117 protein-coding genes, 1 tRNA gene and 1 riboswitch (2 of these 119 cut by a window edge) are annotated in these 115,343 nt (G+C 44.2%); of the genes, 3 read left to right on the forward strand and 115 right to left on the reverse strand.

Going from position 1 to position 115,343, the window contains the following annotated elements:
- The 30 genes from PHG87_02845 to PHG87_02990 all read right to left on the reverse strand — a co-directional run.
- Nucleotides 1–291, reverse strand: partial view of a D-alanine--D-alanine ligase gene (locus tag PHG87_02845; GenBank protein ID MDD5477129.1) — the start only. 654 nt of this gene lie to the left of the window's left edge; the window shows 291 of its 945 coding nt (coding positions 1–291); the start codon lies at nucleotides 289–291; its stop codon lies beyond the left edge, outside the window.
- A complete protein-coding gene (gene murB / locus PHG87_02850; GenBank protein MDD5477130.1) occupies nucleotides 282–1,163 on the reverse strand; it encodes a UDP-N-acetylmuramate dehydrogenase in 882 nt (293 codons plus the stop codon). Before murB ends, PHG87_02845 begins: the two co-directional genes overlap by 10 nt.
- Nucleotides 1,138–2,496: a UDP-N-acetylmuramate--L-alanine ligase gene (gene murC, locus PHG87_02855; GenBank protein MDD5477131.1), complete on the reverse strand. Its 1,359-nt coding sequence runs from the start codon at nucleotides 2,494–2,496 to the stop codon at nucleotides 1,138–1,140. Before murC ends, murB begins: the two co-directional genes overlap by 26 nt.
- Nucleotides 2,493–3,263 (reverse strand): peptidase MA family metallohydrolase, encoded by a 771-nt coding sequence (locus tag PHG87_02860; GenBank protein MDD5477132.1) that lies wholly within the window; start codon nucleotides 3,261–3,263, stop codon nucleotides 2,493–2,495. Before PHG87_02860 ends, murC begins: the two co-directional genes overlap by 4 nt.
- Nucleotides 3,263–4,342 (reverse strand): undecaprenyldiphospho-muramoylpentapeptide beta-N-acetylglucosaminyltransferase, encoded by a 1,080-nt coding sequence (gene murG / locus PHG87_02865; GenBank protein ID MDD5477133.1) that lies wholly within the window; start codon nucleotides 4,340–4,342, stop codon nucleotides 3,263–3,265. The genes PHG87_02860 and murG overlap by 1 nt, the downstream gene beginning before the upstream one ends.
- A gap of 2 nt (nucleotides 4,343–4,344) precedes the next feature.
- Nucleotides 4,345–5,439, reverse strand: coding sequence for a putative lipid II flippase FtsW (ftsW, locus tag PHG87_02870; GenBank protein MDD5477134.1), 1,095 nt, complete (start codon nucleotides 5,437–5,439; stop codon nucleotides 4,345–4,347).
- Nucleotides 5,432–6,709 carry a UDP-N-acetylmuramoyl-L-alanine--D-glutamate ligase gene (murD, locus tag PHG87_02875; protein ID MDD5477135.1) on the reverse strand — a complete coding sequence of 426 codons (1,278 nt, stop codon included), beginning with the start codon at nucleotides 6,707–6,709 and terminating at the stop codon, nucleotides 5,432–5,434. Before murD ends, ftsW begins: the two co-directional genes overlap by 8 nt.
- A gap of 7 nt (nucleotides 6,710–6,716) precedes the next feature.
- Nucleotides 6,717–7,805 carry a phospho-N-acetylmuramoyl-pentapeptide-transferase gene (gene mraY / locus PHG87_02880; GenBank protein MDD5477136.1) on the reverse strand — a complete coding sequence of 363 codons (1,089 nt, stop codon included), beginning with the start codon at nucleotides 7,803–7,805 and terminating at the stop codon, nucleotides 6,717–6,719.
- The gene (locus PHG87_02885) at nucleotides 7,805–9,166 is read right to left on the reverse strand and encodes a UDP-N-acetylmuramoyl-tripeptide--D-alanyl-D-alanine ligase (protein ID MDD5477137.1); all 1,362 of its coding nucleotides are present in this window, start codon (nucleotides 9,164–9,166) and stop codon (nucleotides 7,805–7,807) included. Before PHG87_02885 ends, mraY begins: the two co-directional genes overlap by 1 nt.
- A complete protein-coding gene (locus PHG87_02890; protein MDD5477138.1) occupies nucleotides 9,145–10,560 on the reverse strand; it encodes a UDP-N-acetylmuramoyl-L-alanyl-D-glutamate--2,6-diaminopimelate ligase in 1,416 nt (471 codons plus the stop codon). Before PHG87_02890 ends, PHG87_02885 begins: the two co-directional genes overlap by 22 nt.
- Complete coding sequence (locus tag PHG87_02895) at nucleotides 10,557–12,254, reverse strand: penicillin-binding transpeptidase domain-containing protein (GenBank protein MDD5477139.1); 1,698 nt, start codon at nucleotides 12,252–12,254, stop codon at nucleotides 10,557–10,559. Before PHG87_02895 ends, PHG87_02890 begins: the two co-directional genes overlap by 4 nt.
- A 24-nt stretch (nucleotides 12,255–12,278) precedes the next feature.
- A complete protein-coding gene (locus tag PHG87_02900) occupies nucleotides 12,279–12,647 on the reverse strand; it encodes a hypothetical protein (protein ID MDD5477140.1) in 369 nt (122 codons plus the stop codon).
- 6 nt (nucleotides 12,648–12,653) lie between these two features.
- Nucleotides 12,654–13,556, reverse strand: coding sequence for a 16S rRNA (cytosine(1402)-N(4))-methyltransferase RsmH (rsmH, locus tag PHG87_02905; protein ID MDD5477141.1), 903 nt, complete (start codon nucleotides 13,554–13,556; stop codon nucleotides 12,654–12,656).
- Nucleotides 13,557–13,994: a division/cell wall cluster transcriptional repressor MraZ gene (gene mraZ, locus PHG87_02910; GenBank protein MDD5477142.1), complete on the reverse strand. Its 438-nt coding sequence runs from the start codon at nucleotides 13,992–13,994 to the stop codon at nucleotides 13,557–13,559.
- A 140-nt stretch (nucleotides 13,995–14,134) separates the two neighbouring features.
- The gene (gene ribF / locus PHG87_02915) at nucleotides 14,135–15,058 is read right to left on the reverse strand and encodes a riboflavin biosynthesis protein RibF (protein MDD5477143.1); all 924 of its coding nucleotides are present in this window, start codon (nucleotides 15,056–15,058) and stop codon (nucleotides 14,135–14,137) included.
- Between the two features lie 7 nt (nucleotides 15,059–15,065).
- The gene (locus PHG87_02920) at nucleotides 15,066–16,037 is read right to left on the reverse strand and encodes a bifunctional oligoribonuclease/PAP phosphatase NrnA (protein ID MDD5477144.1); all 972 of its coding nucleotides are present in this window, start codon (nucleotides 16,035–16,037) and stop codon (nucleotides 15,066–15,068) included.
- Nucleotides 16,034–16,414 (reverse strand): 30S ribosome-binding factor RbfA, encoded by a 381-nt coding sequence (gene rbfA, locus PHG87_02925; GenBank protein ID MDD5477145.1) that lies wholly within the window; start codon nucleotides 16,412–16,414, stop codon nucleotides 16,034–16,036. Before rbfA ends, PHG87_02920 begins: the two co-directional genes overlap by 4 nt.
- A gap of 57 nt (nucleotides 16,415–16,471) precedes the next feature.
- Nucleotides 16,472–17,749, reverse strand: coding sequence for a CCA tRNA nucleotidyltransferase (locus tag PHG87_02930; protein MDD5477146.1), 1,278 nt, complete (start codon nucleotides 17,747–17,749; stop codon nucleotides 16,472–16,474).
- A gap of 3 nt (nucleotides 17,750–17,752) precedes the next feature.
- The gene (xerD, locus tag PHG87_02935; protein MDD5477147.1) at nucleotides 17,753–18,640 is read right to left on the reverse strand and encodes a site-specific tyrosine recombinase XerD; all 888 of its coding nucleotides are present in this window, start codon (nucleotides 18,638–18,640) and stop codon (nucleotides 17,753–17,755) included.
- Nucleotides 18,640–19,260, reverse strand: a complete 621-nt coding sequence (locus tag PHG87_02940; GenBank protein ID MDD5477148.1) for an MBL fold metallo-hydrolase — start codon at nucleotides 19,258–19,260, stop codon at nucleotides 18,640–18,642. Before PHG87_02940 ends, xerD begins: the two co-directional genes overlap by 1 nt.
- Nucleotides 19,257–19,751 carry a hypothetical protein gene (locus PHG87_02945; protein ID MDD5477149.1) on the reverse strand — a complete coding sequence of 165 codons (495 nt, stop codon included), beginning with the start codon at nucleotides 19,749–19,751 and terminating at the stop codon, nucleotides 19,257–19,259. The genes PHG87_02940 and PHG87_02945 overlap by 4 nt, the downstream gene beginning before the upstream one ends.
- The gene (gene ligA / locus PHG87_02950) at nucleotides 19,748–21,742 is read right to left on the reverse strand and encodes an NAD-dependent DNA ligase LigA (protein MDD5477150.1); all 1,995 of its coding nucleotides are present in this window, start codon (nucleotides 21,740–21,742) and stop codon (nucleotides 19,748–19,750) included. The genes PHG87_02945 and ligA overlap by 4 nt, the downstream gene beginning before the upstream one ends.
- Nucleotides 21,743–21,760: 18 nt before the next feature.
- A complete protein-coding gene (locus PHG87_02955; GenBank protein MDD5477151.1) occupies nucleotides 21,761–22,033 on the reverse strand; it encodes an acylphosphatase in 273 nt (90 codons plus the stop codon).
- Between the two features lie 120 nt (nucleotides 22,034–22,153).
- Nucleotides 22,154–22,227: transfer RNA gene (locus PHG87_02960), tRNA-Pro, on the reverse strand.
- Between the two features lie 54 nt (nucleotides 22,228–22,281).
- Nucleotides 22,282–22,857 carry a riboflavin synthase gene (locus PHG87_02965; GenBank protein MDD5477152.1) on the reverse strand — a complete coding sequence of 192 codons (576 nt, stop codon included), beginning with the start codon at nucleotides 22,855–22,857 and terminating at the stop codon, nucleotides 22,282–22,284.
- A gap of 1 nt (nucleotide 22,858) precedes the next feature.
- Nucleotides 22,859–23,953 (reverse strand): bifunctional diaminohydroxyphosphoribosylaminopyrimidine deaminase/5-amino-6-(5-phosphoribosylamino)uracil reductase RibD, encoded by a 1,095-nt coding sequence (gene ribD, locus PHG87_02970; GenBank protein ID MDD5477153.1) that lies wholly within the window; start codon nucleotides 23,951–23,953, stop codon nucleotides 22,859–22,861.
- A complete protein-coding gene (locus tag PHG87_02975; protein MDD5477154.1) occupies nucleotides 23,946–24,764 on the reverse strand; it encodes a PHP domain-containing protein in 819 nt (272 codons plus the stop codon). Before PHG87_02975 ends, ribD begins: the two co-directional genes overlap by 8 nt.
- Nucleotides 24,761–25,177 (reverse strand): transcription antitermination factor NusB, encoded by a 417-nt coding sequence (nusB, locus tag PHG87_02980; GenBank protein ID MDD5477155.1) that lies wholly within the window; start codon nucleotides 25,175–25,177, stop codon nucleotides 24,761–24,763. The genes PHG87_02975 and nusB overlap by 4 nt, the downstream gene beginning before the upstream one ends.
- Before the next feature lie 99 nt (nucleotides 25,178–25,276).
- On the reverse strand, nucleotides 25,277–25,744 hold the full coding sequence (gene ribE, locus PHG87_02985; GenBank protein ID MDD5477156.1) for a 6,7-dimethyl-8-ribityllumazine synthase: 468 nt from the start codon (nucleotides 25,742–25,744) through the stop codon (nucleotides 25,277–25,279).
- A 13-nt stretch (nucleotides 25,745–25,757) separates the two neighbouring features.
- The gene (locus PHG87_02990; protein ID MDD5477157.1) at nucleotides 25,758–26,966 is read right to left on the reverse strand and encodes a bifunctional 3,4-dihydroxy-2-butanone-4-phosphate synthase/GTP cyclohydrolase II; all 1,209 of its coding nucleotides are present in this window, start codon (nucleotides 26,964–26,966) and stop codon (nucleotides 25,758–25,760) included.
- Between the two features lie 52 nt (nucleotides 26,967–27,018).
- Nucleotides 27,019–27,250, reverse strand: a riboswitch (FMN riboswitch).
- A 64-nt stretch (nucleotides 27,251–27,314) separates the two neighbouring features.
- On the opposite strand from PHG87_02990, the gene PHG87_02995 reads away from it, so the two are divergent.
- Both PHG87_02995 and thpR read left to right on the forward strand, forming a co-directional pair.
- Nucleotides 27,315–27,791, forward strand: coding sequence for a CinA family protein (locus PHG87_02995; protein ID MDD5477158.1), 477 nt, complete (start codon nucleotides 27,315–27,317; stop codon nucleotides 27,789–27,791).
- Complete coding sequence (thpR, locus tag PHG87_03000) at nucleotides 27,770–28,342, forward strand: RNA 2',3'-cyclic phosphodiesterase (GenBank protein MDD5477159.1); 573 nt, start codon at nucleotides 27,770–27,772, stop codon at nucleotides 28,340–28,342. The genes PHG87_02995 and thpR overlap by 22 nt, the downstream gene beginning before the upstream one ends.
- Here the strand turns inward: thpR and PHG87_03005 are convergent.
- The 18 genes from PHG87_03005 to PHG87_03090 all read right to left on the reverse strand — a co-directional run bounded on the left by PHG87_03005 (nucleotide 28,303) and on the right by PHG87_03090 (nucleotide 45,774).
- Nucleotides 28,303–28,782 carry a phosphatidylglycerophosphatase A gene (locus tag PHG87_03005; GenBank protein MDD5477160.1) on the reverse strand — a complete coding sequence of 160 codons (480 nt, stop codon included), beginning with the start codon at nucleotides 28,780–28,782 and terminating at the stop codon, nucleotides 28,303–28,305. The genes thpR and PHG87_03005 overlap by 40 nt on opposite strands.
- A complete protein-coding gene (gene pgsA, locus PHG87_03010) occupies nucleotides 28,779–29,357 on the reverse strand; it encodes a CDP-diacylglycerol--glycerol-3-phosphate 3-phosphatidyltransferase (GenBank protein MDD5477161.1) in 579 nt (192 codons plus the stop codon). Before pgsA ends, PHG87_03005 begins: the two co-directional genes overlap by 4 nt.
- Nucleotides 29,354–30,601, reverse strand: coding sequence for a MiaB/RimO family radical SAM methylthiotransferase (locus PHG87_03015; GenBank protein ID MDD5477162.1), 1,248 nt, complete (start codon nucleotides 30,599–30,601; stop codon nucleotides 29,354–29,356). Before PHG87_03015 ends, pgsA begins: the two co-directional genes overlap by 4 nt.
- Nucleotides 30,598–31,383: a DUF4115 domain-containing protein gene (locus tag PHG87_03020; GenBank protein MDD5477163.1), complete on the reverse strand. Its 786-nt coding sequence runs from the start codon at nucleotides 31,381–31,383 to the stop codon at nucleotides 30,598–30,600. The genes PHG87_03015 and PHG87_03020 overlap by 4 nt, the downstream gene beginning before the upstream one ends.
- Nucleotides 31,384–31,474: 91 nt before the next feature.
- Nucleotides 31,475–33,655 carry a DNA translocase FtsK gene (locus tag PHG87_03025; protein ID MDD5477164.1) on the reverse strand — a complete coding sequence of 727 codons (2,181 nt, stop codon included), beginning with the start codon at nucleotides 33,653–33,655 and terminating at the stop codon, nucleotides 31,475–31,477.
- Between the two features lie 8 nt (nucleotides 33,656–33,663).
- Complete coding sequence (gene pnp / locus PHG87_03030; GenBank protein MDD5477165.1) at nucleotides 33,664–35,754, reverse strand: polyribonucleotide nucleotidyltransferase; 2,091 nt, start codon at nucleotides 35,752–35,754, stop codon at nucleotides 33,664–33,666.
- A 38-nt stretch (nucleotides 35,755–35,792) separates the two neighbouring features.
- Entirely contained in the window at nucleotides 35,793–36,062 is a 270-nt protein-coding gene (gene rpsO, locus PHG87_03035; GenBank protein MDD5477166.1) for a 30S ribosomal protein S15, read from the reverse strand.
- 141 nt (nucleotides 36,063–36,203) lie between these two features.
- Nucleotides 36,204–36,617, reverse strand: coding sequence for a peptide chain release factor-like protein (locus tag PHG87_03040; GenBank protein MDD5477167.1), 414 nt, complete (start codon nucleotides 36,615–36,617; stop codon nucleotides 36,204–36,206).
- A gap of 5 nt (nucleotides 36,618–36,622) precedes the next feature.
- Entirely contained in the window at nucleotides 36,623–37,279 is a 657-nt protein-coding gene (locus PHG87_03045; protein ID MDD5477168.1) for a hypothetical protein, read from the reverse strand.
- 14 nt (nucleotides 37,280–37,293) lie between these two features.
- Complete coding sequence (locus tag PHG87_03050; protein MDD5477169.1) at nucleotides 37,294–38,358, reverse strand: DUF748 domain-containing protein; 1,065 nt, start codon at nucleotides 38,356–38,358, stop codon at nucleotides 37,294–37,296.
- Between the two features lie 46 nt (nucleotides 38,359–38,404).
- Nucleotides 38,405–39,127, reverse strand: coding sequence for a lysophospholipid acyltransferase family protein (locus PHG87_03055; GenBank protein MDD5477170.1), 723 nt, complete (start codon nucleotides 39,125–39,127; stop codon nucleotides 38,405–38,407).
- 66 nt (nucleotides 39,128–39,193) lie between these two features.
- Complete coding sequence (locus PHG87_03060; protein ID MDD5477171.1) at nucleotides 39,194–42,106, reverse strand: UvrD-helicase domain-containing protein; 2,913 nt, start codon at nucleotides 42,104–42,106, stop codon at nucleotides 39,194–39,196.
- Between the two features lie 55 nt (nucleotides 42,107–42,161).
- A complete protein-coding gene (locus tag PHG87_03065; protein ID MDD5477172.1) occupies nucleotides 42,162–42,473 on the reverse strand; it encodes a helix-turn-helix domain-containing protein in 312 nt (103 codons plus the stop codon).
- 316 nt (nucleotides 42,474–42,789) lie between these two features.
- A complete protein-coding gene (locus PHG87_03070) occupies nucleotides 42,790–43,551 on the reverse strand; it encodes a PD-(D/E)XK nuclease family protein (GenBank protein MDD5477173.1) in 762 nt (253 codons plus the stop codon).
- A 7-nt stretch (nucleotides 43,552–43,558) separates the two neighbouring features.
- Nucleotides 43,559–43,951, reverse strand: a complete 393-nt coding sequence (locus PHG87_03075; GenBank protein ID MDD5477174.1) for a hypothetical protein — start codon at nucleotides 43,949–43,951, stop codon at nucleotides 43,559–43,561.
- A 22-nt stretch (nucleotides 43,952–43,973) separates the two neighbouring features.
- Nucleotides 43,974–44,552 (reverse strand): rubrerythrin family protein, encoded by a 579-nt coding sequence (locus PHG87_03080; protein ID MDD5477175.1) that lies wholly within the window; start codon nucleotides 44,550–44,552, stop codon nucleotides 43,974–43,976.
- Nucleotides 44,553–44,580: 28 nt separating this feature from the next.
- Nucleotides 44,581–44,817 (reverse strand): hypothetical protein, encoded by a 237-nt coding sequence (locus PHG87_03085; protein ID MDD5477176.1) that lies wholly within the window; start codon nucleotides 44,815–44,817, stop codon nucleotides 44,581–44,583.
- 372 nt (nucleotides 44,818–45,189) lie between these two features.
- A complete protein-coding gene (locus PHG87_03090; protein ID MDD5477177.1) occupies nucleotides 45,190–45,774 on the reverse strand; it encodes a hypothetical protein in 585 nt (194 codons plus the stop codon).
- A gap of 340 nt (nucleotides 45,775–46,114) precedes the next feature.
- Between PHG87_03090 and PHG87_03095 the strand changes: the two genes are divergently transcribed.
- A complete protein-coding gene (locus PHG87_03095) occupies nucleotides 46,115–46,369 on the forward strand; it encodes a L28 family ribosomal protein (GenBank protein ID MDD5477178.1) in 255 nt (84 codons plus the stop codon).
- On the opposite strand, the gene recJ is transcribed toward PHG87_03095, so the two are convergent.
- The 67 genes from recJ to PHG87_03430 all read right to left on the reverse strand — a co-directional run.
- On the reverse strand, nucleotides 46,362–48,050 hold the full coding sequence (recJ, locus tag PHG87_03100) for a single-stranded-DNA-specific exonuclease RecJ (protein MDD5477179.1): 1,689 nt from the start codon (nucleotides 48,048–48,050) through the stop codon (nucleotides 46,362–46,364). The two genes, PHG87_03095 and recJ, sit on opposite strands and share 8 nt — an antisense overlap.
- Nucleotides 48,050–49,690 (reverse strand): arginine--tRNA ligase, encoded by a 1,641-nt coding sequence (argS, locus tag PHG87_03105; GenBank protein MDD5477180.1) that lies wholly within the window; start codon nucleotides 49,688–49,690, stop codon nucleotides 48,050–48,052. Before argS ends, recJ begins: the two co-directional genes overlap by 1 nt.
- 422 nt (nucleotides 49,691–50,112) lie before the next feature.
- Nucleotides 50,113–50,265 (reverse strand): DUF5679 domain-containing protein, encoded by a 153-nt coding sequence (locus PHG87_03110; protein MDD5477181.1) that lies wholly within the window; start codon nucleotides 50,263–50,265, stop codon nucleotides 50,113–50,115.
- Nucleotides 50,266–50,419: 154 nt separating this feature from the next.
- Nucleotides 50,420–51,421, reverse strand: a complete 1,002-nt coding sequence (locus tag PHG87_03115) for a hemolysin family protein (protein MDD5477182.1) — start codon at nucleotides 51,419–51,421, stop codon at nucleotides 50,420–50,422.
- Between the two features lie 2 nt (nucleotides 51,422–51,423).
- Nucleotides 51,424–52,692, reverse strand: coding sequence for a pitrilysin family protein (locus PHG87_03120; GenBank protein MDD5477183.1), 1,269 nt, complete (start codon nucleotides 52,690–52,692; stop codon nucleotides 51,424–51,426).
- Nucleotides 52,685–53,470, reverse strand: coding sequence for a tryptophan synthase subunit alpha (gene trpA / locus PHG87_03125; protein ID MDD5477184.1), 786 nt, complete (start codon nucleotides 53,468–53,470; stop codon nucleotides 52,685–52,687). The genes PHG87_03120 and trpA overlap by 8 nt, the downstream gene beginning before the upstream one ends.
- A complete protein-coding gene (gene trpB / locus PHG87_03130; GenBank protein MDD5477185.1) occupies nucleotides 53,457–54,632 on the reverse strand; it encodes a tryptophan synthase subunit beta in 1,176 nt (391 codons plus the stop codon). The genes trpA and trpB overlap by 14 nt, the downstream gene beginning before the upstream one ends.
- 2 nt (nucleotides 54,633–54,634) lie before the next feature.
- On the reverse strand, nucleotides 54,635–55,243 hold the full coding sequence (locus tag PHG87_03135) for a phosphoribosylanthranilate isomerase (protein ID MDD5477186.1): 609 nt from the start codon (nucleotides 55,241–55,243) through the stop codon (nucleotides 54,635–54,637).
- On the reverse strand, nucleotides 55,237–56,025 hold the full coding sequence (trpC, locus tag PHG87_03140; GenBank protein MDD5477187.1) for an indole-3-glycerol phosphate synthase TrpC: 789 nt from the start codon (nucleotides 56,023–56,025) through the stop codon (nucleotides 55,237–55,239). Before trpC ends, PHG87_03135 begins: the two co-directional genes overlap by 7 nt.
- A 1-nt stretch (nucleotide 56,026) precedes the next feature.
- On the reverse strand, nucleotides 56,027–57,034 hold the full coding sequence (gene trpD, locus PHG87_03145; GenBank protein ID MDD5477188.1) for an anthranilate phosphoribosyltransferase: 1,008 nt from the start codon (nucleotides 57,032–57,034) through the stop codon (nucleotides 56,027–56,029).
- Nucleotides 57,031–57,597, reverse strand: coding sequence for an aminodeoxychorismate/anthranilate synthase component II (locus PHG87_03150; GenBank protein ID MDD5477189.1), 567 nt, complete (start codon nucleotides 57,595–57,597; stop codon nucleotides 57,031–57,033). Before PHG87_03150 ends, trpD begins: the two co-directional genes overlap by 4 nt.
- Nucleotides 57,594–58,856 carry a UDP-N-acetylglucosamine 1-carboxyvinyltransferase gene (gene murA / locus PHG87_03155; GenBank protein MDD5477190.1) on the reverse strand — a complete coding sequence of 421 codons (1,263 nt, stop codon included), beginning with the start codon at nucleotides 58,854–58,856 and terminating at the stop codon, nucleotides 57,594–57,596. Before murA ends, PHG87_03150 begins: the two co-directional genes overlap by 4 nt.
- 1 nt (nucleotide 58,857) lies before the next feature.
- Complete coding sequence (gene prmC, locus PHG87_03160) at nucleotides 58,858–59,640, reverse strand: peptide chain release factor N(5)-glutamine methyltransferase (protein MDD5477191.1); 783 nt, start codon at nucleotides 59,638–59,640, stop codon at nucleotides 58,858–58,860.
- Nucleotides 59,633–60,706: a peptide chain release factor 1 gene (gene prfA, locus PHG87_03165; protein MDD5477192.1), complete on the reverse strand. Its 1,074-nt coding sequence runs from the start codon at nucleotides 60,704–60,706 to the stop codon at nucleotides 59,633–59,635. The genes prmC and prfA overlap by 8 nt, the downstream gene beginning before the upstream one ends.
- Entirely contained in the window at nucleotides 60,693–60,893 is a 201-nt protein-coding gene (gene rpmE / locus PHG87_03170; GenBank protein ID MDD5477193.1) for a 50S ribosomal protein L31, read from the reverse strand. Before rpmE ends, prfA begins: the two co-directional genes overlap by 14 nt.
- Nucleotides 60,894–60,989: 96 nt before the next feature.
- Nucleotides 60,990–62,249, reverse strand: a complete 1,260-nt coding sequence (rho, locus tag PHG87_03175) for a transcription termination factor Rho (protein MDD5477194.1) — start codon at nucleotides 62,247–62,249, stop codon at nucleotides 60,990–60,992.
- Entirely contained in the window at nucleotides 62,237–62,845 is a 609-nt protein-coding gene (gene coaE, locus PHG87_03180; protein ID MDD5477195.1) for a dephospho-CoA kinase, read from the reverse strand. Before coaE ends, rho begins: the two co-directional genes overlap by 13 nt.
- Nucleotides 62,823–64,211, reverse strand: coding sequence for a glycogen synthase GlgA (gene glgA / locus PHG87_03185; protein ID MDD5477196.1), 1,389 nt, complete (start codon nucleotides 64,209–64,211; stop codon nucleotides 62,823–62,825). The genes coaE and glgA overlap by 23 nt, the downstream gene beginning before the upstream one ends.
- Nucleotides 64,211–66,772, reverse strand: coding sequence for a DNA polymerase I (gene polA / locus PHG87_03190; GenBank protein MDD5477197.1), 2,562 nt, complete (start codon nucleotides 66,770–66,772; stop codon nucleotides 64,211–64,213). The genes glgA and polA overlap by 1 nt, the downstream gene beginning before the upstream one ends.
- A complete protein-coding gene (locus tag PHG87_03195) occupies nucleotides 66,765–67,358 on the reverse strand; it encodes a tetratricopeptide repeat protein (protein MDD5477198.1) in 594 nt (197 codons plus the stop codon). Before PHG87_03195 ends, polA begins: the two co-directional genes overlap by 8 nt.
- A gap of 63 nt (nucleotides 67,359–67,421) precedes the next feature.
- Complete coding sequence (gene acsB / locus PHG87_03200) at nucleotides 67,422–69,986, reverse strand: acetyl-CoA decarbonylase/synthase complex subunit alpha/beta (GenBank protein ID MDD5477199.1); 2,565 nt, start codon at nucleotides 69,984–69,986, stop codon at nucleotides 67,422–67,424.
- Complete coding sequence (locus PHG87_03205; protein ID MDD5477200.1) at nucleotides 69,987–70,856, reverse strand: methylenetetrahydrofolate reductase; 870 nt, start codon at nucleotides 70,854–70,856, stop codon at nucleotides 69,987–69,989.
- 7 nt (nucleotides 70,857–70,863) lie between these two features.
- Nucleotides 70,864–71,661, reverse strand: a complete 798-nt coding sequence (locus PHG87_03210; protein ID MDD5477201.1) for a bifunctional 5,10-methylenetetrahydrofolate dehydrogenase/5,10-methenyltetrahydrofolate cyclohydrolase — start codon at nucleotides 71,659–71,661, stop codon at nucleotides 70,864–70,866.
- Entirely contained in the window at nucleotides 71,639–72,202 is a 564-nt protein-coding gene (locus tag PHG87_03215; protein MDD5477202.1) for a cyclodeaminase/cyclohydrolase family protein, read from the reverse strand. Before PHG87_03215 ends, PHG87_03210 begins: the two co-directional genes overlap by 23 nt.
- 4 nt (nucleotides 72,203–72,206) lie before the next feature.
- Nucleotides 72,207–72,587 (reverse strand): YraN family protein, encoded by a 381-nt coding sequence (locus PHG87_03220; protein MDD5477203.1) that lies wholly within the window; start codon nucleotides 72,585–72,587, stop codon nucleotides 72,207–72,209.
- A complete protein-coding gene (locus PHG87_03225; GenBank protein MDD5477204.1) occupies nucleotides 72,569–73,183 on the reverse strand; it encodes a ribonuclease HII in 615 nt (204 codons plus the stop codon). Before PHG87_03225 ends, PHG87_03220 begins: the two co-directional genes overlap by 19 nt.
- On the reverse strand, nucleotides 73,183–73,539 hold the full coding sequence (gene rplS, locus PHG87_03230; protein MDD5477205.1) for a 50S ribosomal protein L19: 357 nt from the start codon (nucleotides 73,537–73,539) through the stop codon (nucleotides 73,183–73,185). The genes PHG87_03225 and rplS overlap by 1 nt, the downstream gene beginning before the upstream one ends.
- A 105-nt stretch (nucleotides 73,540–73,644) precedes the next feature.
- Complete coding sequence (gene trmD / locus PHG87_03235; protein MDD5477206.1) at nucleotides 73,645–74,325, reverse strand: tRNA (guanosine(37)-N1)-methyltransferase TrmD; 681 nt, start codon at nucleotides 74,323–74,325, stop codon at nucleotides 73,645–73,647.
- Nucleotides 74,316–75,428, reverse strand: a complete 1,113-nt coding sequence (tgt, locus tag PHG87_03240; GenBank protein MDD5477207.1) for a tRNA guanosine(34) transglycosylase Tgt — start codon at nucleotides 75,426–75,428, stop codon at nucleotides 74,316–74,318. The genes trmD and tgt overlap by 10 nt, the downstream gene beginning before the upstream one ends.
- Before the next feature lie 92 nt (nucleotides 75,429–75,520).
- The gene (gene queA / locus PHG87_03245) at nucleotides 75,521–76,513 is read right to left on the reverse strand and encodes a tRNA preQ1(34) S-adenosylmethionine ribosyltransferase-isomerase QueA (protein MDD5477208.1); all 993 of its coding nucleotides are present in this window, start codon (nucleotides 76,511–76,513) and stop codon (nucleotides 75,521–75,523) included.
- Nucleotides 76,514–76,595: 82 nt separating this feature from the next.
- On the reverse strand, nucleotides 76,596–77,789 hold the full coding sequence (locus tag PHG87_03250) for a family 10 glycosylhydrolase (protein ID MDD5477209.1): 1,194 nt from the start codon (nucleotides 77,787–77,789) through the stop codon (nucleotides 76,596–76,598).
- A complete protein-coding gene (locus PHG87_03255; protein MDD5477210.1) occupies nucleotides 77,786–78,304 on the reverse strand; it encodes an epoxyqueuosine reductase QueH in 519 nt (172 codons plus the stop codon). The genes PHG87_03250 and PHG87_03255 overlap by 4 nt, the downstream gene beginning before the upstream one ends.
- An 11-nt stretch (nucleotides 78,305–78,315) precedes the next feature.
- Nucleotides 78,316–79,368 carry a Holliday junction branch migration DNA helicase RuvB gene (ruvB, locus tag PHG87_03260; GenBank protein MDD5477211.1) on the reverse strand — a complete coding sequence of 351 codons (1,053 nt, stop codon included), beginning with the start codon at nucleotides 79,366–79,368 and terminating at the stop codon, nucleotides 78,316–78,318.
- A complete protein-coding gene (locus PHG87_03265) occupies nucleotides 79,337–80,104 on the reverse strand; it encodes a segregation/condensation protein A (protein ID MDD5477212.1) in 768 nt (255 codons plus the stop codon). The genes ruvB and PHG87_03265 overlap by 32 nt, the downstream gene beginning before the upstream one ends.
- 1 nt (nucleotide 80,105) lies before the next feature.
- Nucleotides 80,106–81,086, reverse strand: coding sequence for a tryptophan--tRNA ligase (gene trpS / locus PHG87_03270; protein ID MDD5477213.1), 981 nt, complete (start codon nucleotides 81,084–81,086; stop codon nucleotides 80,106–80,108).
- Entirely contained in the window at nucleotides 81,083–83,206 is a 2,124-nt protein-coding gene (gene infB, locus PHG87_03275) for a translation initiation factor IF-2 (protein ID MDD5477214.1), read from the reverse strand. The genes trpS and infB overlap by 4 nt, the downstream gene beginning before the upstream one ends.
- Before the next feature lie 26 nt (nucleotides 83,207–83,232).
- The gene (gene nusA, locus PHG87_03280) at nucleotides 83,233–84,483 is read right to left on the reverse strand and encodes a transcription termination factor NusA (protein MDD5477215.1); all 1,251 of its coding nucleotides are present in this window, start codon (nucleotides 84,481–84,483) and stop codon (nucleotides 83,233–83,235) included.
- Between the two features lie 21 nt (nucleotides 84,484–84,504).
- Nucleotides 84,505–84,963, reverse strand: a complete 459-nt coding sequence (locus tag PHG87_03285; GenBank protein MDD5477216.1) for a hypothetical protein — start codon at nucleotides 84,961–84,963, stop codon at nucleotides 84,505–84,507.
- 13 nt (nucleotides 84,964–84,976) lie between these two features.
- On the reverse strand, nucleotides 84,977–86,230 hold the full coding sequence (gene proS, locus PHG87_03290; GenBank protein MDD5477217.1) for a proline--tRNA ligase: 1,254 nt from the start codon (nucleotides 86,228–86,230) through the stop codon (nucleotides 84,977–84,979).
- 1 nt (nucleotide 86,231) lies between these two features.
- On the reverse strand, nucleotides 86,232–87,515 hold the full coding sequence (locus tag PHG87_03295) for a CpaF family protein (GenBank protein ID MDD5477218.1): 1,284 nt from the start codon (nucleotides 87,513–87,515) through the stop codon (nucleotides 86,232–86,234).
- Nucleotides 87,497–88,606: a flavodoxin-dependent (E)-4-hydroxy-3-methylbut-2-enyl-diphosphate synthase gene (gene ispG / locus PHG87_03300; GenBank protein MDD5477219.1), complete on the reverse strand. Its 1,110-nt coding sequence runs from the start codon at nucleotides 88,604–88,606 to the stop codon at nucleotides 87,497–87,499. Before ispG ends, PHG87_03295 begins: the two co-directional genes overlap by 19 nt.
- A 1-nt stretch (nucleotide 88,607) precedes the next feature.
- Nucleotides 88,608–89,690 carry a M50 family metallopeptidase gene (locus tag PHG87_03305; GenBank protein MDD5477220.1) on the reverse strand — a complete coding sequence of 361 codons (1,083 nt, stop codon included), beginning with the start codon at nucleotides 89,688–89,690 and terminating at the stop codon, nucleotides 88,608–88,610.
- Between the two features lie 14 nt (nucleotides 89,691–89,704).
- Nucleotides 89,705–90,850 (reverse strand): 1-deoxy-D-xylulose-5-phosphate reductoisomerase, encoded by a 1,146-nt coding sequence (locus PHG87_03310; GenBank protein ID MDD5477221.1) that lies wholly within the window; start codon nucleotides 90,848–90,850, stop codon nucleotides 89,705–89,707.
- Complete coding sequence (locus tag PHG87_03315; protein MDD5477222.1) at nucleotides 90,850–91,644, reverse strand: phosphatidate cytidylyltransferase; 795 nt, start codon at nucleotides 91,642–91,644, stop codon at nucleotides 90,850–90,852. Before PHG87_03315 ends, PHG87_03310 begins: the two co-directional genes overlap by 1 nt.
- Complete coding sequence (locus tag PHG87_03320) at nucleotides 91,634–92,353, reverse strand: isoprenyl transferase (protein MDD5477223.1); 720 nt, start codon at nucleotides 92,351–92,353, stop codon at nucleotides 91,634–91,636. Before PHG87_03320 ends, PHG87_03315 begins: the two co-directional genes overlap by 11 nt.
- A 1-nt stretch (nucleotide 92,354) precedes the next feature.
- A complete protein-coding gene (locus PHG87_03325; protein MDD5477224.1) occupies nucleotides 92,355–93,935 on the reverse strand; it encodes a DUF1957 domain-containing protein in 1,581 nt (526 codons plus the stop codon).
- Nucleotides 93,936–93,940: 5 nt separating this feature from the next.
- Complete coding sequence (locus PHG87_03330; GenBank protein ID MDD5477225.1) at nucleotides 93,941–94,912, reverse strand: DUF4912 domain-containing protein; 972 nt, start codon at nucleotides 94,910–94,912, stop codon at nucleotides 93,941–93,943.
- A gap of 170 nt (nucleotides 94,913–95,082) precedes the next feature.
- Complete coding sequence (locus PHG87_03335) at nucleotides 95,083–95,478, reverse strand: hypothetical protein (GenBank protein MDD5477226.1); 396 nt, start codon at nucleotides 95,476–95,478, stop codon at nucleotides 95,083–95,085.
- A gap of 2 nt (nucleotides 95,479–95,480) precedes the next feature.
- Complete coding sequence (locus tag PHG87_03340) at nucleotides 95,481–96,131, reverse strand: OmpA family protein (protein MDD5477227.1); 651 nt, start codon at nucleotides 96,129–96,131, stop codon at nucleotides 95,481–95,483.
- A gap of 117 nt (nucleotides 96,132–96,248) precedes the next feature.
- Nucleotides 96,249–97,520, reverse strand: coding sequence for an adenylosuccinate synthase (locus tag PHG87_03345; GenBank protein MDD5477228.1), 1,272 nt, complete (start codon nucleotides 97,518–97,520; stop codon nucleotides 96,249–96,251).
- Nucleotides 97,521–97,553: 33 nt separating this feature from the next.
- Nucleotides 97,554–98,792, reverse strand: coding sequence for a homocitrate synthase (locus tag PHG87_03350; GenBank protein ID MDD5477229.1), 1,239 nt, complete (start codon nucleotides 98,790–98,792; stop codon nucleotides 97,554–97,556).
- 20 nt (nucleotides 98,793–98,812) lie between these two features.
- Nucleotides 98,813–100,555, reverse strand: coding sequence for a hypothetical protein (locus PHG87_03355; protein ID MDD5477230.1), 1,743 nt, complete (start codon nucleotides 100,553–100,555; stop codon nucleotides 98,813–98,815).
- Nucleotides 100,552–102,138 carry a phosphoglycerate dehydrogenase gene (serA, locus tag PHG87_03360; protein MDD5477231.1) on the reverse strand — a complete coding sequence of 529 codons (1,587 nt, stop codon included), beginning with the start codon at nucleotides 102,136–102,138 and terminating at the stop codon, nucleotides 100,552–100,554. Before serA ends, PHG87_03355 begins: the two co-directional genes overlap by 4 nt.
- A 5-nt stretch (nucleotides 102,139–102,143) precedes the next feature.
- The gene (locus PHG87_03365) at nucleotides 102,144–103,283 is read right to left on the reverse strand and encodes an alanine--glyoxylate aminotransferase family protein (protein ID MDD5477232.1); all 1,140 of its coding nucleotides are present in this window, start codon (nucleotides 103,281–103,283) and stop codon (nucleotides 102,144–102,146) included.
- A 77-nt stretch (nucleotides 103,284–103,360) separates the two neighbouring features.
- Nucleotides 103,361–103,972: an ATP-dependent Clp endopeptidase proteolytic subunit ClpP gene (clpP, locus tag PHG87_03370; GenBank protein MDD5477233.1), complete on the reverse strand. Its 612-nt coding sequence runs from the start codon at nucleotides 103,970–103,972 to the stop codon at nucleotides 103,361–103,363.
- A 60-nt stretch (nucleotides 103,973–104,032) separates the two neighbouring features.
- Nucleotides 104,033–104,908 (reverse strand): trigger factor, encoded by an 876-nt coding sequence (locus PHG87_03375; GenBank protein MDD5477234.1) that lies wholly within the window; start codon nucleotides 104,906–104,908, stop codon nucleotides 104,033–104,035.
- A 12-nt stretch (nucleotides 104,909–104,920) separates the two neighbouring features.
- The gene (lptB, locus tag PHG87_03380; GenBank protein ID MDD5477235.1) at nucleotides 104,921–105,643 is read right to left on the reverse strand and encodes an LPS export ABC transporter ATP-binding protein; all 723 of its coding nucleotides are present in this window, start codon (nucleotides 105,641–105,643) and stop codon (nucleotides 104,921–104,923) included.
- Nucleotides 105,624–106,514: an LPS export ABC transporter periplasmic protein LptC gene (lptC, locus tag PHG87_03385; GenBank protein MDD5477236.1), complete on the reverse strand. Its 891-nt coding sequence runs from the start codon at nucleotides 106,512–106,514 to the stop codon at nucleotides 105,624–105,626. Before lptC ends, lptB begins: the two co-directional genes overlap by 20 nt.
- On the reverse strand, nucleotides 106,504–107,043 hold the full coding sequence (locus PHG87_03390) for an HAD-IIIA family hydrolase (GenBank protein ID MDD5477237.1): 540 nt from the start codon (nucleotides 107,041–107,043) through the stop codon (nucleotides 106,504–106,506). The genes lptC and PHG87_03390 overlap by 11 nt, the downstream gene beginning before the upstream one ends.
- Before the next feature lie 3 nt (nucleotides 107,044–107,046).
- Nucleotides 107,047–108,015 (reverse strand): KpsF/GutQ family sugar-phosphate isomerase, encoded by a 969-nt coding sequence (locus PHG87_03395; protein ID MDD5477238.1) that lies wholly within the window; start codon nucleotides 108,013–108,015, stop codon nucleotides 107,047–107,049.
- On the reverse strand, nucleotides 108,012–108,824 hold the full coding sequence (gene kdsA, locus PHG87_03400; GenBank protein MDD5477239.1) for a 3-deoxy-8-phosphooctulonate synthase: 813 nt from the start codon (nucleotides 108,822–108,824) through the stop codon (nucleotides 108,012–108,014). The genes PHG87_03395 and kdsA overlap by 4 nt, the downstream gene beginning before the upstream one ends.
- Nucleotides 108,824–109,564 carry a 3-deoxy-manno-octulosonate cytidylyltransferase gene (gene kdsB / locus PHG87_03405; GenBank protein ID MDD5477240.1) on the reverse strand — a complete coding sequence of 247 codons (741 nt, stop codon included), beginning with the start codon at nucleotides 109,562–109,564 and terminating at the stop codon, nucleotides 108,824–108,826. Before kdsB ends, kdsA begins: the two co-directional genes overlap by 1 nt.
- Before the next feature lies 1 nt (nucleotide 109,565).
- Complete coding sequence (rfaE1, locus tag PHG87_03410) at nucleotides 109,566–110,579, reverse strand: D-glycero-beta-D-manno-heptose-7-phosphate kinase (protein ID MDD5477241.1); 1,014 nt, start codon at nucleotides 110,577–110,579, stop codon at nucleotides 109,566–109,568.
- Nucleotides 110,576–111,505, reverse strand: coding sequence for a deoxyhypusine synthase family protein (locus tag PHG87_03415; GenBank protein MDD5477242.1), 930 nt, complete (start codon nucleotides 111,503–111,505; stop codon nucleotides 110,576–110,578). The genes rfaE1 and PHG87_03415 overlap by 4 nt, the downstream gene beginning before the upstream one ends.
- Nucleotides 111,506–111,726: 221 nt before the next feature.
- Nucleotides 111,727–113,748 carry a lipopolysaccharide heptosyltransferase II gene (gene waaF, locus PHG87_03420; GenBank protein ID MDD5477243.1) on the reverse strand — a complete coding sequence of 674 codons (2,022 nt, stop codon included), beginning with the start codon at nucleotides 113,746–113,748 and terminating at the stop codon, nucleotides 111,727–111,729.
- Complete coding sequence (waaF, locus tag PHG87_03425; protein ID MDD5477244.1) at nucleotides 113,745–114,788, reverse strand: lipopolysaccharide heptosyltransferase II; 1,044 nt, start codon at nucleotides 114,786–114,788, stop codon at nucleotides 113,745–113,747. Before waaF (PHG87_03425) ends, waaF (PHG87_03420) begins: the two co-directional genes overlap by 4 nt.
- A protein-coding gene (locus PHG87_03430) for a glycosyltransferase family 4 protein (protein MDD5477245.1) crosses the window boundary here: on the reverse strand, nucleotides 114,776–115,343 show its 3' portion. Its footprint extends 527 nt past the window's final position; 568 of the gene's 1,095 nt are visible here — the last part of the coding sequence; its start codon lies beyond the right edge, outside the window; it ends in the stop codon at nucleotides 114,776–114,778. The genes waaF (PHG87_03425) and PHG87_03430 overlap by 13 nt, the downstream gene beginning before the upstream one ends.

Genomic DNA, 115,343 nt, shown 5'->3' on the forward strand with positions numbered 1-115,343 from the left:
CGCGACTCCTGAAGCGGTGTAAGGTAAATTCATTTTTTCCAGGATCTCCTGGATTGAACCGTCTTCTCCAAAACGGCCATGCAAAGCAATGAATACGGAATTTAAATTATGGCTCTTAAGCCGCCGGATATTCTCTTCCACATTATCGGTAGTTATATCAATGCCTACCGCCGCTACTCCCGACTCAAGCAGCGCGGATAATACGGCCTCACCGCTTTTCAAAGAGATCCCCCTCTCTGAAGAAGGCCCCCCCATTAAAACCCCGACTCTGCCAAAATCCTTTATCTCCATATTTTTATCTCTGGCTGCAGGTTAATTTTAAATCTTTCCCTGACTTTCCTTCGCATTAAATCCATAAGCGACAAAACATCGCTGCTCTTTGCCTTGCCTGAGTTTAAAATAAAATTCGCATGGGCCCTGGAAATTAAAGCTGCGCCTTTTGTTTTTCCTTTTAATCCGCAGGCATCAATAAGCCTCCCCGCCGGATTTTTAGCCGGATTTTTAAAGATACAGCCGGCATTGGGCAGGCTGTTGTTCTGGGTTTTACCGCGCCTTAAAAGATATTCTTTGATTTTAAGGGCGATCTTATCTTTATCTGCGGCGTGTAATTTAAGTTTTGCCGAAAGAATAATATACTTATTTAAATTAGATTTACGGTAAGCAAACCGCAAATTTCTGCCGGCCAGAAGCTTTGGCCTGCCATTATAATCTAAGACCGATACTTCTTCCACCCGCTCCCCGATTGACCTGCCCCAGGCTCCGGCATTACCAGCCAATACCCCTCCCAGTGTTCCGGGAATTCCGGCAAGAAACTCTAAACCGGACAGGCCTTTATCTTTAGCAAATAAAATCAACTGATTTAATTTTAAACCGCTTCCGGCGGTTATGCAAGTGCCTTTATGATCTAGGCGTTGAAAATCCCGGCCGCTTAACTTAATTACCATCCCATCTACTCCGGAATCGCTGGCTAAAATATTACTGCCTCCTCCTAATATGAAAACTTTTACTCCCGCCTTCTTGGCGCAGGCCAAGGCCTCTTGTAAACTTTTAAGATCCCTTGGCTCAAAGAAAAATTTGGCTGGCCCGCCAATCTTAAAACTCGTAAAAGCAGCCAGGCTTATTTTAGTTTTTATTTTTTTATTTAAGTTTTTCGGCCAGAGCATCGGAAACCTTTACAATATCCCCTGCGCCCAGGGTAATCACCAGATCATTCTCCCGAATGATCCCTAAAAGATGGTCGAGAATATCTTCCTTAGGCAAATACAAGACTTCTTTATCTTTGGCGTGTTCCTTTATTTTTTCCATTAACTTCCGGGCGGCTACACCTTCTATAGGCTGTTCGCTGGCCGCGTAAATATCCGTGATAATCAGGTAATCCGACTGGTCAAAAGATTTGGCAAAATCATTTAGAAGCAGCTGCGTACGGGTATAACGATGCGGCTGGAAGATAACGATCTTGCGCCCGGCCTTGAGATTAGCGATTGCCGCCAAAGTAGCTTTTATCTCCGAAGGATGGTGGGCATAATCATCGATCACCAGGTATTTATCGCTCTTAAATTTTGTCTCAAGCCTGCGGCTTGCCCCTTTATACCCTTTTAGAGTCCTGCGGATACACTCTAAATCAATACCCAATTCCATCCCTAAACCGATTACCGCCAAAGAATTTGAAATATTATGTTCACCGCCCAAGGCCAGATGAAAACGGGAAACAAATTTATCTTTAAAATAACAATCAAAATCTGAAAGTAAACCGGTAAAGGAAATGTTCTTGGCGTTTATATCAGCTCCGCTATTTAGGCCAAACGATAAATGTTTGCCTTTATAAATACTCAGCATCTTTAAAAGATTGGGATCATCGGAACAGGCAAAAACACAGCCCCCTTTCTGAGTACGTTCTATAAAAGACTTAAAGGCCTTCAATTCATTATCGAAATTATGGTAATAATCCAGGTGTTCCCGGTCGATATTGGTAATAATTGAATACTTGGGCGTATAATTTAAGAATGAACCATCGGACTCATCGGCTTCAGCGACGAAAAAATCGCCATCCCCCAGGCAAGCATTGGTATCAATATTATTCAGTATCCCTCCGATAACTACCGTGGGGTTTAACCCGGCCTCAAGCAGCATATAAGAAACCAATGAAGTAGTGGTGGTTTTGCCGTGGCTGCCGGCAACGGTTATCGCGGTTTTCCCCCGCATCAGCCCGGCCAGAGCCTGCGCTCTTTTAATCAAGGGTATTCCCAAAGCTTTGGCCCGCAGTATTTCGGGATTATCCTGCCTTATCGCCGAAGAATAAACCAGCACATCCTGGCCGGTAATATTTGAGGCGTTGTGGCCAATGGATATCTTGGCCCCCAGGCTTTTAAGCTCATCGGTAATCCGGTTCTCTTTTAAATCCGAACCGCTTACCTTATAACCGCTTTTAAGCATTAAACGGGCGATTCCGCTCATGCCTATTCCGCCGATACCGATAAAGTGATAATAATCCTTCATTCTAAAATATACGCTTTCCAGGCGCTTTCAAAATCTTCCATACTGGCAAAAGAATATGTTTTTATTAAAGCTTCCCCTAAATCTTTAATGTCCCGCAGGTTCTGGCAGAAAAATACAAATCTGTCTTTACCAAACTCGGAAATTAAATATTTCACCAGGCTATACGATTCCGCATAAAATAACGCTACCTTTGCCCTGTCTTGTGAACCGGACACCACTGTGCGGCTTAGCTCCTCCAGGTTAATAAAGCTACCTTGCCTTAGCTTATCGGCTAAATCCGCTTTTACCGAGAATATATTTTTCTGCTGATAGGTAGCAACTCCTTCCTGAAGCCAAAGGGGGATAGCCGGATTATTAAAACCCACCATCTCATTAAAAATAATATGCGCCATTTCATGCGCAAGGATATTATCCAAAAACCCGGGGGCGGTCACAAAAGTCATGATTGTCTTACTGGCAACGCTTGCCTCTCCTGCCGACCAATCCGCGGCATGGGTTTCTTTCCTGTATTCCTCTTGGTTATCAAAAAGATAAATTTTTGCCCGGTTATCCCAAGTCCAAAAATTAAAACGGTTAAAACCTAAATCCTCGGTAATACTATTATAACAGTCCTCGGCTTTTTGAGTTAACTCATTAAGCGATCTTTCCGGAGCGCTTTTATAATAAACCAAAAAATGCGTGCTTTTTAATACCTGCCAATCCGGATTATCCGCAAAAACAATAAACGGAAAAAATAGAAAGATGAGGAATAATTTAAATCGGCGCATTAATTTAAACTTAGCACTTCCTTGGCTAATAAGCAAGCGGCATCCGCAACCGTAAACTGCGCGTATACCCGGCGCATCGCTTTTAGTTTCTCCGGATTTGCCAAAAACACATTTAATTGATCGGTCAATTTTTCCACGCGCAATTCCTCATCTTTAATGATCAGGGCGGCCCCGGGATCTGCGAGTATCCGGGCATTAGCCTCTTGATGCGCGTAAGCAAAAGGATATGGGATTAATACCGCCGGAATTCCAAATTTCTGTAGTTCGGCAATGGTTGTGGCCCCTGACCGGCAGATGATCAGATCCGCCACGCTATAAGCATATTGCATAGCCGGAAAAAATTCAAACAGCCTATAGCTCAAATTCAATGGATCATATTTTAATTTAAGCCGGGGATAATCCTGGATTCCGGAAATATGGATCAGCTGCAGGTCATCTTTTTTTGGATAAGCGGCGATTGCCTCAAAACAAACAGAGTTTAACTTGGCCGACCCCTGGCTTCCTCCGGTAATTAATATATTAAATTTTCCTTCTTTAAACTTAAAAAAATCAAGCGCCTGCTTCCTGTCTACGGGGGCCAAATCCTTGCGCAGAGGATTACCTGTCAGGACGATCTTTTCACCGGATATATTCAGGTATTTATTTGTCTGGCTAAAGGATACCGCTACCTTGTCCACCAACTTAGCCAATAACCGGTTGGCCCTGCCGGGGATAACATTCTGTTCATGAATTATGGTTTTTGCCCTAAATAACCAAGCCCAGAATATCAGGGCCACAGTATTAAGGCTGCCGAATCCAACCACCACATCCGGCCGGAATTTTAAAATAATCAGCATCCCTTCCCAGGCACCCAATAAAAATGAACAGGCGCCGGCTATATTCCTGCTGTTTAAACTAAAACTTAAAGAAGCCGCCTGGATATATTTAACCTGCGCAAATTCAACGCAGATATTATTATCCTTGCTTTTCTTGGGCAGGACTAAAAGCAAGTCAGCGCCTGAATTCTTTAATGCCTCAATCAAAGATAGCGCGGGGAAGATGTGCCCGCCGCTTGAGCCGGTAGCAATCAAAACACGCATATTTAAGGATACTCTCCCGTACGGGCAATATTGATTAATATGCCCAGGCTAACCATATCAAATATCAGCGAAGAACCGCCATAGCTGATAAACGGCAACGGCAAACCTTTGGTAGGAAAAACTCCGCAAGAAACACCGATATTTACAATCGCCTTAAGCGAAATCATCAAAACTAAACCCAGGGCAAGAAAATACCCGAATTTATCCTGGGCATTCTTGATAATTTTAAGGCCCTGTTGAATAAAGATCATAAACAATGCGATTATTCCCAATGTGCCGGCCAATCCCAGCTCTTCTCCGATAATCGAAAAAATAAAATCCGTGTGGGCTGCCGGAAGATAAAAAAGCTTCTGCTGTGAATGCCCAAGCCCCCTGCCGAATAATCCGCCGGAGCCTATGGCAATCTGTGACTGGATAATCTGAAAGCCTGTGCCCTTAGGATCAAGCCAGGGGTTTAAAAACGCCAAGATCCTGACCCGGCGGTAAGCCACCTTAAAAACCAGAAGATAAAGCGCCGGTAAACTGCAAAGCAGTAAACTCAAAATATAAGTTCCTCTTGTTCCGGCAACAAAAAGCATGATCAGGACCACACTGCCTAAGGCAATAACCGTACCCAAATCCGGCTGTAGAAGTATGAGTAAAGTGGTTGCCCCTAATACGCATATCGGAGGCATAAATCCTTTAAGCAGCAGCTTAATCTTATCTCCTTTACGGCAAATAAAATCGGAGATATAAATAATCAGCGCCAGATTAGCAAACTCCGCGGGCTGGAAGCTGATAAATTTAAATCTAAACCAACGCCGGGCACCGGAGACCTCTTTGCCTACGCCGGGAATAAGCACTAAAACCAGCGAAGCAAAAGCGATCCAAAGTAACAAGCGGGCATGTTTTTTGAACAAGCGATAGTCAACAAGCATGACTAAAAAAGTCAAGATTAGACCTGCCAGTAAAAAAAACAAATGGCGCTTTAAAAAATAAAAACTATCTCCATACTTCTCCCAGGCATAAATACTCGAGGAACTATAAATCATCACTATACCAATACAAATAAGCACGATGGATATAGTAAACAGATTAATCCGCGCCTTTTTAACCATCCAGAGTAACTCCGCTGCCTAAATTCAGCACAATCTCTTTAAAGGCCATGCCCCGGTCTTCATAATCTTTAAACATATCAAAACTTGAGCACATCGGCGATAATAATACCGAATATCCCGGCTTGGCCAAAACAAAAGCTTTTTCTACCGCCTCCTTTAAAGTAGAGGCATTTTCTGTCGGAAATTCACCGCCAAGGGCGCAAGCGATCTTCTCTTTTGCCTCTCCGATAAGCACCAGATGTTTAACCTTATCCCGGGCAAACTCGCGGATTACCCGGTAATCAATCCCTTTGTGCCTGCCCCCGGCAATAAGAATTATAGGGGTATCAATATTCTTAATCGCCCAGATTGCTGAATCTGCCGTGGTTGCCTTAGAATCATTAATAAATTTTACCCCGTTAATTTCCCGCACATCCTCCAGGCGGTGCTGGATCCCTTTGAATTTACTAAAAACATCCAGGATCAGGCCCTGATCAATCCCCAAGATTTTTCCAACGCTAATGACCGTGCTCTGGTTAGGATTGAAGCCATCCTGCCTGGTAAAAAAAACAACTTTTGATTTTGCCTGGGCAGCCATACCCTTAAGCAACGCATCATCCCCATTTAAAATTAAAAAATCATCCTGGTCCTGATTCATCATAATCCGCTTCTTAGCATCTAAATACTCCTGCATATTATTATAGCGGTCAAGATGGTTCGGGGTTAAATTCAAAATAACCGCGATCTTGGGTTTAAAATCTTCGATCGTCTCCAGCTGAAAAGAGCTTACCTCAAGGACAACAAAATCGCCCTCCTGCATCGCCTCCACTTCACCGCAAAATGGGTTGCCGATATTCCCGCAGACAAAAACTTTCTTTCCTGAAGCGGCCAAAATTTTCCCAATTAAAGTAGTGACCGTGGTTTTTCCGTTTGAACCGGTTACCGCGATAATAGTCGCCGGACAAAGGATGCTAGCTGCCTCAATTTCACTGATGACCGGTATATTAAATTCTTTGGCCCATTTAATCGGTAAGGCATCCGCCGGCACTCCGGGAGAAATAACCACTAAATCCGCCGGCTTAATAAAATCCCGGCTGTGCCTGCCCAGTTCAACTAAAATATCGCCTGAACAAAGCTTAGCGCAAGCTTCTTTGGTCTGCGCGTTATCCTTAATATCCGTAATACTCACCGAAGCCCCCAATCTCTGCAACAGATTGGCGCAGGCTGCCCCGGACCGGGCAAGGCCGACAATGGTTATCTTTTTGTTTTTAAAATAGCTAGTATTGCGCATGGATAGGTTATCTGATTTTTAACGTAACCAAGGTAAAGAGGGCAAGTAAACCGGCAATGATCCAAAACCTAACAATCACTTTATTCTCAGGCAAATCCAAAAACTGAAAATGATGGTGCAGCGGGGCGATTTTAAAAATACGCTTTTTGGTCAGCTTATAAGAGCCCACTTGCAATATAACCGAGAGCGCCTCCAAAACAAATATGCCTCCGACAATAATCAGCAGCATCTCTTTTTTAATCAATAATGCCACTGTCCCGATAGCTCCTCCTAAGGCCAGTGATCCGACATCCCCCATAAAGATCGAGGCAGGATAACAGTTGAACCAAAGAAAACCTAAGCCCGCTCCCACAATGCTGGCGCAGAAAATAGTCAGTTCCCCCGCGCCTTTAATATAAGGGATCAAAAGGTAATTGCTTAAATTAAGGTTGCCGGAAACATAACTTAACACGCTAAAGGCAACACCCACCATCACCATGATACCGATAGCCAATCCATCTAAGCCATCGGTAAGATTTACGGCGTTCGATGAGCCGGTAATCACCAAAATCACAAATAAAACATAAAAACCATCTAAATCAAAACCGCCCCCTTTTAGAAAAGGAATATCCAGCCTGGGATTATGCCCAGTATCCATAATCAGGATTATCCCCAAGATCAAACCCAGGACAACTTGGCTGGCAAGTTTTACGCTGGGAGACAAGCCCCTGGCCTTATTTTTTACCTGCTTAAAATAATCATCTATAAATCCGGTTAAGCCCAGCCAAACAGTGCTGAATAAAACAATCCAAATACAGGGATGGCTAATATCGGACCAAAGCAGGGTTGAAACTACCACTGTCCCGAGTATAAGGATCCCGCCCATAGTCGGAGTACCCTGCTTATTCCGGTGCAAATCATCCAGCTTTAAACTATCCGCTTTATTGATTTTCTCTCCGACTTTAAGTGTCTTTAATTTTTTGATTAACGGCGGGCCAAAAATCAGGCTCAGGATAAAAGCAGTCAAAGCAGCCATAACCGCGCGGAAGGTAATGTAGCGGAATACATTGAAAGCAAAAATTAAATCCCTAAGAGGGTAAAACAGATGATAAAGCATTAGACTTTAAAAACCTCTTCCATTTTCATCGACCGGGATCCCTTTACCAGAATTATATCGGAAGCACCCGGAGATATTTTATCAAACAATAAATCCCCGGCCTGCGCAGCGCCGGGGCAATAAAATATGTCTTTGCGCTTAAAACCGCCCTCTGCGGCTGCCTGGGCAGTGAGCCGGGCTAAGCTGCCTACTGCCACTAATACATCGCAGGTATTAGTTATACTCCTGGCGATTTGCCGATGCAATAATTCTTTTTGCCTGCCTAACTCCAGCATATCCCCCATAATTAAGATCTTTTTACCTTTACACTTTGCGGCAGCCAAAGCCGCAAGCGCCGCTTCTAAAGAAAGGGGATTGGAATTATAGGTATCATCGATAAAAGTAAGCCCCTTAAATTTAATAAGATTAAGCCTGCCTTTGGGAAATTTAAAAGCAGCCAGCCTTGCGGCGATTTCCGGATAACTTAAGCCCAATATCCTGCTCACGGAAATCGCACCTAGCGCATTATAGATATTATAATGGCCTAAGGTGGATAATGCAAAAACAAATTTAGAGTTGACTTTAAATTCTAATTTACCGTTACGGAATTTGATCGCGGAAGCGCAAAAATCGCTCTGCTCATTAATACCGTAAGTAAAAACATGCGCCCCTCTATTCCTGCGTATGATTATGCGTTTGAGTAATTTATCGTCGGCGCAAAGAACGGCAAGGGAAGGCTTGGCTAAATTGTCCAGCAGGGTTGATTTCTCTTTTAAAACCCCGTTTAAATCTTTTAAAAACTCAAGGTGGCTTAATCCGATATTGGTAATTACCCCAATGTTGGGGCGGGCGATCTTGGCCAGGTAATTGACCTCTCCGAAATGATTAGTGCCTATCTCCACTACCGCGAAATTATCTTTTTCGCAAAGTTGAATTAATGTCTGGGGAAGGCCGATCTGATTATTCTTGGTCCCCTCATTTTTCAATACCCGGGCATTGTCTGATAAAACCCAGGCAATCATCTCCTTGGTGGTGGTCTTGCCGTTTGAACCGGTGACGGCAATGACCGGCAGTTTAAATTTTTGCCTCTGGAATCTTGCTATATCCCCCAAGGCTAAAGTCGTATCTTTTACCTTAATCACTGCTATCCTTCCAGGAATCAGGCATTCAGGCATTCTTTCGACAATTAAACAGCGGACACCTGACTTTAAAACCTCGGCAATAAAATCATGGCCGTCAAAATTATTTCCCTTTAAAGCCAAAAACGCCTCCCCCGGCTTTAATCTCCTTGAATCGGTGGAAACAACCTCAAACTTATCCCTTAGCTTCCCCTGGATAAGTTTACCGCCTGTGGCTTTAATTATTTCATTGACTTTAAACACTTCCGGACCACCTCTTTATCGTTAAAATGTACGGCTCCATCTTTTAATATCTGATAATTTTCATGGCCTTTACCGGCAAGCAGCAAACAATCATCTTTTTTAACCAGAGATAAACCCGCGCGGATGGCTTCAAAACGCTCGGGCTTGCGGCAGTAATTATTTTTATCAATACCTGCGCAAACATCTTTGATTATCCGCAGCGGATCCTCGGAACGGGGGTTATCGCTGGTAATAATCGCGTAGTCTGCCAGCTCGGTAACCACCTTACCCATTTTCGGGCGCTTAAGCTTATCGCGCTCTCCTCCGCAGCCAAAGACCGTAATAATCTTGCCCTTAACCAACGGCCTTAAAGCACTGATAACATTGAATAGCGCATCCGGGGTATGCGCATAATCTACAAAAATAGTGAACCCTCTTTTACAGGCAACCTTCTCCAGCCTGCCGCAAACATTCCTGAATTTTTCGATGGCGGATTGGATATCCTTGATGCTTAGTTTTGCACTTATCCCCCAGGCAATAGCTGCCAGTAGATTATAAATATTGTGCCGGCCGACAAGGTGGGTTTTGATCCGGAGGTTTATTTTTGGCGCAACCAAAGTAAATTTAGCCCCATCCATGCCAAAATCAATATCTTTGGCCATAACCGCCGAGGGCGTTTTTATGCCATAGGTCAAAATCTTAGCGCCGGTCAAACGCTTAATCCGACGGCCATACCTGTCGTCGTTATTGATTATTGCCGTCCCGGATGAGGGCAGAGAACGAAAAAGTTTCGCTTTTGCCAGAAAATAATTTTCTAAATTCTTATGATAATCCAGATGGTCTTGGGTAAGATTGGTAAAAATAGCGCAGTTAAAGCGAATTCCCGCTGCCCTCTCCTGATCCAAGGCGTGAGATGAAACCTCCATCGCGCAATATTTAACTCCTCCGGCATGCATCTTGGCAAGCAAACTTTGTAATTCTACGCAGCCCGGAGTGGTATTTTTAGATTCAATCACTCTACCTTTAAAATGGTAATCAATCGTGCCGATTACTCCGCAAGCGTATCCGGATTCTCCAGCCAGAGCTTCGATTAAATATGCGATAGTTGTTTTGCCGTTAGTGCCGGTGACACCAACGACCTTAAGCTTGGCTGAAGGAAACCCGTAAAACCTGTTTGCCGCTTTAGCTAAAAATTTACGGCAATCATTTACCGTAATTAATTTAACCTTTCCAGGAATTTTTATTTTCGGCGTATTTTTCTGCATCACCACGACACTGGCGCCCCGGGTAATTGCTTCATTTATAAAACAGTTTCCATCCTGGCGATTTCCCTTGATGGCTACAAAAACAAAACCTTTCTTTACCTGTTTGGAGTTAGAAGTAATGCCTTTGATTTTGATACCGGAGATTTTCATTGTGCCAGGCCTTGAGTGGGCATTTCATTTCCCTTTAGATAACGTATCGCGTCACCAGCGACCTTTTGGAACACCGGAGCAGCGACTACCCCGCCAAAATAAACCGGATGCGGTTCATCAACCGTTACCACAATAGCCAACAATGGATCTTCAGCGGGAGAAAAACCGATAAAGGAAGCGACAAATTTATTGTGCGAATAGGATCCGTTTGCTTCAAGCTTCTGGGCGGTCCCGGTCTTTCCCGCGGCGCTGAATCCGGAAACCTTGGCCAGCCTACCTGTGCCCTCCTCGACTACTCCGGTAAGAATCTTCTTTATGCGCAAGGCAGTGTCAATTGAAATTACCTTGCGGATTAATGTGGGTTTATTCTGTTTAATTATCTGGCCCTGGCTATCGCGCACCGAATCAATGATATAAGGCTTCATCAGTTGTCCGCCATTGGCAATTACTGATATTGCACTGGCCAATTGCAAAGCAGTCACCCCAACCTCCTGGCCGATAGGTATGGCGGTCATCGATGTCTTTGACCACTGGCGCACCGGCTTGATCATTCCGGAGATCTCTCCCGATAGTTCAATTCCTAATTTTGACCCAAAACCAAAAGCCTTTAAATACCGGTAAATTGTATCCGGGCCCAAAATTTGGGCGACTTTTACCGTACCAATGTTACTTGACTCCTCGATTACCTGCCTGAAAGTAAGCAAGCCATGCGGCATATGATCATGCAATATGCGCCCGGCTACCTTATAAGATCCATTCTCGCAAAAAAAAGTGTCCTCTTCAGTAACCTTTTTCTCTTCAAGGGCAGCCGAAGCAGTGACAATTTTAAAAACCGATCCGGGCTCAAACAAATCGCAAATAGCCCGGTTGCGGATCGAATCTTTACTGACTCCGGAATGGCTGTTTAAATCATAATTGGGGCGACTGGCCATCGCCAGGATCCTGCCCGTATGAGGATCCATAACGATGATGCTGGCCCCTTTTGCGTGAAAACTCTTAAAAGCCTTATCCAACTCTCTTTCCGCGATATATTGAACAACCTCATCAATAGTCAAAACCAAATCCAGGCCATCGACAGGCAAGATCATCTTTTCCCAAATGTCTAATTTTTTCAAATGCGCGTCGCGTAAAAAAATCGCCCAGCCGCTGGTCCCTGCCAGGTACCGGTTAAAATCCCTTTCTACGCCCTCCAGGCCGACATTATCCATTCCGCTAAAACCAATTATGTGGCTGGCCAGATAACTGTTAGGATAAATCCGCTTGGTCTCCTTGACAAACCCTAAACCCTTCATATTTAATTTCTTGATTGCTTCGGATTTTTCCGGAGTTAATTTTCGCGCAATCCAAATAAATGCCTTTTTGCGGTCCAATCTTTCCTGCAGGTAAGCCCGCTCTGTTCCAAGTATAGGCAGCAACTGATTAATCACAATCTCTTTATTTTTAATCGCATTAGGCACCGCGTACAGGGAATCCATGGACATATTGAATGCCTGCATCTTAAGATTGCAATCATAGATCGCCCCGCGCCGCGGCTCAAGTTCCACAAGTTGATTATGCTGTTTATTGGCTATGGCGGTAAGGTAATTTGAACGGAAAAACTGGATAAAAAAAAGACGGCCTACGCAAAGCAGGAGAAAAATAAAAAAGACTAAAAATACCGCCTCGTTTCTTCGGCGATAATTACTGATATACACTATATCCTTTAGGAGTAATAAATATTAAGGGTTAATTGTTTTTGCTTGAGCTTCCCGCTTTAAGCTAAAGATCCGCGCCAACAGGCCTTCCCGGTTTTGATTCTGGTCCGCAAGCGCAAGACCCTGCTTGGAAGAAATAAACTTAACAAAACGGTAATTATCCGGCATCTGAAAATCCCGAGTCTGGTTTATACGATTACCGATATTTACCAAAGAAGAATTCTTGTTAATATTATATCTTAAGGCGGTGTTTTTATCCAGCAATTCTGTGAAGACAACCTGTTTTTTCTGGCCCAAATAAGCCAGGCGAAAGATCTCGCTTTGCTGGTAAACATAAAGCACGGAGAAAGAAGTGATAAACACTACCGTAGATAAAAATTTGGTCAGCTTCATTTTGTCCTAGATCCTCTGGGCTACCCTGAATTTAGAGCTGCGGCTAGAAGGGTTTTTTTCTATCTCGCTAGCTGTGGGGGTCAGGGGTTTAGCTGTAATAATATCGATTATTCCGTCGGCCTTGAGCGCGCGGAATGTATGTTTAATTACGCGATCTTCTAAAGAATGAAAAGAAATTACGCATATTCTAGCCTGCTTTCTTAAAATTGCAACGGCTTTCTTGATCGCGCTTTCTAAAATTTCTAATTCCCGGTTTACCGCGATTCTCACTGCCTGAAAAGTACGGGTAGCCGGATGTATACGGTAATAACTCCTGCGGTACCTGTGCGGAATAGCCCGCACCACCAGATCCGCTAATTGCCTGGTCGTAGCAATTGGCGTTACCCTACGCTCCTCAACCAACAGATGGGCAATACGGTTATGCCAGCGCTCCTGGCCGAAACTCCAGAGCATATGGGAAATCTCGTTTTCATTAAGGTTATTTACCAAATCATACGCCGATATATAGCTGCTTTTATCTAAACGCATATCTAGCGGCCCCTCCTCCTGAAAACTAAACCCTCTCTGGGTATCCTTTAGCTGGTAAGTAGAAATTCCCAAATCAAAAATAATCCCGTCAATACCATCTATGCCCAGCTTTCTTAAAACCTGGTCTAAATCCGAAAAATTAGCGTGCACAAATTCACAACTATCTTTAAATTCACTCAGCCTCTGCCGGCAAATTTGCAACGAATCTTCATCGCGGTCGATACCGATCAACCTGCCTCCGGGAGTAATCCTTTTTAGTATCTCTAAACTGTGCCCGCCGGTTCCCATAGTTGCGTCAACAATCGTTTGCCCGGGCGCAAGTTTCAAATATTCTATAACTTCAGCCAGCATTACTGGTATATGCAAAGGCGCTTCTAACATTTAGACATCCATCAATTTCTCGGCGATCTCTTCAAAAGACTGGCGGCTGTTGGCGTAAAAATCACGCCAGGAATCTTTTGCCCAAATCTCAATGCGGTTAGAAACCCCAACAATCATCACGTCCCTCTTAATCCCGGCGAAATCTTTCAAATATTGGGGGACCAAGATCCTGCCCTGCTTATCGGAAACTATCTCAACAGCTCCGCTAAAAAGCAGCCGGTTAAAAATACGGGACTGCTGTTTGGTAAAAGACATGGTTTTAAATTTATTTTCCTGGGAACGCCATTCCTCCTCGGCAAACATAAAAAGGCATTTATCCAAACCGCGGGTAATAAAAAATTTTTCCACGAATTGATTTTTAGCAACTTCGCGGAATTTGGCAGGCAATATCAGACGGCCTTTACGGTCTATAGAATGCTCAAATTCACCGTAGAACATTTTTTCTTCCCTTCCACTTTACTCCACTTTTATCCACTAGATGACTAAAGTATAGACAAAATCTTCCCTTTTGTCAAGAAAAAATTTTCCTAAATTCAGTAAATACAATCAATTGGGGATAAAACGAGCCTAATACCCAGCTATTGTGGTTTTCTGTGCAGCTGCCGCAGGACCTTGCGGCAGGAAATTATATCTTTTTGGATTTGCGACAATAATTCTCCCAAAGAAGCGAATTTTTTATCTAAGCGTATTAATTTAACAAATTGAATTTCGAGTGTCCGGCCATAAATATTTTTATGGAAATCAAATATGTGCACCTCGACGTGGATAGATTTATTTTCAGAATCAAGCGTCGGCCTTCTGCCGATATAACAGATGCCGTTATAGCGCTTGGCGGAAAATATGATCTCAACCGCGTAAATACCGGCTGAAGGAATGACTTCATGGTGCGGGTTGATATTGGCGGTAGGAAACCCTAAAACCCGGGCAAGCCGGCTGCCTTTAATTACCGAGCCTAAAATACTTACCCGGCGACCAAGCAGCTCTTCGGCGTCCTTGATCTTGGAGCTCCTGATTAATTTCCTTATCACCGTGCTGCTGATTGCCGTGCCTTTTGATTTCAGGACGTTAAAAACTTTAAGCTTAAAATTATATTTTCTTGCCGCCTGCGCAAGCAATCTATAATCGCCGCTGGCTTTATTGCCAAAACGGAAATTCTTCCCCACGCAGACAAACCTGGCACCGATCTTTTCAACCAGTATTTTAACGATGAAATCATCGGCGGTTAGCTTGGCGAAACGATTGCTAAAATCTACCACTATACACACATCAATACCCATTTCGGCAATCAACCTTAGGCGGTGTTCCAGGGAATAAAGGCTGGGCTCTTTCTGCGGATGCGGGAAAAAAGTCAGGGCGATGCTTGTCCCTTTGGCCTGGCGGGCTATCCTTACCGCCGCTTGTAAAATATTACGATGGCCCCGATGCACCCCGTCGAAAACACCTAAAGCCGCCACCGCCCCCGCGTACTTTTTAATTTTATTTATTCCGTGGATTACGATCATTGAAAAATTATTTTAAGGATTGCCGGATTCTGGCGATAACTTTTTTCACGATTTTTTTAATATCGCCGGTTAAAGTGCATCCGGCAGCGCTCTTATGCCCTCCGCCTTCAAAAAACGCGGCGATCTCATTTACATCGACCTTGCCCTGGCTTCTTAAGTTGACGCGCACCTCATTATTTTCTCCGAGATTTTCTTTAAACAATGCTACCACCTCTACCCCCTTGATTGCCCGGCCAAAACTCAAAGCCAGATCCGCTAAATCCACGCAAGGCTTTCCTGCCTTAAACAGTTCTTTTCGAATCTGAAATGCGACGACCCTGCCCTGGCAATAGAATTCTATTTTTGGAAGAAGTTTGAGCAGCAATTTTACATCAGCAGGCGGAATATTCTCGTAGGTAGCCCGATAAACCTGGGCAACATCTATTCCGAATTTCAAAAGCTCGGAAGCCGCCTTAAACGTATGGCTGGAAGTATTTGAGTAGCGAAATGAACCGGTATCGGTCATTATTCCGGTATACAAAGCCACGGCCGTATCCTTATCCATAGGCAAGTGTAATTTTTTATACATTTTATAAACCATCTCTGAACATGAAGAAGCTTTTGGGTCAACCCAGTTTAGGTCGCCAAAATTACGGTTGCTGATGTGGTGATCGATATTTAAAACCGGTTTCTTATCTTTATTTAATTTATAAACATCGCCGGTGCGTTTTAAATCCGCGCAGTCTAAAACCGCAAAACAATCAAAATCAACGTTCTTAGAGCTCTTATTCAATAGGCGTATAAGTTTATTACCCGGCAGAAAATCATAGCCGTAGGGCAATTTATCTTCATTGATGATTATCCCGCTCTTGCCCAGTTTCTTGACCAGGTTATAAAATCCAAGTTCACTGCCCAAGGCATCGCCTTCAGGGCTGGTGTGGACAGTAATCAAAAAATTATTATATTTTTTTATGTTTGCGCAAACATCATTCAGGCTCATTGCGCCTCTCCCTTGAGCTTAGCGTCCGTTCCTTTAGCGGGCGGCGCCTTTATCTCATTCAGTATTTCTTCGATCCGCACGCTATATTCGCTAGAGCGGTCTTCTTTAAACATAAGTTCGGTGGCAAAACGCATGTTGATCCTCTGGGCGACCAGGCTGCGAATATAACCTAAGGCAGAATCTAAAGCAAGCTTAGTCTTTTTATGCGCGTCTTCTTTACCTAAAACGCTGTAAAAAATTTCAGCGTTTCTCAAATCCTTGGACAACTCCACCCGGATTACGGTGACAAAACCAATTCTAGGGTCTTTAAGCTCATCATGAATAATCGTGCTTACCTCTTTTTTTATCGCTTCCTCAACTCTTTCACGTCTGGGCATTTGTTCAACTCCGTTTCTAATGTTACTGACGTTTCTGTTATTAATGGATACAAAACGTCAGTAAATTTTTATTAGTCTTTTAATCAGGGCTAATTCCTGGCGACGGGTTTTTACCTGGCCGTTAAGTTTAGCCGCTAATACCTGCGCAAAGATCTTTTGATACCTTGGGCCGGGTAAAATGCCCAAGCCATGCAGATCACGGCCAGAGACATAAAGCCGCATCCCATTATAAATCTCAAGAAAATCCGTAATATATTCCTTAAGATATTTGTTTTGGCATCCCGCTGCCCGCAGCAAAACAATCTCTTCGTAACTTAATGGCTCAAGCAAAGAAAAAATATGGGCTGGCCGGATTCCTTTCTTGCTCAAAGAAGGAACAAGTTTATGGGTATCCCGGCAATAACTAATGATCCGCTTTTCTTCGCCTTTGCGTAATCCCAGCTTGCAAGTGACCAACTTGAGCTGAGCCAAACTAAGGGGTTTTAAAAGTGCCGTAAAATAAACCAACCAAGTGTCAAGCTGTCTGCGCGCGGAATAGTTTTTCATAAACCAACAGATCTCTTTATCTATCGCTTTAAACAAATCCTGCGTGGATTTTCCAAACTTCAATTTATCGCTGAGAAAAGATAAACCGCCTAAATCGCCCAGCCTCTTGATCTGCTTTAGCGGATCCCTTTCTTTAAGCATTAAGATCAAGTCATCGCGCGTCCTGTGCGCGTGGGCCTTACTTAACAGGCCGGCCCCGATTGCCTCCTTAAGCAACGCCAAGGTCTTAGGTTCAATCTTAAAATCAAAGCGCTGCTCAAAACGGATCGCCCTTAATATGCGCGTCGGATCATCTTTAAAACTTAAATCATGCAAAATACGTATCCTTCCGGATTTTAAATCCTCTTTTCCTCCAAAAGGATCAATCAATTTTTGTTCATTATCCTGCGCAATGCTTACCGCCATGGCATTAATGGTAAAATCCCGGCGCATAAGATCTTCTTTTAAAGATCCTGAACTTACCACCGGAAGGCAGGCGCAAGAGGGGTATTTTTCTTTACGCGTAGTAGCAATGTCAACTTTCAGGCAATTATCCAAGGTTAACGTAGCGGTCCCAAACCGCTCATGGATCCTTATCCCTGATTTTAATTTTTTAGCCAGCTTCTGGGCAAAAATGATGCCGCTGCCTTCGACAGTAATATCTATGTCAAAATTGGCCACCCCCAAAATTAAATCCCGTAAAAACCCGCCAACCAGATAAGCCGGCATTGCGGTTTCTTGGGAAACCTCCGCGGCAAGATCAATAATCTTTTTTAATTCTGGCGGTAATTTTTCTAAATAACTTTTCATCTTTTATGGCCGCGGATGAAACTGCTTGTGAATAGTTTTGAGCCGCTCTTTATCAATGTGCGTGTAGATTTGTGTCGTGGAAATATTTGAATGCCCCAGCATCTCCTGCACCGAACGCAGGTCAGCGCCCCGCTCCAATAAATGCGTGGCAAAGGAATGCCTTAAGGTGTGCACTTTTATCGGTTTTTTAATTTTGGCCTCTTTGGCATAGCGCTTAATTAATTTCCAGACAGATTGCCGGGATAACCTGGCCCCGGAACGGTTAATAAAAAGGTACTCTGAATTTTTTTTCTTTAAAAAATACGGCCGGCTAAACTCTAAATACCGGTTAATGCTCTGGATGGCTTTCTTGCCCAGAGGAATGATCCTCTCCTTATTTCCTTTTCCGATACAACGCAAGAACCCGATATCTAAATTCACATTATTAGTCTTAAGATCCGTGGATTCGGATACCCGCATCCCGGTGGCGTAAAGAGTCTCTAAGATCGCCCTGTCCCTTGCCCCTTGGTGATCACGCACTTGCGGCTGGCTGATCAATGCTTCCACTTCATTTAAAGAAAGCGTGTCCGGGACCTTCTTCCATAATTTTGGCGAATCAATTAAGACAGTCGGGTCGCTTTTGAGGACCCTTTCCCTGCTTAAGAAACGATGGAACATCCGGATTGCCGCCAGCCGGCGGGAAATGCTGGTTGGCGATACCCCGTTATCTTTTTCAAAAAGCATGAATTCAACAATATCGTTTTTAGTTATTTTGGAAAGCGCCTCCATCCCGCGCTTAATCATAAAATCCAGATACATATTTAAATCCTGGCGGTAAGCCAAGATTGTATTTTTTGCCAAAGCCCGCTCAACCGAAAGGTAATCCAGAAATGAATCAATGAGTTCTTTCATCAGTCCTTAAATAGATTATTATCCTTTTCCCTGCCGATGGAAGTTGCCGGGCCATGGCCGGGATAGACTATGGTTTGAGAAGGTAAAACAAATAATCTTTCTTTTATTGCCTTTTCTAACTGGCTGCGGCTGCCACCGGCTAAATCATAACGGCCAATACCATGGTTAAACAGCGTATCGCCGGTAAAGATAATATCCGGCTGCGGTTTTCTCAATAAAAGGCCGATGCCTCCCGGAGTATGCCCAGGCAGATGTATTACCTCTAATTCCAGGCAATCTAATTTGATAACCTGCTTATCTTCCAAAGTTTTAATTTCAGATTTGACCCTATAAGCCGATGAGAAACTGGAAGAAAAATTCTTGTCTGCGTCCTGAAGCAGCGGCAAATCCAGCTTATGCGCGTAAACAGTCACGCCAAACTCATCGTCACAACCAATATGGTCGTAATGGCCATGAGTATTAATCACCATCGCAACCTTAAGCTTATGTTTTTTTAAGGCTGAATTTATCTTGGGTGCCTGATCACCGGGATCGATGATTATAGCTTCCCCGGCTGGAGCGCAAGCAAGCACATAACAATTGACCTGCATTGGCCCGACGTTAACGGTTTCCAGGATCACTTTAAATAATTCCTGATTTTTGGATAAATAAAATCCCGCTGGATATTGACCTTAATCTGCTCGGCAGCCTGGCAATTGCGCGCGTCATTTGCGCCATAAATATCGCTATTCATCGAAGCTATAAGATCATTTAATCTGGCGATAGAGGGATCAAAATTCTTCTGGGCCTGCGGGACCAGCTGCGTTTTCATGTTGACTAAGTTCTTCAGCGCTTCGCCAGCGCAATCTATCTTCTTTTTAAGGCTTGCCTTCTGGGTAAGGGCGTTAATCAACTCATCCTGCCAGGCCTTCCAATAAAGAAAATACTGCCGGTAGAGCTCTTCTTTGGTCATGTTTGGCCCCTTATACTCCTCAGGGGCAAGGACCATCTGCACAGCCTGATCCGCTTTCTTGGATTTACGGGTAAATTTACGCGCGAATGATTCGCATCCGGCTAAACTTAGCAGCAAAAAACCGGATAATAAAACACAGGTCACTTTCTTTATTCTCATTTGATCATCTCCTTGAATTCATGCTCACCGATAATCTTTACGCCTAATTCTTTAGCTTTATTAAATTTTGAGCCGGTGCTTTCTCCGGCTACCAAAAAATCAGTTTTACTGCTTACGCTGGAAGTTGCCAAGCCTCCGGATTTACGCACCAGTTCCTCTGCTTCAGAACGGCTGAACCCCTCCAATTCTCCGGTAAAAACCACTGTTTTACCGGTTAATTTATTCGCCCTAACCTTAGAAATTTCCTGGCGCATATTGAGGCCGGAATTTTTTAACTCCTGGACCAGCTTTTTAATCCGGCCAAGATTAAAATAATCCACGATCGAGCCGGCCATAACCGTGCCGATCTCAGGAATCCTATCCAGATCTTCAAATCGCGCCCGCATAAGTTTACCCATATCCGAAAACTCTTGAGCCAGCGTGTAAGCGGCTTTCTGGCCAACGTGGCGGATACCTAAAGCAAAAATCAGGCGCGCCAAAGGCTGGGCTTTGCTTTTCTCAATCGCGTTTAAAAGATTATTGGCTTTTTTCTCTTTAAATAACTCCAACTTCAAAAGATGATTAATCTTAAGTTTATAAATATCCGCCAGGCTCTTCAATAATCCCAATTTTACTAATTGCGCAATTACCGCCTGGCCTAAACCCTCGATATCCAAGGCATCGCGGCTGGCAAAATGTAAAAGCGCCCGCTCAAGCTGGGCGGGGCAATCCGGATTAATGCAGCGGTAAGCCACGTCCTCGGCTTTCTCTTTGATGATCTTTTCTCCGCAAGCCGGGCATTTTTCAGGTTTATGATAAGGCTTCTTGCCTTTTTGCTCCACTACTTTAACCACTTTAGGGATTACATCCCCTGCCCGCTCGATCAGCACCCGGTCACCCTCGCGCAAACCCAATCTTTCGATTTCATCAAAATTATGCAAGGTAGCATTACTTATGGTTACTCCGGAACATTCTACCGGCTTAAGCTCCGCTGTAGGAGTGATTACTCCGGTCCTGCCCACATTAACCTTAATTGCCAGGAGCTCGGTAGTTGCCTGCCGGGCGGCAAACTTATAAGCTACTGCCCAGCGCGGGCTTTTGGCCGTAAAACCCAATTCCTTCTGCTGCGAGAAACTATTTAATTTAACCACTATACCATCAATCTCATAACTAAGTTCATCACGCTTATCCTGCCAATGATTGCAATGGACAATCACCTCTTCGATGTCGCGGCAGAGGGCAGAATGCGTATTCACGCGCATACCCCAATCTTTTAGCTTAGCTAAAAAATCCCACTGGGTCTTTATCGGCTCCGCGTTATAGGCGCCCAAAGAATGCGCGAAAAAATTAAGGCGCCTTTTGGCAACAAGATTACTATCCAGTAATTTCAGGGAACCGCTGGTAGCATTACGCGGATTGGCAAACAAATCCTCTCCTGCATCCATACGTTCCTGGTTAACCTTCAAAAAATCTTTTTTATCGATATACACTTCCCCGCGGATCTCAATAAAATCTAACGGTTGTTTAGCTAAAAGCGCCAAGGGGATAGCGCGGATAGTTTTTATATTGGCAGTTACATCTTCACCTGTCTGGCCGTCGCCGCGGGTTGCCCCAATCACCAACTTCCCATTGATATAGGTTAAATTCACGCTAACACCGTCGAACTTAAGCTCAACCGCATACTCATAAACAGCATCTTTACCTAACCCTTTACGCACACGTTCATCCCAGGCCCTTAATTCATCGATAGAACAAGTATTGTCCAAAGAAAACATTCCTTGCCGGTGCTTTACCGTCTTAAAACCCGGGCTTATCCCCGAACTTAAGCGCTGGCTGGGAGAATCATCAGTGCGGTAGCGGGGATATTTATTTTCCAGGATTATCAATTGCCGCATTAAATCATCATATTCCTTATCCGAGACTAGCGGCTGGCTTAAAACATAATAAAGATAATCATATTTTCGTAATTTTGCTTTTAATTGTTCGATCTGATTTTTAATTTGGCTGGACATTTTTGGCTGTTCGGGTGGCTAGAATACAATTCGAAAATCGCGGAATTCACCGCTTGCCGGCTTCCATTCTATATGCACATCTGCGATATAGCGGGAAAAAGACTGGTTGACCTGCTGAAGGAAGCTATCCAAAACATCCTCCTCGGCTTCCGCTACCACCTCAACCCTGGCGTCATCTAAATTCTTAGCCCAACCAAGAACCTTCTGTTGATTTGCCATATCCTGGACAGTATAGCGAAACCCTATTCCCTGGACTCTACCCGAATAAAAAAGGTGTAGTTGTTTCTTCATATAGCAAATTCCTTGCTCGTTTCACTCGCAAGGATTTCGTTAGATCAAAACTTAAGGTGCTCAAATTCGGCCAACAAACTTATGTTCGCTGTCGCTCCATAAGTTGGGGCCTCATTTAAGTCGGGGCGACAGGACTTGAACCTGTGACCTCAGCGTCCCGAACGCTGCGCTCTACCAAGCTGAGCCACGCCCCGTATTAATTAAATAAGTATATCAGAAATTTAGAGTATGCGCAATAATAGAAAGGATTAAGCGGGATTCTTTTTGGCGAGGATATCAAATTCCACGTTCAACTTATCCGCAGGACCCTTAAAATTTAAAGTTGTATTCTTAAGGGTATGCGGAATAATACAAACATTAATGATATTGGCGCGCGCGCCGGCTAAGGTTAAGCTGATCCCATCCAGGGCAATTGACCCTTTAGGCAGGCAATAACGCATAAAAGAGGCGGGAATTGAAATCTCAAACTCAAAGCTGCCATTACGCAAACCTTTCCTGCGCACCAGCCCCAGGCAATCGATATGCCCCCTGACAAAATGCCCGCTGACCCGGTCTCCCACCTTAAGGCTGCGCTCAAGATTAACTTTTTGGCCGGTTTTTAATAATCCCAGGTTGGTATTTTTGCGGGTAGTATCGATGACTTCAAAACTAACCGAATTATTTCCTATAAAAACTGCGGTAAGGCATACGCCGTTAACCGCGATGCTCTCACCAATCTTGGTATCAACCAAAACTTCTTTAGCGCCAACCTCCAAGAGGGTTATCCCTGCCTGGTGAGCTATTTTTTTTACCTGCCCCAACTCTTCGACAATACCCGTAAACATTTTAGCCAACCCTTGCCTCAATTAAAAACTCTTCATCAAAACGCCTGATCTTTAAACCGTGTAATTTTATTGCCTGGTCTACGCGCTTAACCCCGGTACCCATCACCGAAGAAACAGCGTCTTTGCCGCCGATAATCTTAGGGCTGATAAAAAATAAAATCTTATCCACCAGCTTTTCATCAAAGAGCGAGCCGATCAAAGTCCCTCCGCCTTCGACGATAATACTGCTAATTTGTAATTGTGCCAATTTCTTAAGCGCGTCGCGTAAATTAATCTGGCCGCTTTTCTCCTTAACCTCAAGGATTTTGGCTTTTGCCGCCAGGTGCTTGCGATTTTCGGTCTCCTGGCCCGGGCGGCTGGGTAAAGTAACAATGATCACCTGGGCATCCCCTGAAAAAATATCGGAATTCTCAGGCGTACTCAAATTGCTATCGACAATTATCTTGATTAATTTTTTTTGGGAAAACCAGGTATCCAGGCGCGGGTTATCCCGTAAGACGGTATTAACCCCCACCATAATCGCGTCATAATCTTGGCGTAATTTATGCGCAAAACTCCGGGACTTATCGGAAGTAATCCATTTAGAGTCCCCGGTGCGCGTGGCGATCCGTCCATCCAAAGACTGGCCGACTTTTACCGTAATAAACGGAACCCTGGTCGTAATATATTTTATAAAACTCTCATTAATTTTTTTTAGTTGATCCTCTAAAAACCCCGCTCTTACTTTAATATTACTTTGCTTAAGCAACATCAGGCCCCGGCCATTATTCAAGGGGTTAGGATCAATCATCCCGACAACCACTTCTTTTATGCCGCTTTCAATTATCCGGTTAACACAAGGCGCAGTTCTGCCGGTATGGGCGCAGGGCTCAAGAGTAACATAGAGAGTTGCCCCTCTTGCTTTATTTCCCGCTTCATCCAGAGCAATAATCTCCGCGTGCGCCAGCCCGGCTTTAGCATGAAAACCCCGTCCGACAATCTTGCCGGCCTTTACTACCAATGAGCCGACCAAAGGATTGGGGGAGGTTTTTCCTTTTGCTTTAAGCGCTAACTTTAAAGCTAATCCCATATAATATTCATCCGTACGTTTAATCATTTTTTAGCCCGCGAAGTTTTTCTACCAGTTCAAACGGTATTTTAACCATACCCAGCTTTATATCCGGTTTTGCGCTGCCGTGAAAATCACTGCCTCCGCTAACCGCAAGATTAAGTTTCTTAGCTAATTCCAAATAAAAATTAACCAGCGATTGGGAATGTTCGGGGTAATAAATCTCTATTCCCTGTAAGCCATATCCTGCGAATTCAGTAATCAAAGCGTCATTACGCAGTAAATAGGGATGCGCCAAAACAGCCACCCCGCCGGCATCTTTAATCATTTTTATCGCCTCCTGCACGGAAAGATAAAAACCCAAAACATAGGCCGGGGACCTGTCCCCTATATATTTACGAAATGCCTCGGGGATATTGGCGACATGGCCCTCTTTGACTAATGCCCGGGCAATATGCATCCGGCCCACCGTAGATTCTCCGGAAATGCCAAAAACAGTATTGGCATCAAGATTAACTCCCAATCCTGCTAAATTTTTTACGATTTTATACACCCGCTCAACACGGTTTTCCCGTAATGAAATTAATTTTCTAAGCAACGCCTTATTTCGATAATCCAGGAAATACCCGAGTATATGTATCTCCTGGCCTTCATGTCGGGCGGTCAATTCAATCCCGGGAATAATTTCCAGATCTTTACCTTCTGCTTCAGCTATTGAGGCAGAAATCGCATCCACGGTATCGTGATCAACTATGGCAATTGCCGAAAGCTTACGTTTGATACTTTCCTTGACTAATTGCGCCGGCCCAAATGTACCGTCGCTAGCCAAAGTATGCACGTGCAAATCAGCGTATTTCATTTTTCTTTCTCAATTTTTACTTGGTCCAAAATGGCGTTGACAAATTTTCCGGACTCAAGGCCGGAATATTTCTTGGCCAACTCCACAGCTTCGTTGATGGCAACCTTAGGCGGAATATCCTGCCGAAACAAGAGTTCAAAACAACCCAGGCGCATAATATTGCGGTCCACAAATGCCATACGTTCAAGCTGCCAGTTGGCCGCGTATTTGCTGATCTTTTTATCAATCTCCTGCATATGGTTGACTACCCCGCCAAGCAGTTCCGCGGAAAAATCCTTAAGTTCACCGGGAATATCATCCCGCTCATTACTCAGCCAGAAATTTTCCAAAGTTTCCTGCCAATTACCGCGGGTAATCTCCACCTGGTAAAGCATTTGCAACACATATTCACGCGCTTTAGTCCGTTTTCTCATTAAATGAGCGCTTAAGTTATGGAGATGCATGTTGAATGTATCGACATAACTTAATGCGCGAATTTATCCCGCCGAATAATTTGAGGCGGGATCAAGTTATTATTTTAGCTGTCCTGATAAATTGATCATCTCAATAGCCGAAAGAGCCGCGTCCCTGCCCTTGTTGCCATCTTTAGAACCTGCGCGTTCTACCGCCTGTTCGATGCTATCGGCGGTAATTATACCAAAGATAACCGGTAAGTTGCAATCCAAAGATACCTTGGCAACGCCTTTGGCGACTTCCGAAGCGATATAATCAAAATGCGGAGTTGCCCCGCGGATCACCGTGCCCAAACAAATCAAAGCATCAAATGATTTTGTTTTAGCCATTTTCTGGGCAACCAGCGGAACCTCAAATGCTCCCGGAACCCAGGCTACCGTAATATCTTTTTCTTCGGCGCCATGCCTGATCAAAGTATCAACGCAGCCGCTGACCAGCTCTTTGGTCATGAAATCATTAAACCGGGAAGCCACCAAACCAAAACTCTGCCCCTTTGCCAACAGCTTACCTTCAATTACCTTTACCATGTTTCCTCCCTTGTTAAAGTTCCAACTGATGCCCTAGTTTCTCTTTTTTTGTTTTTAAATATTTATAATTTTCCGCGTTGGGCGCGATCTCTAAAGGCAGGCGCTCGGAAACCTCCAGGCCATAACCTTCCAGACCCACAATCTTGCGCGGATTATTCGTTAACAACCTGATCTTTTTAACCCCTAAATCTACCAGGATCTGGGCTCCGATCCCGTAATCGCGCAGGTCAGCCTTATGCCCTAATGCTTCATTGGCTTGGACCGTATCCATTCCCTTATCCTGAAGATTGTACGCGCGTATCTTCTCAACCAATCCAATCCCCCTGCCCTCCTGGTTCATATAAAGGATTATCCCTTTTTTCTCGCGGGCAATAATCTGCATGGCTTTCTCTAACTGCCGGCCGCAGTCACAGCGTAATGAACCAAAAACATCTCCGGTTAAACACTCTGAATGCACGCGCACCAATATCGATTCATCAAACCCGCTCCCCATGCACAAAGCAATATGGGTTTGGCCATTGGTTTTATCGCGATAAATAGTTAACTTAAATTCTCCGAATTTTGTGGGCAATTTAGTCTGGACAACCGCTTCCACTAATTTTTCTCTCCTGCGGCGATATTCAATCAGGCTGGCAATAGTGCAGATCTTTAAACTATGCTTTTTGGCAAACTCCCGAAGCTGCGGCAGGCGGGCCATGGTCCCGTCATCATTCATAATCTCACAAATCACTCCGGCAGGATAAAGCCCGGCCAGGCGCATTAAATCCAGGCTGGCTTCAGTATGCCCTGCCCTGACTAAAACCCCGCCCAGGTGGGAACGTAAAGGGAAAATATGCCCCGGACGAATTAGATCCTCCGGCTTAGCTTGAGGATTAATTAAAACTTCAATTGTCTTAGCCCGGTCATGAGCCGAAATTCCCGTAGTTATCCCGTGAGCCGCGTCCACTGAAATCATCCAGGCAGTTTTAAAAGGATCTTCTTTGGAAGCTGCCAGGGTATTCTTAAGCATCGGGTCAAGCTCCAGGAAGCGCAGCCTTTCCTCCTCCATTGGAACACAAATAAGCCCCCGGCCGAATTTAGCCATAAAGTTTATATCTTCAGGCTTGACGCTTGAGGCAGCCATCACTAAATCACCCTCATTTTCGCGGTCCTCATCATCAATGACGACCACCATCTTACCGGCTTTTAAATCTTCGATAATTTCTGGAATGGTGTTAAACATAAGTTATCCGCTCAATAAAAAACCCGAAAACAGAATCTTCGGGCGTATTGATTTTAATCTTCTCTCATCTGGACTTTCCCATATAGAAGCAACACCCCGCGCTAAATGGAATCACGCGGGTGTCCATCTGCATGGACCATCGGCCCTGGAATCTCACCAGATCTGCGGGCGCCTGCATCTTTGCGCCTGCTCGCGGGCTTTTCACTTGGCGCTATTAGGAAGCGCCGGTGCGCGCTTGTTGCGCGACCGCCGGTAAGGATTTACACCTTGCCCTAAAGATTAATTGTCTATTATTTTAACAGAAAAACTAGCCTTGTCAACACAATTAAAAACGATTATAATATGGTTATGTTCGACAAAATCCTAAAACAGGTGCATAAAAAATTACTTAGGAATGAAAAAACCATCGCCGTTGCTGAATCCTGCAGCGGAGGACTGCTCTCTTACCTCTTAACTGATATCTCCGGCTCTTCCGGATACTTTCTTTTAGGGGTAGTTGCCTACAGCAACAGTTCCAAGGAAATAATCTTGAATATTCCCGCCCAAACAATCGCCAGATACACAGCAGTATCCAGCCAGGTAGCGGTATTAATGGCAAAAAATGTCCGCAAAAAAGCAAAATCCGACTTGGCCTTAAGCATAACCGGGATTGCCGGGCCAACGGGAGCAACCGCGAATAAGCCCGCAGGCACTGTCTTCATCTGCCTGTCCGATAAAAACAAAAACGACTGCCGGAAATTTTCATTCCGAGGCAGCCGCCAGGATATCCGTAAAAAATCCGCACAAGAGGCTCTACGTTTATTATGCGCGCGTTTATCGCTATAGATCTTCCTTCAAATATCAAAAATGCTATTTCTAAAATGCAGGATAAATTAAACACCAGCCTGCCTAAGGTCAACTGGGTTGCACCGGTTAACCTGCACCTTACTTTAAAATTCCTCGGCGAGATTTCTCCCAAACAACTGGACAGTATTAATCAAATAATTAGCCAGACAGTAAAAACAATTACTGGCTTTAAAATTAAATTGGAGTCTCTGGGAGCTTTCCCAAATGAAGCTTGCGCCCGGATAATCTGGATAGGCACCGACCAGGCGCCCAAAGCCTTAGAACAGATTGTCGCGCAACTGGAAACCAAGCTTGCCGGACTGGGAATCCCCAAAGAAGGCCGACCCTTTCGCGCCCATATTACTATCGGCCGCATTAAACACCGCCTTAATCCTTGCGATTTAGAGAAGGGAATTGATCAGGTAAAAAACGATGTGGTTTATGAAAATTTGGAATTTAACACCCGGGGAATTACTTTATTTCAGAGTACGCTGGGTAAGGAATGTCCAACTTATACTGTCTTAAAAGAAACTAGCTTTAAAATTACCTGAACTACGATATTGGCATAGATCCCGGCGATCAAATCATCAACCATCACCCCAACTGAGCCGTGCAAATTCTGCAGCCTTCCGGCAGGATAGGGCTTAAAGGTATCCAGGATCCGAAAAATTACAAAAGCCAGAACAACTATTTTCAAATCCGCCGGCAGAAAACTAAGGGCAATAAGCATGCCCATCACTTCATCAATAACCACACAGCTGGGGTCCTTCTTATTCAACAATTTCTCCATCCGGCCGCTGGTAAATAGCCCCAAAACTATTATACAAAGGATACCTAAAAAATAGACCGGCCGACCAGACCCTTGAAGTAAATAAAACAAACCGACCCCGGCAATACTGCCGAATGTCCCCGGGATCAAAGGCAAATAGCCGATAAAAAAAACCGAAGCTATTGCTTTAACCAGAAAATTTCCCAAGTTGTTCAACTTCATAGGCGGGTAATTACCTTACGATTTTCCCAAAGATATGACAAACCGGAATAAAGAGTAAGTCCTACGGTAATTAACATCAGGAAAAAGATCCCCTGGCGGAAGACCTTTTCCCATCCGGGATTCCAGGTATAATATTGCAGCACGATTTCTTTAAACACGATAAAACCAAGAATAGCAAAAATGACGGTCATTTGTAAAACAGTTTTATGTTTACCTGCCCGGCCGGCGGATAAGACCTTGCCTTTATTTAAAGCAAATAGGCGTAAGGAAGTAATCAGGATTTCCCGCGAAACAATAATCACAAACATCCAGGCATCGATTAACTGCAGCTGGACAAATACCGCAAAAGCAGCCAGGACCAGGATTTTATCGGCGATCGGATCCATCAGCCTGCCGAAATCCGTGACCATATTCCTGCGCTGGGCAATCATGCCGTCAAACAAATCGGATAAGGCGGCCAAGGTAAAAACTACCAGGCTAAGCACTTTAAACCAGAGCCCATGGCAAAACAAAAAAAACATAAACACAAAAGTCAATAAGATCCGCGACACAGTAAGGCGATTGGCAAGATTCATAGTTTTAATTCCCCCGCTAAGTCATACTCTAAAGTATCGGTAATTTTGGCCTTCACAAATTCACCTTCTAAAAGCCGCTTCTTACTATTCACATAAACCATTCCGTCTACCTCCGGGGCATCTGCCTGGCTGCGGCCGATATATACGCCATCCTGTTTTTCTTCAACAAGGACTGAGATAGTTTTGCCTAAAAACCTGGAATTTAATTCCGCGGCTATTTTCTGCTGCGCCGACATAATCGCCGCAAACCTCTCCTGCTTAAGCTTGCGGGGAATTTGCCCTTTAAAGCTGTAGGCCGCAGTTCCTTCTTCCCGGGAATAAATAAAAACCCCTAACCTATCAAATTTTACCTCTTTAACGAATTCAAGCAACTCGTTAAATTCCTTCTTTGTTTCCGAAGGAAAACCTGCGATCAGCGAAGTGCGCAAACAAACACCGGGAATTTCCTTCCTGATCTTGCCGATTAAAGATACGATTTCCTGCTTGGTAATTTTACGATTCATCAGCTTCAGGATACGGTCATTGATATGCTGTATGGGCAAATCAATATATTTACATACCCGTTTACAAGAAGCGATTAACTCCAGCAGTTCATCGGTAATACGTTCGGGATTTAAATACAAAAGCCGAATCCAGCCGATATCAGGCGAATTCTTGATTATTTTTTTTAAAAGCCCGGCTAACTGGCTTGCCCCGCCAAGATCTACGCCAAACCCGGTTATATCCTGGCCGATGATATTAAGCTCTGAAATTTTCTCCCGGTTAAAACGCCTGACTTTTTGAATTATTACTTCTTCATCCAGGCTTACCAGTTTACCTTTAATCTTAGGGATTACACAATAGCTGCACTTATTCAGACAGCCTTCACATATTTTTAGATAAGCGTAGTGCTTAGGAGTTAGAGCAAACCTTAATTGTTGCTGGTTTGGCCCCGGCGTTCCCACAAAAGCATCAACTTCGGGCAGCTGGTTTTTTAAATCCTTATAACGCTGCGCCAGGCATCCGTGAACAATTATTTTTTTAAGCTTTCCTTGCTTTTTTAGCTCGATCAGCTCAAGGATAGCATCAACTGACTCACGTTTTGCTTCTTCAATAAAAGCACAGGTATTTACTAAAACTACCTGTGCGTCTTTTAAGTCATCAACAATAGAATAGCCCTTAGAACTAAGCCGTCCAAGTATGTTTTCAGCGTCTACCAGATTCCTGGGGCAGCCTAGACTTAATACCCCTAATTTCTGCTTCATCTGGAAATTTTTAAGCCTTCTTTATTGATCAGGATATTTTTCAAAGGCTTTCCGCGCCTGCCCAGATTAGGAAAACGCTGGTCATTAACCTGCAACTCTACTGCTCCGGCATCCCCTAACGACAATTCAATTTTTTCTTTAGCGCGCCAGGTTTCGCTCCTGCCACGCGTAAGTACTCCGTGGAAAATAGTTTTACCGTCGGCTTTAGCGGATACCCAGGATTTATTGCGGGCAAATATCCCCACCGTAAGCCCCTGAACCAGATCTTTGGAAACCTTGTTCTGCAGGGTGGCGGATTTTGGCACAGAAGTAACCATAAGAACTTTGGCTCTTTCTAAAGGGCTCTTTTTGCGCGAAAAAATAAACTTGATCAAATTAACTCCTAAAAATATAAAAATCAACGCCAGTACCGCCAATACAGCTATTTTCTTAAGGTTAACCGAAAGGTTCATGGTATTTAATTTCATTGAAGCATCTTTAATAAAAGAAGTCGTATTTTCAATACGCCCTCCTAGCGGCCTGCCGACAGTGGCATTCAATACCGGCTTAGTCGGCGGCTGGCTGCTTGAACCGATATATTCTTTGGGATCAAGACCGAGCGAACCGCAATAAATTTTAATAAAACCTTTTAAATAAATCGGGCTTAAATTCGAGATACTGTCGCCTTCGATTGCGCGCAAGACGTTAAGATGGATTTTAGTCTTCTTCTGTATGTCTTCAAGGGATAAGCCTTTTTCCTGACGGATCTTTTTTAGCCGGGCTCCGGCTGTTTCGATATTCATGGTTTTTCTACCTCCTTGGCCACAAGGCCATACCCGCGTAACTCCTTATAAACGCGGGGTATTGCCCACAAGGGCACACCCGCGCAATTCCTTATTCGCGCGGGGTGTTACCGGCGGTCAAATCTCTAAGCCAGGCTTCCCGGTCAACTAAAATCCTGCGTGGCTTACTGCCTTCAAACTGGCCGACCAAACCCTCCATCTCCATAGTATCGATAATCCGCGCGGCGCGCGTGTACCCTAAACGCATACGCCTCTGCAATATAGAAACCGAGGCCTGGTTACTTTCCATTATAACACGCACCGCTTCGTCGTAAAGCTCATCTTTTTCCCCGCCGCCGGATGAACTGCTTTTCTGCTGATCCTTAAGAATCTGATCATCATAAACCGGCTCTCCTTGGGCCTTAATAAAATCGACAACCCTTTCAATCTCTGAATCTTTAACCAGGGCCCCTTGAATACGGATTAAATCTTCTTTTCCGGGCTGTAAAAATAACATATCCCCTTTACCTAACAAAGTTTCCGCCCCATTCATATCCAGAACTGTGCGCGAATCCACTTTAGAAGCTACCTTAAAAGATACGCGGGCCGGTAAATTCGCTTTGATGACCCCGGTAATCACGTCAACACTCGGACGCTGCGTAGCAAGAATTAAATGTATGCCTACTGCGCGGGAAAGCTGGGCCAGGCGGGTGATGGCGTTCTCAATCTGGTCGCGCGCCACGCTCATTAAATCCGCGAACTCATCCACGACTACGATAATATAAGGAATCTTTTCCTGCTTCTGGTTATAAGCTTCAATGTTCCTTGCCCCGGCTTTAGACAAAAGCACATAGCGTGACTCCATCTCAGAGACCACCCAATTAAGCGCGACCGCCGCTTTTTTGGCATCGGTAACCACCGGGCATAAAAGGTGCGGCAGGCCGTTAAAAGGCATCAGCTCGACCATCTTCGGGTCAATCATTAAAAATTTTAAATCATTGGGAGATTCCTTAAAAAGTAAAGATAAAATACAGGTATTCACGCATACGGTTTTACCTGACCCGGTAGTTCCGGCAATCAAAAGATGCGGCATATCATCTAAATCGCCAAATATCGGTTTACCGGTAATATCTTTGCCCAATGCCAAGGTCAAAGCTGATCTTTGTTTATGGAAGTCCGCGCAGGTAATTAAATCTTTGATGCAGACTAAAGCGCTGTGCAAATTAGGCACCTCAACCCCCACCCTGCCCTTGCCCGGAATCGGAGCAATAATCCTGATCGACTGGGCTTTAATCGCCAAGGCAATATCATCGCTTAATGCTTCAATGCGGTTAATCTTTACTCCCGGAGCCGGCTCAAGTTCATAGCGGGTAATTACCGGGCCGCGGATAATGTCGGTAACTTTTGCCGAAATTCCAAAATCTTCTAGGGTATCCTCTAATGTCCGGGCGCAAGCCTCAAGGTCCTCTTTAATTTGCTTGGTATCCGGGGCAGGCGGCTCATCCAATAAATCTACAGAAGGCAAATGATAATCACCGATTTTTAAGTCACTTGCCTTTGGCTTAACCTTTTCGTCTTGCGGCCGGGCCTTAATCTGAATATTTAATTTTGACTCACTACGGGGTTCAGGTATAAATATTTTTGGCTTTGATGAAACCTGCTGCTCTTCTTTCTTAGAAAAAAGATTGGTTTTATTCTGGGGCTTGATCTTAACCAAAGCAGCTTTTCGCGTATTCGAAAAAGCGAATAACCCGGAAAAAATAGATTTTAATTTTTCAACTGCGTTGAGAAACAAGGAAGAGATGAGGATCTCAGTGACTAAAGCCAGAGAAAGTATAACAAAGGTAATGAAAATAATAAACCCGCCTAAGCGGCTAAAATAAGTAGTGACAAAATTAGCGGTAAGGGTGCCAAAGAACCCGGCGGTTTGAAATCTAAAAGAATCGTTACTTAAATTAAACATCCCGATGAGCGAGCTTATCGAAACCAGCAATACAAACATTCCTAAGATGCGCGGGATGCTTAAATAAGGCTTGTCCTGGCGGAAATATTTTACGCCAAGGGCGATCACTAAAAACGGAATAATGAAACTGGAGATATTGCCAAAAAGCAAGACGATGATACCGGCTAAATACGCGCCGAAGACTCCCAGAAGGTTTTTAGGGGGGAAATTTGGATGCGAAGTGTAAAAGACAAGGTCAAGGCGGTCGAAGCGGATAAGGCTGGCTAAAACCATCAGCCCTACTGCTACTAGAATGACGCCTTTAACCTCATTTATTCTTCTTTCTCTCACTTCAAAATTTAACTGCTTGGTTGCTCGGTTTCCGCTTGTTTTTTGCTTAAGTTAATTCTGCCTAACTCATCGATACCGATAACCTTAACTTTAAATTCATCGCCGACCTTAACCACATCATCGATTTTCTTGACGAATGTAGCGGATAATTCGGAAACATGCACCAGCCCCTCTTTACGCGGGGCGATCTCGACAAAGGCGCCAAATTGCATAATCCTCTTTACCTTGCCAAAATAAATCTTGCCTACCTCAACGTCATTGGTAATTGCTTTGATCATTTTAATCGCCGCGTCGGATTTGGCCGCGTCGATTGAACCGACTAAAACCGTACCGTCATCTTTAATATCGATACTGGCTCCGGTTGCCGCGATTATTGCCTTAATTGTCTTGCCTCCCGGGCCGATCAGTTCTCCGATTTTCTCAGTATTAATTTTTAAAACATCGATGCGCGGGGCAAAGCTGGAAAGCTCTTCCCTGGGAGCGGTTAATGCCGCACCCATCTTATCCAGAATAAATAACCTTCCTTCTTTGGATTGCGCCAGGCATTCCTTAAGCAAATCTAGAGATATCCCGTCAATTTTAAGATCCAGCTGCACCGCGGTAACTCCGGAGCGCGTTCCGGCAACTTTAAAATCCATATCTCCGAAATGATCCTCAAGTCCGGCGATATCGGTTAAAATTATCGCTTTATTGCCTTCTTTAACCAACCCTAAAGCAACCCCGCCCACAGCTTCTTTAATCGGAACACCGGCATCCATTAATGATAAGGTCGCAGCGCACACCGAAGCCATGGAACTGGAGCCATTAGATTCTAAAATTTCAGAAACTACTCTGATAGTATAAGGGAATTTTTCTTTTGAAGGCATTACCGCCAGTAATGCTTTCTCGGCTAGAGCGCCGTGGCCGATTTCACGCCTGCCAGGGCTGCGCACCGGCCTGGTTTCTCCCACGCTAAAAGAAGGAAAATTATAATGCAACATAAAAGATTTCTTCCTCTCTCCGTCTAAGGCCTCAATCAGCTGCTCATCTTCACCGGTGCCTAATGTGGTTACAGCCAAACTCTGAGTTTGTCCGCGGGTAAACAGGCTTGAGCCATGGGTGCGCGGAAGAATCGAAACTTCACAAGAAATCGGGCGGATCTCTTTAAAAGACCTGCCGTCAATACGGACATTCTCTTCAGTAATCGTTTTGCGCACCTGCCGCTTCTCTACTTCCTCCAGGCCCTTACGGATATCCAGACTTAAAAATCCTTCGCTGATCAATTGCAATTCCAGCTCTTTAGCCAGTAAAGCTACTTTTTCCTCGCGCTCTTCCTTCTTGCTTAGCTTATAAACATCGGCTAATTTATTCTGAGAAAGCGATTCAATCTTCTGCATTAAAGCAGGATCAATTAATTTAAGTTCAACTTTAGCTTTAGTCTGTCCATAAAGGCGGGTGAATTCTTCCTGCATATTTAAGATGGGCTTTAAACTGTCCATCCCGAATTTTACCGCCTCAAGATATGCTTCTTCGGAAACTTCTTTAGCTTTTGATTCAAGCATCACTACGCCGGTACTATTAGCAGCCACGACTACTTCTAAATCCGCGCTCTCAATTTCAGCGTAGGTAGGGTTTAAAACCAATTCATTGTTGATCCGGGCAACCCGGCAGCTGGCTAAAGGGCCTTTAAAAGGAATATCCGAAATGGACAAAGCCGCGCTTGCTCCGATTAACGCCAAAACATTCGGATCATTCTCTCCGTCGCTTGAAAGGACAATCGCCATCACCTGGACTTCATTTAAAAATCCTTCGGGGAATAACGGGCGTATGGGCCGGTCGATTAAACGGGAACCTAAAATCTCATTTTCCGAAGGCCTGCCCTCGCGCTTAAAAAATCCCCCGGGGATCCTTCCGGCGGCGTAAGTTTTCTCCTGATACTCAACGGTCAAAGGGAAAAAATCCTGGCCTTCCCGGATTTCACCAGACATGCAGGCGGTAACCAGGATCACGGTTGCCCCGTAGGTAACGGTGACCGAACCATTAGCTTGCTTAGCAATTTTACCCGTTTCTAAAATAAGATCGTTTTTGCCAAATTTAATTTTTAAACTTTTACTTTGCATAATCTAGCTCTTTCTTTTTTTGGATTTAATTACGGGACTTACTTTCTAAGCTTAAGTTTTCCCAGGATCTCTTCGTACTTCTTCATATCCTTGTCCTTGAGGTACTTGAGGAGTCTGCGGCGCCTGCTTACCAATAGAAGAAGGCCGCGGCGAGAATGGAGATCATTCTTATGTGTTTTAAAGTGCTCCCCTAAATCATTGATTCTCTCGGTTAAGATAGCTATCTGGACTTCGGCAGAGCCGGTGTCCCTGGAATGCACCTTAAAGTCATTGATCAATTTTTCTTTTTGTTCCTTTACCAAAACCAAATTTCTACCTCCTTGTGTACGGACACACACCGGCGCAATTCCAATTAGCGCCGCGTGCCACTTTTTTAAAGATTATACGATAACTAACCCGACAAGTCAACAAATTAATGCGTGATTTAATATTTTATCATAAAAACATGTTTATGCAACCTCAATTTCACGGATTTTTCTGCGCGTGGACTTTTTTTCCGAATGCCGGCGCTTGTTCTCCAGGATTTTTATTTTCAGGCCCTTTGGCTTTTTGCGGTTGCCTCGCATGATTTGGGCCTTCAGCGACTGCTTCTGTAAACTATCCTGCCGCATCCTCTGGGCAATCTTGCTTAAAAGGATGTGCCTGGCCAGAGAACGATTTAATAACTGCGAACGCTGGCGCTGGCATTTTACTTCTAATCCCGTAGGTAAATGTTTCAAATACACGCAAGTAGATGTCTTATTGACGTTCTGTCCGCCGGGGCCGCTGGAACGGATAAATTTTTCGACAATGTCATCTTCACGCACGCCCAGTTGCGCCATTCTTTCTTCCAGGCTCATTGTCTTACTTGCTTCAGGCAGCATCAAAATTACTCCTTGATCTCTAAATCAATATTCTTGATTAACGCATCCAGGTCTCTAATCAACGGTGAGGGAAGCAGCTTTAACACCTGGACTTCCTGCTTAAGCAGGCGTAATTGGCCAAGCAGCCTGCTTACTGCCGTGCGCTTTCTTTTTTCCTGCGCCTCAACCGGGTCAAGCTCCTGCCTCTGCCGGATAATCACTCCTAAATTTTTCTTGATCTCCCGCGCGTCGCGGCCCTTCTCGAAAATCTCTTTCTTTAAATTACTGTAATCTTCTTCATCCAAACCTTTCTTATTTTTCGCCTGGCGCAGGATATCAACTGACTCATAACTGGGGATATTGGCGGGCTTGGCTGAATCGGCGTAATCGGTTTTTAAATACTGCGGCTCCTCTTTTTCCAAAAAATAATACGACTTCAGCAGCTTCATCGCGGTTTGTTTGCGGATCCCGATTTCACGGCTGACATAAATATCAAAATTAACATACCCCCACTCTTTATACATCTTGTCTTTGTAGACCGAATATAAAGAACGGCCCAGCTCAATCCAGGAGCATTTGAAATTCTTGGCGCTCTCTAAGATATGGTAACGCAGGGAATTAACATCTAAGTTCTCCATTTTGGCTTCGATATTCCGGAGTGATTTTGATTTAGCCTCTTCCATTTATCCTGATTCCTTTATTTTCCAAAAATGCTTTTTAGTTCCTTGCCTAAATCTTTATACTTATTGATGGCGTTGGTTACTTTATCCACCAACTGCTCCGGGGACTGCCTGGACAAGTTTTTCGCTGCTGCTTTTAAAATTATTTTTCTGATCTTTTCCTGGCTTAAGGCCGGATTATCCAGCGTGGTATCGATCTTAAACTCCAATTTTAAATTGCCGTCAGCATCAGTGAAAAAGTCCAAAGCGTCTTGCACCAAATTCAGCTCCGGCAGCTGCTGCTCTTCAGTTTTTTCATAAACCATCTTGGAAAGATTAAAATTCGTAATAATTTCTAAAGCATTGTTTTTAGCCTTAAAGGCGGAGTTTAGGTCAAGCATGGCTTGAGCCAGCTTTTTGCTGGATATGAAATTACCGTAGTAAGGAGAAAGATTAACAACATCCAAATCCTTAACCTCTAATTTGGCATCCATACCTTTGGCCAGATAATCCAGCCAGCCGCCAAATACAATATTACCAAAAGCCTTGCCCTGGCTATTAACCAGTTCGGCGCTTATTTTAAAATTTGTCGCCAGCGAAGTAACCGGCAAAGCGACTTTAGCCACTTTGACATTTAATTTATCTACGACTACCTGAAAACCTTCGGGAATAACTTTTCTGTCCGTAAAAATTACTTTTCCGTTCTGCACTCTTAAGCTGGTTAGATAAACCGCCGGAGGCTTCCCTTTCTGCTCTAGAACCGGTAGATTCAATTTTCCATCCGCTGACTGCACAAGATTAATCACCGGCTCAACAACATTTAAACCGTGGATAACTATCTTACCGAATAATAGCCCGATTAGATTGGGCGATAACGCTACCTTTTTAATACTGGCAAAATCACCAATCTCTAATCCCTCAAGGGTAATGGTAAATGGCGGGCTTAAACTTATTTTTCTCAGGCTGGTTTTAACTTTTAAATTCTGCTCAATCTGCTGCTCGACAATCCGCGGCGCATAAACTGCGGTCAAAATACTGGCCACCAGAAAAATTACCAATAAAACCGCAAAAACCCAAATTATAACTTTAAATTTTGTTTTCATCGCACTACCTAGTGCGCGCCGACGCAATACCAATTAGCGTCGGGCGTCATTCCTCCAGCGCTTCCTGGATCTTAAAGCGGACAGTATCTCTAAGCGAAGCAAAATCTCCGGGGCCAAACCCGTCTGTTGCAATCTCAGGTAAAACAGTAACTACGCCTGTTACTTTAGTATTAAAAATCCAACTGCCCTTAGGGATTGCTTCCTGCGTCCCCTTGATGCAAACCGGAAGAATCGGCTTTCTTTCCTTAATTGCCAGCTTAAACGCCCCGTTCTGAAATTCACCCATCCGATCATTGGTGCTGCGGGTGCCTTCCGGAAAAAATAAAACCGACATATCTTTTTGCAGCCAGGCGCTTGCCTGATGATAAATCTCTTTGATACTGGCAAAGTCACCGCGGGTAAGCCTGATGTGTTTAATCAAGCTTAGGCACCAGCCGATAAAAGGAACATTGAATAAACTTGCTTTAGCCACCCATTTAAATTGCGCCTTGAGCTGGTAGAGCACCGCGATATCCGCCATACTCTGATGGTTAGCAATGATTACGTAGGTTTTTTTAGGGTCGATATTCTCCAGGCCTTTGACTTTTACGCTCCAAAAAGGATTTAAGCCGATTACCGCATCCGACCACCAGAAACACTGCGCGTGAGTTATCTTCTTATTTTTATCAAACGGGAAAAGCAGAATGGTTAGAACTAAGACCACAAAAAACAGCAGAATGGTTATTAGAATACTGCCAATCCAGATCCAAATCGAAATAATCGTCTTCATTCTCTTACTTTTACTCTAATTCTTACCTTTAACTTTAACCCAAATACCGGCGATTGTCAACCTCTATTAGCGGATTACGGCAAAGGGGCAAATTTGGTTATAAGCGCAATAAGTGCAGGCTTTGTATTCGGGTTTGGCCGGGTACTCTTGCTGGCGAATACCCTTAGAAACGATCAGAATATCCTCTTTTACTTCCTCTATTTTATCCTCGGTAACCTTATGCCTGCCGACAATCCCGGACTCTAAGAAGTATAACTCTACCGCGGCAGGCAAGACTCCGGAAATGTGCTGATAGGCCAGGGCATAAAGGATCAACTGCTTATTTTCCTTGACCCGCTTGTCCGCGTCCTTCTGGGTTTTGATCTCGGAGGTCTTAAAATCCATAATCACCGCTCCGTCATCCCGTATATCGATGCGGTCAAACCTGCCGGTAATCTTATTGCCTCCGATAACAAAAGAAAAAGGCTCCTCGATAAATTTGGGAGTCAAATTACGCCTTTCTTCATCCTTATAAAATCTGGATAAAGCCTCCCTGCCGATGCGAAAACGCTCCTCCTGATGATTAGAATCTAAAAAACCCTGCGGATCAAAACTAGCTTCAAAACAATCCAGGAGTTTATCCATAGACACCTTTTCCCCTTTAAGCTTACGCAATAAATATTGGCTGACTGCCTCGTGCATTGCCCGGCCGTAAATAACCGTATGATGCTCCATAATCGGCACGCGCAGGATATTGACATATTTATATTTTAAAGGGCAGGTCAGATAATCATCGATCTGATAATAACTTAAAGTGATTAACTTATCTTCCGGGATTTCCTGGAGAGCTGATTTCGACAACTCCTTAACCGGAGTAAAACGCTGGATACTTTCAATCGCCGCGGTTTTTTTCTTTTCCACTTCTTCCACGGATTTTTTACCTAACGCCTCCAAGACAAATTGGCTTACCTTACGCAGGCGCTTGCCGCCATAATCATCAGCGCTGGTTAAATACAATTCTTCTTTGGAGCGGGTCATTCCCACATAAAAAAGCCGGCGCTCCTCCTGAGTATGAAAATCTCCGGTCGGCAAAACTTCTTTAATCAAAGCATCCGGCAATTCGATTTGCTGTGAACGTCTAGGCAGGGGAAATTTTCCCTGTACCAGGCTGACTAAAAATACCGCTCTAAATTCCAAACCTTTAGCTTTATGGATAGTCAAAATATTCACCGCATCCTGATCTAGGTCCGCCTCGACTGTCGGCGGGTCATCTCCGGAATCAATCAAGAGGTTAAGGTGTTTGATAAAACTAATTACTCTGTCCTCTTTAGCGATCAGTTCATAATCACGCACCTGATTAAAAAATTTAGCGATGTTTTGAATCTTAGCTTCTTTTTCTAAAGTTGGATTATGGGTTAAATATTTAAGATAACCCGTATCAGTCAAAAAACTATACAGCAGCCTGCCGGTTGTCTCATTACGGGAAACCTGCAGAAATTTTTCAATTTCTTCAAGCACCCGCTTTATTTTATCCTTAGTCTGGTCCTGAACCTGGGCTAACTCCGGGATCTTTTCCAAATCGCCAAACACCGAATAAAGCGAACGGTTCCTGCGCCGGGCAAAGTGGTTGCACAATGTCAAATCAGCTAGGTTTACTTTATAGATTTCAGAACTTACCAGATAATATAAACTTAATGAATCCGAAGGATTGGCAATTACCCGCAGGAAATTAATACACAACTTGACCTCTTCCCGGGCGTATAAACCCTGGTTACCGCTAAACTGCCAGGGAATATTCTGCATATTCAGCGACTGGATAAAACTTTGGGCATCGGAATTGGAGCGCACCAGGATGGCAAAATCCCTATACTTAAACTTACCTAAACTTACTTTATCTAGTATAATCTTACTTACATTATCAGCCTCAGCCGAATGCGTATCAAAGTGCAAATGGATTGGCTTTTCGCCCTTTTTAGTCAAGCCGATCAGGTGTTTATCGATTTTAGCTTTGACCTCAAAACGCTCGGGATTATTATTTTGGATCAACTGGTAGGCGCTATCTAAAATTGGCTGGGTCGAGCGGTAATTCTGGATCAGGGTAATTTTTTCAGCATCAGGATATTCTTTATTGAAATTTACCAGATTACTGTAGGCAGCTCCGCGCCAGCGATAAATACACTGGTCATCATCTCCGACAACCGTAACATTTTTTAAGGAGCCGGCAAGCAACTTGACAATTTGGAACTGCGCAAAATTAGTATCCTGGAATTCATCAACTAAAATATATTTAAATTGTTTCTGGTAATTCTGTAAAACCAAAGGATGCTCCCGCAACAGTTGTAAACTTAAATAAAACTGATTGCCAAAATCAACCAATCCTTCTCTGGCCAAAAGTTCCTGGTATTTAACGTAAGAAGCGGCTACCTCCATCTGCTGCGCTGCCAATTCTTCCGTGGCTTTGTCTTCCGGATTGCTCTTGGCCTGGATTAGAAAATCCTGCGCGTATTTTAAATACTCTTTGGCTGAAATATCCTCATCTTTTGCCCGGCTAAAAAATGAAATCAGCGCTTCGATAAAACGGGTGGGCTCAGCTAACGGCCGGTAATAATCAAGCGTGAATTCAAAAAGATGCTCGCGGAAAAACACCGCTGCCTCCGGCTGGGTGAGCACCTTAAAATCCGGATTTAATCCGGCAACTAAAGCGTTCTCGCGCAAGAGACGATCACCAAAAGCGTGAAATGTAGAGATCCAAATATCCGTATAACCGTAAGGCATCAGGATATCCACCCTTTCCTGCATTTCCTTAGCTGCCTTATCGGTAAAAGTAAGCGCTAAGATTTCATCGGTCTTGGCCAAGCTCTGATTAATCAACCAGGCAATGCGCTGGGTAATTACGCGGGTCTTGCCCGTCCCCGCGCCGGCAATAATTAAAAGCGACCCGTCTTTATGGGTAGCCGCCTGCACCTGCTCTTTATTTAATCCTTCTAATACTTTATCCATAATAAAATTATACCACTCTAATTAAAGAATTGAAACAAAAAGGACTCAGGCGAGATTATTTTAAGGTCACGGTTTGTGACCTTAAACGTAAAGGGACTACGTTGAATTTTAGGCCTAAACCAAGCGGAACTAGCATTTTTTCAAGCGTTGACATATTACTGAATTCACCACTTTCAATTTTTGAAACATGCTGTTGAGTTACCCCTACCTTTTCGGCAAATTCTCCTTGAGTTAAATTATGCTTGATACGATATTTAATAATCAGTTTGGCAATAATAAGCTTTTGCTGATCCAGTTCGTAAACTTCTCTAAACGCCGGATTTTTAAGCTTACCCCTTAGATGTTCTTCTACTCTCTCACTTTTCATGATATCCTGCCTTTTCAATCTTTGCGCAGCGCTAAATACGCCTTTCTTCTATCTACAGCTAACTTTTTCTGATTAGCCGGTGTTTTATTGGTTTTCTTAATGAAACTATTTGTTTTGAGAATATCTGTCCAGCGCTTCAACAAACTCTTTAACCGGACACCTGCCGCTTTCGTTTTTAAAATAAACGCATACTACACTAGACACTTTCTCTACCTCTTAAAGTATACAACTAAATAGTTGTATTGTCAAGTTCATAATTTTCTTCTCTACATCAATTGACGTAGTAAGAGGTAAAATCTAACAGGTTATTTCCTTATTATTTATTCCCTAATACTTCCGAGGCAGCTTTTCGGTAGACACAGAGATCACAGTCTTCCGCGGCTTGCGGAATCGTATCGCTATTTAAACACTGATGTATCTCTTTAATTGTGCCGCTAACCCAGCTATCATTGCCTTCATACGCGATAAGCGTTAAGTTAAACTCTAATTTTGCGTCAAATTTCTCAAGCGCGGTATTACCGTTACAATATACAAAATATCCTGTGTTGATTACATTAAAACCATTACCCCGCAGCAACCATTGGTAAATCTCCATCTGGCGCTTATATCCACCGTGCCACTCCTCATCCAAAGCATTGATTTCTTCAGGCTTGCTGGTAGACTTATAATCCACCACCATATATTCGCCTTTACTGTTCTGCCATAAATCATCGATTGCCCCAAAGATTAGTAAATTCGTCGGCTTATCCAATACCTGAACCCCTTTGAAATTATTTCTCCATTCATCCAACTGGGCAAGTTTTGCCGGGAACGCGTCCACTCCGTATTTTTTCATCAACGGATGCGCCTGGCCGCTTTTACGCAATAAATCAAACTCTTTTTTCAACAAGGTATCCACCGCGCTGTTTAAGGTATACGGGAACATCGGCGGAGCCCCCACCCCCAGCCGGCGGTCCAGGTAAAAACACCGCGGGCAATTCGTAAAAAGCTCAATCTTGGAACGGCTCAGCTTAAAGGGCTCGACGCTTTTAGGATTATAAAGGTTCCTGTCTCTTTTTGGCGTGTAGTATTCTGACATATTTTCTCTATTTACGCTCTTTTACAAAAAGCGGCAATGAGGCTTTCTGCTGCCCATCGATGGCTAAATCAATCGAATACTCTCCCAGCCTCTGCAGATTTAATCCTTGAATATTCAGAATCAAATGCGCTGAACCGGAGCTTTGCTCTTCGGGGAAATTCATGGTTATTACCCCTTGGGCGGGTGGAATGACATTTTTCCCATCCGCGTCCACAAAATGCACCACGACTTTATGCTCTCCCCGTTCAATTTTCTCAAATCGCGCTCTCAAGGCAATCGCGCACTGTTGATGCACCGCCGGAGTTTTGGTTACCCAAATCGTGTCAAAGGCGCCAAGCATGCTAAGTTTACCGAAATCCGCGGTTGCCGCGTCACATAAAGCAAAGATTTCTATTTGCATCTAGGCCTCCCACTTATTTTTTTCAATAATTTTCCGCTAAAACTTCGTAATATGCCTGCGGATGTTTACAGGCAGGGCATTCTTTAGGCGCCTCAGTCCCTTCTACCACGTAGCCGCAGTTAATGCAGTGCCATTTAACAACCGCGTTTTTCTTAAATACTTCAGCATTGCCGATATTATTAATCAGTTTCCTATACCTGCTTTCATGAAATTTTTCTACTTTGGATATCTGCTCAAAACTCCGCGCTATCTCAGCAAACCCCTCGTCTTTTGCTATCTTGGCGAAATCCGAATAAAGAGTTGTCCATTCTAAATTTTCTCCGGCAGCGGCCGCCTCAAGATTGCTTTTGGTATCCTCAATCATTCCTGCTGGATATGCCGCGGTAATCTCCACATCACCGCCCTCCAAATGTTTAAAAAACATCTTGGCATGTTCCTTTTCGTTTTCCGCTGTCTCGCTAAAGATATTGGTGATCTGTTCGTACCCCTCTTTTCGTGCCGCGCTGGCAAAATAAGTATACCTATTCCGTGCCTGAGATTCCCCGGCAAAAGCTTTCAGGAGATTTTTCTCTGTCTTTGAACCTTTAATTGTTTTGCCCATTTTTGCCACCTCCATCCACTTCTGGTTTTTAATAATTGAAGAGATCCTTTAATAGATATTGTTTACCCGCGGCCTTGTTCAAAGCATTAAGTATCCGGTATTGGATTTTTAAATTCAAACGCCTGCCTTTGGCCGCGCGAGCAACCATTTTATGCGTAATCTGCTCGGTGGAATTACTTACCAAATCATGCGACTTAAACCCATGTTCAGCCATAATTTTAGCAATCGGCTGCTCCCCAAGATCGCGTTCAATTTCGTTATTCATGATAAAAATAGAAACGGTCCCATTATTTTTATCTTCTTATCCTCTCCAGAAATACAGTGATGCGGTTAAAACAATGCCAATAAGATAAAGAAACAGCGTCCCTGATATAAAGTAGGGATAGATCATTAAAACAATCCCAATAACCATCGGCCTAAATGACGCTATTTTCTTGCCATAAATAAAAGCTACAAAACCAATGGAACCGAAAATTAAACCTGCGAATAAATTAGATGGACTAAAATTACCAAGCTGGAACATAATAAAGCCTCATCCTTGCTATAAAAGACTAGATTATATTGCTCTACATCAATTGGCTATTACTTATTGAAAAATGAACACTTACAAAAGTAAACTTATCTTCTTATTTGTCTCCTACTTCGACAACGACATCTCTTCTTTTAAAAATTCTGCTTTGTTGAATTTACTGATAAATCTTCCCTGGTTTAACTTGTTTTCAACAGTTAGAAGCTCATTATATAAATATATCAAACTATCGAAACTTGAAGGATCTTTTTCTCTTTCGCGTTTAATATACTCTTCTAATAAAAAATAATATCCGTGAAGCCAATAAAAAAACATTCTCCACAGAACTTCTTTGTCAAGAACTCCTTTTCGAAATAGAATTCCTATTGTTCCAAAGAATTCAAGCACGCCCCCCTCATCTTTACAATGATTCTCGTGACAACTTTCAATAGACTTGGCAGTTTTCTTTCTAGCATCCATCATTTCGCGACTGTTAAAACGTTCATCTAGTTTTAAAATTATATCAATATTCAAAACAAGTCTGGAACGATGATTCTCCTGGATAACTGCCCAAATTGCAATTACAGCTGCAGCTACGGTCCCCCATGCACTAATCATTTCATAATGCTGAAATTTAGGGAAACTCTTTATGAGTATTATAGTAGTCAGAACCCAAAGAGCAGCAATAGTAAGCCATTTTTGCAATTTATTCACTAGAACCCTCCTTCTTTAAACCCTAGAACACCTCGTTCTACACCAATTGACTTTTATCTATTATCTGGCAACTAATTAGAAATACCACTCTCTATTCTGTGCCCAAAACGTGCCCAATTTACTAAGTAATTTTTTTTAATGTATATCAGCGGGTGACGATGGCTGGATTCGAGGACGCTTCAGGCGGCCGAGAAACAGGCATCGGCAGGACCCGCGTAAACCGAGATTGCTTCGTCCGCCTTCGGCGGACTCGCAATGACACGGAATTCGTATATATTCTAGCTTGACAACGCCGGGATTTCAAGTATACTTATTAAACTAAATTGAAAGGATATTTAAAATGCTTAAAGAATGCGTAATCTGTAAAAAAGTCGCCCTTACCGGAAAAGTTTTATCCAGAAAAGGACAGTATAAGTCCAAGGGCGGAACCGGTTCCAAGATCGCCCGCTGGAGCAAACGCAAATTTCTGGCCAATCTTCAGACTGTGCATATAGTAGTTAATGGCACGCCGAAGAAGGCCTACATCTGCACCAAGTGCATCAAAAAAGGCAATTTCCAAAAAGCGGTTCCCAGAAAACCCAAACCTGCTATTTAAAAAAGATATCTTTGGCCTCAAGGATCATTGATTCCTCCTGGCGCCAACTGTCTATTTTCGGGGTATAAACCAAGTCAAAAGAAGTTGCCTGCAACAAACTTTCTCTTAAACTGCTCATCCCAAAAGCAATTACCTGGCTGGTAGTCACTCCGTCAGTTGCCCAAAACTTTAAAGTCCCACGGTTTAAAAGCTGAACTTCTCCTTTAAGCCTCAATGCGCGCGTATAAAATAAAGGTTCGGGATTGGCCATACCAAACGGCTCCAAAAGTTCCAATTCCTTAACTAACCCCTCATTTAAATCCGCGAAACTAAGCTCTAAATCAATATCCCGGCTGGGAAGCAAATCATCAAAGTTCAACCGGTCGCTGGCCAACTTATTAATACTTTTCCTGAAATCATCGATATTATCTTTAGTAATTAAGAGGCCGGCGGCATGGGCATGGCCGCCAAAACTATCCAGGAGCTCCTTAGAATCCATCAACGCGTCAAAGAGATGGAAATTTTGGATGGAGCGCGCCGAGCCCTTGCATAAATTTTCATTAATTGAGATAACAATCGCCGGCCGGTAAAATCTATCCGCCAGCTTGGAAGCCACAATCCCTAAAACACCCTGATGCCAGTCTTCTTTGGCAATCACAATGACTTTATGGTCCTTAAAATTAACCTGATGGTTAATCAGCTCCTCAGCTTCTTCTAAAATTTTCCCTTCAACCTTCTGGCGCTCGCGATTTAACTTCTCTAATTCTTTGGCTAAATCTTGCGCATCCGTGATACTCTGGCTCATCAGCAGTTTTAAGGATACTTCGGCATTAGCCATCCTGCCGGCAGCATTTAAGCGCGGAGCAATAATAAAACTTACATAGGTAGAATTAAATTTTTTATTTTCGATTCCCGCGTTTTCGATGATCTGCCGCAAGCCCAATCTTTTAGTCTGCGGTAATCTAAACAAACCTTCTTTGACAATAATCCGGTTTTCTCCGGTTAACGGCACGCTATCGGCAATTGTGCCTAAGGTAACCAAATCCAGGTCATCAACTAATAAAGAACCGGCTAAGCCTTGAGCGAATTTATAAGCTACCCCTACCCCGGCCAGCTCCCGGTAAGGATAACCGGAATGTTTTACTTTGGGATTGATAATACAGGATGCCGCGGGTAAATTTGAATTTTGCGGCTCATGATGGTCGGTAACGATGACATCGATATTTGCCTGCCTCAAAGCCTGGATTTCTTTGTGGTTAACGATCCCGCAGTCAGCGGTAACCATAAGCCTTACCTGTTTTTCTTTGGCAAAATTAACAATTTCATTATTTAGGCCATAACCTTCGGTAATCCGGTGCGGAATATGGTGCAAAACATCCAAGCCCATTGCCTCAAGCGTAGTTTTAAGCAAGACCGTGCTGGTTATCCCATCCACATCATAATCGCCAAAGACCATTACCCTTTCTTTATTCTCTTGCGCCTTCTTCACCAGGCTGATTGCTTTAGGTATATCCGCGAATAAATGCGGGCTGAATAAATCGCCGATTGAAGGTTTGAGGAATTTTTCCGCCGAAGCTACCGTGGTGACTTTGCGGTTGATTAATATTTGGGCTAATATTTTTGAGATGCCTAATTCTTTGGAAAACTGATTTTGCAGAGAAACATGGGGAGTGGCAATCCTTAAGATTTTATGCGAGGACATTACATTTTTTCCGGTTGAGCAATACCTAAAAGCTCTAATCCACAGGATAAAACAATTTTTACTCCTTTAATCAAGGCAAGGCGGGCGCCGGTTAAGGCGTCATCCTGGCCTAAAACGCGGTGTAAATCGTAAAATTTATGGAAACTTTCCGAGAGCTCCTGAAGATATACTGTAAGCATATACGGGTCGCAAGTAACCAAACAAATGTTTAAGGCCGCCTCAAACTCTAACAATTTCTTGATCAAGCTTAACTCTTCTTTCTCTTTAAGCACAGAAAGATCTAAATCATCTTTAATTTTTACCGCGCTGCCGCGCAATATGCTGCAGATACGCGCGTGGGCATATTGGACATAGTAAACCGGGTTTTCCGAGGATTGTTTCTTGGCTACCTCTAAATCAAAGTCCAAGTGGCTGGAGGTGCGCCGCATTAAAAAGAAAAACCTGGAGGCATCTTTACCCACTTCCTCCAAAACCTCACGCAAAGTGATATATTGGCCGCGCCGGGTAGACATCTGGATTTCTTGTCCATTCCTAAAAATAGTCGCTAGCTGGACAATAACTACGGATAGGTCATCTTTATTATGTCCAAAGGCCTCAATCGAAGCCTTGATCCGGTTGATATAACCGTGATGGTCCGGGCCCCAGAGATTGATCAACCAGTTAAACCCGCGCTTAAATTTATCCTCGTGATACGCGATATCCGGCGCCAAATAGGTCTGGCTGCCATCGCTTTTAATAATTACCCGGTCCTTATCATCGCCAAAAGCGGTTGATTTAAACCAAAGCGCTCCGTCCTGCTCGTACAAAAATCCTTTTTGTTTTAATTGCTCAAACGCCTGCTCGACTTTGCCGCTTTTAGCCAACTCTTTCTGCGAATACCAGCAGTCAAATTTAACTCCAAAATCATCCAGCTCTTGCCTGATTATTTTTAAGATGTGTTCAGCGGCAAAATCTCCCAGATTATCCTCTTTGATTTTCTTATCTTGCGCTTCTTTGGCAATATCTCTGATATAATCTCCCTGATAATAATTTTCAGGGAACTCAATAGTTCCGCCTTTTAATTCTTTAAGCCGTAACTGGACAGACTTGCCCAAAATATTTATCTGGTTACCCTCATCATTAAGATAATATTCCCGGCTGACCTTAAAACCGATAAAAGACAAAACATTGGCCAGACAATCCCCGACTGCCGCCTGACGGGCGTGGGCAACCGATAAAGAACCGGTGGGATTGGCGCTGACAAATTCAATTAAAACTTTTTTGCCGCATCCTTTATCTACCCTTAACGCCTCTTTGCCTTTAATGATTATTTTACGCAGCTTCTCATAAAAATAATCTTCTTTAAGGTAAAAGTTTATAAACCCGGCGCCCTCCACTTTTACCTGGGTGATTAAATCTTTTAAATCTTTATTTTTTTCGATTTCCTTCTGAATGGATTCAACTAACTGGCTGGCAATAACCCGCGGCGGCTGCTTTAGCTCTTTACTTAATTTTAAGGCGATATTGGTGGTAAAATCGCCGAAACGCTTATCGGTAGGAAGTTCAAGAAAAATATCTTCCTTTTGATTAGCGGCCAGGCCGCAACGCGCGAGGCCTGCGCTAACTAAAGCAATAAGCTGCTGTTGAACATCATTCTTCATTTTTATTTTTAAATTACGGTTGGTGCGAATAAAGGTAAGCTATTTTCTAGGGGCAATCACTCTTACTTTTTTAGCGTCAGACCAAAGCCCCTCTAAAGAATAAAACTCTCTCACCGGTTCATAAAACGAATGGGCGATTACGGAAACATAATCCAGGGCGATCCAGCCCGACTCATCGTTTCGCGAAATCTTAGAGAGAGATTTTATTTTTTTTAATTCCAGGTCGTCCTGAATTGCCTGGGCGATCGCCGTGGCCTGCCTGATCGAAGTACCGCTGGCAATGACAAAATAGTCGCAGAACCCGGCTATCTTGGAAACATCCAGAATTACAACATCCTCGGCTTTTTTGGCTTTAGCAACCCAGGCAATGCGTTGGGCTAATTGTTTCGAGTCTATTTTATTACCTCTATTCTAAAAAGCGGCTACTTGGCTTTTCCTAAAATCTTATACATACCGGTCCCGCATTCAGGGCACTTGCCTTTCATCGCGGCGCGGCCGTTTTTCATGGTGACCTTCTGTTCATCCTTCATCGCTTTCTTGCCTTTGCATTTTACGCAATATCCTGTTTCTGCCATTTGTTTCCTCCTTTAAATGAGCACTTAACTTACGAACACGATAGTGTGAGTAAGTTAATGTGCGAATTTATCCCGCCGAATAATTTGAGGCGGGAGAATGTCTTATCGTTTTCAATACCCCTTGATTCTAACACAGGTTAATTTTGATGTCAAATTATTTACTGATGCTTTTCCTTCGGGAATATTTTTCTTCGATCTCTCCGACAATTTCTTCAATCAAATCTTCTAATGTCACCAACCCCAGAGTTTTTCTGTCTTTATCCACGATAATGGCTATCTGCCTTTTCTCCGTCTGGAACCTTTTTAGGAGGTCATTTACCCGCGTTGAACTGGAAACAAAACAGGCTTCATGAAGCAGATCCTGCAATAGGAATAAACCTTTTTCGCGCAATATATAAAGCAGGTCTTGGGCATAAACTATGCCGACAATATTATCTTTACTCTCCTTATATACCGGAAGCCGGGCGTGGCCTTCCTCGACAAATATATTTAACAGGTCATTGGAAGTAGTATTTATATCTACGGCAATAATTTTTTCTTTAGGCACCATTATATCCGTCAGCTTAGTATCGCCGAATTCAAAGATACGATGCAGCATCTTAAGCTGATCCTGGGTTAAAACCCCCTCCTCCTGGCCTATTTCAATCATCGTTTTTAATTCTTCTTCGGTAATCAAAGGGGATTTTTTAGCAACACTTAAACCAAAAATTTTTAAAATGAAATTGCTGATCCCGATAAAGAATATGATCAGGGGCTTAAAGATTACCAAAACTACCTCCATTAATGGCGCGGTAATTAAGGCCATCTTTTCCGTATGCTTAGCCGAAAGGATCTTGGGAGTAACTTCGCAGAAAATAAGCAGGACCATGGTGGTCACAAAAGTAGAAACAACCACCCCCCAGCGATAACCGTAAACCTGGACAAAAATACCGGTTACAATCGATGAGACGGCAATATTGACGATATTATTGCCGATAAGTATGGCGGCAATTACTTTATCTAATTTAGACACAAGGCGATGGATACTGGAAGCCCCGGTAATCCCTTTTTGCACCATATGGCGCAACTTGATTTTACTTAATCCGATAATTGAAGTCTCGGAAGCAGAGAAAAAGAACGAAAGCACAGCCAGGATTATTAAAATTAAAAATATCATCTTTATCCTAAATTAAGTTTTGCGTAAATATCTTTCTCTTTATTCCCGGGCGGGCCGATTAAGGCCAAATTTATCTTTTTATTATTAAAAATCTTACCGGCAACCTCGCGTACATCTTCCATATTCACTTTATTTACTTCTTTGATAATCTGCTCCAATGTATATGCCTTATCTAAACAGGCAACGCTCTCGCCCATCCAAAGCATATACTCCATCGTATCTTCTAAAGCCAAGCTAAGCTGGCCGGCATAAAATTCTTTTGCCCGGCAAAACTCATCTTTGCGCACAATGGTTTTTCTTAGTTTTCCTAGCTCTTGAAATATCAGGCCCAGGCAATCTTCTACTTTATGGTTATCAATCCCGGCGTGCACCAGGAACTCCCCGGTATCGGCAAAACGTTTAATCCCTGTTCCAATTTCATAGGCCAAACCTCTTTTTTCTCTAACCTCATTAAAAAGCCGGCTGGACATATTGGCGCCTAAGATTATGTGCAATAACGCCTGAGCGTGCCTTAAAGGATCTCCGCGTTTTAAAGCATGAAAACCCAGGGCCATATGCGTTTGTTCAGTGTCTTTGTGAAAAATTTTTAACTGCGGTTTTCCCTGGCCCTCTTTAACCGCCGTGAATGTATTTAATTTAGCCGCAGCCTGCGCTGAAAAAATGGCGGAAACCTCATTTACCAGTAAATCATGCTCCAGCAATCCGGCCGCGCTGATTACGATATTAGCCGGGGTGTAGCGGCTGGCCTGATATTTTTTTAAACTATCCCGGTTAATACTATTTACCGAATCTACGGAGCCGATTATCGGTAAGCCTAATGGCTGGTGCGGCCAAAGCAGTTCATCCAGCAGCTCATAAACATAGTTTTGCGGAAGATCGCGGTACATCTTCAGCTCTTCCAGGATGACTGTTCTTTCTTTGGTAATATCCGCCTGTTTTAAAGACGGATTAAGGACCATATCGGACAAGATATTTAAAGCGTGGATCAAATAACGGCTGGGGATTTTTACCAGATAACAAGTAAACTCTTCGGAGGTAAAACCATTCAATGTCCCGCCGACTCCCTCAATCGACTCTTTAATCGCGCGGCAGGAATATTTTTTGCTGCCCTTAAAAAGAAGGTGCTCCAGGTAATGCGAGATCCCTTTTTGAAAAGCCGCCTCATAGCGGCCGCCGATATTGATCCAAATACCTAAAGATACGGATTTGGCCTGGCTTAAGGATTTGGAAATTATCCTTAAGCCATTGCCTAATTTGCTCCTTCTATACATTAAGCCTTTCTACAAAGCTGCCTACTCTTTGCACTAAGTTGCCGCGGCCGATATTTTCTTTGATCTGTTTGACGATAGCGCTTCCGACAATTACGCCGTCGGAAATCTTCGAAACTTCTTTTACCTGAACCGCGTTAGAAATACCAAAACCGACGCAAACCGGTTTAGCGGTTAATTTTTTTATCCTTAAAAGGTTGGCTTTAAGATCCGCGCTTAAATTATCGCGGCTGCCGGTTACTCCGGTCAAAGAAACATAGTAAATAAAACCTTGATCAGCTTTAGATATTAATTTGATCCGCGCGTTGGAACTGGTCGGAGCGACAAAACAAATATTGACCAGGCCCTTCTTATTGGCGTAATGCATAAAATCTTTTGCTTCCTCAGGCGGTAAATCCGGAATAATTACTCCGTCAACTCCGGCGGCTGCGGCTTGATTGATAAACCGCCTGTCTCCAAAACAAAAAACAGGATTGTAATAGGTCATTAAACATATCGGCAACTCTGTAGTTTGGCGTAATTTCTTTACCAAATCTAAAATCTTAACCAGATTGGTTCCTTTTTTAAGAGAATAACCGGAGGCCTCCTGGATTACCGGGCCGTCAGCCAAAGGGTCTGAAAAAGGCACCCCTAATTCAATTATATCTGTGCCTCTTTTTTCAAGTTCAATCACCAATTTTGCGGTTGTCGATAAATCCGGATAACCGGCGGTTATAAAAGCAATAAATGCTTTCCTGCCCTGCTTCTTTAATTGGATAAATTTCTGATCAATACGATTCATGCAGGTCCTTATCCCCTCTTCCGGAGAGGCAAACGATCACAGTGGCGTCTTTCTTAATCTTTTTCCCCGCTTTTTTCAAATAGGCAATGGCGTGGGCGGATTCTAGCGCCGGGATAATCCCTTCCACCTTGGATAATAATTTAAAACCTTCCACAGCTTCTTTATCGGTGATGGCCGCATAATCGGCCCGTTCTATCTCTCGATAATAGGCATGTTCCGGCCCGACCCCTGGATAATCCAGCCCCGCGGCGATTGAATGCGCGTTTTTGATTTGGCCGAATTTATCCTCTAAGATTTTTGATTTTGAACCGTGCAAAACTCCGGTTGAGCCAAATTCAAGGCTTGCCGAATGTTTTCCCGATGCTATTCCTAAACCCGCGGCTTCTACCCCGATCATCTTGACATTACTATCATTAAAAAATGGGTGGAATAAACCAATAGCGTTGCTTCCTCCGCCAACACAAGCAACCAAATAATCCGGCAGGCGGTTATCTTTTTTTAAAATTTGGGCGCGGGCTTCAACTCCGATCACGGATTGAAAGTTGCGCACCATTTCAGGATACGGATGCGGCCCAGCTACTGTTCCGATCACATAATAAGTATTACGTACATTAGTTACCCAGTCGCGCAAGGCCTCGGTCATGGCATCTTTTAAAGTCTGCGTTCCGCTTTTAACGCTAATTACCCGGGCGCCCAGTAGTTTCATCCGCAGGACATTTAAAGCCTGGCGATGGATATCTTCTTCCCCCATATACACATCGCATTCCAATCCGAATAAAGCCGCCACCGTAGCGGTAGCTACTCCGTGCTGGCCTGCCCCGGTCTCGGCAATCAATCTTCTCTTGCCCATCCTGACCGCCAAAAGCACCTGGCCCAAAGTATTGTTAATCTTATGCGCGCCGGTATGTAAAAGATCCTCGCGTTTTAGATAAACCTTTTTTATCCCTAAATACTGGCTTAAATTTTTCGCTAAGTATAACGGAGTGGGCCGGCCGGCGTAATCGCTCAGATAATAAGTGAGTTCTTTGGCAAATTTTTTATCTTTCCTGGCTTTGGAATACTCGTTTTCTAATTCATCGAGGGCATAGATCAGCGTCTCCGGGACAAATCTTCCGCCAAAGATACCAAAGTGCCCGCTTTTATCCGGTAGTTTATTTTTCATAATTAAATTTTCTTCATAAATTCCTGGATCTTCTTATGGTCCTTCTTGCCGGGCTTTGATTCCAGGCTGCTGGAAACATCCACCCAATCGGGCCTTAATAATTTAATCGCCTTCTTCACGTTGCCGGCAGCCAAGCCGCCTGACAAAAATACAACAGGCTCCATTCTAGCTGTTTGCGCGAGTATTTTCCAGTTAAATTTTTTCCCTGTCCCGCCCAGCTTGGTTCTTGAAAAACTGTCGAATAGATAAGCAAAAGTTTTATACCTGGCTACGTCCTCTAAATCTTCCTGATTATTTATCCTGAAGGCCTTGATTACTTTATATCCTTTAAATTTCCGGCAGTAATCGGGTGATTCCTGGCCGTGAAACTGCAGTATATCTAAATTACAGAGCCTGGCGATTTTTTTTACTTTTGCGATATCTTCGTTGACAAAAACCCCCGCCCGTTTGATTTTTTTCGGTAAAATCCGCGATATATTTGCCGCTTTGGCCGGGCTGATAAAACGGGGGCTTTTATCATAGAAGACAAATCCGATAGCGCTGGCTCCGGCAAACAATGCCGCCAAAGCATCCTCTAAATTAGTAATCCCGCAAATCTTAACTTTTACCAACCCATTACCTCATCCACTTTACTTTTTATATCCGCTGACTCCATAAAAGCAGTTCCGACTAATACGGCGCTAGCCCCCAGAATTTTCAGGAATAAAACATCCTGGGAATTTTTAATTCCGCTTTCCACAACCACTATTTTATCTTTGGGGACCAAAGTAAATAATTTTTCCGTAGTCTTAAAATCAACCTCCAGTGTATGCAGATTGCGGTTATTAATTCCGATTATCGGCACCTTTAAATTCAACACCTTCTTTAATTCCTTCTCATCGTGCACCTCGACCAGATAATCCAGGCCAAGCTCATCGGCAATCCGCATAAACTCAACTAATTTGTCTTTGGTCAATAAATCCGCGATTAAAAGAATCGCGTCAGCCCCTAAAAAACGCGATTCATAAACCTGATAGCTTTCCAAAATAAAATCTTTTCTTAAAACCGGGCCGCTAAATATGGCCTTTACTTCATTTAGGTAAGCGGGATTGCCATTAAAAAAATCCTCTTCAGTTAATACGGAAAGCGCCTGAACCCCTGCCTCTTGATAAGCCCGGGCAATATCAGCTAAATTAAAATCCTGGCGGATTACCCCTTGGGAAGGCGAAGCTTGTTTTATTTCAGCGATAAGTGAAATCTGCCGCGGTTTACTGATTGCCTCTTTGAACGCACGCGTAGCCGGCAAGCCGGCTAATTTTGCTTTTAAATCTTCCGGACTTAATTGTTGTTGGCTTAAAGCAATTCTTTCCTTCTTTTTGGCGACGATCTCTTTGAGTATGTCGGTTTTAGCCATCTTATTGCGAATATTCCTTTAATAGCTCAAGTTTTTTAAGCGCCGCGCCTGAATCAATTGCTTTCTGCGCTAGTTTTATTCCCGCGGCAATCGTTTCCGTTTTATCCGCGGCGTAAATAGCGCATCCGGCATTAAGTAAAACAATATCCCTCTTGCTTCCCTTCTTGCCGGCCAATACCTCCTGGACAATCTTTACATTTTCAGCGATGGACCCGCCTAATAAATCAGCAAATTTAGCCCTCTTTAAGCCAAAATCCTCCGGAGTAATTTGGTAATCTTTTAACTGGCTGTTTCTTACCTCGGAGACAAAAGTTTTATCAGTAGTCGTAACTTCATCCAGGCCATCTGCGCCATGCACCACTAAAACGTGCTTGGTGCCTAAATTATGTAAAACTTGCGCTAACGGCTTGGTCCATTCCTTGGAATATACGCCGATTAGCTGGTTAGTTGCCCGCGCCGGGTTAATCAAAGGCCCTAAAATATTAAACATGGTCTTACGCGCAATTTGTTTTCGAGCCGCCATAACAAAACGCATTGCCGGATGCAGGTTTGGGGCGAATAAAAAAGCAATGCCTATCTCTTCCAGGCATTTTTTGATTTTTGCCTTATCCATATTAATATTAACGCCGAGTGCCTCCAGGATATCCGCGCTGCCGCATTTACTGGATACCGAGCGATTGCCGTGTTTGGCCACGGTTACCCCTGCGCCGCTGGCTACCAAGGCAGTTACCGTTGAAATATTAAAAGTCCCTTTTTTATCCCCGCCTGTTCCGCAGGTATCCAGTATGTTTGGCTTATCGACGATAATCGGCTCAACGTATTTAAGCATTACATTGACCGCGGCAGTTAGCTCTCCTACTGTTTCGCCTTTAGCATTCAAAGAAGTCAAAAACTCGACGATATCGGCGGTTTCCGCCGCGCCGCTTAAAATCTCCTGCATCACCTGCTGCATCTGCAGATCGGTCAGATCTTTTTTATTAACCAGTTGTTTAATTAAATCTTTGATCATTTGATCTTGATAAAATTATCCAATATCTGTTTTCCGCTTTTGGTAAGTATGGATTCAGGGTGGAACTGCACTCCCCAGATAGAGTATTCTTTATGTTTTAACCCCATAATTTCATCTTCCTTGGTGCTGGCGGTTATTTCCAGGCAAGCCGGTAAACTTTTTTTCTCAACCAGCAGGGAATGATATCGGGTAGCCAAAAATGGATTGGGAATATTTTTAAAAATATCTTTTTTATTATGATAAATCTTGGAGGTCTTCCCGTGCATGAGTTTTGCGGCTCCGACGATCCTGCCGCCAAAAACATAACCGATCGCCTGATGCCCCAGGCAAACCCCCAGAATCGGAATTTTACCCGCGAATTCCCGGATAACCGCGCAGGAAATCCCGGCATCCTCCGGCCTCCCCGGCCCCGGAGATATAACAATTCTATCCGGATTAAGTTTTTTAATATCCTTAATGGCCAAGGCGTCATTGCGGTAAACTAAAACCTTCTGCCCCAATTCCCCTAAATACTGCACCAGGTTATAGGTAAAAGAGTCGTAATTATCAATCATTAAAATCATTCTTTTTCTCTCCAAACTTTGGCGCCTAAGTTAACTAATTTTTTTTCGATAAATTCATAGCCGCGTTCCAAATGATAAATCCTGGAAATCGATGTTTTTCCGCCTGCGGCTAAACCGGCCAAAACCAAACCCGCGGAGGCGCGCAAATCCGAGGCCATTACCGGGGCTCCGGATAATTTTTTTATTCCTTCAACAATAGCGTGCGGCCCCTCTCTCTGGATATGGGCGCCCATACGGTTAAGTTCGGAAACATGCATAAACCTGTCCGGGTAAATTTTCTCGGTAATTACGCTGATGCCGCTGGTTACCGCCATTAAACTCATCATCTGCGCCTGCATATCCGTCGGAAATCCGGGATAAGGAAGCGTAGTTATATTTACTGATCTTAACCCCCGGTTGCCCTGAACGCGTAACGCCCCGTCAACGCAAGCAATCCGGGCGCCGGCTTCATCTAATTTATCAATCAGAGCCCCCAGGTGATGATACACAACATTTTTAATTAATACGTCTCCTTCGGTAATCAAAGAAGCCAAAATCAATGTCCCGGCTTCAATGCGGTCGGGGATTATCGAATGCGTTGCTCCGTGCAAATCTTTTACTCCCTCTATTTCAATAACCGGTGTGCCCTGGCCCTTGATTTTGGCGCCCATCTTAATCAAAAACTCCGCTAAGTCCACTACCTCCGGTTCGCATGCCGCCGATTCAATTATCGTTTTACCGCTGGCTAATACCGCGGCCATCATCACGTTATCGGTCGCTAAAACCGACGAACCGTATACACCGCCCAGATAAATGTAGGAGCCATGCAGCTTCTTGGCCTTGGCAATTACATAACCTGAATCAATACTGATATCAGCACCTAAGGCCTTAATACCTTTAAGATGCAGGTCAACCGGGCGCACCCCGATAACGCAGCCCCCGGGAAGAGAAACCTTGGCTTGTTTTAATTTACCTAAAAGCGGGCCCAAAACGCAGAATGAAGCCCGCATCGTCGAAACCAATTTATATTCAGCAACATATTTTCCGGCTTTACCGGCACCGACACTTACCCTGCCCTTATCAAATTCGGCAACCTTTCCTAGCGCGCGCAAAATCTTCAGCATACTATTGGTATCCCGCAAATTCGGAACGCCTTTAATTACGCACGGCTCATCAGTAAGTAAAGTCGCCGCCAATATCGGCAATACCGCGTTTTTTGCCCCGGAAACCGTAACCTCGCCTTTTAATTTCGCCCCGCCTTCAATAATCAGTTTATCCATTTTATCCAGTCCTTTTTTTGGCTATAATTACGCGTTGGATATTATTATAATCCTTAATTATTTTTATCTCGCTGAAATTTTTCTCTTCCAGCATCGCTCTCACCGCTTTAGCCTGCTTAGCCCCCACCTCAAAAGCTAACAAACCGTTATCACGCAAATGGACTGCCGACTGGCTGATTATCAAACGGTAAAAATCCAAACCATCGACGCCGGCAGCTAATGCCTGTTTTGGCTCAAAGGATATCTCTTTGGCCAGTCCGCTCAATTCTCCTCTGGATATATAAGGAGGATTGCTGATAATTAAATCAAATTTTTTATTTTTAAGCTTGCTAAAAAGATCTGTGCGTAAAAATTTAACCTCTACTTTATTTAAACGGGCATTCTCGCCAGCCAGCTGCAAAGCCTCTTTCGATATATCGGCAGCCCAAACACGCGCCCGGGGCAATAGTTTGGCAATTGATACGGCAATACAGCCTGAACCTGTGCCCAAATCAAGAATTTTAGGAGAAGCCTTAGCCATCGCCTTTAATTCTGCTATGGCGGACTCAACTAAAATCTCTGTTTCCGGGCGGGGGATCAAGGCGCGCTGATCTACTTTAAACTCACATCCCATGAATTCGCATCTGCCTAAAATATACTGCAGCGGTTGACCGGAAATTCTGCGCTTTAATATATTTGAGATAATGGCAGCTTTATCTTTATCTAAAACCCTATCTTTATTCAGGTATAAAGACAGCCGGTCGCAATTTAAAACCTGGCTTAAAACTAATTCCGCCTCATTCATTCTTCTTCTCTAATTCTGCCTTTAATAAAGCCGCAAAGAGTTCATCCATCTGCCCCTCCAGGATCGCCTCTAATTGGTGCGAGGTATAATTAATCCTGTGGTCGGTAACCCTGCGGTCCGGGAAATTATAAGTGCGGATTTTTTCACTGCGGTCGCCGGTCCCAATCTGGATTTTCCGGGCGCTGGATAATTTTTTTGCTTCGGCTTCGATTTTAACCTCTAAGATACGGGCGGCTAAAACCCGCATTGCCTTGGCTTTATTCTTTATCTGCGAACGCTCATCCTGGCAGGCAACTACTGTATTGGTTGGAATATGCGTAATCCTTACCGCTGAATCAGTCTTTTGCATATGCTGGCCGCCGGGCCCGCTTGAGCGGTAGGTATCAATCCTTAAGTCCTTTGGCTCAATAACCAAATCCACCTCTTCAGGTTCAAGCAATACCGCAACGGTCGCGGTAGAAGTATGGATCCTTCCCTGCGCCTCAGTAGTCGGAACCCGCTGCACGCGGTGCACTCCGCTTTCAAATTTAAGGAAACGAAAAGAATCTTTTCCCTTTACGCCAAAAATTATTTCTTTGATTCCGCCGGCTTCATTGACGCTGGAGGACATCGGCTCAATCACCCAGCCTTTAAGCGCGGCATATTTTGAATACATCCGGTAAAGATCCGCCGCAAAAAGCCCGGCTTCATCTCCGCCGGTACCCTGCCGGATTTCAATGATGCAATTACGGCCGGCGTCTTTATCCTCGCCGGCCAGGATTTTTTTTAATTCCGACTCCTTGTCTGTTTTTTTGGCTTCCAGGTTTCTAAGCTCCTCCTGCGCCAACTCCAGGAAATCTTTATCATGCTTTCCGGATAACACGCTCTCCAGGCCGCTTATCTCCTTAAGCAGGTTTTTGTAGTCGCGAAATATCGAAACTACCTCCTTAAGATCGGAAAGCTCTTTGGCCAGTTTATTATATTGCTGGCGGTCGGCAATCTGTTCATTGCTAGCTAGAAGATGTTCCAGCTCTTGGTAACGCGCAGTTAGTTTTTCTAACTGCTCATGCATTTTATTTTTTACCATATTTTTTCATAAACTTATCCACCCGGCCGGCGGAATCCACCAGCTTTTGTTTTCCGGTAAAGAACGGATGGCACTTTGAGCAAATCTCAACGCGGATACTGGGTTTAGTCGAGCGGGTATGCACCGTCTCACCGCAGGCGCAGACAATCGTGCTCTCTTTGTAATTGGGGTGAATTTTTTCTTTCATTTCTTTTCTCCTTTAAATGAGCGCTTAACTTACGAATACGACAGTGTGAGTAAGTTAATACGCGAATTTATCCCGCCGAATAATTTGAGGCGGGATCTATTTCTGGTTCATGCTGTTTAAAAACTCTTCATTATTCTTTGTCTTTCCTAACTTTTCAATCAATAACTCCATCGCCTCCACATTATTTAACTCATTTAAAACTTTCCGCAAGATCCAGGTTTTCGACAATACATCCGGTTTGACCAGAAGCTCTTCATGGCGGGTGTTGGAACGCTTGATGTCAATGGCCGGATAAATCCTGCGCTGGAATAAATTACGGTCCAGCTGGGTTTCCATATTGCCGGTGCCCTTAAACTCTTCAAAAATAACTTCATCCATCCGGCTTCCGGTATCAACCAGGGCTGTGGCGATAATCGTAAGACTGCCGCCTTCATCTACCGCCCGGGCCGCTCCGAAGAATCTTTTTGGTTTCTGCAGGGCGTTGGAATCAATACCGCCGGAAAGGACCTTGCCGCTGTGCGGGACCACCGAGTTATAGGCGCGCGCCAGGCGGGTTATGCTGTCTAAAAGAATTACTACATCGCGTTTATGTTCAACTAAACGTTTGGCCTTCTCCAAAACAATTTCGGCTACCTGCACGTGGCGCTCCGGCGGCTCATCAAAAGTGGAGGAAATTACCTCGCCTTTAACATTACGCTGCATATCCGTAACTTCTTCCGGACGCTCATCAATAAGCAAAACGATCAAAATTACGTCAGGATTATTGGTGGTGATAGCATTGGCGATCTTCTGCAGCAAAACAGTTTTGCCGCTATAAGGCTGGGCAACGATTAAACCGCGCTGGCCCCGGCCAATCGGAGTAAGCAGGCTCATAATCCGCATAGATAATTCATCCGGCTTAGTTTCCATGTTAAACGGGGCGCGGGGATAAACGGGGGTGAGGTTATCAAAAAGAACTTTTTCTTTTACTTCTTCCGGATTTTCAAAATTCACCGCTTCCACCTTAAGCAGGGCAAAATATTTTTCCCCTTCTTTAGGCGGGCGGATCTGGCCGCTTACCGTATCTCCGGTGCGCAGCTCAAACTTCCTAATTTGCGACGGAGAAATATAAATATCATCCGGACAAGGCAGATAATTGTAATTGGGGCTTCTTAAGAAACCAAAGCCCTCGGAAAGGATTTCTAATACACCCTCCCCGAACATCAACCCTTCTTTCTCAGCCTGAGCCTGAAGTATTTTAAAAATCAGGTCCTGTTTCTTCAAGCCGCTGGTGCCGTTGGCATTTAATTCTTTAGCTAATTTATTCAACTCGCTAATTTTCATTTCTTTGAGATTCTTTATATCTAACTTTTCCACAAATTCCTCCTTATTGCTAAAACCTGTTTCCTGGTTTTTCTGATTGAACCGCTGTTATCTATGATGAAATCCGCAAAACGCGACTTTGCACCTTGCGAAATCTGAGATTTCATTATCCTGGCAATTTCATCCCTGTTAAACCCTGAACTTTTTTGACTGCGTAAAATCTGCTGGCTTTTCTTAGCCGTAACCACAACCAAACTATCAACCATTTTTCTTAATCCCGCTTCAATAATTAACGCTGCATCCAGGATTATAATCTTCTTCTCTGATTTTTTAATGCGCCGGTTAATCTCCCGGATTAACTCCGGATGCACGATATTGTTAAGCCGGGCTAAGGCCTTCTTATCGGCAAAAACTATTTTTGCTAACTTCACCCGGTCAATACGGTTATTGGGCTTGATAATCTCCCGGCCAAAAGCCTTTTTGATCTTTCTATAGATGCCGTTGCCGGGCCGGTACAGCTTATGCGCCAGAACATCAGCATCGATAACCCGGACATCTTTTGTTTTAAACATCGCCGCGGCCGTGCTTTTTCCGCAGCCGATATTGCCGGTAACCCCCAGGACAAACTTATTTTTCCTTTGCTTTAGCATATAACCGGATATATTTGTCGGCCGAGGCCTTCCAGGAAAAATTGCATTCCATGGCATTAACAACCAGGCGGCCCCACTTATCCTTATTTTTAAAGGCAAGCACCGCTTTCTGGATTATTTTTTGCAATTCCTCCTCGGTATAATCGTCAAAAACAAAACCATTGTTCTTATTTATCGTGTCCGCCAGGCCGCCGGTCTTAAAAACAAGCGGTATCGCCCCGTAGCGCAGGCTGATCAATTGCCCCAGGCCGCAAGGCTCATATCTTGATGGCATAAGAAAAATATCGCTGCCGGCATAAATTTTATGCGCCAGGGGATCATCAAACTTTAAACTTAAGGAAAATTTCTGCGGGTATTTTTTAGCAAATGTTTTCAGGATCCGGTGGTATTTCTGGTCTCCGGTCCCCAGGATAACCAACTGCAGGTCCATTTTACAAATCTCATCTAAACCCCGGGCAAAGATATCAAAACCTTTCTGTTCCGCCAGGCGGCTGACAATCCCCAATACAGGTATATTCCTGTTTACCGGTAATCCGCAGGCCTTTTGCAAATTCTCTTTATTTAAGACTTTAAATTCCGGGCAGCCCGCGGAAAAATTCTGCAAGATGAATTCATCCGTATCCGGGTCCCAAACAGAATAGTCCACCCCGTTTAATATCCCGCTTAAAACACTTTTACGCTCTTTTAAAAGGCCTTCTAAACCAAAACCAAACTCTTCGGTCTGGATCTCCTTGGCGTAGGTCGGGCTGACGGTATTGATAAAATCCGAAAATATTATTCCGCCTTTAAGCAGGTTGACCTTATTGTAAAATTCCAGGCCGTTGATAGCAAAAACTTTCCAATCCAGCCCGAGTTTTGTAAATTCCTCTTTGGCAAAAATCCCCTGGTAGCCGATATTGTGGATGGTCAAAACGCTCTTGATATTTTTATAAAAATCCCGGTTGATATATAAATTTTTTAAATACACCGCCATAAGGCTGGCCTGCCAATCGTGCAAGTGCAGGATATCCGGGCAAAAATCAATCTCCTTTAATAAATCCAGGCCGGCCCGGCAGAAAAAACTAAACCGCTCTAAATTATCTTTATAATCACCGTACTTATTCATATATAAGCCATCGCGGTTAAAATAAACGCTGTTTTCGATGAAATAAACTTTAATATTTTTCCCAATAACCGAACAGGATATGTCTTTGGAAATCCGTTCAATTTTAAATTTACTCTGCGTAACGCACTTATACCCGGGCATAATCACAATAACCTCATGGCCGCAATACTCCAGGGCCAAAGGCAGAGCCCCGCCTACATCCGCTAGCCCCCCGGTCTTGGCAAAAGGCACAACCTCAGAAGCTGCCATTGCTATTTTCATTAGCTATCCCCCTTTACCTTCGGGTAAGCCGACATCTCCAGCCAATTTTTCCCTTTTTTCATAGCTACTTTTATCGGCACATCCAATTTCATAACCTGCTCCATCTCTTTTTTGACCAAAGCCGCAAGGACATCTAATTCACGGTTGGCCAGGTCAAAAACCAACTCATCGTGGATCTGTAAAATCATTTTAGCCTCTAAGCCCTTGGATTTAATCTGCGCCGATATATTGATCATTGCCAGTTTAATCAAATCGCTGGCTGCCCCCTGAAGCGGAGTGTTTACCGCCTGACGCTGGGCAAACTGCCGGATACCCAAATTCTTATTATTAATCTCAGGGAGATACCTTCTTCTGCCCAATAATGTCGTGACAAATCCCTCAACTTCTGCTTTTTTAATTTGCGCCTCGATATATTTTTTTACTTTAGGGTAACGCAGGAAATAAGCATCGATAAAATCCTGCGCCTGATTCACCGGGATACCCAAATCTTTACTCAAACCGTAGGCACTTTGGCCATAGACAATACCGAAATTAACCCTCTTGGCCACCTCGCGCATATTATCCTTAACCTCGGATTCAGGGATATTATAGATTAAAGACGCGGTCAAGCGGTGTATATCTTGATCGCCATGAAAAGCCTTAACTAATGTTTCATCGCCGGAAAGGTGCGCCAGCACCCGTAATTCAATTTGCGAATAATCGCAGGATAACAGACAATTATCCGCTCCTGTGGCAATAATTGCCTGACGGATCTTGCCCCCGATATCGGTTTTAATGGGAATATTCTGCAGGTTCGGGTTGCTTGAACTAAGCCTGCCGGTCTCGGTTCCGGTCTGGTTAAACGATGTATGCACCCTGCCGGTTTGAGGGTCGACCAGTTTAGGCAGGGCATCCACATAGGTGTTTTTTAGTTTAGTCAGCTGCCGGTATTCTAACAAAAGAGCGGGCAGGGCGTGTTTGGCCGCCAGCCGATTCAGCACTTCTTCATCCGTAGACGGGCCGGTCTTGGTTTTTTTGATTACCGGAAGGCCCAGCTTCTCAAACAAAACCTGACCCAGCTGTTTGGGTGAATTAATATTAAATTGCGTGCCGCTTGTCTCATAAATATCCGAAATTAATTTTATCAGGCGCTGTTCGATTTCATGCGCAAGGCCTTTAAGCAGTTTTAGGTCCAATTTTATACCGTCCTGTTCCATCTGGGCCAGAACACTCACCAAGGGCATCTCCAGATTACAAAATAACTCCAACAAATCTTTTTCCTGTAAGGCCTTGGCAAGCACCGGTTTTAACCTGGCAACTAAAGCCAATGCCTCTTTTGCCTCAAGGCTCTCTCCCTGACGGATAAATTCACCTAAATTTTCCAATGCCAGGTCGCTAATAGCGTAACTTGAGCGCGAAGGATTCAATAAATAGGCGGCGATCATAACATCAAAACCTAAACCGTTTAAAATCAACCCTTCCTTAAAAAGGGAAACTTTTAATTTTTTAAGGTCATGCCCGGTCTTCTTTATATGAACACTGGAAATTACCTTAAGCAATTCTTCTTTGGCTCTCCTTGCATCGAAGCATTTGTTATTAACGGCAAAAAGCAAGTCCTCGGCGCAAGTTCCAAAAATGGCAATTTCATCATAGTCTTTAAGTAAATCTTTTATTTCATTCTGGCCGCAGCTATGCAGATTAACCGCGGTTTTTTTGTCCTCGGTATCCGGCAATTCCCCAAGCAGCTTCTTAAATTCTAACTTTTTAAAAATCCGGGATAACTCTGCGTAATTTGGCTGGCCGATTTTAGCTTTCTTTAAATCCAGCTTCATAGCTACTTCCTGATTGAGGCTGATGAGCTCTTTATTCAATTTTATGCGTTCGATATGCCCGGCCAGCGCCTCCCTGATTTTTTCTGGCTCCACTTTGGAAATGTTTTTAAGCAATTTATCCAGCGAACCGAATTCCAAAATAAGTTTTTTTGCGGTCACCTCCCCGATCCCCGGAACTCCCGGGATATTATCCGCATCATCCCCCATAAGGGCGATGATGTCGCTAATCTTCTCCGGGGCTACCCCAAAACGCTCTTTAACTTTAACCGGATCATACAACACCCCGCTGTCTTTGTAAGGGCTGAATACCGAAATACGCTTGCCCACTAATTGCAGGATATCTTTGTCGCTGCTGACAATGGTCACCGCGATCTTTTTAGCCGCGGCACTCCTGGCAAGCTGGGCAATTATGTCATCGGCCTCAAAACCTTTTTTCTCAAATATAGGAATACCGTAAGCAGCGACAATTTCTTTGATTATCGGAATCTGGCTAGCCAGGCCATCAGGCATCGGGCGCCTTTGCATCTTATACTGGGCAAACTTGGCCAGCCGGAAGGTGTCCCTTGATACATCAAAACAACAAACCAGATAATCCGGTTTCTGTTCTTTTAATATTTTGTTAAGGATATTCAGGAACCCGTAAATCGCGTTGGTCTGCTGGCCCGAAGAGGTGCTTAATCCGCTTAAGGCATAAAACGCCCGGTAGCAGAAGGCGGTCGCGTCAATCAAAAATAAACTTTTTTCAGCCATTAATTAAATATGCAAGGAATTCACTATAGGGAAAGATATTCTTGCGGTACGCTTCTATTTTATTCTTCCCGCTGATCAGAAATCGGCTGCTTAGATACGCGGATATCTTTAGGCGGCGGGCTGCCTTTTGCGTCCAGGGATCATCCGGAGAACCAACCTGAGCGCGCTTGCCCCAATACAATGCGGCTTTTTCCAGATCACGCTGATTCTCATAAAAAAGCGCCAGGTTAGTGTAAGCTCCTGAATAACCGGGGTCAATTTTGAGCGACTTTAAATAACTTTCCTCTGCCCGCTCCGGAAAACCCATAGCTTCATAAATAACCCCTAAATCATTGTAGGCAACCGCATAACCGGGATCAATGGTAATAGCCTTCTGATATAAACTCATGGCTTCAGCCAGATTACCAATACGCTGTTTTTCTAATCCTGCTTGCCGGTATTGCTGGGCTTGCAGATGTAATTGGTCCGCATCTTCCTGGGCAGGATTGGCTATTGCCCTTTGGGCAAAGAAAATTCCGCCGGAGGAAAAAACGCATAAAAATACAATTAAAGTAATTAGGAATTTAGGCAGGATGTCTTTATTCATTTATTTATTAATTATATACATTTAATATGCAATCGTCAAGAAAAATTTGACTTTAGATCGACTTTAGATAATCGCTTCCATGGTTAAGGACGGATGTTGCGCTTGTTTTAAAAAAGCCATAAGTTCTTCGGAGCTGGTGGCTGTTGACTCATCGGCAATTTTATCCAATAGATCCGCCTGCCCGATTTCTCCGGCCGCCCTTCTTAGTTTATCCCCCAAGATCTCTTTTAACTCTTTGGGCATCCAGACCACTCTTTTTAATCCGCCTTCAGCCGAAATAAATTTCTTGCTCAGGATGTATAATTTACCGACACCCAGGAATCCGGGGGTCTGCACCCCGCCGCCAACTGAACCGGCTAAAGTAGTAAAACTCATTCCGGAAGGAGTCGTTCCGGGATAGTCCCGGTGGACGATCATTACCCCGTTAGCCTCGGGGATAATGGCCACGATACATTCAAAACATCCGCAGGAAGATTGCGGCCCATCCATCAGCGAATACATACTTACCGTATCAATGGTATGATTGGATTTCTGCTGTACGAATTTATTGATATTATCCCATTGGCCCAGCCGCTCATCCAAGAGATTGCCTTTGAGGATGGGCTGATTCGGGCCGGTGGGAATAATTTCAAAAGAAGCCTTGGCATCAAGCCAGGAATATGCCCCGCATAAACCTAAGCGCTCCGGAGTAACCACGCAGACATGGTTTGGGGCAAAAGATTGGCATAATAAGCAGGAATAGAATGTATCCACGCTCTCATCGGTCATCCCGGCTAAGCGTTCATCGCGCTGGCTGTATATTTTTTGCGCTTGAGCCGACAATCTCTCTACCTCTTCTTGATTGGTATAAAGCTTAACCTGCACCTTATCCACGATCGCGCTGTACTCCTGGTGTAACATCGCGTGCAAAATAATCCCCAAATGCGCCAGGCGAAAACCCTTGCTATAAGCGTCATTGGATACCCTGATCCAAACCATATCGCGCTGCCCCATATGCATAAGGCCCATCGCGTAATTGGTAAAACGATGGATCTGCCGCTCTAAGATCGGTTCAAAATCTTTCTGCATCTTACGGCCGAAAACATCGACCATGATCGCCAAAGGCAATGCTTTGGACCCTGCGGGAAGCTGATCAATATCCGGGCCGATCAACTCCACTTTGCCGTCATCAACGCTGGCTTCATCTCTGGCTTCTAAAAATTCAATCGCCCGGCTTACTTTGCCTCCGAACTCAACAGCCAATTGCTCCTTGCGCACGCGTTCGCCTTCGAATGCCGCCGCGTATGGCAGTGGTATAGCCACCTCGGACATTTTAACTTTAATTCCCCGAGTCAAAATACATTTAGAAGGTAATTTTTGGTAATCTTTCTCGGTAACCAAAGCTTCAAATAAAGTAGTATCGATCTTAGGCAACTGCGGAACTTCTAAATCCGTAATTATGGGCAGGCCAAACGCCAGGCCGCCTAAACCCGTAGCCGCCAAAACCTCATCAATATGGCTAAGCAGGAGGATAAATGCCGGAACACGGTTACGGATATAATCGGCTATACCCTCCCACTGCCCGGGTTTATTGCCTCCGTAAATTAAAGGGGCGCGCACCGCGAAATTTACCGCGTAAATTGCGGAAAGATAATCATCGCCTAGGGGAACAATATAATTCTCTAAACCTAGCTCAATCCCCTGGTTGAGAAGTTGCTGCCTAAAAGTGTTTCCATTAATATTGCCCGCCAGTAAACTGACAATACTTTTAGATTGAAAATCACGAATTAACCCCGCGGCTGACTCCTCATCCTCGGCCGGACCCAAAATTACGGCAATACCGCTGATTCTTCCGTCAACTAACTGCAGCCCAAGTGAACGCAAAATGTTATCTGGGATAAAACCCAATCCTTCTTTAGGATGCTCCTGATTTAATACGGCTAAGGCCGCCAAAATCTCTTCGCAGATTAAAGTAGCAACCCCCTTATTCAACAGGCCGCCCAGGCTGTTAATAACCAGGCCGCTCACAGTTGCCTGGTTATTCGCCAAACCTTGGGCCTGGACAAAGGCAGCCAAACAATCGCCAAGATTTTTCACCTCAATATTCAAAAGCGCGTTGATTAAAGGCAAATAATAATTAGTTTCAGGGAACTCAATTTTTGCGCTTTGGCCTTTACGGCTTATCGCGCTATCCAGAGATTGACGGGTAAGGTTTAATACCGTGTCCGTTCCCTTTGTTCCCAGATCTACAATCACCTTAGTCATATCCTGGATATTGTCCGGCTCCTCTGATTTAGCCGACATTGCTTTATCGATAAACAAAACTAAACATACCCCTACCGCTTTACCATCTTTAAATTTGACTGCCTCTGCCCTGCCTTCGCCCACAATCTCCTGTATCGGGCTATTGATTACTTCGATATCCGCCGGCAAGGCTTCGCTAAACTTATCCAAACTATTTACAAGCTTAATTCCGACTTTATGTTTTTCTTGAATTAACTTAGCCAGCTTCAAGGAAACCTGCGCTGGCCCATCAATACAAACCGTATCGTTGATCAGGTAATCGTCTAGTTTCTTAAAATCATCCTCAGAGCTTAATAAAACTACCCCTTTTTTTCTGGCTCCCGGTATTTGCGGCAGGTTGGACATTTATAATCCGCTTGCCTCTAAAACTTTAGGCACAATTTTATCCCAGCCAATCGGCATAATATGAATTCCCTGGCACATGGGTTTTAATTCCTTGATCAGGCGGCTGGCGATTTCTATAGAAGTAGATGCTTTGTCTTTACTTGACTCCATCTCTCTAATCAAACTGTCCGGGACTAAAACTCCGGGTATGTTTTTATTCATATAGTTGGCCATTTTTGCCGACTTCAGCAAGACAATGCCTGCCATAACCGGCACTTTTACCTGCTTTATCTTAGCGGCAAATTTTTCAAAACTCCTTACATCAAAAATTGCCTGCGTTTGAAAAAATTCTGCTCCGGCCTTGATTTTCTTCTCCATCTTCATGATCTGCGGCTCTAAAGGATCAGAACCTGGGTTAACCACCGCGCCCAGGCAAAATTTTGGAGGATTGCCGGTTAACTTATTACCGTTCATATCCTGGCCGGTTTCTAATGTCCTGGCCGCCTGCAATAACTGCACTGAATCCAGATCAAAAACCGGCTTGGCTTGTGGATGATCCCCGAGGCTGGGATGGTCCCCGGTTAAAATCAGCACATTTTGGATACCTAATGCCGAAGCAGAAAGTAAATCTGATTGCAGGGCAAGCCGGTTGCGGTCACGGCAGGTTAACTGGTAAATCGGCTCAAAACCTTTTTGTTTTAACAGGTAACTTACAGCTAATGAACCTAAACGCATCACTGAACTTTGCAAATCAGTGACATTAATTCCGTCAACTTTGCCCCGGATAAGCTCGGCGTCCTCTAAAAACTGTTGCGTTTGGATCCCTTTGGGCGGGCCGATCTCCGAAGTCACTAAAAATTTTCGCGCCTGTATTTTTTCCTTAAATGTCATAAATTATTTACTGCTGAAGTTTGGCTGCCTCGACCAGGTTGCGCATTAAAATAGCTACAGTCAAGGGGCCCACTCCTCCCGGCACTGGAGTAATATAAGAGGCTCTTTTTTCTGCTGCTTCAAATTCCACATCCCCGACAATCTTATCACCTAAACGGTTAATACCCACATCGATAACAATCGCCCCTTCTTTAATCCAATTGCCCTTGATTAATCCGGCTTGGCCGACAGCCACAATCAGCACCTCTGCCCTGCGCACATGCCCTTCTAATCTGCCTGCTTTGCTGGTTGCGATATGGCAGATGGTAACCGTAGCCAATTTTTCCAATAAAAGTAGCGCCAGCGGTTTACCGACGATCTCACTATGGCCGACAATAACCACTTCTTTTCCGTACAAATCTATTCCCGTAGAGTCCAGCAGTTCCATTACCGCCGTCGGCGTACAAGGATGCATGCCTTCAATGTCTTTTTTTGGCGAAATATACCCGCTTATTTTCTTGTAGTCCAGATATTGAGGCAGGGGCATTTGCAAAATAATACCGTTAACCGACTTATCGGCATTAAGCTTAATGATAAAATCGATCAATTCATCCTCGGAAATATTCTCAGGCAGCTGATGCAGCTTATAGGCAATGCCCAGGCCCAAAGCGGTTTTTTCCTGGCTTCTCACATAAGCAGCCGCAGCGGGATTAGCCCCCACTAACACACTGGCTAAAACCGGAGCCGAAGTTAAGCTTTGCACGTTAAGTTTTATCTGAGCTTTAATTTTTTCAGCAACAGGCCTACCCTCTAATAATTTTGCCAACTTTTTCCTCCATCTGAGCCCTGCTCTGCTTAATTAATTTTGCTTTTAGCCGTAATTCTTTATTTATTGCTTTAGCTAATTTATGATCATCAAGGATCTTCAAATTTATATCGACATTAAAACAAGCGGCGCTAAATGCCGACTCTAAAAATATTGCCGCCACTGCCAGATCGCTGATTAAACTCGGGTTTGTTTTTTTAATTAAAGATGGCAGTATTTTTGCCCCTTCAGCACAAAGCCTGGCCAGCATTAACGGCACATCCGCTGCTTTACGGGGATCTTTACTTTTGTACGCTGCGACATCTAAATCTACCAAATCTAAGAAATCATTTGTTAATTTATTGGATTTTCTTAAGGCTGCTTTAAGCTCTGCTTCATATTTGGAATATTTAGGCTTACCCAAGGTAAAATTAACCACCATACTAATCAAGCTGGCAGCCATAGCCGCGTTCATTGCCGCGGCCGACCCGCCTCCCGGAGCGGGAAGCCTTGCGGATAAATCATTGAGGTATTTAGTTAAACTTGCAGTTTTATATTTCATAATTTTAAAGGCTAAAGCAGGCGTTTAATTCAAAGGCATCCTTGATCAAAGATATCTCAGGCACCTTATCCTTATATAAAAGCGCAAGCACATCAAAACGCGCCGGTTGCTCCAAAAGTTTATTCATTTTCAAATAATGAATAGCGGCTTTAGAGATTTGTTTTTGTTTTCTTGCAAAAACCGCTTCCTCAGGAGAACCCAGATTAAGGGAATGCCTGGCCTTAACCTCCACAAAACAGATCACATCTTTATCCTGCGCGATTATATCGATTTCCCCAAACCTGGTCCGGTAATTGCATCGGCGGATCTTGTAACCTTTAACTTTTAAAAAATCTACCGCGGCTTTTTCAGCTGCCTTACCAAATTCTAATTTGTTTTGAGGCACTTTAAAAAGCTCTTTCGATGAATAGCTGCAGGCCCAATTTGTTTTAAGATGTCCCGGTGCATTCGCGTCGGATACCCCTTATGTTTAATAAAACCGTATTGCGGATAAATTTCATGGTAAGCATCCATAATCTGATCCCGCCGGACTTTTGCCAATATGCTCGCGGCGGCAATACTTAGGGATTTTCCATCCCCCCTGACAATGCTCTGATAAGGAAGTCCCAGCTTAAAACGCATATTGCCGTCGATAAGCACAAAGGCGCGTTTTAATTTTACCGGATCACACTGCCTGACTAATTTAGAGATTGCTTTTTGCATGGCCAAAATTGTAGCCTGCAGGATGTTGATCCGGTCAATCTGCTTATGGCCGACTATTGCTATTGCGTATAAAGATTTGCTTTTTATTTCAAAAAACGCGTCTTTTCTTCTTGCGGGAGTTAGTTTCTTAGAGTCATCAATACGATTGTCGAAACGAAAATCCTTTAACCACACTGCTGCAGCCACTACCGGCCCGGCTAACGGGCCGCGTCCGGCCTCATCCACGCCGATAATTAAATCAAAACCTTTACCTTTTAGTTTCTTTTCGTAGCGCAGCACTAACTTGTTGCTTCTTCCTTACTTTCTATTTTAGTAGCGTGCTTGCCGACCTTTTCCCTTAGGTAGTAAAGCTTGGCTTTTTTAACTTTACCGGAACGGATCAGCTCAATACGCTCGATAACCGGAGAATAAAGCGGAAATACGCGTTCAATCCCCTCGCCGAAGGAAACTTTTCTCACCGTGAAGTTAAGTTTGGCTCCGGAGCCGCTCTTGGCGATCACCACGCCCTCAAAAGGATGCAGGCGGAACTTATCCGGACCTTCCGGGATCCTGGTCAGCACCTTTACCGTATCTCCGACATTAATGGCAGGCATCTGCTTCTTGGCAAATCCCGCCTCAATTGATTTGATGTCCATTCTTGTTGCCTCCTTTAAATGAGCGCTTAACTTACGAACACGATAGTGCGAGTAAGTCAATGCGCGAATTTATCCCGCCGAATAATTTGAGGCGGGATCTTACTCCTATTTTTGCAGTAAATCCGGCCTTCTTTGTCTTGTGCGCTTAAGCGATTCCAGTTTGCGCCAGGCCTCGATTTTATCATGGGCTCCGCAAATCAGAACTTCAGGCACCGGCCAATTTTTGAATTGGGAGGGCCGGCTATATTGCGGATACTCTAATAGATTACCTTCGAATGACTCAAAATTCAAGGAATTTTTATCACCCAATACCCCGGGAATAAGCCTGACTAAGCTATCCACCACCACCATCGCGGCAAGCTCTCCGCCGGTCAGAATATAATCTCCGATTGAAATTTCTTCATCAACCAGATAAAGCCTGACCCTTTCATCCACCCCTTCATAACGGCCGCAGACGAATATCAAATTTTTGCATTTGGATAATTTTCTGGCGCGTTCCTGGCTAAACTTCTTTCCCTGAGGGCAAAGCAAGATTACTTTACTCTTACCTTTAATCTTTTTTTTAATTGCCTGGATTGCCCTGAAAATCGGCTCCACCTGTATAACCATGCCCGAACCTCCGCCAAAGGGCCGGTCGTCAACCTTGCGGTGCCTATCCAGGGCATAATCCCTTAAATCGTGGACAAAAATTTTAACCTTGCCCTTTTTCTGCGCCCGCTTAATTATCGACTCATCCAGCACGGCGGAAAACATTTTAGGAAAGATAGAAATAATATCTATGCGCATATCTGGTTATTGTAATTAATTAAAAACGCCTGCTTGAACTGGCTGAATTTATCTTCTTTTATCGCCGCCCGTACCTGGCGCATTAAATCCAGGAAGAAATAAACATTATGCAAGCTAAGTAAAATCAGGCCGAGCATTTCTTTGGCGTTAAATAAATGCCTTAAATATGCCCGGGAAAAATTTTTGCAGGCATAACAGCCGCATTTTGCGTCCAGAGGCCGGAAATCTTCGGCATACGGGGCATTGCGGATAATAATTTTACCGGTAGAGGTAAAAGCTGTGCCGTTTCTTCCGTAACGGGTGGGGATTACGCAGTCAAACATATCCACTCCGTGGTCTACCGCCTCCACCAAATCAAACGGATAACCGATGCCCATGGCATAACGCGGTTTATTCTCCGGGAGAAGACAGGTAACCAATTCAATAATATTATATATTAAATTACTGCTCTCGCCAACCGAAACTCCGCCGATAGAATAACCGTCAAAATCCATATCCACTAAACGCTTGGCGCAATCAAGGCGCAGGTCTTCATAAGTAGCCCCTTGGATAATACCGAATAATGCCCCCTTTTCTTTAAGACGCGCTTCTTTTGATCTCTTGGCCCAGGCAATTGTCCTCTCCATCGCTACCCTGGCGTGATCCTTAACACACGGATAATGCACGCATTCATCAAGCGGCATCATAATATCGGCACCCAAAGTTTCCTGGATCTTGATGACATCTTCAGGAGTAAGAAAATGTTTTAGGCCGTCGATATGTGATTGGAATTCAACCCCATGGTCATGCATCTTGCGGAAAAGCGCCAGGCTAAAAATCTGATAACCTCCGCTATCGGTAAGTATCGGCTTATCCCAGCCCATAAATTTATGCAAACCGCCTGCTTTTTTAATTATCTCCATACCCGGCCGTAAAAATACATGGTAAGCGTTAGACAGGATTATCTGGGCGCCGGCCTCCTCCACGTCCTTGAGCATCAGCCCTTTTACCGTAGCATGGGTGCCCACGGTCATAAAAGCCGGAGTGTCAAAAGAGCCGTGGGCGGTAGTAACCCTGCCTAACCTGGCTTTGCTATTTTTGTCTTTATGAATTAATGTAAACATATTTTAACCTTACGCGGGTCCTGCCTGCCAATCCACCTCGCCGTGCTCACTTTCGTTGCGCGCGGCAAGGGCTTCGTCTTGGCAGTCACCCGCTAAATAATTAACATTGCATCACCATAACTATAAAATCTATATTTATTATCCACTGCCTCTTGATATGCTTTTAACATCAGCTCTCTTCCCCCAAATGCGCAAACCAGCATTAGCAGAGTGGTTTTGGGAAGATGGAAATTGGTTAAAAGGCAATCGACCAGTTTAAATTTATAACCCGGATAAATAAATAATTCGGTATTGCCTTCTTTGCGGCCGGCGGCATAAGTTTCCAGCGCCCGAAGCGCGGTAGTACCGACAGCGATAATCCTTCCTTTGTCGGCCTTTGCCTGATTAACCAAAGCAACCGTCGCATCGGGAACTAAAAAATATTCCGGTTCCATCTTATGCTCGGTTATATCTTCACACTTAACCGGGCGAAATGTCCCCAAACCCACATGTAAGGTCAGGTAAGCAAAATTAACTGATCCCTGCCGGATATCCTTAAGTAACTCCTGGCTAAAATGCAGGCCGGCGGTCGGTGAGGCCAGCGCCCCCGCGTTTTTTGCGTAAACCGTCTGATAATAGAGCGTGTCTAAATCCTCAGGCTCTCGCCTGATGTAGGGCGGCAAAGGGACAATCCCAAAATCATAGATTGTATCCGCGTCGGATTGTTTAAAACGGATCTGCCCGCGGCCGCTTATAACTCCCTTAATCTTACCGTCAGCGAAAAGGATATTTTCGCTGACTTTTGTGCGACTGGGCTGAATGAGGCAAGAAAAAGTTATCCCGTTGATCCGCCGGGTCAATAAAATCTCCACTCTGCCCCCGGTTACTTTTTTGCCGATTAAACGGCAATGCAAAACTTTGGTATCATTAAAGGCCAATAAATCATTTTTTTTAAGGAACTGCCGGATATCTTTAAATACGCTATGGATAATTTGGCCGCTCTTGCGATTGATAACCAGGAGCCTGGCCTCTTCCCTGTTTTTCAAAGGATATTGGGCAATTAATTCTTTAGGCAGTAAATAATCGAATTCAGCAAGTTTTAACATAATTTAAATAGGGACAGCGACCATTTTTTAGATAAGATGCTGATTGATTAAAAAATAGTCGCTGTCCCTAATTTCTAATTTTCTAATTTAGGTAACCAATCACTTGATCAGTTAAATCGTCAATGGAGAAGATGACTACTCCGTCGGGAGCCAGCTCAGTAACCATCCGGTATTGGTTAAAGAACAGGTCCGGGTTATTTTTCATTAAAAATAACCCCAGGCCTATGTAAATCTTTCCCTTACCGCGGTGGCCAAGGCTGGATTTGACGATTTCCTTAGCGAACTGATTATCCTTAGTGTAAGCCATTAATACGGCATAATCGATAATCCCCTCTTCTAACCAAGCTGACCAATCCTGGAAGGCGTTGGCATAGGCGCGCTCAGCCAACGGAATAACCGCGCAGGAAACAGCCAGGTTTGCGGATTTAACTTTAACTAAACTTGAGATTTTACGCACTAATTCCGTAACCTGCGCTCGCCTCCAATTATCCCAGGCCAAATACTCATCTTCGTTATTCAACGTCTCCAGGCTGTTCAAACCGGTTTTTTCTTTAAATCGCTCCACATTTTTTGCCCCATAGCCGTAAGAGAGGCCGAATTTATTAAACCTTGAACCCGGAGAAAACGGCACCGGTGAAGGATAACGCAGGTAATCCAAATGTATCCCGCTAATTAATGGATAGCGGTTAATGATTTCATTAATGATTGTTAGGACATACTCCTCTACCCGGGGATCTCCGGGCTCAAGGAAGATCATATTCTCTCTTAAATAATACTTGTCCAGTTCCATATTCGAGACGCCTTTAGAAGGCCGCTGGTACTGGTCGCGGGTCAGAATGGAGGTGCCGTATTTATTTAAAATGTCCGCCTTTTCATTAACACCCAGACTTAAAACATTTACCCAGGCAAAAACATTAATATTATTCTCCTGCGCCTCCCTAAGCAAAAGGTCCAGAGTATCCAGGCCTGCGGCTTTAACCATCTGCTCGTATTTTATTTTATCGCAGATCTTAGAATCATAATAAGCATTACCGGATTGAAAAACCTGCAGGTAAATTTCATTTATCTTGGCTTTCTTACATTGGGCAATCAGCTTTTCCACTCCCTCCTTTGAATAAAGGATTTTTTTGGCGGAAAACACCGATACCCAGATGCCCCGGCCGGAAGCTTTAACCTGAACTTGCCCGCCTTCAGCTAGAGCAAAACTGAAATTCAATAAAAAACCGAATAACAATAAAAACAGTGTTTTAGCAACTTTCTTATTTTTTATTTTCATTTTTTTATTGAATACTTGCACCCGCAGTATTTTTGCAGATAAAGCCCTTTTACTTTGGCTTCTTTATACGCCTGCCTGAAACCAATCCGAAAATCTTCATAATAAAAATCCACGCCTGTTTCTTGGGCGATTTCTCCGCCTAACTGCTTAAGCCGCTGGTGATCCTGGTATGGGCTGACTAATAGGGTTGTGCTAAAGAACGGTATTGCGTTTTCCCTGGCATGTTCAGCTGTTTTTTGTAAACGCAGCGACCAGCAAATTACGCAGCGCTCCGGGGTATTTTCTTTAGCCTTAATTGCCCGGGAAAAATCGGATTCTTGATACTCGGGGCTCTCTACTCCAAGCCCTAAATCCCTGCTTAAAACTTCCAAAGTTTCTTTACGCCTGCCATATTCCTGGCAGGGATAGAGATTAGGATTATAATAAAATCCTTTTATGCTAAATCCCCGGCCTTTTAACCTGCTAAAAGGATAAATCAAACACGGGCCGCAACAGATATGCAGTAGGATCTCCATATTTAAAACCGCTAGAAAATCTCTTCCTGTTGCTCTTTATTAAATTTTAAGCCAAAGTGCTCAAAGGCCTTTTTGGTAGCCAGCCTGCCCCGGGAAGTGCGTTTTAAATAACCGGCCTTTAAAAGATACGGCTCCACCGTATCGGCAATCGTATCAACCTCTTCATTGAGGCTGGCAGCCAAAGATTCAATCCCCACCGGCCCGCCGCCGAATGATTCAAGGATTAATTTTAAAACTTTGCGGTCCAAATCATCAAAACCTGCCTGATCAATACCCAGCTCATCAAGAATCTTGGAAGCCGCCGCCTGATCCACCTTTTCAATTTTTAAAACCTGGGCGTAATCCCGCACCCGGCGCAAGAGCCGGTTAGCAATGCGCGGAGTACCCCTGGCGCGCTTGGCAATTTCCATACAGGCATCTTGATCGATTTGCACCGCCAATAACTGGCTGGAATTTTTTATAATTTTAGCCAAATCCTCTATTTTATAGAAATCCAGGCTATAAAATATACCAAACCTCCCCCTAAGCGGAGCGGCCAAGAGTCCGGTGCGCGTAGTTGCCCCGATTAAAGTAAACGGCTTAAGGTTAAACTTGATCGTTTTGGCATACGGCCCTTTATCGATTACAAAATCAATCTGAAAACTTTCCATTGCCGGGTATAAAAATTCCTCGACAACCTTAGACATCCGGTGGATCTCGTCAATAAAAAGAATATCCCCCTTTTCCAGGTTAGTCAAAATCCCGATTAAATCTCCGGCTCGCTCAATCGCCGGGCCGCTGGTTGCGGTAATTTTTGCGCCCATTTCATGCGAGATAATATGGGATAAGGAGGTTTTACCCAGACCCGGCGGGCCGCTTAAAAGCACATGTTCAAGAGGTTCTTTTCTCTGTTTGGCCGCCTGGATGGCGATTTTTAAATTATCGATGATGTCTTTATGGCCGATGAACTCGCCAAACTTCTTCGGCCTTAAGGATATATTCAGGACAATATCCTCTTCGGATTCCTTAGCCTCGGCAATAACCGGCTCGGGCCTAAGCAGTGTGCGTCTGGTCTCTTCGCTCATAAGGTATAATGTTTTCTTTGTTCCTGGATATAACGATATCCTCGAATTCCACGTCTTGGCGGGCAACAATTTCTTTCATTTTGGCCAACTCCAGGATCGCCAGGAAAATCACGATTATTTCTATCTTGCTTTTTGATTCCCGGAATAATTCCAAAAGTTTAATCTCTGTTTGCACCAATAACAAGTGCAGGATACCGTGCACCTTCTGTTCAACTGTAAATTGATCCTTAACTACTTCATAAAAAACTTCCCGGGGTACATCTTTTAAGGCCCGGGAGAAAGCATTGATCAAATCAAATATACTGGCCTCAAAATACTGGCTCTCTCCTTTATCCGGTATTTGATCACCTTGAGAATTTTCAGTCTTGGGGCGCTTAAAAACTTCCTGCTGACTAACCTCCCTCTGCCTTAAGTTTTCCGCGACCTGTTTAAACTTTTCATATTCAAGCAGCCGCTTGACCAGTTCAGCGCGGGGATCCTCTTCTTCCTCCAAAACTGCCAACTCTTCAGCCGGCAGCAGCATTTTGGATTTTATCTGCATCAGTGTTGAGGCCATCACCAAAAATTCACCGACAATATTTAAATCCAAAAGCTGTATAAAATTTATATATTCCAGATATTGCGCGGTTACCTCGGCAATAGGAATATCATAGATATTCAGGTGGTCTTTCTTTACCAGATATAACAACAGGTCCAGCGGCCCCTCAAAAATATCTAACCGTATTTTGTAGTTCATCTTATATTTTAAGCAACTCTCTTACCTGGGCAATTGTCTTTTTTGCCGCCTCCGTTGCCTTGGCGCTTCCAGAAGATAATATTTCCTGGATATACTTTTTGTCTTTCTGCAGGGAATTTATTTTTTCCTGGATCGGAGCCAATAAACCAATTATCCTGTCTGCCAACTCTTTTTTACATTCGGTGCAGCCGATTTCAGATTTACTGCAACGCTCCTCTGCTTCATTTTTCATCTTTGGGAAAAACACGCCATAATAAGAAAAAACATTGCATTTATGCGGATGCCCGGGATCAGTCAGGCGGATACGCTGTGGGTCGGTGAACATACTTTGGATCTTTTTACGGATAACCTGCGGCTCTTCGGATAAACCGATATAATTATTATAGCTCTTGCTCATCTTGCGGCCGTCTAAACCCAAAAGGCGCGTAGTTTCGGTAAGCAAAGCCGCCGGTTCCACAAAACAATCCGTTTTATAAAGATGGTTAAATTTACGCACAATCTGACGGCTCAGCTCTAAATGCGGCAGTTGGTCCTCCCCCACCGGAACCGTAGCCGCCTTATAAAGCAGGATATCGGCAGCCTGTAAAACCGGATAACCCAGAAAAGCATAAGTCTTTAAATCACGGTTGGCTATTTCCCGTAACTGCTCCTTATAAGTAGGGCAGCGCTCAAGCAACCCTAAAGGCGTAATCAAGGAAAGAATGAAATAAAGTTCCAGATGTTCGGGAACATGCGATTGGATAAAAATAGTGGATTTTTCAGGATCAATTCCGCAGGCAAACCAGTCAATGACATTATCCAGTATATTTACTTTTAGATCATCCGGATTTTCATACTCCGACATCAGCGCGTGCCAATCGGCAACCATAAAAAAACAATCATATTCATTCTGCAGTTTGGTCCAATTAGCCAAGGCCCCGACCAAGTGGCCCAGGTGCAATTTACCCGTGGGGCGCATCCCGCTTAATATTCTTTTTTTCATAGTTTCCTGGCAATCTTCTCTATGTCGTAGGCTTCGATGATGTCGCCTTCCATTAACTGGTCAAATCCGCCAATGGCTATACCGCATTCAAAACCCTCCCCAACCTCACGCACATCATCCTTAAAACGCTTCAAACTTGAAAGCTTGCCTTCAAAAGCAGCTTCCCCGTTGCGCATCACCGTGACCATGCAATTACGATTAATCTTGCCTTTGGTCACAAAACAACCGGCGATTAAACCGGAACGGGAAAGTTTAAACATTTTTCTAACTTCGGCCCTGCCTAAAAATACTTTCTTTAGCTTCGGAGAAAGCATGCCCTCCACCGCGGCTTTGATATCATTAGCCAGCTCATAAATGATACTATAGGTTTTTACATCAATGCCTTCTTTAGAGATCAACTCTTTGGCCGGTTCATCGGCGCTGACATTAAATCCCAAAATCAGCGCGTCCGAAGCCATCGCCAATACTACATCCGAAATATTGATGTTTCCGGCTCCCATATGGATTATATCGATCTTTATCTCGGAGACATTCAACTTATCCAGCGTGTCCTTAATTGCCTCAAGGGAACCCTGCACATCGGCCTTAATAATTAATTTCAATTCTTTAATTTTACCTCCGGCAATCTGGGCGTGTAAATCTTCCAAGCTTACGCGTTTGACTTCCTTTACCTGCTGCAGCCTTTCTTTTTCTACGCGCGCTTGAATTAAACTTTTTGCCAGTTTCTCATCTTCAATCACAAAAAACTGCTCACCTACCTGCGGGATCCCGCTTATGCCTAAGACCTCTACAGGACTTGCCGGGCCGACGCTAGTTATTCCCTGGCCCCGGTCATTAAGCATTGCCCGGATCTTTCCGTATAAAGTACCGACGATTATACTCTGATTAAGGTTTAAGGAGCCATTCTGCACAAGAAGCGTGGCTACCGGCCCCCTGCCCTTGGACATTCTTGCCTCCACAACTACTCCGTAAGCCAGGCGGTCGGGATTTGCTTTTAATTCCATAACTTCTGCCTGCAAAAGAATCATTTCCAGTAAATTATCTATTCCCTCTCCGGTCTTGGCAGAAACCGGCACGGTAATGGTTTTTCCGCCCCAATCTTCGGCGGTCAGGCCGATTTCCGATAATTGTTTTTTGACCATATCGACATTTGCCTGCGCTTTATCTATTTTATTGATCGCCACGATAATCGCCACTCCGGCTGCCCGCGCGTGATCAATTGCTTCCTGGGTCTGCGGCATAATCCCATCATCGGCTGCTACTACCAATACCACAATATCGGTAATCCGCGCGCCGCGGGCCCGCATGGCGGTAAAAGCTTCATGGCCGGGCGTATCCAAAAATGTAATTTCTCCCTGAGGAAGGCTTACCCGATACGCGCCGATATGCTGGGTAATCCCTCCGTGCTCTGCTTCGGTAACTTTAGTCTTGCGTATCGCGTCAAGAAGAGAGGTCTTACCATGGTCAACATGCCCCATAAGAGTAACTATCGGCGGGCGGTTTTTAAGTTCCTGCGGCTGGTCTATTTTTTTATGCATCTCTAAAGCTAATTCTTCGGCATCAGGAGCCTTCTTAATTTTAAAGTTATATTTCAGGCAAAGCTTATTTAAGATATCCTCATCCAAAGTCTGGTTGATACCGATCATCACTTTCATATCCATAAGATGCTTAATAAGAACCGATGATTTCTCCTGCAATTTTATCGCCAAATCCTTAACCGTAATCGGAAGTTCAAGTTCGATCTCTTTGCCCGGGGCAGCTTCTACTTTAATCTCCGGAACAGGTTCCGGTTGAATATGGACAGCTGGCTTGGGTTTAATTACCGGCGCAGCTTCAGGTTTTATTTCAGGTTTTACTTCTATTTTAATTTCCGGCTTGGCTTCAACTTTAACCTCAACTTTAGGCGCCGCGTGTTTTACCGCGGGCTTTACGGATTTTAGTACCGGCTTAATTTCTTCCTTTACCTTTTTTACTGCCGGCTTAGGCTTAAGCGGCTTAGCTGCGGGCTTAGGCTTCAAGGCATGAGCCTTAGCAGGGGACTTCTTGGCTTTTGCTTCAACTTTAACCTTGGTTTTAACTATCTTCTTTACTATTGTTTTTTCTTTTTTGGCTTTGGGCATAATCTCTCCATCTTATATTGAAAAACTTATAATAGTTTTTTAGCTTCGGCGATAATTTTCTGGGCTTTCTTTTCTCCGATGCCTTTAATTTTTATCAGCCCCTCTGCCTTTGCTTCAATTATATCATTAATACTCTTGATTCCCGCTTCTTTTAAACTTTCTACAATTTTTGGCCCTATACCGGATAGATCCCCTAAAGAAACGCCTTCTTTTTTGGCTGTTTTCTTAACTGCCTTCTTGGCTTTTTTAGCCTTAGGCTCTTCCTCTTTACCCTCTTCTGCCTTTGGCCCAACCGCAGCTTTTTCTTCCTTTTTCTCGCCGAGTGCCTCAGCGGCAATCATACTTTTAGTGCGGATATCTAACTCCCAGCCAACGAGCCGGGAAGCCAAGCGCACGTTCTGTCCGTGTTTACCGATGCTCAACGAAAGCTGGTCATCATCAACAATAACCTCAGCCTTAATTTTATCCCGGTCTAGCTTGATTTCAGAAACCTTAGCCGGAGAAAGAGCGGCCTTGATATATTCACGCACATCATCATTAAAACGCACAATATCAATTTTTTCTCCCTGCAGTTCATTAACGATATTCCTTACCCGGTTGCCGCGCATGCCTACGCAGGCCCCCACCGCGTCCACTTTTTCATTCTTGGAATAAACCGAAATTTTAGTGCGTTCACCGGCCTGGCGTGAAATACCCCTGATCTCGACGATCCCTTCATAAATCTCGGGGACCTCCAATTCAAATAACTCTTTGACCAGATTAGGATGAGCGCGCGACAAGATAATCTGCGGGCCCTTAGTGTCTTTTTTTACCTCAACAACATAGGCCCGGATCCGCTGGCCCTGTTTGAATTCCTCCTTAGGAGACTGTTCGCGCTTAAGCAGGATACCTTCGGCCTTACCTAACAGATCCACGATAACATTGCCTTTTTCAAAACGATAAACCGTCCCGCTGACAATCTCCCCTACCCGGCTTTGAAATTCGCCAAAAACCACATCCTTCTCCGCTTCGCGCATTTTCTGGATAATCACCTGGCGAGCGGTAGAGGCGGCGATGCGGCCAAAATCAATATTAGTTACCGGTTCATTATTCCGAAAAGCGCGAATCTCACCGGTTGAGCGGTCAATCTGGACCTTAAACTCTTCATCCGGTTTTAGGTCAATTACTCTCTTAGCCGCGCTAAGCATAGCGCTTTCAACTGCCTCCAGCATAATTTCCTTCTTGATTCCCTTTTCACGTTCGATCTGTTCAATAATTGCAAGTAATTCCTGACTCATTTTTTACTCTCCAGTTATTTTTTAAACTACTAATCGTGCTTTGTTTATTTTTATGAATGGAATCTCTAAAACCTGCCCTGAATGATCAATAAATACGCTTGCCCTATCCACCTTGCTAATTACTCCCTGCCACTGGCATTTTCCGCCGACTAAATCATTAAGAAAAAATACCGCTTCTTTATTCGGGCAGCGTGAAAAATCCTTTTGCGTCTTAAGGCAGCGGTCAAGCCCCGGCGACGAAACCTCCAAAACATAATTACCATCAATTATATTTTTTTCTTCCAGTAATTCGCTAAGCTGGCGATTAAGCAAAGCGCATTCCCCTAAAGTTATACCGCCGCAGGTACGGTCCGCCAAAATCATTAAAACTAAATTGTTGCCTTCATATCGACAAATAAGATCAACCAGCTCCAGGTTTTGCCGGCTAAGGCAGGAACCGATCAACTCATTCAACTCTTTAATCAGTTCTTCTTTAATCAAGGCTTATTCCTTTTTAGCGGTCTTTCAATACGTATCCGCTAATAAAACTTGCCAACTCTTCCCTGGGTATAAGCACGGTTGAGCGATCTTTGCGGATCCTTACTTCAATATTCTTTTCCGTGATACTTTTTTTGCCGATTACAATGCTCAGAGGCACACCGATTAAATCCGCATCCTTGAATTTTACTCCGGCACGCTCATCCCGGTCATCAAGAAGGCAGGAAAATCCGGCGGCATTGATTTGATTATAAAGATCTAAGGCTTCCTGCATGATTGCCGGATTAGTTACATCTAAAGGCAAAATAATGACGCCAAAAGGAGCGGCCTCTTTAGGCCAGATGATTCCATCGGTATCATTATTCTGCTCGATAATCGCCGAAACCAGGCGGGATACCCCGATCCCATAACAACCCATAATCACCGGCTTAAGTTTGCCTTTAGCATCGGAGAAATTAGCTTCGATTGCCTGGCTGTATTTTATGCCCAGCTTAAAAATATGGCCGACTTCAATCGTATTGACTTTATCCATATCGATCTGGCACTTGGGACAAGAGCTATTGCCTTCCTTAAAAGCCATGGCCAGTTGACATTTCGGGCAAAGCATTACGACATCTTCGCCAAGCGGGGCTTGGGCCATAAATTCATGCGAAACTTTACCGCCCATAACCCCGGAATCCGCTTCGGTAATCAAGGTCTTCAGGCCGCATCTGGAAAATATCCGTTTGTATGCCTCATACATCAACTGATAATTTTTATCCAGGCCCGCTTCATCCTGATCAAAGCTATAGGCGTCCTTCATAATAAATTCGCAGGCCCGGATCAAACCAAAACGCGGGCGTATTTCATCGCGGAATTTTGTTTGGATTTGATATAAAACCAGCGGTAATTGCCGGTAACTTGAGCAATTATTTTTTACCAAATCCGTAATCACTTCTTCATGCGTGGGGCCAAGCGCTATGGTTCTGCCGCGGCGATCCTTAAATTTAAACATTACTTCACCTAAGTCCTTATCGCGGCCGGTCTTCTGCCAGAGCTCCAGAGGATGCAAGGCCGGTAAAAGGAGCTGGCTGGCTCCGCAGGCATCCATCTCTTGGCGGATTATCCCCTGAATTTTCTCTAAAACCCGTAACCCCAAAGGAAGATAAGTATAAACCCCAGCCATAAGCATACGGGTAAAGCCGGCACGCAACAATAATTGGTGGCTTAATGATTCTGCCTCCTTGGGTGTTTCTTTTAATGTCGGAATAAAAGCCCTGGTCCAAAACATATTAATCCTTTTTAAAAATTTCTTTGGATAAAGTTACCCCTCTTTTAGCAAAAAGCGGATAGAAAGCCGGCTCTACGCCGGTGGCTTTAAAACGGCCATAAACTTTGCCGCCTTCAACAACGTTAGTAATTTCATAAACAAAAAGATCTTCTAAGTTCGCCCAACCGTTCTTCAGGCCGTTTACCTGCGTAATCCGGGTAATTTTGCGCGAGCCGTCGGAAAGCTGGTCCTGCTGAATAATTAAATGCAAAGATGCGGCAATCTGCCGGTGTATGGCCTCTAAGCTTATGGGGATTCCGGACATCAGAATCATTGTTTCTAACCGGTGCATAACCTCCGCAGGAGTATTGGCATGGATAACTGAAAGCGCGCCATTATGGCCTGAACACATCGCCTGAAGCATATCTAAAGCCTCTGCACTTCTAATTTCACCTAAGATAATCCTCTGAGGCCGCATCCGCAGGGTGTTGCGGAAAAGATCCCTAATGGAAATTTCACCCTTTCCTTCAATATTGGCCGGCTTTGTCTCAAGCCTGACTACATGATCCTGGGCCAAATGCAGTTCCGCTGTATCTTCGATAGTAATGATGCGTTCATCATTACCGATATAACCGGAGAGCACGCCCACGGTAGTGGTTTTTCCGCTCCCGGTAGCGCCGGAAAATATCATATTTACCCTGGCTTTGATACAGGCAATTAAAAAATCCGCCATTTTTCTATCCAGGGTGCCTAAGTTAATAAGATCCTCGGCCTTGACGATTTTTTTAAGAAACTTGCGGATGGTTATTGTCGGGCCGGCTAAAGCCAGGGGCGGAATGATGATATTAACCCGGGAACCATCGGGCAGGCAAACATCCGTATAGGGAACCGTCTCATCCACCCTTCTTCTGGTCGGCGCTAAGATCTTCTGGATAACATACATTAGTTGTTGATCGCTCTCGAATTTCATATCGGTCAACTGTTTTTTTCCGCCCTTCTCTATGTATACGTTTTGCGTGCCGTTAATCATAATTTCGGTAACATCGGGATCCATCATTAATTTCTCGATCGGCCCAAAGCCGGAAAATTCATCGACCAGCTCGTTGATAATCTTATCCCTCTCCTGCTCTTTAAGAACGCCGCGGGGCTTACTTAAGATTCCTTCGAGAATGTTCCTGATTAGAGCGGCAACTTCCGCCTTATTATCGGCACTTTTAAATAAGACATCACTGTTTTTAAATAAGATGCTGCTGTATTTGGCGATAAAATTTTCACGAACCCTGCTTTTTAGCGTCTCTTGGACCATATTCTCTCCTTGCCCAGAAGGGCACACCCGCGCAATTCCTTTAATAAAATCCGCACGCAATCTTTTGCCGGGATCCTCTTCACTATATTACCATGCGAAAACAAAATCCCTTTGTTCTTTCCAAAAGCAACCCCTAAATCAGCTTCTTTTGCTTCTCCCGGGCCATTAACTACGCAGCCCATCACCGCTATACTTAAAGGATGGCCGGATTTCGCTGGACAAAAACTTAAGCTGCTCAATTTATCTTCTAAATCTTTAACTATGCTGATTAAATCCACCTCACAGCGTCCGCAAGTAGGGCAGCTAATTAACCGGACAGAAGAATTACGCAAACCTAAAGATTCCAGAATACATTTGGCTGCCCTGACCTCCTCAACCGGATTATCGGTAAGGGACACCCTTATTGTATCACCAATGCCCTCTAATAGTAAAGCGCCGATTGCAACACTGGACTTAATAATCCCGTTATAAGGAAAGCCGGTTGCCGTAACCCCCAGATGAAAAGGATAGGCGCAAACCTTGGCCATCTTACGGTATGCCTCAACCGTATCCAAAACATTGTTGGCTTTAAGTGAAATTACTATTTTATCAAATTTAAGCTTTTCTATCTTCTTTACATAATCCAAACACGCAGCCACCAGCTTATCGGTCATCGGGGATTTTCTTGGGCCCGCATCTTTTACCGAACCGCTGTTAAGCCCGATACGTAAAGGAATATTGGCCGACTTTAGTGCGCGGATAACCGTCTCTATCTCCTGAGGCTTATCGATATTTCCGGGATTTAACCTGATTTTATCCGCGCCGTTTTCAATGGCGGCAATCGCTAAACGATAATAAAAATGAATATCCGCGACTAAAGGGATTCTTACTTTGGCCTTGATTTTCTTTAAGGCCGCCGCATCAGAGGCATCCTTAATCGCCAGGCGCACGATCTGACAACCCGCTGACTCCAGCTGCTTAATCTGCCTGGTGGTATTCTCAATATCAGAGGTTTTGGTCTTGGTCATCGATTGGATGGCTATCGGGTTTTTCCCTCCAATCAGGCAATCGCCGATTTTTATAACTTTGGATTTTCTTCTTTTAATTTCCATATTATTTGGATACCAATTTAGCGGCCTTGTCCCCGTAAATCCTCACGATGTCATTGTAAGTAACAAATAACGCCAGGGCAATTATAAGGGTAAAACCGATATTATTAACTATCTCTTCGGCCTTGATCCCTAATGCCTTTTTCCTTATTTTTTCCAAACCCAGCAAAAATAGATGGCCGCCGTCCAGAATAGGTAGCGGCAGAAGATTAAATATGGCCAGGCTGACACTTAATATCGCAATCAAATGCATCACTGCGATAAGGCCCATTTTTGCCGCCTTGGAAGTTATGAAAAATATCCCCAGAGGGCCGGTCATGGAATCCCGCATCGACATTTTGCCGGTGGCCAGCATCCATAAGCCCTTATAAGTCATAATCGTCAAATTAATGGTTTTCTGAAAACTAAGATATGCCGACTCAAGAAAACCGTGCTTAACTTCAGTTATTTCATCAAAAGGAGAAATACCGATAATCCCCAAAGCGCGCTTCTGCCCCAATTGGTCATCGATTACTTTATCTTTTATCGGGACATTCAATGTCAATTCCCGATTATCCCGCAAGACAGTGAGGGTTACCTGAGCTTTTGATTTTCTTTCCTGGATTTGGCGTTGCAAATCCTCCCAGACATCAACCTTCCTGCCGTCAACGGCGGTAATCTTATCCGCCACTTTTAAACCGGCGTCTTTTGCTCCGTAACCGTCAATTAATCCGCCGATCTTGGTAGTTAAGGTAGGGTAACCGATAAAAAATATGGACCAAAAAAATAAAAATCCCAGGATATAATTTAAAAACGGGCCAAAGAAAATAATCTGGAATCTCCTGCCGGGGAGCTTAGCAAGATACTCATCGGGCTTGCCTTTGTATTCTGCCTGGTTGTCTCCGGCCATCTTAACGTAACCGCCTAACGGAATAAGGCTGATGCTGTATTCGGTATCCCCTTTTTTCCTTTTAAAAACCTGCGGGCCAAAACCCAGAGAAAACTGCTCAACCCGCACGCCATTAATACGGGCCGCAATGAAATGCCCGAATTCATGCACAATAATGAGCAAGCTTAAAATTAAAATAAAAATAACCGTAGCAATCATCTTCTAATTAAAGGTTAAGAGCCTAGGCGGCCAACTTCTTCCCTGGCCCAGGCATCAGCAGCTAATACTTGGTTAAGGCTGGGATTAGTTATTTTTGCGTGAGCCCGCATTACCTTCTCCACTATTTTGGGTATGGTCAAAAAATTTATCCTTTGGTTTAAAAAATAATTTACGCTTTCTTCATTGGCCGCATTGAGGACCGCAGGCATTGTCCCCAGCTCCCGGGCTGCCTGATAAGCAAGCACAAGCGAGGGAAACTTTTTCAAATCCGGCTTTTCAAAGTGCAATTTACTTAGACGGTAGAAATCTATTCCGGCAAGCTCAGAAGTCAGGCGCTGCGGATAAGATAAAGCATACTGGATCGGTATGCGCATGTCGGTAACCGAAAGCTGGGCCATAATTACACCGTCATTAAATTCAACCATTGAATGGATCAGGGATTCAGGATGAATCAATACTTTTATTTTCTCTACTCCTAAATTAAATAAGAACATTGCCTCAAGCAGCTCCAGCCCTTTATTCATCAAAGTTGCCGAATCCACCGTAATCTTTTTACCCATTTTCCAGCGGGGATGCCGCAATACTTTTTTTATGCTGACCTGTTTGAATTTATTTGCCGGGAAATTCCTCAATGGCCCTCCGGAAGCAGTCAAATACACCCTCCTGACATTAGCCTGATCTAAACCGGCTAAACCCTGCCAGATAGCCGACTGTTCGCTGTCTACCGGTAAAATCTTGACCTTATATTTCTTTGCCAGGCGCATAATTATCGGGCCGGCCATGACCATTGTTTCTTTGTTGGCTAAGGCAATATCCTTGCCGCTTTTAATCGCGCTAATCAAAGGGAGAAGCGCGGCGGAACCCGAAATCGCAAACATTATCTGCTGGATCTCTTTATCCCCGACCAGTTCATTTAGCCCCTCTTCCCCGCAGAGGACTTTTGGCAAAGACCCCACCTGGACTTTTAACCTAGCCGCAGCTGTTTTGTCTCTTACGCAAACTATGGCCGGGCCAAACTCTTCGATCTGTTCTTTTAACTTAACGATATCGGAATTAACGCTTAAAGCTAAAACTTTAAATTCTTTCGGCAGGCTCCTTACTACCGCAAGCGTACTCTGGCCGATGGAGCCGCTGGAACCCAAAACCGCAATCTTTTTCATTATTTTATAATCGCGCTAAGATAGAAATAAAATACCGGTGCGGTAAAAAGCAGGCTGTCAATTTGATCTAAGGCCCCGCCCATACCGGGGAATATGTTTCCTGAATCCTTAACCTGACAGTCCCGTTTGAGCAAAGATTCCGAAAGATCCCCAAGCTGCCCAAGGACGCCGCAGCAAACTGCCGCAACCAGCAACTGCGGATAATCAAAGGGTAAAAATAACTTGCTAACCAATGCCCCCAGGATATTAAATGCCAAACCGCCGAAGGCTCCTTCAATGGTCTTCTTCGGGCTGATATGCGGGACCAAAGGTTTCTTGCCCCATCTGCTGCCGACTAAATAAGCTCCAATATCTCCTAATTTAGTAATTAATAACAGGCCGGCCAGAAAGCCCAATCCGCCGGGCAGATACCTTATCTTAATCAGGAAACTAAAAAACCAAGAGACATAAAGAATGCCAAAAAGCGTGGTCGAAATATCAACAATCACCCCATCGTTATCCCGGCGCCGAAACTGCATAAGTATAAGAAAAAACAAAGCCAAAACAATAAAAAGCAGCTCCCAGCCTTTAGTCGGTTCAAACCTGAACATGATCGACAAAGGAATGATTGTCCCCATGCCGATCCCGAAATATTTATAGATCTTAATTCCCTTTTTCTCGAGCATCACGAAATATTCATAAAGCCCGGCAATGATAAAAAGGGTGACCGCCAAGCCGCACAACCAATCAAAAAAGATTACTCCCGAAATCACACTAATGAGTATCGCAGAAGTAATTATTCTTTTAATTAACATCGATACCTCCGAATCTTCTCTCCCTTTTTTGATACTCCTTAATCGCCTCTTTTAGCTGGCTAATCCCAAAATCCGGCCAGTATTTATGCGAAAAATAAAACTCAGAGTAAGAAAGCTGCCAAAGTAAAAAATTACTGATGCGCATCTCAAAACTGGTGCGGATTAAAAGATCCGGGTCCGTAAGGTCGGCGGCATAAAAATAACTCCGGAATCCTTCTTCGTCCAGGCTCTCCGGATCGGCCTTTTTAGCCAATACATCTTTGGCAAATTTTTTGGCAGCATCCACAATTTCCTGCCTGCCTCCATAATTCAAAGCCAGGACAACTCTTAAGCCGGTGTTATCCTTGGTTTTCTCCTCAGCTTTTTTAATTTTTACCTGGAGATATTTAGGAACCGGATCAGCGCGTCCGATAACCACAAAACGCATATTATTCTTAAACAACTCGTTAATTTCTTTGCCCAAAAAACTGTCCAGATAACGCATTAAAACATTTACTTCATTTTTTGGCCGGCTCCAGTTCTCGGTCGAAAAAGCAAAGAAAGTAACCGTTTCAATACCCAACAAAGGGGCGCCGCGGATAATTTCTTTTACCCGCTGCACACCCTCTCTATGCCCGGCAGTGCGCGGCAGGCCTCTTTGCTTTGCCCAACGGCCGTTACCGTCCATAATAAAAGCTACATGTTTGGGGATTTCGGGATTATCCGGCATGCTACCGATGAAGTTGATAATCTATATTAGGAAAAAGGTTGTCTTTATATTCAACGTCAGAGAGCCAATTCTCATCGATATTATTAGATTTAACATCTTCGTAGATCCGGTTGAACCTTAAGAGATGGTCTTTAGTACGGCGTATCGCGTAACTGGTGTGCGTTCCGGTTCCCAGAATAAAACCCCAATCGGAACTCTGGGCCAGAAGCAATTCACGTAAGGCCTGGTTTAATGCGCGGCGCGCTAAACCGCTAGCCCCGGGGAAACTCTTAGCCAATTCGCTCATCCGGCTTGAAGCCATGTGTAAGTGGCGGTAAATCCAATCGTTTGTTCCCTGCAACCACATTTCCGAGTATCCTTTATAACCCCAGCTGGAAAGCGACGGGGTGATCACCTGGTTACGAGGATTCTGGTCCAGGTATTCAGAAGGAGTGACCATGCGGATCTCCTGCTGGTCACAGGCGACCTTACGGAATAAGAAATCCAGCCACATCGGCCCTTCATACCACCAATGCCCAAAAAGTTCGGCATCATAAGGAGAGATTATAATCGGCGGCTTGCCCATAAGGTCATTAAGATAACCTGCCTGCTTCTGGCGGTTAAACATAAAATTACCCGCGTGTTCTGCCGCCTTGCCCCTTGCCCATTCCGGCACATATGGCTCTTTATGATTTCCGGTACCGGTAATCCGGTAATATTTAATTCCCGTGTTAATGCGCACTCCGTCGGGATGAATATAAGGCTTGATATAATCAAACTCCAGGTCAAAGCCGACATCCCGGTAAAATTCCCGGTAATTATAATCACCGGGATAACCCTCGATAGAAGACCAAACCTGTTTTGAAGATTCCAGATCCCGGCCAAATGCGGCCACGCCTGTGCCTTTGCAATAAACCGGAGCAAAAACCCCGTATTTAGGACGCGGCGTTCCATGCAGCAGGCCGTGCGCATCGGTAAAAAAATAACGGATCCCTGCTTCTTTAAGTATTTCATCATGGCCAGGGTAAAAACCGCACTCCGGCAGCCAAATCCCCCTGGGCCTCCTGCCAAAGGTGTTTTCATAATGATTAGCTGCCACCTTGACCTGGGCGCGCACCGAATCCCGGCAGACATCCATCAGCGGAAAAAATCCATGCGTGGCCCCGCAGGTAATTATCTCAAGTTTTCCTAAATCCTGAAATTTTTTGAAAGCATGGACCAGGTTAGAATTATATTTCTGAAAGGTATCGCGGGCATGGGAAAACCGGTTAAAATACATCACTGCCAGGTTCCGGAAATCCGGCTGCCATTTTGTCCTCTCAATTTCTTTTTGGGACAACTCAATAAGCTTATTGATGTGCTTGAGATAACGCTCCTGCAGCAAGGAGTCGGCAAGCATAGAGATAAGCGTGGGGCTTAAAGTCATGGTAATGCGGAAATCTATCCCGTCATTTACCAGGCCCTCAAAAACAGAAATCAGCGGCACATAAGTTTCGGTAATTGCCTCATAGAGCCAATCCTCCTCGAGGAAATCCTCATGTTCCGGATGGCGCACAAAAGGCAGATGTCCGTGTAAAACTAAACAAAGGTATCCTTTAGTCATATCTTTTACTTGGTTTCTCGAGTTACGATTGGGGTAATAGCGCGCTCTTCTAATTGATCCGCGGAGGTTGCTTTAACCGGGATTACCTGTTTTCCGTCGGGTAAATAATAACGCAAGGTAAATGTGCCATCCGGCCTTAATTTAATCGGCGCTCCCTGCACCGTTACTTTAGCATCAGGTTCAGTTGCTCCGTAAACAATTAATTCACAATCAACCTTTAACCAAAAGCTTCTTTCTTTTATCTCTTTTTTTACCGGGCTTGAGGATACCCCCGAACTAAACAGCCCCTGTTTTATGCGTTCCTGCCAGGCGCCGCCTACCGGAGAGCTCCTGCCTAAACCAAAGCCCATTCCATAAAGCCGGGCAAACAGATCATCGGGAATCATCCATTCTTCGTCAGTAACCCAGGATGGCCCATCTAAAGGAGTTTGCACAACATTTGAACGTAAAATAGTAATGAATCTGCCATCGGCTAACATTAATCCCAAATCCACGCACCAACAACGGCCGGGGCCGGCGGTATCGATATACCAGCTGTTGGCAAAATCATTGATTGTAATATCAAAAAAACGATTGGCATTAGAGCCGTTAAATATTACGCTAGTGACATCATAAACCCTTAAAACTTTCCTGGCCCGGTGAAATTCATCCCCTAATTTGGCTTTTAGCCCTTCAATAGTCTGGGCCCTTAGTTCCCAATATGTATGCAGCCAATGCGGATCGCGTACCTGTAAAACAATTTTATCCTGATCATAAAAAGCAGGCAGCTCCTGCGGCATGGTGCGCACAAAAGAAATATTCTCCGCATGCGAGAATTTTGTATTCGCTATGGCCGTCTCTTGAAAGCTTAAAGTATCGGTATTCGGCTGGCTAGAAACTTTTGCGGGTTTTGCTTTCTTCTTTAGATTTAACTTGGAATTTGTTTTAGAAATTGCCTTCCTCAATAATTCCCTGGATTTCTTCAAGATCTTCTTCATTCTCCTGCCTCCTTGCCCACAAGGGCACACCCGCGTAATTCCTTATAAACGCGGGGTGTTGGCCACAAGGCCATACCCGCCTAATACCTTATAAGCGCGGGGTGTTCCAATAAAAAAAGGGATCTCTCCCCTTATCAAAATCCTTAGTGCGCTCTCCTGCCTCCTCAACCTCATTTTCTAGGTTTCTTGGCGCCTGTTGCCGTTTCCTTTGAACTTTCTTCCAAAGTTTCTTTAAGCTTGGTTACTTTTTCCAGCTCTTCCTTTAAACTCTGATTAACCAACTGATCCTGAAGCAAAACCTTCTTTGTCGCCTCAAGAGCATCTTTTAACTCCTGCGCCTCTTTTTCCTTTGCCTTGGCCTTTTCTTCTAAAGCGGATTTATCCTGGGAAAACTTGCTCATCTTCTCTTCCAGGACGAGCCGGGCAGCCATCTCTTTATCATGAGCAGCTTTCTGGCGCATCGCGCTGCTGCAGGAACTAAGGGTGCCGAAAAAAAATACCATGGATAATACCGCTAAAATTATTACGATACGATTTTTCAAAGCTTCATCCATCTTAAGATCCATACTTATTTAAGATTCTCCTGGGGTTCTTTCAATTCAGGGGAACTGGAAGACTCACCTTTAACTTTGGTAACATTGGGCAGTATGACTATCTCTACTCTGCGGTTCTGTTTACGCCCATCTTTAGTCTCATTAGAAGCAACCGGACGGTATTCTCCATATCCGATCGCGGATAAGCGCTCAGGAGATATACCCTGGTCCTTATCCAAATAATGCAAAACACTTAAGGCCCGGGCACTAGAAAGCTCCCAGTTTGATTTCCAACCGGAATGCTTAATCGGCGCGTTATCCGTATGGCCTTCGATGCCCACATTGAACTGGCGCATATTATCTTTTAATACCGAAGATACCTTATCTAACAAAGGATAAGCTTCAGACCTAATCTTGGCTTTCCCGGAGTCAAAGAGAAGGTCGCCGACTACGGTAATGACCAATCCTTTTTCCATCATCTGAAGTTTTATCTGTTTGTCATTTATCTCCCGGCTAAGCTTTTGCTCCAACAGGCTCTTTGAGCGGGAAAGTTCATCCAGCTGGCTGCTTAATTCTTCAATTTTTTGAACATCAGAACGCCTGCCTTTTTGAAAAATAAAAGTACAACCGGTTAAACTGAAACTTATAAATAGAACTAATGCGATTTTTAAAAAATTATTTTTCATCTCACTCTCCTTGGCTTTAACTAGCGGAAGACCAAACCAACTCCCCCAGATTTGTTTTGTTGAAATTTAAATATAACATAACCTATTATTATAGTCAAGTGTTTTATCCTCAACCACTTAGATAAAAATAGTATCTTTTCTGGAGGATCCTATTGAAACCATGGTTATTTTCGTTTTAAGCAGGTTTTGTAACTCTAGAAGATAAGCACGGGCATTAGGATGCAATTCTTTAAACGATTTTGGCTTATCCGGTTGATTCGGCCAGCCAGGCATTTCTTTATAAATCGGGGCAGCGCAACTTAAAACCTCAAAATCAGAAGGAAACTCTTTAATTATCCTGCCTTTATATTTATAGGCAGTGCAGATTTTTACTTTATCTAACCCGTCAAGCACATCCATTTTCATAATCGCCAGCTTGCTAATACCGTTGAGCATCACGGATTGCCTGGCAATCACCGCGTCAAACCAGCCGCATCTGCGCGGCCTGCCGGTAGTTGCGCCAAATTCATTCCCTTTATCGCGCATGAAATTACCAAAACCCGGCGCAAACTCCGTGGGAAACGGCCCCTCTCCGACCCGGGTCGTATAAGCCTTGCAGACTCCGATGACACAATCGATCTTAACCGGAGAGATGCCTGTGCCGATGCAGGCTCCGCCTGAGGTTGCCGAAGAAGAGGTGACAAAAGGGTATGTCCCGAAATCAATATCCAGGAATGTTCCCTGAGCCCCCTCCAATAAAATATCTTTTTTTCCGTCGCTTGCCTCATTCAATAATGCGGCCGTATCGCAAACATAGGGAGCAAACAATTTTCCATATTCAAGGTATTGCCGGTAGATTTTTTGAAAACTAAAACCCGGATGCCGGTAAACTTTTTTAAAAATCTCATTTTTTTCTTTAAGATTATCTTTAAGCTTATTTTTTAAGACACCGGGATTTAACAAATCAACCATGCGGATACCGCAGCGGTTAATTTTATCGGCGTAACAAGGGCCGATCCCCCTGCCGGTAGTGCCGATTTTATTCTTGCGCTTGGTTTCGCGCAACTGATCCAAATTCTTATGATAAGGCATAATCAAATGCGCTAAAGTCGAGATCTTAAAACGCTTGCTGAAACCAATGCCGTTTTTACGCAAGCCCTTTAGTTCGGCTAAAAGGACTTGCGGATCGATGACTACCCCGTTACCGATGCAGCAAATCTTACCGGAATGCAATATCCCCGACGGTATAAGATGAAAAATGTGCTCCTTTTTACCCACCACTACAGTATGGCCGGCATTATTACCGCCTTGATAACGCACGATATAATCAACTTTTTGGGAAAGGATATCGATCACTTTCCCCTTGCCCTCGTCCCCCCACTGCATACCAACCAAAACTATATTCATTATTTCCCTCGAGTTTACCTTCCCTAAATAAACCGATTACGGGGTCATCGTAAATATCTTATGCGCAATATCCGGATATTTAGCGATAAAGTTCAATTCATCATCAACCAGGGGCTTTTGATTATGCACGTTAGCGTACCTGACCAGCTCTAATATGCGCGTAGCCTCTGCGTCATCCTTAAAAGCCACCTCTAATTTCTCGTAGACATTACGAAAACCTTTGATCCCGGAATATTCCCCGGCAGTAATCTTCCTGCCGGTTTCAATGATCTCCGGTTCCCCGCGGCCCAGCTCCTCATAATCATAAAGCTCATAGTTACGCCTGTCCTTCAGGGCTCCGTCGGCGTGGATCCCGGATTCATGGGCAAAAGCGTTTGCCCCTACCCCCGGCTGATTAATCGGGATGGGAACTCCAAAAGCATAAGAGGCATATTTACAAATTTTCCAGGCCATCTTCAAATTTACTCTTTCATCTAATTGATAATCCTGCATCCCCTGGCCGTATTTAATTGCCAAAATAACCGAGACCAAATCCGCGTTTCCCGCCCGCTCACCCATGCCATTGACGCAGGTGTTAATATAGGAGTCTAGACCCGCATCGCTGGCCGCTTTTGCTCCGGCGATGGAATTGGCAACCACCAGACCCAGGTCATTATGGCAATGCACCTCAATGGGCAGCTGCACTGCCTCAGCCAATAATTTTATCCTTTCATAAATGCTAAAAGGCGTATCGCACCCCAATGTATCGCAGTAACGAATCCTGGCTGCCCCGGCCTCTTTTGCCTTTAGGGCAAATTCAACCAGATAATCCAAATTTGTGCGCGAGGCATCCTCGGCATTTACGCCCACGGATTCTGCCCCGGATTTTAGCGACTCAAGCACCGCCTCCTGCATCTCCCGGATTATCGATTGGTGATCGAGTTTGCCTTTGAATTTATGCGTAATCATCTGATCACTGGTTGAGATGGAAAGGTTCAGGTATTTTAAATGCGGGACAAGTTTAAAAGCGGTCATTACGTCATCTTTGGTCGCCCGCAGCCAGCCACTCAACCTGATCCTGGGAAAAGCGCCTAATTTAATCAATTCCAGGTTGGCATTCAGATAATTTGTCTCATGGCGGGTAAGCGGAAACCCGAACTCCGACTGAAAAACACCCATCTGGTCCAGGTACCAGTTGATCATGGTTTTCTGGAGTTTTGAAAGGCAAATACGGGAGGTCTGCACTCCATCGCGGTTGGTTACGTCTAGTAAATAAATGACTGGTTTGTGCGCCATATTTTCACCTCGATTTCCTCTTATTTTTTTATTATTCTTTTAAGATCCTCTTTTGCCGGCACGCCCCGGGAGGAAAAAATTTCATGGTTATCCAAGAGATAGAGCGGTCCGGAAAAAACCTGTATCTCTTTATTTAAGCCTATATTTTGTTTAAGCAGTTTTGCCCCTTCCGGACCCCGGGCGCAGCTCTTTACTTTAAGCGGGCCGGTTCCGTCACCAAGGCAGTCTTCCCAATAAGAACTGCTGATATTCTTTGAGCGACAAATTAAATAATCCCAAAATTTCTGCGGGTAATATTTCTGGACGCATACCCCGCGCAAATACTCCTCTACTTCAGGAGCGCCATTTTTAGCGGCAAAACTTTCGCCATTTTCTACTGCCAGGAAATGCAGATCCGGTTTGAACTCCTGCATAACTGCCAATATTCCGGAAGCATCGTTTTCGAATAAACTAACGAATAAATCGAGGGTTCCTTTTTTGATTTTGCGGTTAAGTAAATACGCCAGCCCGCTTGCCTGCGGCTTGAGCATATAATCATCCCCGATTTGCAAAAAGTCATTTTTGATATTGGCAAAACCATCCTCTTTTTCGATTTCTTTGTCAAAGATATAAGCGGGCAGCCCTTGAATCGATAACTCCCTGACTTTTTTTTGCGCCTCAGGATCGGGATAATAAATATACCAGGCCTCTATACCCGGAAATTTTTTCTTTAATGAATTTATAACCGGCTCGGCGTTGCACACAGCACAATCTTTTACGCTAATTACCAACAGGCTTACTTTGTTTGGCACTTTGAATGAACAACTGGCTTTTAGCGTCCCGGGGTTTTGACAGCTTCCCACCAAAGCCTCCTTTTTACAATTGCTGTCGGAATAACAACGCGGCAGGATCGCGTCGATATCGGCATCATCGGCGATATTCTCCGATAAACGCAGTTCATCAAGCTTGCAATCCACGAGCAAACCATCTTTGACCCCTAAACTTAATTTTCCTAACTTACGGCCCTGCCAGAAAGGCCGCAGGATAAAAGTGGTATCAATTTTAGTCAGCGCCTCCTGCTTTAATGGATTTTGCCCGATAAAAAGTATATCGATACCCTTAACCTGGGAAATTAATTTTAAATCTTCCTGCTCACCCAAGGTGCTCAAAAGAATAATTATTTGAACACCCTCTGTTTTTAACCGGCTGATTAATTTTGCGGTTTGTGCGGGCGTATTGATCTTTAATCCTTCTGTTTTTTGATGCGCGGCCAGGCTGGTTAATCCGATAATTCCGATTTTAACTCCGTTAACATCTTTTATTATATATGGGAGAACTCTAGCGGGACTAGAATCCGTATCTAAATTAGCGCTAAGATACGCGGGGTGAGCCTTCTTCGCATTTTTTAAGAAAAATTCTTTTCCAAAATTAAATTCATCGGAGCCGATGCCTACGGCATCATATTTCATAAGCTCCATAGACTTATAGTTAACTTCCGAACGCTGCATATCCAATTGAACACTTTGAGTATATTCATCCATCAAACCGCCGGCGGTGAAATTACCGCAATCTAAAAGCAGAAGGCCGGAATCTTTTTTTCTCAACTCTTTAACCAGGATGGCCCGCCGGGCGACACCCCCATCCTGCTGAATGGGACAACTGCATGGGTAGAGCATGGCGTGGGTCTGGCCGGTATAAAGGATGGTTATCTCTTGAGCATACAAAATATTTACCGCCAAAACCAGGAAACTAAAAATAATTAATAAGGTTTTGCCGATTTTCATGTCCGGATCATCTTTACAGTTAAAATATTTTCTAATTTTCTTATTTTATCCTGAATTTCCGAAGAGACCTGATTATCTACGCTCCAGACACTGATTGCTTTATCGCCGGGCTGGTTGCGGCCTAGGGCCATAGCGGCAATATTTATATTATTTTTACCCATAAGCGTTCCCAGGTTTCCGATTAAACCCGGCTTATCCAGGTTGCGGATAAAAATCATTTCGCCGACCGGATACAGATCCAGATAATAATCGTCAATTTTAACAATCCTGGGCTGTTTATTGCCGGAAAGCGTCCCAAGGATCGACTTAGTTTCTTTGTCTGTTTTAATCTCTAACTGAATAAGATTGACAAACTCGCCTTCCTGGCCGGATTTAGATTCAAGGAGCTTTATTCCTCTTTCTTTAAGTAAGGATAGGCCGTTAACAAAATTAACCGTTTCCTTTAATATGGGAGTTAGTATCCCTTTAACTAAAGCCATGGTTATCGGGCTTAAGTCATATTTTGTAATCTGTCCGCTGTAGCTTATGGTCAACTCGCCAAACCTGCCTTCGACTAATTGCGCGGCAAACATTCCCAATTTTTCTCCTAAATTAATATAAGGATTGAGGATCTTGCAGGCCTCCGCGTCTAAACAGGGATAATTTGCGGCGTTGCGGATCCCTTTTCCCAGGAGCGCATCACGTACAATTTCAGCGACTTCAATGGCGACGTTAATCTGGGCCTCTTCGGTGGATGCGCCAAGATGCGGAGTAGTGATTATATTATCCAACTTCAGAAGCTCACTGTCCGCGGCCAGCGGCTCATTTTCAAAAACATCCATTGCCGCTCCGGCTACTTTGCCTTCTTTTACGGCTTTGGCTAAAGCCGCCTCATCGATAATCCCGCCGCGCGCGCAGTTTATAATCCGCACGCCTTTTTTCATTATGCCGAATTCTTTATCCGAAATCATGTGCTTGGTTTCTTCGGTTAAAGGAGTATGCACGGTAATATAATCGGATTCCTGCAGCACCTTTTTTAGCTCCGCAATTTCAACGCCGATATCTTCAGCCACTTTTGCCGACAGAAAAGGGTCAAAGGCCAAAACCTTCATGCCGAATGATTTTGCCCTTTTGGCAACCTCTGAACCGATCCTGCCGAATCCCACGATACCCAAAACCTTATTATACAATTCGACGCCCATAAATTTAGAACGTTTCCACTCCCCTTTTTTCATCGAGGCATTTGCCTGGGCGATATTCCTGGATAAAGCCAAAATCATGCTAAAGGTATGTTCGGCGGTAGAGATAGTGTTTCCCGCCGGAGTATTCATTACGATAATCCCATGTTGTGTAGCCGCTTCTAAATCCACGTTATCCAAACCCACGCCGGCCCGGCCAATAACCTTTAATTTTTTGGCTGCCGCAATAATTTCCTTGGTCACTTTAGTCGCGCTGCGCACAACTAAAGCATCGTAATCCTTAATCACTTCTTTCAAAGTATCAGGCTTTAAATCTGTTTTTACCTCAACGGTTAGCTCTTTAGAGCCTTTGAATACCTTAAGCCCTTCTTCGCTTAATGCGTCACTGACTAAAACTTTAATCATTTTATTTACTCCTTTAAAAATACCTCTTCGGCTGCCTTGATCCCGGCGCCTAAAGTAAATTTATACCCCATTTGAGTAAGTACTTTTTCCAAACAAGATAGACCGGTAATGATATCCGATTCGGCGATATACCCCATATGCGCGATACGCAAAATCTTGCCCTTTAATTCAGCCTGGCCGCCGGCAATTGTCACTCCATAAGTATCACGCATAGTTTTAACTAACTTTTCACCGTCGATACCGGCAGGCACCTTTATAGCCGTAACCGCGTCGGAAGAAGCGGTCGGCGCGAATAACTCAAGGCCTAAGGCTTTGGCCGCCGCGCGCGTTGCATCAGCCATAATCTTATGGCGTTTAAATATATACTCTAATCCGTCCTTCTGCATAATCTTTAAGGCTTCATTTAAAGCATCAATTAAGGTAATGGAAGATGTAAACGGCGTATCGTTTTTATCCAGGGCTTTTTTAGCCTTTCTTAAATCTAAATAATAACGGCCGGATTTTGAAGCCTCCACCAATTTCCAGGCCTTGGAGCTAACGGTAATAAAACCTAACCCCGGAGGAAGCATCAGCCCTTTTTGTGACCCGGCTACTGCCACATCCACTCCCCAGGCATCTGTTTTTAAATCTACCGCGCCCAGGCCGCTGATGGCATCGACAACCAGCACTGCTGGGCTGGCTTTGACTACCGCGGCAATCGCGGCGATATCATTATCCACGCCGGTTGAAGTCTCGCACAGAGTGGTAAATACCGCTTTTATCTGCGGATTGGATTTCAACCTCTTCTGTATTTCTTGCGGGCTAACGGCCTTACCCCACTCTACATCAATAATTTCAGTATTAATCCCATAGGCTTTGGCAATCTCGGTCCATCTTTCGCCGAATTTTCCGCCCTGCACCACTAGAGCAGTATCCCCGCAAGAAAGCAGATTGACTACCGCCGCCTCCATTGCTCCGGTTCCCGAAGAGGAAATAATAAAAACACCGTTGGAGGTCTGAAAAACCCATTTTAATCCTGTGCCAGCCTCTTTTAAAATCTCCTGGAATTGCGGCGTGCGGTGATGGATAATCGGCCTGGCCATTGCCAGGCTTACTTGCGGCGGTAAAGGGGTTGGCCCGGGTGTCAATAAATATTGCTTGTTCATTTCTGATCTCCTTGCCTAGAAAGGCACACCCGCGCAATTCATTATAAGCGCGGGGCGTAACTCCTTTAAAATTGTTTTTACTTCTTCTTATTCTCCGGTAAGATTACCTCATCAACTAAACCATAATCCTTGGATTCCTGGGAGGACATAAAATAATCCCTGTCGGTATCCCTCTGTATTTTATCCAGGGGCTGGCCGGTATGCTGCGCCAGGATTTCATTGATCCGGTCGCGTAATTTCAAAATCTCCTTTGCCTGGATAGAAATATCGGCAGCGGCTCCCTGCACTCCTCCCCAGGGCTGATGGATCATAATCCGCGAATTAGGAAGCGCAAAACGCTTTCCTTTGGTGCCTGCTGATAATAAAACCGCTCCCATGCTGGAGGCCTGCCCCACGCAATAAGTAGCGACATCGCATTTCACAAATTGCATCGTATCATAAATAGCCAGGCCGGCGGTAACCGAACCACCCGGGGAATTAATATAGACATTAATATCTTTATCTTTATCCTCCATCTGCATAAAAAGCAACTGCGCAATCACAAGATTGGCAACATAGTCATCAACCGGGGTACCGATAAACAAAATACGGTCTTTTAAAAGACGCGAATAAATATCATAAGCGCGTTCAAAACCGCGGGGAGTCTGCTCAATTACCATCGGCACCAATACCTGCATTCTCTTATCCATGTTATCCTCCTAGCCCACAAGGGCACACCCGCGCAATTCCTTATAAGCGCGGGGTGGTTATTATTCTACCTGCCAATCCGCCTGGCTTAACAAAAACTCCATAACCTTGCGCGGCATATGGTCATCTATGGCAATATTCTCTTTTTTGGCAATCTGGGATAAAACTAAATACACCTTGACCTGCTTCTGGGCTTCCGGCTCAATCCCCTCTAAAAGTAATTTTTCCTGCTCATCGATCTTATCCCGAGGCACCCCTTTCATCGCCAAATCAATTTTAGATTGCCGAAGCATATCCTGGGTTTGCCGATCGACCAATCCCTGGGGCAGCTTAAACTCTAAACCTTTCATTATGCCCTCAATTAATTCATTTTCAATACGGCTGCGCTCCTGGTTTTCTTTGGTCATAAAAATTTGCCTCTCTACCGCCTTTTCCAATTCCGCCAAATTAGGATACCCCAAAGAACGGCTGAACTTATCGTCCAGAGATTCTGCCTTATGCGACTCTTTCACCGAATCAATCTGCCTTTTTATTTCATCGCTTGAAACTGAAACTGTTTTAAAATTTATCTTCAGATTCTTATAATTTTTAATCGCGATCTCCGGAGTCACCTCCACAACGGCCTTAAAAGAAAGGTTGGTCCGGTCAAGTTTCACATCGGCTATCTGCGGAAGCTCGATGACATCGAGTTTTTCCGCCTCAATCGCCTGGTTATAGACATCCGGAACTAATTCTTTTAAAACCTGCTCATGGACGACAGCCGCATAATGCTTCTCTAAAACATCCCTTGGCGCTTTGCCCGGGCGAAAACCCGGAACTTTTGCTTCTTTGGCAATCTGGGAGAAAACCTCTTCAAATTTATTTTTTACCCGTTCGCCGCTCACCGCGACCTTGATCTCGCATTTTGTACTATCCAGTTTCTTAACTTCGGTTTTCATCTGTTCCCTTTCTTACATACGGAATTTCTCACCCAAATAAACCTGGCGCGCCTGAGGATGATTGATCAGTTCATGCGCCGTGCCTGAAATAAGTATTAAGCCGTCTGAGATTAAATACGCCCGGTCGGTTATGGCCAGAGTTTCGCGCACGTTATGATCGGTCAATAAAATCCCCAGGCCTTTTGCCTTTAGTTCTTTGATGATTTCCTGCGCTTCGTTAACCACTATCGGATCAATGCCTGAGAAAGGCTCATCCAAAAGTATAAAAGACGGATTAGTCACCAGCGCCCGGGTAATTTCAAGGCGCCTTCTTTCCCCGCCGCTTAAGGTATAAGCTTTATTTTTCGCTAAATGCGCGATATTTAATTCTTCAAGCAAAGACGCCAGCCTGCGTTTTCTCTCCGGACGAGCCAGAGGCAGGGTTTCTAAGATCGCGTTTATATTTTCTTCAACCGTCAGCTTACGGAATATTGATGCCTCTTGTGAAAGATAGCCTATCCCAAAACGCGCCCGCTCATGAATAGGCAGATTGGTGATCTGATGGTTATCAAAAACAATTGTGCCGCTATTGGGAGGAACAATCCCCACGATCATATAAAAAGTCGTGGTTTTGCCCGCGCCGTTTGGCCCCAAAAGCCCCACAATCTCACCGCGTTTGACCGTAATATCAACGCCTTTGACTACTTGGCGTCCGTCATAGGTTTTAGTCAACCCTTTAGTTTCCAAAAGCCGCATGCATCTTCTCCGTTTGATAAATAATTATCTGGGGCCTGCCGGTTAAACTTATTTTCTTATCCAAAGCGGTATAAACCGCCTCCTGGCTGTAAGAAATATTTTCACCGCGGATGATCCGCACATTCCCCCGCGAAACAATCTTGTTAATGGAGCTGGACATCAAATCCGGCCCCTGATCTTTTTTACCCGGCTCCTGCTTACCCTGCTCCTGCTTGGGGGAAAAATAAACCTCCATCTTGTCGCTGTAAATGGTCATATCCGATTTTTCTACTTTAACATTATTATTGAATACGGCAATATTTTTTTCATAATCGATATCCAGGGGCCCGTCGCAGGTAATCACGATCTTCTCTTTCTTGTTAGTTTGTTTATTCGAAGGCTGAATATCTAAACGCACATTTTTATCCAGCACAACCTGCTTTAAGGCGGTTTGCCCTTTTGCCCCAACCCCTGCAAGATTCATATCCGAACGCGCCAGGTTAACCTTATCCAACGTGCTGACGATCTGCTGTTTACGGTCCCAGTCCAGAGAATCGGTAGTCAGCTTTGCTCCGCTGGAAGTAGTAATGACCACATTTTTTTCCAGATGCACCACTCCGCTGCTTTTGTTGAAATTGCCGTTATCGGCGGTCAGGTTTATCTTATCCTTATCCCCGTAATGGTTACCCACTACTTCTTTAAGCTTAACCACATCATTATAGATATCCGCTGATTTCCCGGAAAGATCCCAGGCCTTTTTCCCTTTTTCACCGGAACCGGAAAGAGAAAAATCACCGATCTGCTGAGCGGATTCTTTGGTTTCTTCCGCGATAAGAATACCCCGGGCAAGCAATAAAAACGCAAAAACTAAAACTATTTTTTTAAGCTCCATAAAACCCCAAAACGTCTTTCCATTTATCCTGCAACCTAAGAATTAATTCCGCAATTTCCCTGACCGCTCCGCGGCCGCCTGAGCGGTTAGTTATATAAAACGCAGCTTCCTTTATTTCTAAAGAGGCATTGGCCACCGCAATGGGCAGGCCGACTTTACGCATCAGCGATAAATCCACCAGGTCATCACCCATAAAACAAATTTCATCCAAAGAAACATTATATTTTTTAAGTATCCTGTCCAAAACCGCCGTCTTGGGGAATATATCGGCAAAAACTTCGGCAACGTGCATATCTTTTGCCCGCGGCTTAATGGCCTTGGATTTTTTGGCCGTAATCAGGATAGTCTTGATTCCGGATTTATGCAAGACAAAAACGCCCAAACCGTCATGCACATCAAAAAACTTTGAATCCCGGCCCCGGGAATCATAAATTATCCTGCCGTCGGTTAGGACCCCGTCGACATCTAATAAGAGCAGTTTGATCTTTTTAAAACGCACCTTTAATTCTTCCGTAATTATCTCAGCCATATTCTAAACTAATCCCGCTTTAAGCAAGTCCTGCACATCCAATAAACCTTGGGGGCGCATATTTTTATCAACTACCGGGACCTCATCGATCCTTTTGGCCTGTAATATGCGCATTGCTTCGGCAGCCAGCATATCTTTATTGACTACGGTAGGGTTCCTGGTCATTACCTCACTAATCCGGCGATTCGGCAGGTCCGTATCGCTTTCCAGATGCCGGCGCAGGTCTCCGTCGGTAAAAATTCCTTTTAGCCTCCCTTGTTTATCCACGACTATCGCCGAGCCGGCGCGCGCCCGGGTTATGGCAAAGAGCACCTGGGAAACTTTTTTATGCTCACCCACAATGGCATTGGCTTGGCCGCAGCGCATAATATCTTCCACGGTCAAAAGCAGACGCCTGCCCAGGGCTCCCCCGGGATGAAAAAAAGCAAAATCTTTTTCTTTGAAACTCTTTTGCTCCAATAAACATACCGCCAAAGCATCGGCCATCGCTAAAGAAGCGGTAGTCGAAGCTGTCGGGGCCAGGCCCAATGGGCAAGCCTCTTTCTTCACCGAGACATCCAAAACTACATCGCTATATTTGGCCAGGATTGATTTGGTGTTTCCGGTAAGCGAAATTATCGGCGAACCTATTTTTTTAAGTATCGGCAAAAGCTGTTTCATCTCCTCGGTTGAACCGCTGTTAGAAAGAATGATTACGATATCATCGCCGGTAACTTTACCTAAGTCGCCGTGGATAGCCTCGGCCGTATGCAAAAATAAACTGGGGGTGCCGGTAGAAGCCAGAGTTGCCGAAAATTTCTGAGCAATAATTCCGGTTTTGCCCATCCCGCTGACGACAACCCTGCCCTTACATTTAAGGATTAACTCTACGGCTTTGGTAAAACTTTTTCCCAGCCGGCCTTTAAGCAATTTTATCGCCTGAGCCTCAATCTCCAAAACCTCTTTTGCCCGTTTAATCACATTTATCTTCATAAGGCCTGGCTGATCTTTTTTATTTGTTTTAAAAGATCTTCCAATTGCTTAAAATCAATCATGTTGGCTCCATCGCAAGGGGCAACTTTAGGGTCATTATGCACCTCTAAAAATATTCCGTCGCATCCAAAAGCTACGGCCGCACGGGAAAGCCCGGCGACAAACTCGCTTTGCCCGCCAGAACAAGCGCCCTTACCGCCGGGAAGCTGCACGCTATGCGTGGCATCGTAAATTACAGGATATCCAAAGTCGCGCATAATTTTTAAGCTGCGTAAATCGGTAACTAAATTATTATACCCAAAGCTTACCCCTCTTTCCGTAATTAAAATCTGCTTATTACCCACCGACTCAACCTTCTTGATTATCGGCAGAATATCCCAGGGCGCCAGAAACTGGCCCTTCTTAATATTTACCACTTTACCGGTTGCCGCCGCGGCCAATACAATATCCGTCTGACGGCTCAAAAATGCCGGTATCTGAATAATATCCAAAACTTCAGCAGCCAGAGGTATATCTTTTACGCAATGCACATCGCTTAAAATAGGAACATCGAGGCGCGATTTTACTTTTTTTAAGATCGCTAACCCCTTTTTTAATCCGGGGCCCCGGTATGAACTTACGGAAAGCCGGTTAGCTTTATCAAAACTGGATTTAAATATAAAAGGTATGCCTTGGCGATAAGCAATTTCTTTGATTTTTTTGGCGGCACTAAGAGCAGAACTCTCTGACTCGATTACGCATGGCCCGGCAATCAGGACCAGCGGACACTTATCCCCGAATTTTATATTTTTTACATTGACCTGATGCATTAGCTTATCCCCTTCTGCAATTGCTTCCTTACCCTCTCTAAGTCTTCGGGAGTATCCACTCCGATTGTATCAAAAGGGGTCTGGATTACTTTGATCTTAAAACCCTCCGCCAATACCCGCAGCTGCTCCAATTTTTCCGTCTTTTCAAGATTGGAAACAGGAAGATTCTTGTAGGTAAAAAGAAAATCCTTGGTGTAACCGTAAAGGCCGATATGTTTATAGTAAACCACCTGTTCAATATCGGCATTTGGCGCTAAATACGGGATCGGCGCGCGCGAAAAATACAGGGCAAAATTATTTTTATCTACCACCACCTTTACCACATTGGGGTCAAAAACCTCCTCGGTTGTTTCGATCTTCCTCATAATTGTGGCCATATTCAGAGTTTTATTTTCCAATAAAGAACGGGCGAGGCTGTCAATCATCATCGGATGGATCAACGGCTCATCAGCCTGGATATTAATAATAACCTTTACTTCCAGAGGATTAATCACTTCACTGATCCTGTCTGTTCCGCAGGTATGCTCCTTGGAGGTCATTACGGCATGCGCCCCGAACTTCTTAGCTACCTCCAGGACAATTTGGTGGTCACAAGCAATGATGAGATCATCCAGCATGCGGGACCGCTTTGCGTGTTCCCAAACATGCTGCAGCATCGGTTTGCCCAGGATATCGGCAAGAACTTTGCCCGCAAACCTGGCCGATTGATATCTAGCCGGTATAACTCCGATTACATCCATTTTATTTTATCCTCTCCAAAAGTTCCTTAGGGCTTGTGACCGCGGTCCCTAATTTACCGACTACAAGGCCTGCGGCAAAATTAGCGATATGGGCTGCCTCTAATTTTGAGGCACCCGCGCAAAGAGCCAAAGTAAAAGTACTGATTACCGTATCCCCGGCCCCCGATACATCAAAAACTTCCTGGGCTTGCGTCGGTATATGCGTCAGGCGGCCGTTTTTTTCCAATAATTTCATCCCTTGTTCGCCCAAGGTGACCAGGATAGAATCCAAATTTAGATATTCCAGGATTTCCCGCGCTGCCAGATCTACATCCTTATCCGTAAACAGCTTATCCGTATTTATTTTGAAGCGGTTAGCCGTATCCTGAATCTTAAGGTTCCTGATGGCATTCTCCAGTTCTTTGCGGTTGGGAGTAATGGAGGTAACCGCCTGATAATAACGGAAATTTTCTTCTTTAGGGTCTACGGTAATGATTCTTTTACGGGCCCGGGCCAAAGAGATAAGTTCTTTAAGCAGCGCTACATTAATTACCCCTTTGCCATAATCCTCGATGATAATGGCGTCGAAAGAATCGATATTTTTTTCGATGTAGCGTAAAATCTTGCTATTTATTTCCCTGGGAAGGTCATGCGTATGCTCCCAATCAACCCTGACTACCTGCTGATGTCCGGCAAGAATCCGTGTTTTTACGGTTGTATGCCGGTTATGTTCAACAAAGATGCCTTGGCTGCTGATTTTTCTTTTTTTCAACTCATTAAGTAAAATCTTGGAATTAGCATCGTCCCCGGTAACCCCAAGTAGAGTAACCTTTCCTCCCAGCGAGCTGATGTTATTAGCGACATTAGCCGTTCCTCCCGGGACAAAGCTGCGATCCTTAGCCCAAAGTACCGGAACCGGCGCCTCGGGAGAAATCCTTTCCACGCTGCCCCGGATATATTCATCAAGAATAAGGTCGCCGACGACCAGGATATTAGCCTGATTGAACTTTCGGACTATATCTTTTAAGTTTTTCATATCTTCTCAATTACGCTTTGGGCCAACAACGGAAGCATTATTTCATGATGGCCGATAATATAATAACCCTTGCCGCCGGAATTGACCGGACGGGCCACCACATTCTGAGCCGGACGGTAATGATAAACCATATCGAAATTTGCCGTGGTAAAATCACGCACCTTGTTTCCTAAATTACGCGCCAGATTCAGGGCTTTTAAAAATACTTCCGGCAATAATACCGCTGAACCAAAATTTAAAACTACCCCTCCCTGGTTTAAATAACGGATATTCTCGACCAGATTATGAAAATCGCGCAGTGAACCGCTGGCCGTAGCGCAGGCATCAAATGACGGATGCTGATGGATTATATCCGTGCCGATCCCGACAAAAACACAAACCGGTACTTTATATTTATAAGCGTTATAAAGCAAGCTCAAATCTTTATTCGCTAAATCTGTCGCGGCTAGCGCATTAGCCACCGCATAACCCAATCCAAAACCTTTTTTTACGCCGACTTTGGCGGCGCAATTTAGAAAATCCGCGGTCTCCTTACCCATTCCGAATTTCCCATATTTAAGGTTTTCGCCAACGTCTTCGGAGGTTTTCCCCTGAAAAGCAATTTCAAAATCATGGATGATGCCGGCGCCGTTTAAACAGATGCAGGTAATTACTTTTTTCTTGATCAGCTCGATTAACACCGGATTAAGCCCGCATTTAATCACGTGGGCTCCGGCCATAAAGATTACCCCCTTGTTCTTCTTACGGGCGGCCACAATATCAGATGAGATTGCGCGTAAATCTTTTGCTTTTAAGATATTCGGCAGAGAATCCAAGAAGCTGACAAAGCTTTTAGCTTTAACGGGTTTGGAGGCAAAATCCCCCTTATTCACCTTGCTCAGGCGGTTTTTGACCGAATATGTCTTTACCTTGTTTAGATTAATCATAGAGTAGTAATTTTAGCACAATTCAACACTAAAGCAAATAGATATTTATACTATGGCTTAGCGGATGGCTTGGCTTGATTTCGAGCGGGCGTGGAGGCAAGGAGCAGGCACGGTTCCGTCATTTTTCAATCTCTCGAGAGCGACGCCGGCCGACCCGAGCGCAGTTTTGCCTGGCAGGGGCAAAACAAGCGTCCCGCGAGAAACAAGACAAGACAAACGCGTTAAGTTTTATCATATTTTAAGATTGATTCGGCGGCGGAAACTGCATCCTCAACGGTGATTGCCTTAAGGCAGGCGAATTCTTTCCGGCAATTATGCGCCAGGCACTGGATACATCCGACATCCTTATGCAGGTATTTATCACGCTTGCCTAACGGCCCCCAGCGCCGCGGGCTAAGCCCTGCTTGATTACGCCCGAAAATTGAAATAACCGGCACGCCTACGGCAGAAGCTATATGCACCGGCCCAGAATCATTGGAAATAAACAGGCTGCACCTCTTAAAGATACTGGCCAGTTGGCTTACCGAAGTTTTTCCGGCAAGGTTGATTACTTTACCTTTAATTTCATACGCAACCTTATTTGCCAAATGTATTTCTTTTGGCCCGCCTAAAATAATGATTTTAAAATTATGGATCCTGGCTAATTTCTCAGCAACCCGCGCAAAGTTCTCTACCGGCCAAATTTTTGAAGGGCAACTTGCCCCGGGATTAACCGCCAATATCCTATCCTGCGGATTAATCCCCTCTTTACTAAATAGGTCAGCAATATAGCGTTCGGAATCCTGCCTTATGGGCATAAACAAATCATAAGGGTTGCCGCTTATGCCTAATTCAGAAAGTAAATCCAGATTATATTCTGCTTCATGTTTGCGGCCTTCCTGCTTTTTATGCGCTTTCCGAAAGTTAACCAGAAAACCCAATTTACGGTCGTAGCCCAGGCGAAGCGGGATACCCGCTAAAAAGGTTATCAAATGCAGGCGGTTAGTCGGATGCAAAATGACGGCTAAATCAAACTTCTTCTTTTTTAACCTGCCGGCGAATTTTATGCTGCGCCACCAACTTTTATGTTTGCCGTCCTTATCATATATAATAACTTCGTCCAAATAAGGATTACCCTCGACGATATCTTTGGCATAAGGAGCCACAAGCATCGCAATATAAGCCTGCGGAAATTTTTGCCTCAAGGCTTTGATCACCGGTGTAGATAAAAGCACGTCTCCTATCCGGTCAGTGCGGCTGATAAGAATCCTGTGGTATTGCTTATCCATGTTTTCAGAAATTTCCTCAGCATTACCTGCCAATACAGATTTAACCTGGCTAAATACCTCATCCGGCTTTATGCAAGCCATACATGCCAGTGTGCCAAAACGGCATTGCGCTTTTTCACAGGGCCGGCAGAAAATATCTTTTTTTACAACTACGCTATTCTCTGACCAAGGAGCATATTTAGTTTCATTTGTGGGCCCGAATATGGCAACAACCGGCACATTCAAATAGCTGGCCAAATGCATCACCGCGCTATCATTAGAGACCAGAAGCTTTGCTTTCTTTAACAAAACGGCAAGTTGGCCTAAAGTTGTTTTCGCGCAAAGATCAACAACTCCGGAGCAAGAGTTATGGATATACGAGCAGACAGGTTGATCTACCTTGTCTCCCACCAAAACTATACCATAATTCTCTTTGAGCAGCCGGCTGCAAAGCTGGCTGAAATTTTGTTTATCCCAACACTTAATCTGGCTCCTTGAGCCCGGGGCAACCGCGATTAATTTAGCGTAATCTGTTAACTTTTTTTCATTTAAAATACTCTCGATATAACTGGTATCTTGAGGAGTAATATTCAATGCTTGATGCTTTTTGCTGCCTGCAGGATAATCGGAAAAACCCGCCCAGAACAGGTGCCTGTCCTTCATATGCTTGACCTTCTTTGGAATTAAGCGTAAAGGCAAGCTTCTTTTTTTAGCCGGCAAGAAGGCCCCGAAAAAACTGTTGCGCAGGTCAACTACCAGGTCGAACTTTTCCCTGCTTAAAGAAATGAACAATTCCAACTTCTGGACCAATTTAATATGTTTGTCAAAAATAACCACTTTGTCAATTGCGGGGTTATTAGTAAAGATCTCCTTTGGCCGGGGAGACACAAGGCAGGTAATTTTAGCCTGCGGGTATTTCTCCTTTAATAAATCCAATACGGGAAGGGTTAAAATACAGTCGCCGATATTACTCAAAGTGATGAAGAGAATTTTCATAATTCTGCCATCTTCTTAGCTTCTGCCATAACGTCTTCAGGAGTAACTGCTTTCATGCAACGGTTGTCCCGGCAATTCACCTTATAACAGGGCAGCAAACATCCTGTATTTTTTTGTAAAATAACCACATTAGTAGCAGGATAGGGCCCGGTAACCTCCTTAGTGGTCGGGCCAAAAATTGCGATTATCTTTTTAGCCCCCACGGCATTAGCGATATGCAGCGGCCCGGTATCGGCGGTAACAAACAAATCCGCTCTTTTTGCAAATGCCCCTAATTGCTTTAGATTAAAAATTCCGCAGGCAACTAACGGGGCCTCCTGCATCACTTTTATAATCTGTTTTGCCAGTACCAGATCCGAGGCGCTTCCGGTAATAATCACTTTTGCCTTCATTTCTTTAATTAATTTATCAGCCAATTGCGCCCAATACTCCACCGGCCAACGTTTTGGTATCCAATTGCCTCCGGGATTAAGCGCAACTATAAAATCATTTTTACCTATGGAATTCTTGCTTAAGAAATCTTCAACATGATTTTCATCCAGGGGAGAAAAAAAGAAATCCAAATACCTATCCTCAATCCGCAAGCCCGCTTTTTCGATTATATCCAGGTAATAATCTATGCGGTGCAGGGAATCTTTTTTAGGAGGGATGATTTTTTGGGTCAAAAGGAAGGCGCGTTTCTTGGTATAGTGGCCGATCCTCTGGCTTATTCCGGCCAACCGGCAGATCAGCGCGCGGCTAAATGAACGATGCAGTAAAAATACGGTATCGAATTTCTTGCTCTTAAGCAGGCTGACAAAATTAAGCTTAGCCAGCATCCCCTTATGCCTGTCCTTTTCATCGAAAATAATCACTTCATCCAAATAAGGATTGTCTTTTAATATGGGATAACAGCGGCTGGGAATAACGCAGGCGATATAACTGTCAGGATAGTTCCTGCGGATATTCCTGATGGTGGCGCTGGAAAACAGGACATCCCCCAGCCAATTCACATTAAATATCAATATACGTTTGGGAATGATTTTTTTTATTCTAAACATCTTTTATAAACCCTCAGCGTTTGATCTACCATTTGCTCTTTAGAGAAATTGTCCGCAATAAATTTTCGCGCCTTTATGCCTAAATTGCGGCGTAAGTTGTAATCCTCAAGCAATCCTATGATCGCCGCAGATAACCCCTCAACATCAGCCGGGCCGACCAGCAAACCATTAACTCTATCCTGAATCAAAGTTTTTATTCCTCCGACGGCCGTTCCCGCTACTGCCAAGCCCTGCGCCATTGCCTCCATCAGCGCCAGGCCTAGCCCCTCCTGCAAGGAAGGCATAACAAAAACATCCATTGCCGATAGCATATCCCTGGTATTGCCGGCCTCCGGAATAAAGAGCACGTTCTCCTTAATAGCTAAAGCATCTACTTCCTTGATCAAGACATTCTTCATTTTTCCTTCGCCAATAATCAGCAGCTTGGCAGTTGGAAAAATTTCTACGACTTTGCGCATCGCCCGGATAAGATAAATATGCCCTTTAACATCGGAGAGGCGGGCGATAATACCGACCACAGGGGCATCATTTATGCCTAAATCTTTGCGCAGATTA

The organism is Candidatus Omnitrophota bacterium (assembly GCA_028716245.1).
GTDB lineage: Bacteria > Omnitrophota > Gorgyraeia > Gygaellales > Profunditerraquicolaceae > UBA6249.

What these genes read in the sequence shown, in the direction of transcription:
- rplS (MDD5477205.1), bottom strand. Translation starts at nt 73,539, where the DNA reads ATGGACATCAAATCAATTGAGGCGGGATTTGCCAAGAAGCAGATGCCT.
- PHG87_03115 (MDD5477182.1), bottom strand. Translation starts at nt 51,421, where the DNA reads ATGATATTTTTAATTTTAATAATCCTGGCTGTGCTTTCGTTCTTTTTC.
- PHG87_03070 (MDD5477173.1), bottom strand. Translation starts at nt 43,551, where the DNA reads ATGTCAGAATACTACACGCCAAAAAGAGACAGGAACCTTTATAATCCT.
- mraY (MDD5477136.1), bottom strand. Translation starts at nt 7,805, where the DNA reads ATGCTTTATCATCTGTTTTACCCTCTTAGGGATTTAATTTTTGCTTTC.
- PHG87_03255 (MDD5477210.1), bottom strand. Translation starts at nt 78,304, where the DNA reads ATGGAGATCCTACTGCATATCTGTTGCGGCCCGTGTTTGATTTATCCT.
- PHG87_03075 (MDD5477174.1), bottom strand. Translation starts at nt 43,951, where the DNA reads ATGCAAATAGAAATCTTTGCTTTATGTGACGCGGCAACCGCGGATTTC.
- glgA (MDD5477196.1), bottom strand. Translation starts at nt 64,211, where the DNA reads ATGAAAATAGCAATGGCAGCTTCTGAGGTTGTGCCTTTTGCCAAGACC.
- PHG87_03015 (MDD5477162.1), bottom strand. Translation starts at nt 30,601, where the DNA reads ATGAAGCAGAAATTAGGGGTATTAAGTCTAGGCTGCCCCAGGAATCTG.
- PHG87_03195 (MDD5477198.1), bottom strand. Translation starts at nt 67,358, where the DNA reads ATGAATAAAGACATCCTGCCTAAATTCCTAATTACTTTAATTGTATTT.
- rfaE1 (MDD5477241.1), bottom strand. Translation starts at nt 110,579, where the DNA reads ATGAAAAACTTAAAAGATATAGTCCGAAAGTTCAATCAGGCTAATATC.
- coaE (MDD5477195.1), bottom strand. Translation starts at nt 62,845, where the DNA reads ATGCTAAAGCAAAGGAAAAATAAGTTTGTCCTGGGGGTTACCGGCAAT.
- PHG87_03205 (MDD5477200.1), bottom strand. Translation starts at nt 70,856, where the DNA reads ATGACATTTAAGGAAAAAATACAGGCGCGAAAATTTTTAGTGACTTCG.
- PHG87_03310 (MDD5477221.1), bottom strand. Translation starts at nt 90,850, where the DNA reads ATGAAAAAGATTGCGGTTTTGGGTTCCAGCGGCTCCATCGGCCAGAGT.
- trmD (MDD5477206.1), bottom strand. Translation starts at nt 74,325, where the DNA reads ATGCGCATAGATATTATTTCTATCTTTCCTAAAATGTTTTCCGCCGTG.
- PHG87_03065 (MDD5477172.1), bottom strand. Translation starts at nt 42,473, where the DNA reads ATGAAAAGTGAGAGAGTAGAAGAACATCTAAGGGGTAAGCTTAAAAAT.
- PHG87_03350 (MDD5477229.1), bottom strand. Translation starts at nt 98,792, where the DNA reads ATGGCGCACAAACCAGTCATTTATTTACTAGACGTAACCAACCGCGAT.
- prfA (MDD5477192.1), bottom strand. Translation starts at nt 60,706, where the DNA reads ATGGTAAAAAATAAAATGCATGAGCAGTTAGAAAAACTAACTGCGCGT.
- argS (MDD5477180.1), bottom strand. Translation starts at nt 49,690, where the DNA reads ATGAAGAATGATGTTCAACAGCAGCTTATTGCTTTAGTTAGCGCAGGC.
- ribE (MDD5477156.1), bottom strand. Translation starts at nt 25,744, where the DNA reads ATGGTAAAGGTAATTGAAGGTAAGCTGTTGGCAAAGGGGCAGAGTTTT.
- PHG87_03395 (MDD5477238.1), bottom strand. Translation starts at nt 108,015, where the DNA reads ATGAAGATAAATGTGATTAAACGGGCAAAAGAGGTTTTGGAGATTGAG.
- PHG87_03375 (MDD5477234.1), bottom strand. Translation starts at nt 104,908, where the DNA reads ATGAAAACCGAAGTTAAGAAACTGGATAGTACAAAATGCGAGATCAAG.
- thpR (MDD5477159.1), top strand. Translation starts at nt 27,770, where the DNA reads ATGCGCGCGTTTATCGCTATAGATCTTCCTTCAAATATCAAAAATGCT.
- queA (MDD5477208.1), bottom strand. Translation starts at nt 76,513, where the DNA reads ATGTTAAAACTTGCTGAATTCGATTATTTACTGCCTAAAGAATTAATT.
- infB (MDD5477214.1), bottom strand. Translation starts at nt 83,206, where the DNA reads ATGCCCAAAGCCAAAAAAGAAAAAACAATAGTAAAGAAGATAGTTAAA.
- rbfA (MDD5477145.1), bottom strand. Translation starts at nt 16,414, where the DNA reads ATGCCCAGACGTGAAAGAGTTGAGGAAGCGATAAAAAAAGAGGTAAGC.
- PHG87_03325 (MDD5477224.1), bottom strand. Translation starts at nt 93,935, where the DNA reads ATGACTAAAGGATACCTTTGTTTAGTTTTACACGGACATCTGCCTTTT.
- PHG87_02990 (MDD5477157.1), bottom strand. Translation starts at nt 26,966, where the DNA reads ATGTTTAACACCATTCCAGAAATTATCGAAGATTTAAAAGCCGGTAAG.
- PHG87_03055 (MDD5477170.1), bottom strand. Translation starts at nt 39,127, where the DNA reads ATGAAGACGATTATTTCGATTTGGATCTGGATTGGCAGTATTCTAATA.
- PHG87_02890 (MDD5477138.1), bottom strand. Translation starts at nt 10,560, where the DNA reads ATGAAAATCTCCGGTATCAAAATCAAAGGCATTACTTCTAACTCCAAA.
- PHG87_03305 (MDD5477220.1), bottom strand. Translation starts at nt 89,690, where the DNA reads ATGATTGCTACGGTTATTTTTATTTTAATTTTAAGCTTGCTCATTATT.
- PHG87_03265 (MDD5477212.1), bottom strand. Translation starts at nt 80,104, where the DNA reads ATGAACTACAAAATACGGTTAGATATTTTTGAGGGGCCGCTGGACCTG.
- murD (MDD5477135.1), bottom strand. Translation starts at nt 6,709, where the DNA reads ATGCGCAATACTAGCTATTTTAAAAACAAAAAGATAACCATTGTCGGC.
- PHG87_03250 (MDD5477209.1), bottom strand. Translation starts at nt 77,789, where the DNA reads ATGAAAATAAAAAATAAGAAAGTTGCTAAAACACTGTTTTTATTGTTA.
- PHG87_03095 (MDD5477178.1), top strand. Translation starts at nt 46,115, where the DNA reads ATGCTTAAAGAATGCGTAATCTGTAAAAAAGTCGCCCTTACCGGAAAA.
- PHG87_03020 (MDD5477163.1), bottom strand. Translation starts at nt 31,383, where the DNA reads ATGAATATCGAAACAGCCGGAGCCCGGCTAAAAAAGATCCGTCAGGAA.
- PHG87_03040 (MDD5477167.1), bottom strand. Translation starts at nt 36,617, where the DNA reads ATGCTGCCTGAAGCAAGTAAGACAATGAGCCTGGAAGAAAGAATGGCG.
- PHG87_03355 (MDD5477230.1), bottom strand. Translation starts at nt 100,555, where the DNA reads ATGAAAATCGGCAAAACCTTATTAATTATTTTTAGTTTCCTGGTTTTG.
- PHG87_02860 (MDD5477132.1), bottom strand. Translation starts at nt 3,263, where the DNA reads ATGCGCCGATTTAAATTATTCCTCATCTTTCTATTTTTTCCGTTTATT.
- PHG87_03320 (MDD5477223.1), bottom strand. Translation starts at nt 92,353, where the DNA reads ATGCCGGATAATCCCGAAATCCCCAAACATGTAGCTTTTATTATGGAC.
- PHG87_03335 (MDD5477226.1), bottom strand. Translation starts at nt 95,478, where the DNA reads ATGGATCTTAAGATGGATGAAGCTTTGAAAAATCGTATCGTAATAATT.
- PHG87_03050 (MDD5477169.1), bottom strand. Translation starts at nt 38,358, where the DNA reads ATGAAAACAAAATTTAAAGTTATAATTTGGGTTTTTGCGGTTTTATTG.
- tgt (MDD5477207.1), bottom strand. Translation starts at nt 75,428, where the DNA reads ATGTTTACATTAATTCATAAAGACAAAAATAGCAAAGCCAGGTTAGGC.
- ribD (MDD5477153.1), bottom strand. Translation starts at nt 23,953, where the DNA reads ATGATTAAACGTACGGATGAATATTATATGGGATTAGCTTTAAAGTTA.
- PHG87_03340 (MDD5477227.1), bottom strand. Translation starts at nt 96,131, where the DNA reads ATGAAAAATAATTTTTTAAAAATCGCATTAGTTCTATTTATAAGTTTC.
- waaF (MDD5477244.1), bottom strand. Translation starts at nt 114,788, where the DNA reads ATGTTTAGAATAAAAAAAATCATTCCCAAACGTATATTGATATTTAAT.
- murG (MDD5477133.1), bottom strand. Translation starts at nt 4,342, where the DNA reads ATGCGTGTTTTGATTGCTACCGGCTCAAGCGGCGGGCACATCTTCCCC.
- PHG87_03330 (MDD5477225.1), bottom strand. Translation starts at nt 94,912, where the DNA reads ATGAAGAAGATCTTGAAGAAATCCAGGGAATTATTGAGGAAGGCAATT.
- nusA (MDD5477215.1), bottom strand. Translation starts at nt 84,483, where the DNA reads ATGAGTCAGGAATTACTTGCAATTATTGAACAGATCGAACGTGAAAAG.
- recJ (MDD5477179.1), bottom strand. Translation starts at nt 48,050, where the DNA reads ATGTCCTCGCATAAAATCTTAAGGATTGCCACTCCCCATGTTTCTCTG.
- murC (MDD5477131.1), bottom strand. Translation starts at nt 2,496, where the DNA reads ATGAAGGATTATTATCACTTTATCGGTATCGGCGGAATAGGCATGAGC.
- PHG87_03080 (MDD5477175.1), bottom strand. Translation starts at nt 44,552, where the DNA reads ATGGGCAAAACAATTAAAGGTTCAAAGACAGAGAAAAATCTCCTGAAA.
- PHG87_02955 (MDD5477151.1), bottom strand. Translation starts at nt 22,033, where the DNA reads ATGAAGAAACAACTACACCTTTTTTATTCGGGTAGAGTCCAGGGAATA.
- mraZ (MDD5477142.1), bottom strand. Translation starts at nt 13,994, where the DNA reads ATGTTCTACGGTGAATTTGAGCATTCTATAGACCGTAAAGGCCGTCTG.
- lptB (MDD5477235.1), bottom strand. Translation starts at nt 105,643, where the DNA reads ATGCGGCTTTTGGAAACTAAAGGGTTGACTAAAACCTATGACGGACGC.
- PHG87_03120 (MDD5477183.1), bottom strand. Translation starts at nt 52,692, where the DNA reads ATGTATAGAAGGAGCAAATTAGGCAATGGCTTAAGGATAATTTCCAAA.
- ligA (MDD5477150.1), bottom strand. Translation starts at nt 21,742, where the DNA reads ATGTCCAGCCAAATTAAAAATCAGATCGAACAATTAAAAGCAAAATTA.
- PHG87_02975 (MDD5477154.1), bottom strand. Translation starts at nt 24,764, where the DNA reads ATGAAATACGCTGATTTGCACGTGCATACTTTGGCTAGCGACGGTACA.
- PHG87_02995 (MDD5477158.1), top strand. Translation starts at nt 27,315, where the DNA reads ATGTTCGACAAAATCCTAAAACAGGTGCATAAAAAATTACTTAGGAAT.
- kdsA (MDD5477239.1), bottom strand. Translation starts at nt 108,824, where the DNA reads ATGCATCAGGTCAATGTAAAAAATATAAAATTCGGGGATAAGTGTCCG.
- pnp (MDD5477165.1), bottom strand. Translation starts at nt 35,754, where the DNA reads ATGCAAAGTAAAAGTTTAAAAATTAAATTTGGCAAAAACGATCTTATT.
- xerD (MDD5477147.1), bottom strand. Translation starts at nt 18,640, where the DNA reads ATGAAAGAACTCATTGATTCATTTCTGGATTACCTTTCGGTTGAGCGG.
- PHG87_03150 (MDD5477189.1), bottom strand. Translation starts at nt 57,597, where the DNA reads ATGATTTTAATGATTGATAATTACGACTCTTTTACCTATAACCTGGTG.
- lptC (MDD5477236.1), bottom strand. Translation starts at nt 106,514, where the DNA reads ATGGAGCTTAAAAAAATAGTTTTAGTTTTTGCGTTTTTATTGCTTGCC.
- ruvB (MDD5477211.1), bottom strand. Translation starts at nt 79,368, where the DNA reads ATGAGCGAAGAGACCAGACGCACACTGCTTAGGCCCGAGCCGGTTATT.
- PHG87_02930 (MDD5477146.1), bottom strand. Translation starts at nt 17,749, where the DNA reads ATGAAAAGTTATTTAGAAAAATTACCGCCAGAATTAAAAAAGATTATT.
- PHG87_03045 (MDD5477168.1), bottom strand. Translation starts at nt 37,279, where the DNA reads ATGGAAGAGGCTAAATCAAAATCACTCCGGAATATCGAAGCCAAAATG.
- PHG87_03415 (MDD5477242.1), bottom strand. Translation starts at nt 111,505, where the DNA reads ATGATTAATCTAAACAAGGTAAAGACATATTCGGTCAAAAACCGCCTG.
- trpD (MDD5477188.1), bottom strand. Translation starts at nt 57,034, where the DNA reads ATGATCAAAGATTTAATTAAACAACTGGTTAATAAAAAAGATCTGACC.
- waaF (MDD5477243.1), bottom strand. Translation starts at nt 113,748, where the DNA reads ATGAAAATTCTCTTCATCACTTTGAGTAATATCGGCGACTGTATTTTA.
- acsB (MDD5477199.1), bottom strand. Translation starts at nt 69,986, where the DNA reads ATGTCCAACCTGCCGCAAATACCGGGAGCCAGAAAAAAAGGGGTAGTT.
- pgsA (MDD5477161.1), bottom strand. Translation starts at nt 29,357, where the DNA reads ATGAATCTTGCCAATCGCCTTACTGTGTCGCGGATCTTATTGACTTTT.
- PHG87_03295 (MDD5477218.1), bottom strand. Translation starts at nt 87,515, where the DNA reads ATGGTCCAAGAGACGCTAAAAAGCAGGGTTCGTGAAAATTTTATCGCC.
- PHG87_03005 (MDD5477160.1), bottom strand. Translation starts at nt 28,782, where the DNA reads ATGAAGTTGAACAACTTGGGAAATTTTCTGGTTAAAGCAATAGCTTCG.
- ribF (MDD5477143.1), bottom strand. Translation starts at nt 15,058, where the DNA reads ATGATCGTAATCCACGGAATAAATAAAATTAAAAAGTACGCGGGGGCG.
- PHG87_03060 (MDD5477171.1), bottom strand. Translation starts at nt 42,106, where the DNA reads ATGGATAAAGTATTAGAAGGATTAAATAAAGAGCAGGTGCAGGCGGCT.
- serA (MDD5477231.1), bottom strand. Translation starts at nt 102,138, where the DNA reads ATGATTAAAGTTTTAGTCAGTGACGCATTAAGCGAAGAAGGGCTTAAG.
- trpC (MDD5477187.1), bottom strand. Translation starts at nt 56,025, where the DNA reads ATGGCTAAAACCGACATACTCAAAGAGATCGTCGCCAAAAAGAAGGAA.
- rpmE (MDD5477193.1), bottom strand. Translation starts at nt 60,893, where the DNA reads ATGAAAGAAAAAATTCACCCCAATTACAAAGAGAGCACGATTGTCTGC.
- PHG87_02945 (MDD5477149.1), bottom strand. Translation starts at nt 19,751, where the DNA reads ATGAGAATAAAGAAAGTGACCTGTGTTTTATTATCCGGTTTTTTGCTG.
- clpP (MDD5477233.1), bottom strand. Translation starts at nt 103,972, where the DNA reads ATGGATAAGAGAATGCAGGTATTGGTGCCGATGGTAATTGAGCAGACT.
- ftsW (MDD5477134.1), bottom strand. Translation starts at nt 5,439, where the DNA reads ATGGTTAAAAAGGCGCGGATTAATCTGTTTACTATATCCATCGTGCTT.
- trpS (MDD5477213.1), bottom strand. Translation starts at nt 81,086, where the DNA reads ATGAAAAAAAGAATATTAAGCGGGATGCGCCCCACGGGTAAATTGCAC.
- murA (MDD5477190.1), bottom strand. Translation starts at nt 58,856, where the DNA reads ATGGATAAACTGATTATTGAAGGCGGGGCGAAATTAAAAGGCGAGGTT.
- trpB (MDD5477185.1), bottom strand. Translation starts at nt 54,632, where the DNA reads ATGAAAAATAAACTACCGGATAAAAGCGGGCACTTTGGTATCTTTGGC.
- PHG87_03390 (MDD5477237.1), bottom strand. Translation starts at nt 107,043, where the DNA reads ATGGCTGAGATAATTACGGAAGAATTAAAGGTGCGTTTTAAAAAGATC.
- PHG87_02920 (MDD5477144.1), bottom strand. Translation starts at nt 16,037, where the DNA reads ATGAGCCTGAATGATGTTTGCGCAAACATAAAAAAATATAATAATTTT.
- trpA (MDD5477184.1), bottom strand. Translation starts at nt 53,470, where the DNA reads ATGAATCGTATTGATCAGAAATTTATCCAATTAAAGAAGCAGGGCAGG.
- kdsB (MDD5477240.1), bottom strand. Translation starts at nt 109,564, where the DNA reads ATGGATGTAATCGGAGTTATACCGGCTAGATATCAATCGGCCAGGTTT.
- rsmH (MDD5477141.1), bottom strand. Translation starts at nt 13,556, where the DNA reads ATGTTAGAAGCGCCTTTGCATATACCAGTAATGCTGGCTGAAGTTATA.
- PHG87_02965 (MDD5477152.1), bottom strand. Translation starts at nt 22,857, where the DNA reads ATGTTTACGGGTATTGTCGAAGAGTTGGGGCAGGTAAAAAAAATAGCT.
- polA (MDD5477197.1), bottom strand. Translation starts at nt 66,772, where the DNA reads ATGGCTGAAAAAAGTTTATTTTTGATTGACGCGACCGCCTTCTGCTAC.
- proS (MDD5477217.1), bottom strand. Translation starts at nt 86,230, where the DNA reads ATGTTTTGGACCAGGGCTTTTATTCCGACATTAAAAGAAACACCCAAG.
- murB (MDD5477130.1), bottom strand. Translation starts at nt 1,163, where the DNA reads ATGCTCTGGCCGAAAAACTTAAATAAAAAAATAAAAACTAAAATAAGC.
- prmC (MDD5477191.1), bottom strand. Translation starts at nt 59,640, where the DNA reads ATGAATGAGGCGGAATTAGTTTTAAGCCAGGTTTTAAATTGCGACCGG.
- PHG87_03110 (MDD5477181.1), bottom strand. Translation starts at nt 50,265, where the DNA reads ATGGCAGAAACAGGATATTGCGTAAAATGCAAAGGCAAGAAAGCGATG.
- nusB (MDD5477155.1), bottom strand. Translation starts at nt 25,177, where the DNA reads ATGAGAAAACGGACTAAAGCGCGTGAATATGTGTTGCAAATGCTTTAC.
- ispG (MDD5477219.1), bottom strand. Translation starts at nt 88,606, where the DNA reads ATGGAAATTAAAAGAAGAAAATCCAAAGTTATAAAAATCGGCGATTGC.
- PHG87_02900 (MDD5477140.1), bottom strand. Translation starts at nt 12,647, where the DNA reads ATGAAGCTGACCAAATTTTTATCTACGGTAGTGTTTATCACTTCTTTC.
- PHG87_03365 (MDD5477232.1), bottom strand. Translation starts at nt 103,283, where the DNA reads ATGAACAAGCAATATTTATTGACACCCGGGCCAACCCCTTTACCGCCG.
- PHG87_03215 (MDD5477202.1), bottom strand. Translation starts at nt 72,202, where the DNA reads ATGAAATATAAAACTGCAAGTTTAACTAAATACCTCAATGATTTATCC.
- PHG87_03085 (MDD5477176.1), bottom strand. Translation starts at nt 44,817, where the DNA reads ATGAATAACGAAATTGAACGCGATCTTGGGGAGCAGCCGATTGCTAAA.
- PHG87_03315 (MDD5477222.1), bottom strand. Translation starts at nt 91,644, where the DNA reads ATGTTAATTAAAAGAATAATTACTTCTGCGATACTCATTAGTGTGATT.